Raw genomic sequence first — 112,746 nt, 5'->3', positions numbered from 1 at the left:
CTTTGCGGACCTGCTCGACCGTCCCCGGATCGGCGCCGAGGACAATTTCTTCGACGTCGGGGGCAACTCGCTGCTCGCGACCAGGGTGACGGCGCGGATGGGTGAGGTCTTCGACGCCACAGTCAGCGTCCGCGAGTTCTTCGAGGATCCGACGGTGGCGGGGCTGGCCAGCCGGGTGGACGCGCACGACCCGAACCGGCCCCGGCTCGGGGCCCGCCCGCGGCCCGCGCAGATCCCGCTGGCACCCGCGCAGGAGCGGATCTGGTTCGCGAACCACGAGACCCGCAACGGGGACTGGAACATCCCGGTCGCGTTGCGGATCCGCGGCCCGCTCGATGTCGCGATCCTCGCGGCCGCCGCGCGCGACGTGGTGGCCAGGCACGAGGCGCTGCGCACTGTGTATCCGAGCACCCCGACCGGACCGGTCCAGGTGCTGGTGCCCACCGAGGACGCCGTCCCGGAGCTGAGGCGGGTGCCGGTGTCGGCGGAGCAGCTCGAGGAGCAGGTGCAGCGGTACCTGTGGGCCGACTACGACGTCACCAGTGAGCTGCCGTTGCGGATGCGGTTGTTCGCGCTGGGCGAGGACGACCACGTGCTGGCGATCGTGGTGCACCACATTGCTGCTGACGGCGCCAGCATGGGCGTGCTCACCCGCGACGTGATGATCGCCTACGCCGCGCGGACGGCTGGCGTCCTGCCGCAGTGGACGCCGCTCGAGGTGCAGTACGGCGACTACACGATGTGGAAGCACGAGGTGCTCGGCGATGTCGCGGTCGGCGGCAGCGAGGCGCACCGGCAGCTGCAGTACTGGCTGGGTGCGTTGGAGGGCAGGGCGGGGCGTCTCGAGCTCGCGGGGGCCGGGCGTGCGAAGCGGACGTCGGCGGGGGCAACCGCGCCCGTGTCGATCGACGCGGCCACCCACGCGGCGTTGCTGACGCTGGCGCACGAATGCCGGGCGAGCCTGTTCATGGTGATGCAGGCCGCGTTTGCTGTCCTGGTCAGCGACCTCGCGTCCGTCTCGGACGTCACGCTGGCCACCTCGATCGCGGGTCGCGACGAGGCCGCGCTGGCGGAGGTCGTCGGCAACTTCTCCGATGACGTGCTGATGCCGGTGACCGTCGAGGAGGGCGAGCCGTTCACCGACCTGGTCGCCCGGGTCCGCGACGTCGCGCTGGGCGCCTTCGCCCACCCGGACGTCTCGAACACTCGGCTGCAGGCCGCACTCGGGACACGGGAGCGGCTGTTCCAGGTCGAGTTGATCCTGCAGCCCGGCGGCGCGAGCATCGACGTCGACCTGGGCGGACTGCGGATCGAGGGGCACCCGTTCGTCACGGAGGTCGCCAAGCACGACATCGAGTTCAGTCTCAACGATCACTACGATGACGACGGCGCGCCCGCCGGCATCACCGGTGGGGCGCTGTACTCGACGGATCTGTTCGACACGGCGGCCGGAGAGCTGCTGGTGAAGAAGTACACAGAGATCCTGTGGACGGTGAGCAGGGGGACGGAATGAGGGAGCTGCCGAAGCTGGTGTCGGTCGTCATCCCGGCGTACAACGCGCGTGCGGTGATCGACACCCAACTCGAGGCGCTCGCCGCGCAGGACTACGCCGGCGAGATGGAGGTGGTGGTCGGTGACAACCGTTCCACCGACGGGCTGCGAGAACACCTGGCCGACCATCCCTTACGGGATCGGTTGCGGCTGCGGCGTGTGGAAGCTGCGGACGCGCAGTGCGCGTCGCACGCCCGAAACGTCGCGGCGGCGGCATCGGGTGGTGAGTTCCTGGCCTTCTGCGACGCGGATGATCGAGCGCACGTCGGCTGGCTGTCGGCGCTGGTGGAGGCCGCTCGCGAGGCCGACATGGTGAGCGGTGCGCTGGAGACCGGGTCGATCAACGCCCCCGAGGTCGCCGAGCGGGTATCCGTCGAGGCGCCGGAGCGCGGCTTCGAGTTCCCTGGATTTCTCCCGTTCGCCAGCGGAAGCAACTGCGGTGTCTGGCGGGACGCCTTCGAGGCCGTCGGGGGATGGGACGAGTCGTTCCGCCGCGCTGGGGAGGACATGGACTTCTCCTGGCGTATCCAGCTCGCGGGATACACGCTCGGCCACGCCCCGACGGCGATCACCGCGTACCGGCTCAAGACCACCTATCGGGAGCTGTGGGACCAGAGCCTGTCCTACGGGGAGGTCGATCCGCGGCTGTACAAGCGGTACCGAGCCGCCGGGTTCCGACGGAATCTGCTCGCGCTACCGGTGGTTGCTGTGCTGTTGTTTATCCGAAACCCGTTGCTGCCCACCGCGGTCACGCGACTTCCACGCGGGCAGTGGTTGGCCTACCTGGCCCGTGCTTTCGGCCGGGTCCGAGGAAGCATCCAGCACCGCGTCTGGTTCGTCTAGATGTACTGACCGGAGAGGTTGATCGAGTGCCTCACTCACCTTGACCATTCACGGGTCTTGCTGTCGCTGGGGGGATGCCGATCTCGTCAATGTCATGGCCGCTGCAGGCAATCTTGGTTGCCCTGGCGTGCTCGATATGGGACACGAGGAACCACCGCATATCGCTGCGTAGCCTGCACCACCCGATCAGGTACCAATGGCCGTTCGTGGAGGCGAACATCACCGGCTCGACGTCGCGGGTTGTCTTGTTGCCGTCACGCGAGGTGTAGCGGATTCGCACCACCCGTTGCTCGGCCATCGCTTCCTCCAGCGCTGACTTGATCGTGCGCGGAGTGGGGGGCGCGTTGACCCAGACGCGACTGGCCAGCTCATCGGCCTTCGTCCGGGTCCGTGGATCGAGTACGTCCATGATCTTCCGAACGCCCGCTAAGGCGAGATCGGCGTAGGGGGCATCGGGTGCAGCAGAGACTGCCGCGAGTAGCGCCACTGCCTGCACAGGGGTCAAGCTGACCGGTGGCAGGGTGCCTCGGGCGACTAGCCCGTAGCCACCGCCGGGGCCCGGGCGCGACCAGATCAGCGCGCCACTGTTCTCGAGTGCGGTGAGGTCTCTCTTGACCGTCCGCACGGACACGCCGAACTCTTTTGCCAGTCGCTCAGCAGTGCATCCACGCGGTCCGCTGCGGCGCAGCATCTCGGACAGGGCGTGGAGTCGCTCCGTCCTCTTCATTTCCCACCCCGGCAAAAAATCATGCCAAAATGGTGACATACCCTTGTCCTAGAGGCTTGAGAGCATCGTGGTGTGACGACAAACGCGAGCAACCCGACCATCATCCTGATCGCTGGCCATTGGCTGGGCGCTTGGGCATGGGACGAGGTGCTGGAACACCTGACCGCTGACGGCTGGCGAACCATCCCGATGACGCTTCCCGGCCTCGATGAGCGGGACCCCAAGCGGGCGTCCAGGACGCTCGATGACCAGGCGACGGCGATCGAGCAGACTATGACCCAGGCTGAGGCTTCCGAGGCCCAGCCGGTAGTCATCGTGGCGCACAGCGGAGCCAACGCGCCGGTAAGCCTTGTGCTCGATCAGCATCCTGAACTTGTCCGCCGAGTGGTGTGGGTCGATAGTGGGCCCGTCGCGTCCGGCAGTGTCTTCGCCCCGGATGCGCCCGAGGATCTGGACGAGTTTCCCCTGCCGCCCTTCGACGCGCTCGGGGAGCAGGCCAGCCTTGAGGGCCTGAGCACTGAGGCTCTCGAGCGCTTTCGAGCAAGGGCCGTTCCAGAACCCGGTCCCGTGCTACGCCAGCAAGTGAAGCTCACCAACGACGCGCGACTGGCGGTCCCGACCACTCTGGTGTGCTGCTCGATCCCGAGCGCGCAGATAATGGAGTTGGCCAACGCGGGTCATCCCATGTTCGCCGAGGTGTCAAACCTCGACCATGTTGACCTCATCGACCTCCCGACCGGGCATTGGCCCATGTGGAGCCGCCCCGGCGACCTCGCCCACATCCTCGCCACAGCAGCGACTTCCCCAGCTAACTGAACTGCACACAGACCTGAAGAGGGCCAGCCGAAGCGGCTGGCCCTCTTCCATTCCCGAAAGATCTCATGACACACCCCAATGCCGCGCTCACCCCAAGACACCGCCTCAAGGTTGCCCGTCTCGTCGTAGAGGAGGGGTGGCCGATCAGCGAGGTCGCCGCCCGTTTCCAGGTGTCCTGGCCGACCGTGAAGCGCTGGGTCGATCGCTACCTCGCCGGTGAGCCGATGCACGATCGCTCCTCGCGGCCGAGAACATCGCCGAACAAGACGGGCAAGGCCGTGACGAAGCGATGTGTGAGCCTGCGGATGCGGATGCGCGAAGGCCCGGTTCAACTCGCGAGCAGGCTTGGTGTCGCCCCGTCGACGGTGCATCGCATCCTGTGCTCCGCGCGTCTTAATCGGCTGTCCTATATGGACCGGGCGACGGGTGAGCCAATTCGCCGGTACGAGCACGACGGCCCGGGATCGCTCGTCCACGTGGACGTGAAGAAGCTCGGGAACATCCCCGACGGCGGCGGCTGGCGCTACGTCGGCCGCCCCAAGACGACCGCAACCGCGCAGCCGCCCCTGGCAAGCCGAAGAACAAATGGCGCAACCCGAAGCTCGGGTACGCCTTCGTGCACACAGTTCTCGATGATCCACCCCAGGTGGCATACACCGAGGTCCACGATGATGAGACAGCCGTCGCCGTTCTGCGCCGTGCAGTTGAATGGTTCGTCGACCGCGGCGTCACGAGCGCTTTCACCGCACTATGGCCGACGGATGGGCCTATGCCCGCTGCTACACCTCAGAACAAGAGCGGCGGGGAGCGCTTGGGGCGTGGTTGCACCAGTACAACCAGCATCGCCCGCACACGGCGTGCGGCAACCAGCCGCCGTTCGCACGATTGATCAACGTCCCCGGGCAGTACATCTAGACGAACCAGATCCGGTGCTTCACGCTGCCGGAGATCCGGCCGGCCGCGAAGGCGGTGTAGTAGATCCAGCCGCCCGTCGAGAGCCGGGAGATGAACCGGGGGACCACCGGACACCTGACCACCAGGGCCAGCGCGAAAACGAGCAGCGGCAACGGCTTGGTGGGCCGCAGGCCGTACCACCGGTAGTGCCGGTAGAGCTCGGGACCTGCCTCGCCGTATGCAAACGACTGACGCCACAGGGCGCGATAGTTGTCACGAAGCCGGTAGGCCACCATCGCCTTCGGCTCGTGGCCGAGAGTGAAGCCCGCGAGCTGAATCCGCCAGGTGAAGTCGACGTCCTCGCCGACGTTCAGGGACTCGTCGAAGCCGCCGACCGTTTCGAACACGCTGCGCCACATCCCGAGGTTGCCCGACAGCCCGAAGTCGAGGAAATCCGGTGTCTCCTCGGGCTTGTCCGGCGGCTGCACGGGTCGCCAGGAGGCGACCTTCGGGGTGTTGAGGGTGGTCGTCTCGACGGGCCCACTCACCGAGTCGTACTTCTGCCCGGCCGCAACCAAGGCGCCGAGCCATTCCGGGTGCACCATGTCGTCGGCGTCGCAGAACACCAGGTACTCGCCGCGGGCCGCCGCCGCGCCTGCGTTGCGGGCGTGGGGGGCGCCTTGAGTGGCGGAGGAGTCGACGCGGCGGAGGCCGAGGATCTCGCGGAGCGGGTGGCCGTCGATGTGCCCGGCCAGGCCGTCCGTTGACCCGTTGTCACTCACGATGACCTCGAACTCGCCCTCGTAGTCCTGCTCGGCGAGTGCCGTCAGCTGTACATCGATGACACCCATCGCGTTGTATGCGGGGATGATCACCGAGACGAGTTCTGGGGGATTGGTTGTTCCCATCCGTTGTTCTCGCTTTCGCTTAGACGTAGAAGACACGATGTTTGACGCTGCCGCGGACGCGTCCCCAGAGCCAGGCGGCATGCATCACCCAGTGGCCGGTCGGGGTGCGTCGAATCGCGCGGGGAACGAGCGGGTTCAGGAACACCAGTCCGGCAAGGAGATTGATGAAGACGAGTGGCTTGCGGCGCGGGAGGCCATCGGCTTGGTACCGAGCGAACAGTTGAGCGTCGACCTCGCCGTACCCACGGATCTGACGCCACATCGACCGGTAGCTGTCGCGGAGTCGGTAGGCGACGAGTGCATTCGGGGCGAAGCCAAGGGTGTGGCCGGATTGCTGTATCCGCCAGCAGATGTCGATGTCCTCCCCGCCGAGGAACGACTCGTCGAAGCCGCCCACGGCGGCAAAGGTGTCCGCCCAGATCGCGAAATTGCTACCGTGCGCGAACGGGAGAAAACCGGGAACGTCGCACAACCCGTCCTCGGAGATCTGGCGCCACGACGCTACCTCTGCGGAGTTGATCGTTGCCGTCTCGAGAATTCCGCCCACCGCGTCGAATTCGATCGCGGCCTCGACCAGTCCGGTGAGCCAGCCGGTGTGGGCAACATCGTCCCCGTCGCAGAAGGCCAGCAAGTCCCCTGAGGCCGCTGCGGCACCGGAGTTGCGCGCGTGCGAGGCCCCCTGCTTGTCGGAACTGTCGTGGTACTCGAGATTGAGCCGGCCGGTAGAGTCGATGCCGCCGAAGCGGTCTCCTAGACCGTCGGTCGATCCGTTGTCACTCACGATGACCTCGAATGGCCCCGTGTAGTCCTGCTGGGCAAGTGCCGCGAGCTGCGCGTCGATGAGGTCGCCCGCGTTGTAGGTGGGGATCACTACCGAGACGAGCTCTGGCGCATCACGGTGGGTGGATGTGGAGGTCATGTCCGAAATTCCTTGCTTCCCCTGTATGGATCGGATCCCCGTCGGTGGGCGATCGGCATGGTTCGTCTGAGCGCGGTCCGAGAAGGGGCTGCGATCACAGATAACGCACCCGCAGTCTGACGCTCTCGCGCAGTCGACCGGTCATGAAGGCGGTCTGTGCAATCCACATGCCCCGCGGCGGGACAGCGCCGATTCGCGGGACGAGCGGATTGAGCACGAGCACACCGACCCAGCCGAGCGCCGAGTCGCGGATGGACGGGCGTGGCAGCCCGCGGTCGCGGAACCGGAGATAGAGGTGCACGGAGCCGCGACCGTAGTTCACCATCTGCCGCCAGGTGCCGCGGCGGGAATCGCGAAACCGGTAGGACACCACGGCTTCCGGGGTGTGGCCGAGGGTGAAGCCTGCCAGTTGCAGCGACCAGGACAGTGCGGCGTCCTCGCCGCCGCCGACGAGGCTCTCGTCGAAGCCGCCCACCGCGTCCAGCGCGGAGCGCCAGACGCCGAGGTTGCACCCGATCGCATAGGAGAGGTAGCCGGCATGCTCGAAACGCTCCTCGGCGTTGGGCATCGAGCGCCACGAGGCGACGGCGGCGGTATTGAGCGCCCGTGTCTCGACTGCTCCGCCGACCGCATCGAAGTCCTGGGCCGCGCGCGACATCGCGCCGAGCCAGCCGGGGTGGACGGCGTCGTCGGCGTCACAGAAGACGATGAACTGACCGCGCGCGGCCGCGGCACCGACGTTGCAGGCGTGTGATCGGCCCTGGGCGCCGAAGGAGTCGACGCATCGGAGTGCGAGTCGCTCGGCCAACGGGTGTGTGGCCAGGTGCTCACGAAGCCCGTCCGTGGACCGGTTGTCACTGACGATGACCTCGAACTCGCCTGCGTGGTCCTGTGCCGCCAGGGCAACCAGTTGATGGTCGAGCAGCGGAAGGCCGTTGTATACGGGGATCACCACGGAGATCAGCCCCGGGGCGGCTGCCTTCGGCGCACAACCCGACATTTCCGACATGTAAGCGTCGGCCGACACATCCGACATTTGTTCGATGCCCCCGGAATCTGAAGGATCGGACACCCGCGCCGCAGCGCCGCGTGTGGTCCGATCGGTTGGGCGGCCGTATAGGCAGCCCCCGGCCGGAGTCTAGGTGAACGGTGCGCGGCGTGGCCCGCCACCCGCCACCGCAAATTGTGACGCCCATCACTCAATGGACTGGGCGGTCGTCCGGTTCGTGTCGTCGAACTAGGGTGACGGTCGATTCGCGAGCGAAAGTGGGAGCTACAGGTGCGTGTACGGACGCTGGCGGCAACCTTGTTGACCGCAGTTCTGCTTGGTGTTGCTCCTGCCGCCGCGACTCCCGCGCCGCGGGTGCCCGCGACCGCGAGCGTTGAGGGCATCGACAAACACTCCGACAGGCAGTGGGACGTCAACGTCTACTCGCCCTCGATGGGGCGGGCGATCCCGTTGCAGGTGATCAGGCCCGCGGACACCAGCGAGCCCCGGCCAACCCTGTACCTGCTCAACGGCGCCGGGGGAGGCGAGGACGGGGCCGACTGGGAGAACCAGACCGACATCCTCGAGCTTTTCGCCGACAAGAACGTCAACGTCGTGATCCCCGCCGCGGGCATCTTCAGCTACTACACCGATTGGCAGCAGGTCGACCCCAAGCTCGGGGTCGCCCACATGTGGCAGACGTTCCTCACCAAGGAACTGCCGCCGGTTATCGACGAGGCGCTGGGTACGAACAAGGTGAACTCGATCGGTGGTCTGTCGATGTCGGCGGGTTCGGTCCTCGACCTGGCGATCCAGGCGCCCGGCCTCTATCGCGGTGTCGCCTCGTACAGCGGCTGCGCGCGGACGAGCGATCCGGTCGGCCAGGCGTACATCCGCACAGTTGTCGAGGTGATGGGTGGTGCCAAGACCACGAACATGTGGGGCCCATACGACGGGCCTGCCTGGCGCGAGCACGACCCGTACCTCAACGCCGAGAAGCTCCGGGGCCTGGCCATCTACATCTCGACCGGTAACGGGCTGCCTGGTGCACACGAGGATCCGAACGCGCCGCGAAACCCCAAGTCGCCGCCGCTGGCCGATCAGGTCGCGATCGGCGGTGCGATCGAGGCCGCCACCAACGTCTGCACCCGTCAGCTTGCCGACCGGTTGCGCGAGCTGAACATCCCAGCCACGGTCGATCTCCGGCCGAACGGGACCCACTCGTGGGGATACTGGCAGGACGACCTACGCAAGTCGCTGCCACTGCTGTCCGCTTCGCTCGGGATCTGAGGCGCGGGCTCGTCACCCGCCGGCGACTGCATGCGGGTCGTTCGAAAGAGACCGCGGGGACTTATAACGCCAGCGTGATCCATAAAACAGCACAGTTGTCGGTTCGTAACCGAAGGTTCTCACAACGGCAACCCAATCTCCCCGCCCGCTGGGTTAGGTTTCCCCCTATCGCTCGGTAGCGCGAATGCGTTACACGTAGACGTCGACCAATTTCGGGAGGCGTCCGATATGAATCGGGAAGAGGTGGGCGATGAGCGGGCTGCCCAGTGGAGTCGACGGGATCATCCGCGCGATTTTCGCCTATGAGTTCGAGGACCGTGACGTGGTCGACGAGGTGGTGATCGGTGCCATCAGGTCGGGCGAGTTCGGGGAGTACCTCGACACGGTCGGGTCCTCGGGAATGTTCACCCCCTCGGTGGTCGACACCATCGGGACCGCCTGGTCAAAAAACCCAGAGTTGCTCGTCGACGCATTGCTCGACGGGGTGAGGGTCGGATAGCGGCATCGCATGCCACATGAGTCACATTCGTCACGCCGGTCACTCTGTTATCAGATCGTTGGCGAGCCGAAGGTTCTGGGCACGGAATCGGCGATAGCGTGAGTTATCGCCACAGCACCACACAGTGTTACAGCGAAGATGCCGTCAGTATTGACGAAGGGACCGACACGATGAGAGACCTGGGATCCCACACAAAAGACCTCGTCAGCGCCGTGCTGTCGTACGAGTTCGACGGCGGCGAGATCGACGCCTGGGCGATCGATCTGGTGCGCGGGGGAGAGTTCGCGCAGTGGCGCGACGCCCTGACCGATTCGGGTTTGTTCACCGACAATGCGGTTGAGGTGATCGGGTCGGCCTGGCGGCGGGATCCGGAGCTCCTCGTCGACGCCCTGCTCGACGGGGCGGACGAGGTCTCGCGCCGCAGGCTCAAGACGATGCGCCGTCCCTCGCTCCTGCCGGTCCACATCCCGGCCGACCGGATCGTCGGATTCGGCTGACCAACGGCTGACCGGTGGCCGGGCCTTCGGGTCCGGCCACCACTCATATCCGCCCGTCGACGACCATCGCGTCGTCGTCGGTCAGGGTCCGGTACGGGATGCCCGCCAGCCGGTAGCGCTCCGCGACCTCCTCGAGAAGGGCTGTCTCCTCGCTCCCGTAACCAGGCGAGCGAAAGTGCGGCACGATCGCCTGATCGATCAGGCCGAGTCCCTCCCAGATCACCGGCGTCCCGCAGGCCGGCCCGACCTCCGCCGGATCGTCGAGCAGCTCGAGCCCCCGCAGCGACGGCGACATCACGCAGGCCCCCGCGCTGTACCCGGCGTAGACCAGCGCGTCGGCACGCAGCAGCTCCGGCAGCACCACGTCGGCGCCGCTCCGCGCGAACTGGGCGCGCAGGACGAAGGTGTTGCCGCCGCGCACCCACACCATCGACTGCTTCGTCAGCTCCGCGCGCAGGGATTCCGGGTCGCCGATGAACTCGCGCAGGTCCAACTCTCGTGCGTCGAAGCCCATCCGTCGCAGCGGCGTCACGTCGCTGACCACCGCCGAGTCGCGTCCCACCTCCCACGCGTCCGCGGCGTTCGCGATCACCGCGACGGGGCCGGGTTCGCCGAGCAGTCTCAGCAGTCGATCGGGGTCGGCCCCGAACCTGTACGAGGACAGGAACAATCGCATCAGATGGTGAAGGCGAGGTTGGCCGCGATCTGGCGGCCGAGGGCCTCGTCGCCGAGCACCTCGATCTCCCCGGCGTGATCCGCGGCGGATGCCCGCCCGCCGCAGAGCCGGGTGAACAGCCGCGAATCGAGCCGCAGCGTCGTGGTCGCGGGCGCGTCAAGGGCGGGGACGACGGCGGCCCGGCCGTGGACGGCGACGTGGATGTCGCGGGCGAGCGGGCCGGTCAGCGCGAATGTCACTGTGGAGCCGTCCGGTGCGCCGCCCTTCTTGCCGACCGCGAAGCCGAGGCCCCCGACCAGTTCCGCGAACGAGTACTCGGCCCGCGGGCCGCCCTCCTCGCCGGGCAGGCCGACGGCGTCCCGGATGTCGTGCTCGTGGAACCAGCAGTCGAACAGCCGGGTGCGCATGAACCGGCCGTAGCTGTCGGGGCCGACCGGCGTCATGGACGGGGCGTCGAAGTCGTCCTGCGTCATCGCCGACAGCGCCTCGCGGCGGGTGCGGACGATGTCGCGGAACCGGGACAGCACCTCGGCATGGCTGTGCGAGCGCAGGCCTGCGACCCAGCGCTCGTTGAAGGCGCCGATCGCGTTGACCACGTGGGGGGACTCGGGCACCTCGTCCGCGGCGAGCGGCGGCTCGACGTCGCTGAGCATCGACTCGATGCCGACCAGGTGGGCGACGACATCGTGCACCGTCCAGCCCGGCAGCGGGGTCGGGCTGGACCACTGCTCGTCGGTGAGCCCGGCCAGCAAGCCGTCGAGGATGTCCCACTCCTCGAACAGGGCGGCGGTCAACGGCTCACGGTCGATCAGCGTCGGCTGCTTCGCATCGCTCACCGGCGCCACTCTAGGTGCTGGGCAGGCGGGTCGCGGGGATATGCGGCTCGGCGTCGCCCGCGCACCGTGGGCAGCCGTCCTCGGTCCCGTCGGGCCGGAACGCCCCGCACTCGGGGCACACCCGGTCGAGCCAGCAGGCCGGGTCGCCGCCGATGTCGTCGGAGCTCACGAGTCCGACTCCCGCAGGAACTCGGCGAGCACCTCGGCGTGGCTGTGCTCGAGGTCCCTGGTCGCGGTGAGCAGGACCAGCGGGCGACCGTGCGCGAGCTTCTGGACGCGGGCGATGGCCTCCTGGCCGAAATCGGACTCGAGCTCCGCGCGGTAGCGCGCCCGGAACTCCCGGAAGTGCGCCTCCTCGTGGCTGTACCACCGCCGCAGTTCGGTCGACGGCGCGAGGTCCTTCGCCCAATCGTCGTAATGGAATGCGTCCTTGCGGATGCCCCGCGGCCAGAGCCGGTCGACGAAGATCCGGGCACCCGGCTCGGGTTCGGGGTGGTCGTAGACGCGCTCGATCGTGACGGTCGGCTTGGTCTGCCTGCTCATCGGCACCTCCGATGCGGTCGGAAAACCCAGACTACGCGTGTGACCGGCGCCACATATCAATGTCCGAGTTGGGCGATTGGTCCTGTTCGGATTCGATTCAGTTTCCACCCGCTGGGATGAGAATCCCCTATCGTGGCGCCACTCTGGCTAGTGTTGTGAACTTCGTGCCAGCTGGGTCATCATCCGCAAGTCGCACGGGTGCCGCCGTCCGCCGCGGTTCCAAAACCACCTACCGCAGGAAGTAATCAGACAGTTGGATACATCGCAGAGCTCTAAGCAGCCGCGCCCAACGGTCGGCGTCGTTCGGGAAACGAACGACGGCGAACGCCGGGTCGCGTTGGTACCCAAGGTCGTCGCAACGCTTCGCGGCAAGGGTCTCGACGTCATCGTCGAGTCCGGTGCGGGGCTCGGCGCCCTGATGCCCGACGAGTTGTACGAGGAAGCGGGTGCGACCATCGGCGACGCGTGGTCCGCGGACGTCGTCCTCAAGGTCGCGGCCCCGAACGCCAAGGAGACCGCCCGGCTGCGCGCCGGCCAGAAGCTGATCGGCTTCCTCGCCCCGCGCACCAACGAGACCGGCATCGCCGCGCTCGCGGACGCCGGGGTCGAGGCGTATGCCGTCGAGGCGATCCCGCGCATCTCCCGCGCCCAGGTGATGGACGCGCTGTCCTCGCAGGCCAACGTCGCCGGCTACAAGTCCGTCGTGCTGGCCGCGTCGGAGTCCACCCGGTACTTCCCGATGCTCACCACCGCGGCGGGCACCGTCAAGCCGGCCACCGTGCTGGTGCTCGGCGTCGGCGTTGCCGGCCTGCAGGCGCTGGCCACGGCCAAGCGTCTCGGCGGCCGCGTCACCGGCTACGACGTGCGACCCGAGGTGGCGGACCAGGTCCGTTCCGTCGGCGCGCAGTGGCTGGACCTGGGCATCGACGCGGCAGGCGAGGGTGGCTACGCCCGCGAGCTGACCGAGGACGAGCGGGCCCAGCAGCAGCAGGCGCTCGAGGACGCGATCAAGGGCTTCGACGTGGTCATCACGACCGCGCTTGTACCCGGCCGTCCGGCCCCGCGCCTGGTCACCGCCGCCGCCGTCGAGGGCATGAAGCCCGGCAGCGTCATCGTCGACCTGGCCGGCGAGACCGGCGGCAACTGCGAGATCACCGAACCCGGTCAGACCGTCGTCAAGCACGGCGTGACCATCTGCTCCCCGCTGAACCTGCCGGCCACCATGCCGGAGCACTCGAGCGAGCTGTACTCGAAGAACCTGTACGCCCTCATCGAGCTGATGCTCGACGAGAGCGGCGCGCTCGCGCCGGACTTCGACGACGAGGTGCTCGCCGCCGCGTGCGTCACCCGCAAGGAGGCAAAACCCTGATGTACAACGAACTTCTTGCCAACATCGCGATCCTGGTCCTGGCCGGGTTCGTGGGCTTCGCGGTCATCTCCAAGGTGCCCAACACGCTGCACACGCCGCTGATGTCGGGCACCAACGCCATCCACGGCATCGTCGTGCTCGGCGCGCTTGTCGTGCTCGGGCACCTGCCCGGCGATGCGCCGTGGAGCATCAAGATCATCCTGTTCGTCGCGCTGGTGTTCGGCACCCTGAACGTCGTCGGCGGCTTCGTCGTCACCGACCGCATGCTCGCGATGTTCAAGCCCAAGAAGGACGCCGCAGTGTCCGACAAGAATGCGGCGGCCGAGAAGAAGGGGGCTGACGCCTGATGGGCTACCTCGTCACGATCCTCTACATCGTCGCGTTCTCGATGTTCATCTACGGTCTGTCCGGCCTCACCGGCCCGAAGACCGCGGTACGCGGCAACTACATCGCCGCGGTGGGCATGCTGATCGCGGTGGTCGCCGTCCTGATCGACATCCGCGACACGGACAACTGGGCCCTCATCGCGGGTGGCCTGCTGGTCGGCGTCGTCCTCGGCGTGCCGCCTGCGCTGCGCACCAAGATGACGGCGATGCCGCAGCTGGTCGCGCTGTTCAACGGCGTCGGCGGTGGCACCGTCGCGCTCATCGCGTGGGCCGAGTTCCTCAACTCCGACGGCTTCACCGCTGTCGAGGCGGTGCCCTCGGCACCGTTCATCGTCGGATCGCTGTTCGCCGCGATCATCGGTTCGGTCTCGTTCTGGGGCTCGCTGGTGGCGTTCGCGAAGCTGCAGGAACTGCTGAACAAGAACGTGGAGAAGGTGTTCGTCTCGAACGCGAAGGCGTTCCAGGTCGCGAACATGGTCCTCGCGCTGGTCTCGATCGGGCTGGCCGTGTTCATCGGCATCAATGCCGACGGTGACCCGCAGTCCGCGCTGCTGATCGTCGGGCTGCTCGTCGCGGCCGGTGTCATGGGCCTGTTCGTGGTGCTGCCGATCGGCGGCGCCGACATGCCCGTGGTGATCTCGCTGCTCAACGCGTTGACCGGTCTGTCGGCGGCGGCGGCGGGTCTGGCCTTGAACAACCAGGCGATGATCGTCGCAGGCATGATCGTCGGCGCGTCGGGCACCATCTTGACGAACCTGATGGCGAAGGCGATGAACCGGTCGATCCCGGCGATCATCTTCGGCTCGTTCGGTGGCGACGCCGCCGTGGCGGGCGGCGCCAGTGCGACCGGCGGCACCGTCAAGGCGACCTCCGCCTCGGATGCGGCGATCCAGATGGCGTACGCCAACCAGGTCATCGTCGTCCCCGGTTACGGTCTGGCGGTGGCGCAGGCGCAGCACGCGGTCAAGGAGATGGCGGCGCTGCTGGAGGCCAGGGGCGTCGAGGTCAAGTACGCGATCCACCCGGTCGCGGGCCGCATGCCCGGTCACATGAATGTGCTGCTCGCCGAGGCCGACGTCGAGTACGACGCCATGAAGGAGATGGACGACATCAACGGTGAGTTCTCGCGCACCGACGTCGCCATTGTCATCGGCGCCAACGACGTGACCAACCCCGCCGCGCGCAACGATCCCAGCAGCCCGATCCACGGGATGCCGATCCTCAACGTCGACGAGGCCCGGTCCGTCATCGTGCTCAAGCGGTCGATGTCCTCGGGCTACGCCGGCATCGACAACCCGCTGTTCTTCGCGGACACCACCTCGATGCTGTTCGGCGACGCCAAGAAGATGGTCGCCGCGGTCACCGAGGAGCTCAAGGCCCTCTAGCCCGACGCGTTCGCTGACGAAGGCGCCCTTCCCCGAGTCGATCGGGGGAGGGCGCCTTCGGTGTTCGCGGTGTCTAGAAGATGATGCTGCCGGTCGGGATGAGGGCGGTGGTGATCATCGCGATCACCATGGCGAGGGGGTCGACGTCGTTGCTGCCCATGCGTTGTGGCTCCTTGACTCGGTGAGATGGCGGTGCGCGGCCCGAACCTACAAGGAGCGCGGCGTGCGGGGTGATCGAATCGCCCGAATCGCCGGGTGCTCAGACCGACTCGTTGAGCTCGCTCAGCACCCGGGGACGGCCGACGAGTCCCGCGTACCGCGACGCCAGCAGCACGAACACCAGCGGCACCAGCATGGTCGCGGTCAGTGGCATCAGCTTGGTCAGCCAGCCGAGCAGCGCGGGACCCGCGAGCAGCCCGACGTAGCCCATGCCAACCACGCGCGACATGTTCACCCCCGCCGATCCGACGCTCAGGTTGCCCGCCGCGGTGAAGATCTGCGGGATGCAGCCGGACAGCCCGAGCCCGAACAGTGCCCAGCCGGCCAGCGTCAGCCACACCCAGCCGGACACGATCACCATCCCGATGCCCGCGGCCGCGATCAGCGTGCCGTAGCGCACCACCGCGACCGGTCCGAGCGCGGCGCTGACCCGGTCGGCACCGAACCGGCCGACCGTCATCATCAGCGCGAACGCGCCGAAGGCCAGCGCGGCGGTCGCGTCGGATGTCCCGAGGTGCTCCTTGACCTGCAGCGTGCTCCAGTCGTTCGCGGCCCCCTCGGAAAGGAACAGCGCGAAGGCGAGCGCTCCCAGGGCCAGCACCTTGCGTGAGGCCCCGGCGCCTCGCCTGCCGGTGACCCGGTCGGGGGCCGTGTGTTCGGCGGGGGCGACGTGCGGCAGCAGGAAGGGGGCGCACCCGGCGACCGTCACGAACCCGATCGCGGCCGCGACGGCCAGCGAGGTCAGCGGCGGCCACCCGGCAGCAAGGGCGGCGGCGCCGAGCAGCGACCCGACGACCCCACCGATCGAGAAGAACGCGTGGAAGGCCGACATGATCGGCCGCCGGTAGAGCCGCTCGACGTGCACGGCCTGCGAGTTCATCGACACGTCCAGCGCGCCGTTGCCGAACCCGAACACGGTCAGCGCCACGCCGAGCCAGACCGCGTCGGTCGCCGGCCCCGGCCCGATCACCCCGAACGAGATGAACACCCCGGCGAGGATCACCATCAGTCGGCTGCCGTAGCGGTCCGCGAGCGGGCCCGCCACCTGCATGCCGATCAGGGCGCCGCCCGCCAGCAGCAGGAGCAGCCAGCCGAGGGTGGCGTGGCTGATGCCGGTGCGCTCCGAGATGGCAGGGATGTGCACCACCCAGGCGGCCAGCAGGAATCCGTTGACGGCGAAGATGCCGAAGATCGCGGCGCGGGCCCGTCGGAGCCGGACGGGATCCGCGAGGGTCGGGCTTTTCGGGCGCACCCACTCTTTCTACCCCGGCCAGCCGCCCGCCCGGCCGGCCCTGTCAGAGCAGGGTGAGTGGATCGGTCAGTGTCGCGGCGATGTCGGCGAGGAAGCGCGAGCCCTGCTCACCGTCGACCAGGCGGTGATCGAAGGACAGCCCCAGGGTGGTGACCGAGCGGACGGCGAGTTCGCCGTCGACCACCCACGGCCGCGGCGCGATCGCGCCGAGGCACAGGATGGCCGCCTCGCCCGGGCTCAGGATCGGGGTTCCGGTGTCCACGCCGAACACCCCGACGTTGGTGATCGTGATGGTGCCGCCGGACAGGTCGGCGGGGGTGCAGCGGCCGGCGCGGGCGGTCTCGACGAGCTGGTGGATCGCCCGGGTGAGCTCGAGCAGGCTCATCAGGTGCGCGTCCTTGACCGACGGCACCAGCAGTCCGCGCGAGGTGGCGGTCGCTATCCCGAGATTGACGTAGTGCTTGGTGACGATCTCCTGGTGCTCCTCGTCCCAGCTCGAGTTGAGAGAGGGGTGCTCGCGCAGCGCCACCAGCAGGACCTTGGCCACCAGGGTCAGCGGGGTCGGCTCGAGGCCGGCGAAGGCGGGACTCGCGCGCAGGCGATCGACCAGGTCCATCGTCGCGCTCACGTCGACCGTGACGAACTCGGTGACGTGCGGGGCGGTGAACGCGCTCCGGGTCACCGCGTCCGCGGTCCGCCGCCGCACACCACGGATCTGGGTGCGGGTCTCGCGATGTGCGGGCGCTTCCTCGGGCGGAGCCGTTTCTCGTGGAACATCGTGTGCGCGAACGTCCTCGGGTGTGATCGCCCCGCCGAACCCGGTGCCCTGCACGTCGCTCAGGTCGATGCCGAGCTCGTGGGCCAGCCTGCGCGCGGAGGGCTTCGCGTCGGGCCGCGCGCGTTCGAGGTCCGGGGACCCGGGGGCGGGCATGGCCCTTCGCCTTCGCCTTCGCCTCCGGCTCGCGGGCGCGGCGGTCGGTCCGTACCCCACCAGCGCGGCCGGATGGTCCGGTGCTTCGGCGGCGGGCGTCGCCGCCGCGACGGGGGAGTCGCCGGCACCGGGCTCGCCGATCCGGATCAGGGGCGCGCCGACCTCGACGATGGTGCCGGGTTCGGCGAGCAGGGCCAACACCGTCCCGGCGAAGGGGGAGGGCAACTCCACCAACGCCTTTGCCGTCTCCACCTCCGCGATCACCTGATCGAGTTCGACGGTGTCACCCACCGCGACCGACCAGCGGACCAGTTCCGCGTCCGTCAGGCCCTCGCCGAGGTCGGGCAGCCGGAACTCGTTCGCTGGGTGCACGGCGGATGTCCCTTCAGGCGGCGAGCGTCTGGTCGACCGCGTCGAGGATGCGGTCCGGGTCGGGGAGGTAGTACCGCTCCAATCTGGCGGGCGGGTAGGGCGTCGCGAAACCGCCGACCCGGGCGACCGGCGCCTCGAGCTGGTAGAAGCACCGCTCCGTGATCCGGGCGGCGATCTCCGACCCGAGCCCGAGGAACACCGGGGCCTCGTGCGCGACGACCAGCCGCCCGGTCTTGCGGACGGAGGCCTCGACGGTGTCGAAGTCGATCGGGGAGAGCGAGCGCAGATCGATCACCTCGATCGAATGCCGCTCCTGCCGGGCGATCTCGGCCGCCGACAGCGCGGTGGCCACCATCGCCCCGTACGCGACAAGGGTGACGTCCGTGCCGGGGGCCGCGACCCGGGCCCGGTGCAGCTCGAGCGCGGCGGGTGCGTCGAGGTCCACCTCGCCCTTGTCCCAGTACCGGCGCTTGGGTTCGAAGAACACCACCGGATCGTCCGTGGCGATGGCCTGCATGATCATGTGGAAGGCGTCGTCCGGGGTGGACGGGGTGACAACGCGGAGGCCGGGTGTGTGCGCGAAGTGCGCCTCCGGGGACTCCGAATGATGTTCCACCGCACCGATTCCGCCGCCGAACGGCACGCGGATCGTCAGTGGCGCCCGCACCCGGCCGCCCGTGCGGAAGTGGATCCTCGCGACCTGGGACACGATCTGATCGAAGGCCGGGTAGACGAACCCGTCGAACTGGATCTCGCACACCGGCCGGTAGCCGCGCAGCGCCATCCCGAACGCGGTCCCGATGATGCCGGATTCGGCGAGCGGGGTGTCGATCACGCGGGCGGCGCCGAAGTCCTTCTGCAGCGTGTCGGTGACCCGGAAGACGCCGCCGAGCTTGCCGATGTCCTCGCCCATCAGCAGCACCTTCGGGTCGCGTTCGAGGGCCCTGCGCAGCCCGGCGTTCAGCGCGGCGCCCAGCGCCATCGTGGTCACGGCTGCGCCTCCTCGAGGGTGTCCAGGTACGCCGAGAACTGTTCGCGTTCCTCGTCGATCAGCGGATGCGGGTCGGAGTACACGTGATCGAAGACCGTCAGCGGGGCCGGGTCGGGCAGGGCGAGGGCGCCCGCCCGCAGGGCCTCGGCCGCCGCGGCGGCCTTGGTATCGACCCCGCGGGTGAACTCCTCGTCCATCGCGCCCTCGCGCAGCAGCAGCCGGCGGAGCCGGTCGATGGGGTCGCGGGCGCGCCAGTGCTCGATCTCCGCGCCGGTCCGGTAGCGGGTCGGGTCGTCGGAGGTGGTGTGTGGGCCCATCCGGTAGGTGATGGCCTCGATGAAGGTCGGTCCGCCTCCCTCACGCGCGCGCCGCACGGCGGTGCGCGTCACCGCGAGGACGGCGAGGACGTCGTTGCCGTCCACCGCGATCCCCGGGATCCCGAACCCGCGGGGCCGGGCCACGAGCGGGAACGGGCTCTGCAGTTGAACGGGTTCGCTGATCGCCCAGTGATTGTTCTGGCAGAAGAAGACCACACCCGCGCCCCAGCTCGCGGCGAACCCCAGCGCCTCCGACAGGTCGCCCTGGCTGGTGGCGCCGTCGCCGAAGTACGCCATGACCGCGATCTCGGCGCCGTCCATATGGGCGGCCATCGCGTAGCCGGTGGCGTGCAGACCCTGTGAGCCGACGACGATGGCCGGGTTCGTCAGGTTGTACTCGGCGGGATCCCAGTTCGACAGCGCCACGCCGCGCCACAGCGGGGGCCACTGCGCGGGTGGCACGCCGCGGCAGTACGCGAGGCCGTGCTCGCGGTAGCTGGTGAAGACGTAGTCGTCCGGTGCGAGGGCCCGCGCGGACCCGATCTGGGACGCCTCCTGACCGAGGCTGGGTGCCCAGATCCCCAGCTGTCCCTGGCGCTGCAGGGCGGTGGCCTCCGCGTCCACGCGGCGCAGCACCACCATGTCCTCGTACAGGCCGCCCAGCTCCGCGGGGCCGATGTCGGTGACCTCGCCCGCGTAGCCGGCTCCGTGTACCCGGGCCCCGTCGGGCTGGATGAGTTGGACCGGATAGTCGATTTTCTCGGACACCGGACCCTCCTCGCTGCTGTGCCGGGGCGGTCCTCGTGAAACCTCGGCGGCGCTCGATGTGTCCTTACTTCTCAGCATCCACCTTTGGCGGCGGGGCGCAAGTGAGCCGGTCGTCGAGCCGTCAACACCGTTCTGACCTGCATGGACGATCAGTTCGTCACGAGAAGGGTGGCGATCACGATCACCGAGAGATTTGCCAGTGCGAATGCCGTCCAGGCGTTATTGCCGGAATCGGGGTTGCCGAAGTCGCCGTACCTGATGTGAAAGGCGACCGCGGACCCGAACAGGACGAGCAGGCCGACGGCGGCGGCGATCCCGACCGGCCACCAGTACAGGCCCACCATCAGCCCGGCCGCGCCCGCGAGCTCCGCCGCGCCGATGAATCGGACCCGCGCGGCGCTCAGCCCGCGCCTGCGCAGCGCCGTCCAGGCCGGCCCCCGCAGCATCACCTTGGGCACCCCCGCGCCGAGCGCGGCGACGGCGAGAAGGACGGTGCAGACGATGGTGAGGATCTCCATGGGTGTCCTTCGCTGTCAGCGGCGGTGCAGGCGCAGCCGGAACCCCTCCGGCTTGAGGGTGAGCAACTCGGTGACGTCGAGCTCGTAGTCGGGCTCGGGCTCGAGGTCGTAGCGGTGCAGCAGCAGTGCCAGGGCCATCACGATCTCGTGGATCGCGAATTGCCTGCCGATGCAGGAGCGGATACCGGTGCCGAACGGCTTGTAGACGTGGCCGGGGCGGGTGCGGACGTTCGCGGGCAGGAACCGGTCCGGGTCGAACGAGTCCGGGTCGTCGCCCCAGACGGGGTCCCGGTGCAGCTGCGGCAACAGCACGAACGCGGCGTCACCCGCCTTCATCGGATAGCGGCCGCCCAGCACGGTGTCCTCGCGGGCCTCGCGCATGTAGCCGGGCGCGGTCGGCCACAGTCGCAGTGTCTCGTCGAGGACTCGCCGCACGTAGCGCAGCTTCGGGATCTGCTCGAACACCGGATCGGGGTCGGTGCCCTGTGGCCACATCGAGTAGATCTCGGCGCGGGCGCGCTCGGCGATCTCCGGGTTGTTCGCCAAGTAGTACAACGCGAACGACAGGGCGCCCGAGGAGGTCTCGTGACCGGCGATGAGGAAGGTGATCACCTGGTCGCGGACGTTCTCGTCGTCGAGACGCTCGCCGGACTCGGGATCCTCGGCGGAGAGCATCAGACCGAGCAGGTCGTCGCGGTGCTCCTCGGGGTTCGCGCGGCGCGAGCGGATCACCTCGTCGACCACCTCGGCCATGTAGGCCAGGTCGGCCTGGTTCCTGCGGATCGCCGTGCGCTTGATCGCCCGGTCCAGGATCGGGATCGGGATGGTGAACGAGGCCTTCTGCGCGAACCTCAGTGAGCGGATCATCGCCCCGACGAACGGGTCCTGCTCGGCTCGGTCGAAGGAGCCGAACTCGTATCCGAAGCCGGTACGGCCGATCGTCTCGAGCGTCACCTTGGTCATGTCCGGGGTGACCTCGACCGGTGTGGAGTCGCAGCGCTCGTCCCAGTGCACGATCAGCTCACGCACGGTGTCGAGCATGGTCTGGTGGTAGCTGCGCATCGCGGACTGGGTGAAGGCGGGCATCAGGATGTTGTGGGCCTTCGACCAGTTCGGTTCGGAGTTGTAGGCGGTGAACAGCCCGTCGTTCCCGATCGGCCGCAGGTTCCGCAGCGCGACGCCGACGTGCTTCTGGAACCGGCTCTCGTCGTTGAGCTCGGTGGCCAGGTCCACGCCGGAGACGAAGGTGAACACGTAGTTGAAGATCTTGCGCTGGTAGATCGGGCCGAGGCGCCGCGCGCAGGCCATCGCGTTCTGCGTCGGCTTGGTGACATCGACGTCGAGCAGGTCCCCGAGCAGGGGGATCCGCCGCGGCGGGTGGGGCATCGACGGACGATCGACCGTGAGGACTGCCATGGGCTCCATCTTGGCGTGCCGGCGCGCCCGCGGGCGGCGGAACGCGCCCAACCGCGGGGGTTCGTCGACTTCGGGTTCGTCAGCGTCGCCGCAGACCCAGCCGCAGGCCGACGGGCTTGAGCGTGAACTCCTCCGCGACCTCCAGCTGGTAGCCGGGAACGGGAGCGAGCTCGTAGCGATGCAGGATCAGCGCGAGCGCCAGTGTGGACTCGTGCAGGGCGAGCTGGCGTCCGATGCACGAGCGCATGCCTGTGCCGAAGGGCTTGTAGATGCCGGTCGGGCGGGTGCGGGCGCGCTCGGGGAGGAATCGGTCCGGATCGAAGGCCAGCGGGTTCGGGCCCCACACCGGGTCCCGCTGCACGCGCAGGGTGAGCGCCAGCAGGGCCTGGCCCTTCCGGACCGCGTGGCCGCCGAGGGTGGTGTCCTGTTTCGGTTCCCGGAAGTAGCCGGGGGCGATCGGCCACAGGCGCAGCGTCTCGTCGACGACCCGGCGCACGTACTTGAGCTTGTGGATGTCGGCGAACACCGGGTCCGGCTCCGTGCCCGCCGGCCACAGCGAGGAGACCTCGGCCCGGGCCCGATCCGCGATCTCGGGGTGGGTCGCGAGCAGATGCAGCGCGAACGAGAGTGTGCCGGAGGTGGTCTCGTGGCCGGCGCTGAGGAAGCTGATCACCTGATTGCGAATGTTCTCGTCCTCGAGACGCTGCCCGCTCTCGGGGTCCGCGGTGCCGAGCATCAGCGCCAGCAGGTCGTCGGGCTGACCGTCCGGGTGGCGGCGGCGCTCGCGGATGATGTCGTCGACCACGTGCCGGACGTAGTCGACATCGCGGGCGTTCTGCCTGATGTCCTTGCCGTGGACCGCGTTCTCCAGCCAGTGCACCGGGATGCGGAACCCGGCGCGCCCGATATAGGCGAACATGCGCGCCACCGCGACGGCGAAGGGGTCGGGCTCGCTGCGAGTGAACGAATCGAAGTGATAGCCGAATCCGATGCGGCCGATCGTCTCGAGCGTCAGCTTGCTGGTGTCGGTGTGCACGTCGACGGTGGTGTCCCAGTCGGCCAGGGTGTCCCAGTGGGCAAGGAGTTCGCCGACGGTCTCGAGCATGATGTCGTGGTAGCCGCGCATCGCGGAGAGGGTGAAGGCGGGCATCAGGATGTTGTGCGCTCGCGCCCAGTTGGGTTCGTCGCTGTACGCGGTGGGCAGCGCGTCGCCTAGGAACTCGCGGGAGGCCGCGAAGGCGAAGCCGACGTGCTTGCCGAACCTTTTCTCGTCACCGAGCTCCGCGTACGCCGCGGGCCCCGAGACGACCGTGAGGTGTCGATTGAAGATCTTGGTCTCGTAGATGGGGCCGAGGAACCCGGCGAGCTCGGCCAGCCGCTGCGCGGGACGGGCGGCGTCGCCGGAGAGCACGTCGCCCAGCACCGGTAGCCGATGCGGTGGGTGCGGCAGCGTGTCGGTGGTCATCGCCGGAAGCGGACGAGCCATGACTGATTCTCGCGCACTTCGGGGGTATTTGTCGCCCATCGGCGCTCGCCCCGGATCACGTTTCGTGGTCTGGCGAAATCGAATCGGCCCCGATTTGTTGCGGCTCGGCGGCGATATCCGCGTCCGCAGGTGGTAACGGCATCCGCGAACTAGCATCGCTGCTTGGGTAATTCCGCCGCGGTCGCGGCCGTCACGGGCACGCTGATCCAGGGAGAGGGAAGCAGATGGATTTCGCACCCACCGAACGCTGTCAGGAGTACCGCGACAAGCTCCTGGCCTTCATGGACGAGCGGATCTACCCGGCCGAGGCGGTGTACGAGCAGCAGATGCGCGAGTCGGGAGACCCGCACTTCCAGCCGCCGATCATCGAGGAACTCAAGGTCGAGGCGCGGTCGCGGGGGTTGTGGAACCTCTTTCACCCGCATCCCGGGTACGGGCCGGGGCTGACCAACTCGGAGTACGCGCCGCTGGCCGAGATCATGGGACGGAGCCACCTCGCGTCCGAGGCGTGCAACTGCTCCGCCCCGGACACCGGGAACATGGAGGTTCTCACACTCTTCGGCACCGACGAGCACAAAGAGCGCTGGCTGCGGCCGCTGCTGGAGGGCACCATCCGCTCCGCGTTCGCCATGACCGAGCCCGACGTCGCCAGTTCGGACGCGACCAACATCCAGATGACCATGGCCCGCGACGGCGACGAGTGGGTGCTCAACGGGCGCAAGTGGTGGACCTCGAATGCGTTGCACGCCAACTGCCGGGTGCTGATCGTGATGGGCAAGACCGATCCCACCGGGCCCGTCTACAGCCAGCAGTCGATGATGGTGGTGCCGATCGACGCCCCCGGGATCACGGTGGTGCGCGGGCTGCCGGTGTTCGGCTACCAGGACCGCGAGGGCCACGCCGAGGTGCTGTTCGAGAACGTCCGGGTCCCCGATGCCGACGTGTTGGCCGGTGCCGGTGCGGGATTCATGATCAGCCAGGCCCGGCTCGGACCGGGGCGCATCCACCACTGCATGCGCGCGGTCGGGATGGCGGAGCGGGCGCTGGAACTGATGTGCCTGCGGGCGTCGACCCGGGTCACCTTCGGTCGTCCGCTGAGCGCGCGCGCCAACATCCAGGACTGGATCGCCGAGGCGCGCATCGAGATCGAGATGGCCCGGCTGCTGACCCTCAAGGCCGCCTGGTTGATGGACACGGTCGGCAACAAGGAGGCGCGCACCGAGATCGCCGCCATCAAGGTGGCCGCCCCGCAGATGGCGCTCAAGATCGTCGACCGAGCCATCCAGGTGCACGGCGGCGGCGGGGTGTCCGACGACTTCCCGCTGGCGATGATGTACGCGCACCTGCGCGCCCTGCGGCTCGCCGACGGCCCCGACGAGGTACACAAAATGACCATCGCGCGCCAGGAGCTGCGGCCGTACCGGCTCGCAGCTGAAGAAGCCGTCGCCGCCGCGAAATGACAGACACCGCACCACAGTCCGTGACAGGAAAGGGAACCCGATGAGCAACGCCGTAGGACTCGACGAAGAGGCGGTGTCGAACTGGATCGCCGACATGGGGGTCGGTGCCGTCGCGCCGCTCGAGTTCAAGCGGATCGGCAACGGCCAGTCGAACCTGACCTATCTGGTGTCCGACTCGGGGGGTGGCCAGTGGGTGTTGCGCAGGCCGCCGCTGGGGCACCTGTTGGCGTCCGCGCACGACGTGGCCCGGGAGTACCGGATCCTGTCGGCCCTGCAGGGGAGCGGGGTGCCGGTGCCGAAGGTGCTGGGCCTGACCGAGGACCCGGCGATCACCGACGCGCCGCTGATGCTGATGAACTACGTCGACGGTGTGGTGATCGACAGCATCGGGGTGGCCAAGCAGCTGACGCCGGAACGTCGACGGGCAACCGGGCTGTCGATGCCGAAGGCGTTGGCCAGCATTCACGCCGTCGACCTCGAACTGTCCGGCCTCGACGATCTCGCGAGCCACTCGCCCTACGCGGAGCGCCAGCTCCGGCGCTGGTCGGGGCAGTGGGAGAAGTCGAAGACCCGCGACATCCCGGCGATCGACGAGCTGGCGGCGCTGCTCACCCGGTCCATCCCCGCGCAGACCGAGCTGACCCTGGTGCACGGCGACTTCCACCTGAGCAACGTGATCACCGCCCGCGACGACGGCAGGGTGGTCGCCGTCGTGGACTGGGAACTGTGCACGCTCGGTGACCCGCTCGCGGATGTCGGTGCGCTGCTGGCGTATTGGGCGCAGGCGGAGGACGAGGTTCCCGGTCCTTTCGCGGCGTCGACGCTGGAGGGCTTCCCGACCAGGGAAGAGCTGACGAAGGCCTACATGCAGGAGACCGGCAGGGATCCGGCCGCGCTCGGGTTCTGGCACGCACTGGCCCTGTGGAAGATCTCGATCATCGCCGAGGGGGTGCTCCGGCGGACGATGGAGGATCCACGGAACACGGCCGCAGTGGGAGCACCGTCGACGAAGTTGATCGACGACATCGTGGCCCAGGCGATGGAGCTCGCGCGCAAGGCGGGCCTCCGGTAGCTAATCGTATGCAAATCGTGACCAAAAGAATCTTGTAAAAGAAACCGTCGATCCGCTAGACGGATCCGGGATCGGCGTGCACACTTCTTTGTGAGCCGGAACACGGTGGCAAAAATCACACTGAAGGGAACAACATGGACAACATTCTGAGCCAGCTGATCTCGGTGCTCGGCGGCCTCACGGGCGGTCTCACGTCGGGCTCGTCGAAGCCCTCGACCACGACGTGAATACTCGGACCTGATCGAATGCCCCGCTTCCCGAGAGCGGGGCGTTCGGCGTTTCGGGGGCGTCGAGATCGGGGCGACTACGCTTCACCGCCATGGCCACCACTGACTCCGCGGAACGCTCGGGCAAGTTGTCGCGTGCGCGGATCCTCGAGATCGCCTTGGCGCACTTCGCGGTTCACGGCTATCGGGGCAGTTCCCTGGCGAAGATCGCGGCCAAGGCCGGGATCTCCCAGCCCGGACTGCTGCACCACTTCCCCACCAAGGCGGCGCTGCTGATGGCGGTGCTCGCCGACCGGGACGTGCAGGATCTGCACGCGACGGGCACGGATCCCGAGACCCTGTCCGAGATGGACTTCGCCGAGCTGATTGCCTTCCTCATCCGGATCGTGCGCCACAACGTCCAGAATCGTGACCTCGTTCAGCTCGCGCACCTGACGGCCGCCGAGGCGACGGGATCGGAACACCCCGCCCGCGAGTGGGTCGTCGGCCGGCAGAAGTTCCTGCAATCGCTGGTCGAATCGTCACTCCGCCGCGGCATCGAGGCGGGCTCGGTGCGCCGCGACGTCGACCCACGGATGACCACCTTTTTGCTGGTCGCCGCCGTGGAGGGGCTGGAAAACCAGTGGCTGGTCGACGACGAGGTCGACATGGTCGGCTCCTTCGTCCACTTTGCCGAACAGCTGCAACGAGCGGTGGCACCGACCGCCTGATCATCCGACCTGAGCAGGGAGTTCCCGGCTCAGGACGGCGGGGTCAACTGGCTCACTGCGTCGCGGATCTCCTCGGGAATCGCCACCGGTTTCCGGGTCTGCGCGTCGATGTAGACGTGCACGAAGCGTCCCGTGGCGGCGAGATCGAGCGCGCCGCGCTCGCCGACCCGGAAGATCGCGAGCGCGTAGACGATGCTGCGCGCGCCGAGCCGGGCCACCGACAGTCCGACCTGCAGCTGGTCCGGGAAGCTCAGCTCGCTGTGGTACCTGCACGAGGTCTCGGCGACGACGCCGATCGCGGGCAGGTCGCGGATGTCGACGCCGACCGCCGACATCAGCCAGCCGTTCACCGCGGTGTCGAAGTACGAGTAGTAGGTGACGTTGTTGACGTGGCCGTAGTGGTCGTTGTCCGCCCAGCGGGTGGGTACCGGCCACAGCACGGGGTAGTCGGCGGCGGTGGGCTCGGATTGGGCGGAGGTCATGGTGGCGACCTTAGATCAGGCGTGTCGGGACAGTTGCCTCGGTGGTGGCGTCGTATGGATCAGCGAATCGACGAGCTTGGTCATCGCCGAACCGGCGGCGTCGGTGGCGGTGGGCCCCAGCGCGACCAGCGAGACGATGAGGGCCGCGGCCTCACCGGGGGTGAGGGTGATCGGATCGACGTGCCGCCTGGCGTCGATCGCGTACCCGCCGCCTGGCCCGTTGCGGACCTCGATCGGGATGCCTGCCTCGCGCATCCGGGCGATGTCGCGCTCGACGGTTCGCGGGGTGACGTGCACGGTGTCGGCCAGCGCGCGTGCCGTCGTGAACTCCGGCGACCGGGCGCGTAGGCACTCGATCACCGCGTGCTGGCGTTCGATCCGCCGTAGCGTCAGGTGCGGGTCGGTGGACTTCGAGAAGGCCATGGCGACGAGGTTATAGAAGCCGACAGCTGCTTGTCGGGCTCTCTGTCTACTGTTGCGTTCACCCTCACATCCAAGGAGTGCGCATGAACACCGAACCGAAGTCGACACCGATCGTTTTCCTCAGCGGCGCAGGGCTTCCGGCCTGGATCTGGGACGAGGTGCGGGCCTCGTTGCCCGTCGACTCGGTCGTCGCGTCATACCCGAAGCGCGCGGACGCGACGCTGCGGGACTACGCGGAGGCGGTGCTGGCGCAGGCACCCGACGGTGAGTTCACCGTGGTGGCGCATTCGATCAGCGGGGTGGTGGCGAGCGAGGTCGCGGCCCTCGCCCCCGAGCGCGTCGGCGGGCTGCTCGCCGTCGCGGCCTCGGTGCCGTCGGCGGGCCGCTCGTTCCTGGGCGCGCTGCCCGCGCCGCAGCGGTACATCGTCGGGCTGATCATGCGGCTCGCGGGCACCCGGCCGCCGGAGAAGGCGATCCGCTCGGGCCTGTGCGCCGGTCTCGGCGAGGATGACATCGCGCGCATCGTCACGGACTTCGCGCCGGAATCGCAGCGCCTCTACCGGGATCGCGTCTCGGCGCGGACCCTGCCCACGCGCACCGGCTACCTCGTGGCGACGGCGGACAAGGAGTTCCCGGCGGCGCTGCAGGGCCGGTACGCCGACGAGCTCGGTACGCGGTGGCGGCGCGAGATGGCCACGGGGCACCTGCCGATGCTGCAGGACCCGGCGTCGCTCAGCCAGCTCCTCAAGGAGTTCGCGGCCGGGGCCTGACGCCGCGCACCACCAGCCGGAAGACCAGCCCGGCGACGAGCGCCCAGAAGGCCGACCCGATGCCGAGGATGCCGACGCCCGACGCGGCGATCAGGAAGGTGAGCACGGCCGCCTCCCGGTCGGATTCGTCGGCCACCGCCGCCGCCAGTGAGCCGCCAAGGGTGGCCAGCAGTGCCAGGCCCGCGACGGCCTCGACCACGCCCTGCGGCGCGGCGACGACCAGCGTCGCGAGCCCCGCCGAGCACAGCGCGAGCACCAGATAGGAGCAGCCCGCGGTGAAGGCGGCCACCCAGCGCCGCTTCGGGTCCGGGTGCGCGGAGGGCGCGGCGGCCAGGGCGGCGCTGATGGCGGCGAGGTTGATCGCGTGGCCGCCCGCGGGTGCGCCGATCACGGTGCCGATGCCGGTAACGGTCATCGCCGACTTCCACGGCACCCGGTACCCGAAGGACGACATCACCGCGGTGCCCGGGATGTTCTGCGAGGCCATCGTCACGATGTACAGCGGGACCGCGATGCCCACCAGCGCCTGCCACGTCCAGTGCGGGGCGGTGAGCTCGAGCGTCGGGGCGAGTGCGGAGGTGTCCAGGGAGCCGTCGCCGAAGGCGATGCTGATGGCGATCACCACGGCGGCCGCGGCGAAGGCCGCGGGCACGGCCCAGCGCCGGGAGAACCGCAGCAGGACCAGCCAGACGAGGACGACAGGGGCGACCGCGGCGGGGGAGTCGCGGAAGGCGGTGACCGGGGCGAGGCAGAGCGGGAGCAGCACCCCCGCGAGCATGGCCTGGGCGAGCGGGGTGGGGATCGCCGCGATCAGCCGACCGAGCCGGGGCCACAGGCCGGTGAGGGTGACCGCGAGGCCGACGACGATGAAGGCGCCCACCGCCGCGGGCCAGCCCCCGACGACCAGGCCCGTTCCGGCCAGCAGTGCGGCGCCGGGGGTGGACCAGGCCAAGGTGATCGGCATCCGGTAGTGCCGGGACAGCCAGAGCATGCCGATCGCCTGGGTGACGCACAGCGCCATCAGGCCGGACGCGGCCTCGGTCGGACTCGCGCCGACCGCGCGCAGGCCGGTGAGGACCACGGCGAAGGAACTGGTGAAGCCGACGAGGGCGGTGACCACGCCCGCGCTGATCGGGTGCGAGAGGCCCGGTTCGCGCGCGACCGCGGGCTCCGTCTGTTCGGCTCCCGTCGGATCGGGCTCGAGGGTTCGTGACACGACCGCCATCTTGCCGCAGCCGCGGTCGCGGTCGGTCGCGGCGCCCCCGCCGAGTGTGCAGCTGCTGTCGCGCTACCTGGGCGTTTGCCCCGGCAACCGCACACTCGGCGAGGCGGGCGGCTGGGTGCGGGCCTTCTTGCGTCAGCCGATCTGCTCGAACAGGGACACGATGATCCCTTCGGGCCCACGGACGTAGGCCATCCGCACGCTGTTCTCGTACTCGCCGATGCCGCCGATGAGCCCGTACCCGTCCGCAGCCACCGCGTCGACCGCCGCCTGGAGGTCGCCGACCTCGAAGGACACGTTGCGCAGCCCGACCTCGTTGGCCATCGCCGTCGGCGATCCGGGCACGTGGTCGGGCGTGACGAAGGTCGAGAGCTCCAGCCGGGACCCTCCGCCGGGCGGCCGCAGCATCGCGATCTGACAGTGCGCGCCGGGGATGCCGCAGACGGTCTCCACGAACTCGCCCTCCACGGATCCGGTGCCCTCCACCTCGAGGCCCAGTCCGACGAAGAACGCCGTTGCCGTGTCGAGGTCCGCGACGGTGATGCCGATGTGGTCGAAACGCTTTACGTGTGCCATGGGATCCATCCTCCGATTGTTGTGTGCCGATTCGATGCTGGGACGGAGCCGGGGCCGGGATCTCGACATGTTCTTGCCGCAAAGCTGTGGTCATCCAGGATTTCGAGTAGTCGTGCGGGACGACAGGTTGCGTCGAGCGCCAGTATCGTGTGTGTCGCTGGCCGTGCCGCCCGAGTGATCGAGCCGACCCACGGGCGGTGGCGGCCGCCGGTAGGGTGGAAATGACATGGAGATCGTGATCCGGTCCACGCCAGACGAAGTCGCCTCGACCGTCGCCGACATCGTCGAGCGCTCCGTGCGCCGAGGCCCGACGACGCTTGGCCTCGCGACCGGGTCGTCTCCGGTCGGCAGCTACCGCGAGCTGATCCGGCGGCACCACGACGACGGGTTGGACTTCTCGTCCGCCCGGGTGTTCCTGCTCGACGAGTACGTCGGGCTCCTGAAAAGCCATGAACAGTCCTATTTTTCCGTGATCAGATCCGAATTCGTCGATCGGGTGAATCTCGACCCCGACCGGGTGCACGGCCTCGACGGGCAGGCACCGGACCTGGCCGCGGAGGCCGCCCGCTACGACGCCGCCATCGCGGCTGCCGGTGGTATCGACGTGCAGCTGCTCGGGATCGGCACCGACGGACACATCGGCTTCAACGAGCCCGGGTCGTCGTTGACGTCACGGACGCGCATCAAGACGCTGACCGAGCAGACCCGACTCGACAACGCCCGCTTCTTCGGCAGCGTCGACGACGTCCCGCTCCACGTGCTGACCCAGGGCCTCGGCACCATCGGCGAAGCCAGACACCTGGTGATGGTCGCGGTCGGGGCGGGCAAGGCGGACGCCATCGCCGCGGCGGTGGAGGGCCCGCTCACTGCGATCTGCCCGGCGTCGGTGCTGCAACTGCACCGGCACGCGACCGTGGTCGTCGACGAGGCGGCAGCGGAGTGGTTCGCGTTGGCCGATTACTACCGGTACGCGCTGCGGCACAAGCCGGACTGGCAGCAGTTCTGAGACGACGGTCCTCCGGTCAAACGAGGGTGGGACCTGCCGGTACGGAGTAGGTTCTGCAGGCAACTGCACGTCTGACGACGGGACCCGGCGATGACAGCACAGGTCGTGACCAGGACACATCGGCGGCGGGGGTTGTTGGCGGCGGCGGCCGTCACCCTGCTCATAGCGGCGGGATGCGCAGACGATTCGACCTCGGAGCAGGCGGCCACCAGCACGCCAGCTGGTGCCGAACCGAGCGCGGAGATGGATTCCGCCGTCGCCCAGCGCCTGGACGACGCGATCAACTCGACCATGACCAAGACGTCCGTGCCAGGCGCGATAGTCGGCATCTGGGGGCCGGAGGGCGACTACGTCAGGGCCTTCGGCGTCGCCGACAAGTCCACCGACGTGCCGATGGAGACCGGCTTCTACACCCGGATCGGCAGCCTGACGAAGACGTTCACGGCCACCGCCATCCTGCAGCTGGTGGACGAGGGCAAGGTGGGACTCGACGACCCCATCTCGAAGTACATCGACGGCGTCCCCGCAGGCGATCAGATCACCATCCGGGAGCTGGCCCGCATGCAGAGCGGGCTGGCGAACTACTCGGCGAGCCCGGAGTTCCAGCAGGCGCTCTTCGCGGATCCCAAGGCGCCCTTCACCCCGCAGCAACTGCTGGACTATGCGTTCGCCCAACCCGCGACGTTCCCGCCCGGCCAGGGATTCCAGTACTGCAACACCAACTACGTGCTGCTGGGACTCGTGGTGGAGAAGGAAAGCGGGCTGGCGCTGCAGGACTACATCAACGAGCGGATCCTCCAGCCGTTGCGCATGGAGAAGACGAACTTCCCCACCACCAACGCGTTCCCGAGCCCGCACGCGCAGGGCTACACCGTGCAGACCGCCGACGGCAAGGAAGCCACGGCCACCGACTGGGACCCGTCCTGGGGCTGGGCGGCAGGCGCGATGATCTCGACCCTCGAGGATCTGCACATCTGGGGTCCGGTGCTCGCGACCGGCACCCTGCTCAAGCCGGAAACCCAGGCTCAGCGGCTCGAGACGGTGAATGCGCCGGGTTATCCCCCCGACGTCGGCTACGGCCTGGGGGTGTTCAACGCCGCGGGCTGGATCGGCCACAACGGCAGCCTGCCCGGATACCAGACCGTGACGGTCTACCTGCCGGAGCAGAAGACGACCCTCGTCATCATGACCAACACCGACATCGCCTACGAGGGCGGCGAGCCGAGCACCGAGTTGGCGACGGCGATCACCGAGATCATCTCCCCGGAACACGTCTATCGGCTGAGCGCGGCCGAGCCGAGTGCGGTGACGACGACTTCGGTGACGACGACTTCGGAGGCGACGACCCAGTCGACCGAGCCCACCCGTTGATCCGGGGGCGCTCGAACGCCCCATTTCGGTGACGGACCCATCCGCGCGACCCATCGGCTCCGAAGACCTTGCGAACTACCATGCAAGGGAGCGGAGGCGGGCATGCCGGAAACGAGTTCGACGTCAACGGAGGGGAGCCCCGTCGCCAGGAACGCGGCGCTGCGGCTGATCGCGCGGGCGGTGTCGGGTGTGATCGCCGCAGGCGTGGTGCTGGGCGTCGGCGAACTGCTGTCGGCGCTGACCGGCCCGGAATCGTCGCCCTTGTTCGCGGTCGGATCGACCACGGTCGACCGCAGCCCGGCCTGGGCCCGGGAGTTCGCCATCACGACCTTCGGTACCAACGACAAGCCCGCGCTGTTCATCGGGATGTCGGTCCTCGTCGCGGTGATCGCCGCGATCGCGGGCATCGTCGAACGGCCGTCGCGGCCGTACGGCAGCGCGATCCTCGCCGGGCTCGGACTGGTCGGGATGTATGCCGCCTACAACCGGCCCGGCGCGAGCGGGGCCGATGCCGTGCCGACGGTGGTCGGGGTGATCCTGGGCATCGTGGTGTTGCGGCTGCTCACGGCCCAACTCGACGAACCCTCGCGCGGCAGCGAAGGGGGGATGGGACGGCGCCGGTTCCTGGTGATCGCGTCGGTGGCCGTCGCGGTGGCCGCCGCCGCGGGGGTCGCCGGGCGGCAGATGAACCAGCGGCTGAGCGGGGTGCTCGAGAGCAGGCGCCGGGTGAAAGTGCCCGTGGTGGTGGACCGGGCGGCGCCCATCCCGCCCGGGGTCGACCTGGAGATCCCCGGCGCGACCTCGTTCATCACCCCGAACCCGGTCTTCTACCGGATCGACACCGCGCTGCAGGTGCCCCGCCTGACGACCGAGGACTGGCGCCTGCGCATCCACGGCATGGTGGACCGCGAGGTCACGCTGGGCTGGGACGAGTTGCTGCGGCGGACGCCCATCGAGCGCCGGATCACGTTGACCTGCGTCTCGAACGAGGTGGGCGGCGAGCTCGCGGGCAATGCCACCTGGGTCGGCTTCCCGATCGCGGAACTCCTCGACGAGGTCGGGGTGCAGCGCGACGCGGACATGCTGTTGTCGAAAAGCGTCGACGGCTTCACCGTCGGTACGCCCGTCGAGGTGCTGCGCGACGGCCGCGACGCGCTGCTGGCCATCGCGATGAACGGCGAGCCGCTGCCGCTCGAGCACGGGTTCCCGGTCCGCCAGGTGGTGCCGGGACTGTACGGCTTCGTCTCGGCCACCAAGTGGGTCGTCGACTGGGAGCTCACCAGATTCGATCGGGCACAGGCATATTGGACCAAACGCGGGTGGGGGGACAGGGCGCCGATCAAGACGGCCTCCCGGATCGACGTGCCCGCCGCGTTCGCGCCGGTGTCCGAGGGACAGGTGACGATCGCGGGCACCGCCTGGGCGCAGCACCGGGGCATCGAGAGGGTGGAGGTGCGGGTGGACGAGGGGCCGTGGCAGCCCGCGACCCTCGCGCCGCAGTACTCCATCGACACCTGGCGCCAGTGGTCCTGGCAGTGGGACGCGCCCGCGGGGGTGCACAACGTGCAGGTGCGTGCCACGGATCTTGACGGCAACGTCCAGACCGAGGAGCGCGCCGAGCCGATCCCCGACGGCGCCACCGGCTGGCACAGCCGCACCATCACCGTGCGCTGACGCCGAGTGTGCAGCTGCTGGCGCGCTTCCTGGGGGTTTGCGACGGCAACTGCACACTCGGCGGCGGTACGGTGTGGCCATGGTGGCTATCGAGGTGCTTCGCGGGGACATCACGAAGGTCGAGGCGGACACGATCGTGAACGCGGCGAACTCCGGACTGCTCGGCGGCGGGGGAGTGGACGGGGCCATCCACCGGGCCGGCGGCCCGAGCATCCTCGAGGAATGTCGACGGCTGCGCGCGAGCACGCTGCCGGACGGGCTGTCCGCGGGCGACGCCGTCGCCACCACCGCGGGAGATCTGCCCGCGCGCTGGGTGATTCACACGGTGGGACCGGTACACTCGGCAGACGAGGACCGGTCGGCAGTGCTGCGTTCGGCTTACACCCGCAGCCTCGAGGTGGCCGACGAGCTGGGCGCGCGGACGGTGGCCTTCCCGCTGATCTCGGCCGGCAGCTACGGCTGGCCGCACGCCGACGCCGTGCGCCAGGCAGTCGCCGCGGTGCGCAGCTCCGGCACCTCGGTGCGGACCGTCACCTTCGTCGCCTTCGGCGAGCCGATGGCCGAACTGCTGCGGCGCGAACTCGGGGTACTCGTCACCGCCGAGCAACTCGCAGCCCGGCTGGGCGCGCCCCGGCCGCCGGTACTGCTCGACGTCCGCTGGGCGCTCCGCGACCCGAACGGCTGGGAACACTTCCACGACGGGCACATTCCCGGCGCCTCGTTCGTGGACCTGGAAACCGAGCTGGCCGCGCCGCCCGCGCCGGAACACGGCAGGCACCCGCTACCCGAGATCGCCGACCTGCAGTCCGCGGCGAGGCGGTGGGGGATCGACACCGGCGACGCCGTCGTCGTCTACGACGCCACCGGGAACACCGCCGCCGCGCGCGCCTGGTGGCTGCTGCGCTGGGCCGGGGTGCCCGACGTCCGGATGCTCGACGGCGGGCTGTCCGGGTGGACGTCGGCGGGACTCGACCTGGAATCCGGTGCGGGCCAACCGGTGCGGGCCGGGGACGTGGAGCTCACCGCCGGTCACCTGCCGACGGTGACGGCGAGCGAGGCCGCCGAGCTCGCGGTGGACGGGGTGCTGCTCGACGCCCGCGCCGCCGAGCGATACCGCGGCGAGGTCGAGCCGGTGGATCCGCGTGCGGGTCACATCCCGGGGGCGCGCAGCGCCCCGACTGCCGAGAACCTCGACGGCGCCGGACGATTCGCGGACGCCGAGGCCCTGCGTCGACGCTTCGCCGGGCTGGGTGCCGACGGTTCGGCACCGGTTGCGGTGTACTGCGGGTCGGGGGTGACGGCCGCGCACGAGGTCGCCGCGCTGGCCATCGCCGGGATCGACGCGGCCCTGTACCCGGGCTCATGGTCGCAGTGGTCCAGCGATCCGGATCGTCCCGTGGCGACCGGCCCGACCCCCTAGTGCCTCACCCGGTCAGGACCGCGAGTACTCCGAGGCCCGGCGGATCTGGTCCGGGCTCGGGCGCACCCCGGTGTAGAGCTCGAACTGGGCCGCGGCCTGCAGCGCGATCACTTCGGCGCCGGTGATGACGGTCTTGCCCAGCGCCGACGCGGCCCGCACGAGCGGGGTGTCGGGCGGCAACGCCACCACGTCGAACACCGCCTCGGCCCTGCGCACGGCGTCCTCGCCGAAGGGCAGGTCGTCGGCCCCTGGCCCGCCCGACATCCCGACCGGGGTGGCGTTCACCAGCAGCCCCGGCCGCAGCTCGCCCAGCTCTGGGCGCCAGTCGAAGCCGTACTGGTCGGCCAGCGCCCGCCCGGTGACCTCGTTGCGGGCGATGACCGTCACCTGGCCGAACCCGTTGTCGCGCAGCGCCGCCACCACGGCCTTGGCCATCCCGCCGCTGCCCGCGACCGCGGCGGAGAGCGACGACGGGACGCGGTGCTCGGCGAGCAGCGTCGCGACCGCCTCGTAGTCGGTGTTGTAGGCATGCAGCACACCGTCCTCGTTGACGATGGTGTTCACCGACGCGATGGCGGCGGCCGAATCGTGCATCACGTCGACGTGCTCGATGCACGCCTCCTTGTACGGCATCGAGACGCCGCAGCCGCGGATACCGAGCGCCCGGATGCCCGCGACGGCGGCAGGCAGGTCGGTGGTGGTGAACGCCTTGTAGACGAAGTCCAGGCCCAGTTCCTCATAGAGGTAGTTGTGGAACCGGGTGCCGATGTTCGACGGCCGCGCGGCGAGGGACATGCACAGGCGGGTGTCCTTGGTCAGGGCGTCTCGGATGGTTCGGCTCACCCGCTCGACGCTATCGCCGTCGGCCGTCGGCGGTCCACCTCAGCGGAAGGTCGCGGCCGCCGATCGCAGGTTCGCCGACTCAATACACGTTGATCTGGGTGACGCTGGGGAGGTGCGGACGATCGGTTGTCAGGGTGACCTCGATGCGGCCGGACCCCGTCTCGAGGTGTGTCCACGGCTCCGCCGGGAAGTCGATCACCCCGCCACTGACCTCGGCGGACCACGATCCCGCAGCGCCGGTTCCCAGGTTGAGCCAGTGCAGCGTTGCCGATACCGAGCACAGCGCCCCTGGCGTGGTCGATATCCCGACGAATGTCGCGTTCAGTCGAACGTAGACCAGCCCGGGGAGACTGTCCGTGGCGACCGTGACGCCTCCGATTCGGCCGCCACATGCAAGTCCGTCAGCGACGGTCGCGGTGTCCGGGATGTTCACCCACCTGTCCTGCTCCGGACCAGCCGCCGCAGGCGTGCAGGCACCGAACAACCCGGCGAGCACGAGGCCGCTGATCGCGATCGACCTGCCGAGCGTGGGAAGCGACATGGTGCTCCGATTGTCGTCGGACAGTGGTTCGACGGTACCTCGGCGGGTTGGCCTGGCATTTCCGTTTGTCGGGGACCGGGACACCGGTCACCGACGCCGGACGCTCAGCCGGTGAACGGCGGCACGAACATGCACGGCACCTCGCGCCGGTGCATGGGGTCGAGCGCGTTGAACACCATGTACGCCGCGCGCTTGGAGCCGGCGATGGCGGCGTGCTCGGAGTAGTCCTGCGCGCAGGTGTCCTGCACGACGATGTTGTTCACCGTGTAGCCGGGAGGGCCCTGCACCTGGCCCTGCGGCAGCGCGATCGCCTCGTCGTACCGGGTGGAGATGTTGGTGTAGTTCACGCCCTTGACGTAGGGGGTGCCACCGGCGTTGATCTTCTTGATCAGTTCGGAATCGGCGGTCATCTCGCCGCAGCCCTGACATACGGGGACCGAGGTCTCGGGCACCCCCAACCGCTTGGCGTAGGCGGGCAACGCGTCGACGCCGAGGGTGGTCAGGCCCAGCCACGGCGGCGCGACCGAGACGTAGTTGGTGATCGTGCCCTCGCCGCCGAGGTGCTTGAGGTAGTACGTCGGGATCAGCGTGCCCTGCGAGTGGCCGACGACGTCCACCGTCTTGGCGCCGGTGGCGGAGCGCACCCGGTCGACGAAGGTCTTGAACTCACCGGCGCTGTTCTCGAGCGGGCCCATCCCGCCGATCGCCGAGATCGGCCAGGGTGCGCCGGGGATCGCCCCGTAGGTCAGGGCGAACACGCAGAAGCCAGCGTTCTTGAGCATCGGGACGTAGGCGCCCCAGTTGGTCTGCTGCCCGCCGCCCGTCCCGTGCACCAGCACCACCGGTCGCGGATGCTCCGCGGTCGGCTTGCATCCGAAGTCGTTCGCGCCGGGCAGTGAGCCGCCGGGGTTGGCCAGTTCGTTCGGGATTCCCGCGAAGAAGTTGTAGTTCTCCGGCAGCGGCTCGGCCTGGGCGGCCCCCGCCCCGAACGGCAGGACCAGCGCGGCCAGCGACAGGACGAAGGCCGCGGTGCGTGACGCTCGGAACATGTGCCCCCCATTGTTGTGTGGATCACTGTGATTGCGGATCACAGGAACCTAGCAATTGCTCGGTTGGTTGCAAAGGGGGGAAACCGGACGTTCTGGTACCGGCCACTCATGGCATCGGGAAGCGGGTGGCGGTGATCGACTCGAGGTTGCTGCCGTCGTGGCCGATCAGCCAGGAGCCGCCCTGGCGCTCACAGTTCGCGAGGTCGTCGAAGACCCGCATCAGGAAGTAGACCGAGAGGTCGGGCGAGGGTGTCAGCGCCAGCTGGTGTGACTCGCCCGGCCGGGTCATGTCCAGCCACACGCCGGACTGCCCGTCCAGCCGCAGGCCGACGATGTGTGCGGCGTCGACGAACTGGTATCTGCGCTGCTGCCACGGCGTGCTGTGCGAGTAGCCCTGCTCGAGCACCTGAACCAGGATGGTCATCTGTCGCTCCCGACGCGATTCGCCCAATGGCCCATTATCCCGCTGGTCAGACGGATTAATCCAGCGTCGTCGCGGTTTGTCGTGGCCGCCTGATTGGATGGGCTGATGGTGCACGCGGTGTGGTCCCCGGGATCGGGGCTGATGCTGTGGCGCGACGGCGGTGCTCCCGAGCCGGTCGACGACGAGATCGAGCACCTGCCCGCCTCGTTGCGGCGGGCCATGGACCGCAAGTTCCGGCACCGGGTCACGGTGTCGCTGCCCAACGGCGACGGCACGCTCGGTGAGGTGACGGTACCCGCCCTCGCGCTGGCGCCGCCCGCGGCCGCCGCGCTGCTGCTCGACCTCCCCACCGGCCCGACTCCGGGTCTGCCCGGCGACCTCCGCTTCCTCGCGCACGTCGCCAGGGGAGTGCGGAGCTGGGTTCGGGCCGGCCGGGTCGTGCCCGAGCTCGAACGCGCGGACGGCCAGTGGTGGGCCCGGTGGCGGCTCGTCGGCGGCGATCGGCAGCGGGCCTGGATCTCGGAATTGGCGGCGGCGACGCCCGCCGTGCTCCGCGGATCGGGTGGCGCGCGAAAGGTGCTGGAGGATCTCGTCTTCGAGATCACCGACCCGATCGTGCGCGAGCTGCTCCGCGACCGCGACGGCGGCGAGCACCCGTTGCTCGCGGCGCTGGCCGCGGGCACCCCGTTCGCCGAGGGCACCCAGCGGATCGCCACCGATCTGCAGCAGTGGCGGCAGAGCCTCACCGTGGAGGAGCCGGACCTGGTCCTGCGGCTGCTCGAACCGGAGGACGACGACGAGCCCGCTCTCGAGGACGGTGCCCTGGTGCTCTGGCGGCTGCAGGTCTGCCTACGGCCCGAGGGCGAGGCGCCCAGCCCGGTGCCGGTGCACCTGGGCGACCCCAAGGCACTGACGGTCGGGGTGCGCAAGCTCGCCGAGGCGATGGCCGCCTACCCGATGCTGCGCGCGGTGCCGTCGGACCCGGACAGCCTGGACCTGCTGCTGCCGCTGGAGGTGGTGACCGACCTGGTCGCGCACGGCGCCCAGGTGCTCGCCGACGCGGGCGTCACGTTGATGCTGCCGCGCGCGTGGAGCGTGGTGGCCCCGTCGCTGCGGCTGCGGGTGACCAGCCCGCCGGTGGCGGCCGACAGCGAGGACAGCGCGGTCGGGATGAACCAGCTCGTCGCCTACAACTGGGAGCTCGCGCTCGGCGACCTGGTGCTCACGCCCGCGGAGATGGCGCAGCTGACCCGGGCCAAGACCGACCTGGTCCGGCTGCGGGGACAGTGGGTGCAGGCCGACAAGACCGTTCTCGCGCGGGCCGCCAAGTACGTCATCCGGCAGTCAGGCGACGGCGGGCGCACCCTCGCCGACCTCCTGGGGCAGCTCACTGCGCCGGAATCGCCGCCGGTTCCGGTGGAGGAGATCACGGCCACCGGTTGGGTTGCGGGACTGCTCGATTCGGGAGCGCGGCCGACCAGTGTGCCGCAGCCGCCCGGGCTCGAGGCGCGGCTGCGGCCCTATCAGCGGCGCGGGCTGGACTGGCTGGTGTTCATGAGCGACCTCGGGCTCGGCGCGGTGCTCGCCGACGACATGGGCCTGGGCAAGACGGTACAACTGCTCGCGCTGCTCGCCCACGAACGGGCCGACGGGGCGCAGCGCCCGGGGCCGACCCTGCTGGTCTGCCCGATGTCCGTGGTCGGGAACTGGCAGCGCGAGGCCGCCCGGTTCACGCCGGGGCTGCGGGTGCTCGTGCACCACGGCACCGACCGTCTGCGCGGCGAGCAGCTGACCGCGGTGGTGGCCGAACACGACCTGGTGATCACCACGTACGCGCTGCTGGCAAGGGACACGGCCGCTCTCGGCGAGCAGAGCTGGCGCCGGATGGTGCTCGACGAGGCCCAGCACGTCAAGAACTCGGGCACGGCCCAGGCGCGGGCGGCGCGGGCGATCCCGGCGGCGCACCGGCTCGCGCTGACCGGCACCCCGGTCGAGAACCGGCTCGACGAGCTGCGCTCGATCCTGGACTTCGTGAACCCGAGGATGCTCGGCAGCGCCCAGCAGTTCCGGGCCCGGTTCGCCGTGCCGATCGAACGCGAGCACGACGAGGGCGCGTTGGCGCGGCTGCGGACGGTGACCTCGCCGTTCGTGCTGCGCCGGGTCAAGACCGATCCCGAGGTGATCTCCGATCTGCCGGAGAAGTTCGAGATGACCGTGCGCGCGAACCTCACCGCCGAGCAGGCCTCCCTCTATCGGGCCGTGCTCGACGACATGATGGAGCGGATCAGGGACACCGAGGGCGCGGCCCGCAAGGGCGCGGTGCTCGCGGCGCTGACCCGGCTCAAGCAGGTGTGCAATCACCCGGCGCACTTCCTCGGCGACGGCTCGCCGATGTTGCGTCGCGGCAGCCACCGGTCCGGCAAGCTCGGCCTCGTCGAGGACATCCTGGAGTCGGTGCTCGCCGACGGCGAGCGCGCGCTGCTGTTCACCCAGTTCCGCGAGTTCGGCTCGCTCGTGGCCCCGTACCTGGCGGAGCGGTTCGGCGCCGAGGTGCCTTTCCTGCACGGCGGGGTGTCGCGGGCCAAGCGTGACGCGATGGTGGAGGGATTCCAGGGCGGCGACGCCGCGCCCATAATGCTGCTCTCGCTCAAGGCCGGCGGTACGGGACTCAACCTCACTGCGGCCAATCACGTTGTGCACCTGGACCGCTGGTGGAACCCCGCGGTCGAGAACCAGGCCACCGACCGGGCCTTCCGTATCGGTCAGCGTCGCGACGTGCAGGTCCGCAAGCTGGTGTGCGTCGGCACCCTCGAGGAGCGGATCGACGCGATGCTGGCGAGCAAGTCGGAACTGGCGAACCTCGCCGTCGGCACCGGCGAGAACTGGATCACCGAGATGTCCACCGATGAGCTCCGCGAACTGATGATGCTCGGCGAGGAGGCGGTGGGCGAATGAACCGGCGGCGAACCGATTTCAGCCAGTTCGGCACCCAGCGCGCGGCGCGCGGCGGCCCCTTTGCGCAGTCCTGGTGGGGCCGCGCGCTGGTGTCCTCGATGGAGAAGATCGCCGACTCCGGCCGGATCGCACGTGGGCGCGGCTCCGCCCGCGCGGGACAGGTGATCAGCTATCGGATCGCGCCTGGAGCGGTGGTCGGTGAGGTCCAGGGCAGTCAGATCGACCCGTTCACCGCGACGTTCACCCTCCGCCCGCTGGATCCCGACACCGTCGACGTGCTGATCGACCGGGTGCGCTCGACGCCGGGCATGCTCGCCACCCTCGCCGCGGGGACGGTGCCGATCGAGCTCGGGGAGCTGTTGCTGCCCACCGAGTCCGGCGACCTGGACTTCGGCTGCACCTGCCCGGACCAGGGCTGGCCGTGCAAGCATGCGGCGGCCATCGTCTACCTCACCGCGCAGCGCCTCGACACCGAGCCGCTGGTCATCCTCACCCTCCGCGGGCTCGACCTCGACACCCTGATCCGCTCGTTCGACTCGGACGGGGCGGACGCGGAGTCCGCGCCGGACCTCGACGACTACTTCGGGGATCGGATCGAGCTGCCGCCGCTGCCGCGGTTGGAATTCCGGCCCGCGCCGGACGATCTCACCCCGGAGCCGCTGCGCAAGGCGCTGCGGGCGGGCGGGGTGGAGGAGCCGGTGGTGGCCGACGCGCTGCGCGAGCTGACGGCCACCTACCGGATCCTGGGCGGGCAGTGACGCCCGACTACCGCTGCGAGGAGATGTTTCCGCCGTCGACGACCAGCTCGCTGGCCGTGATGTAGCTGGCCTCGTCGGACAGCATGAAGCGGACCACTCGGCCGACCTCTTCCGGGCGGCCGAGGCGGCCCATCAGGATGCGGCGCTCGAACGTGCCCTCCGGCAGCATGTCGACGGTCGGCTGAAGCATCGGGGTGAGGATCTGTCCGGGGGAGACGCAGTTGATGCGGATGCCGTCGGGCCCGAGCCGATCGGCGAGCGAGCGGACGACCGCGAGCATGCCGCCCTTGGCAGCGCTGTACACCGGGTTGATGGCGTTGCCGAGGTGCGCGTTGATCGAGGCGATGCCGACGATTGCCGAGCCCGGGTTCGCCTTGAAGTCCGGCAGCAGTTCCTTCGTCAGCAGCACCAGCGGACGCAGGTGGGTGTTGATGCCGAGGTCCCACACGTCCACGGTGACGCCCTCGAGCGAACCGGTGTCGACGACGCCCGCGGCGTGCACCAGTCCGCCGATGTTCGGCAGCGCGGCGCGGGTGGTGGCCAGCGCGTCGGCATACAGGTCGGGGTTGCTCAGGTCGACCGCGACACCGATCGCATCGACGCCGAACTCGGCGGCGATGGCCTCGGCCTCTGACTTGGCCTTCGCCTCGTTGAGGTCCCAGAGGGCGACCGGACGGCCGGCCTCGGCGAGGGAGCGGGCGGACGCGAGGCCGATGCCCGATGCGCCGCCGGTCACGATGACGGCGGTCGTAAGGGTCGCGGGGGTGTTGGTGGCTTCAGACATGTACCCAGCGTCGACCCGCCCGGGGGCGCCCACAACCCCCTCGTCCCGCTCAGCGGCTACGCCGCCCGTGAGTCCTTCTGGTCCCGTGGCGGACCAGAAGGACTCACAGGCGGCGCAGCCGACTACAGGCCGCGGGCCGGGGTGGTGCCCGTCCGCGCCATCGCGGCGAACAGCTCGGTGTGCATGGCCGCGGCCTGCTCAGGGGCGTAGTAGCCGACGCTGAGCGGGTTGGCGCGGTTGTGCATCTCGAGGGGGTCCTCGACCAGGTCGTACAGCTCGTACTGCGGCGAGGCGACGCCCGCGGGGTCGAAGTACGCGGAGTACTTCCAGCGGGTGTCCCTGACACAGCGGATGTGGTTGGGCTGGGTGACGATGAACTGGCCGTCGGGGGTCGCGCAGTTCTGGTCGTCGTAGGTGAACAGGATGCTGTCCTGCACCGCCGCGGTGGGGTTGTCCGGGTGCGCGGCGGCGTCCGCGACCACCGGCATCAGATCGGTGCCGAGGAACCGCCACGCGGCCGGGTCCGCGCCCGCGAGGGTGGCCAGGGTGGGCACCACGTCGATGAGCGATGCCATGGCGTCGGTCTGCACGGGCCTCGGGAACATCGCGGGATTGCTGATGACGAGCGGCACCCGGAGCGTTTCCTCGTAGGCGTTGAAGATCTTCTGGCGCAGGCCCCCGTGCGAGAGCCCCATCTCGCCGTGGTCGGACATCCGGACGATCACGGTCCGGTCGATCAGCCCCGGCTCGGCCTCGAGCGCGTCGAGGACGGCGCCGATGTGGTCGTCGACCACCTTGTGCATGTAGGCATAGAAGTTCACGTAGTTCTGCGCCGCCTGGGGTCCGATCAGCGGCCCGAGCCCGGCCGCGAGCAGCAGTTGCGACTGGATCTGGGCGGTCGGCTTGTGACCCCGGGCGAGCATCTCGTCGACGCTGGGCGGCAGCGTGATGCCCTGGTTGAACGCCTGCGTCGCCTCGGTCCCGTAGTTGTTGCAGGTGCCGTTCAGTGCGTCCCACGTCTGCGGGTAGGCGAGGACGTCGTGCGGGTTGATGAACGAGACGATCAGCGCGAACGCCCCGTCCCCGTCGGCGGCCTGTCCCCCGATGAACTCGACCGCCTCGTTCGCGATGCGTTGGTCGATGTCGGCGCAGCCGCCGCCGAAGTGATCGGGGTTGGTGTCCTGCCCGCCCTCGGGCGGGACCCAGCCCTGGAACCCGTAGGCCGCGATGTCGGCGCTGCTCGGGTCGCCGCCCGCGGCGCCCTTGCTCATGTGCCACTTGCCGCGGTAGTGGACGGTGTAGCCGGCCGACTCCAGCACCCTGGCCATGTTCTGCTCGCCGACCTGCAACTGAGGTTCGTTGGGCGAGACCGTCCCGCCCTCGGTCAGGGTCGCGGTGACACCGTGCTGGGCCGGGTAGAGGCCGGTGAAGAAGGTGCTGCGACTGGGGGAGCACATCGCGGTGTTGCAGAAGGACCGGGTGAAGGAGAGGCCGTGGCTCGCGAGGCGCTTGCGGTTGGGCAGGTTCGCGTCCGCCCAGCCCGCGGGCCAGTGCATCGGGTGCCGTTCCTGATCGGTGATGATCACGACGATGTTGGGTCGATGGATGGGTACGTCGGACCCTTGGGCCGCGCTCGCCCTCGGACCGGTCGAGCCGATCCCGGCTACGCCTGCCGCGACAAGGGCGCCCGCGGCGCCGAGGAAGGTGCGGCGGGTCGTCGCCGTGGAGAATCCGGCGGACCCGTCCGAGCACTGAGGTGATTCGTTCGCGCGCCGGGTCGATTCGGTCTGGGGCTCCATCGGGCGATCTCCATCCTGAGACGAGAGAGTGCAGCTGACAGGTTTCATGCCCGTTCGCGCGCGCCCGGTGGCGGTCCGGCCGGCACCTTGTGACCGGATTGTTCTCCGTCGGCGGTGTTCGCACCCCTGGTTTCGGATGATCTTGTTCGACGGGACCGGGATTCTCGCCTGGTCGGCGCCACCTCTAGACATACATGGACATCCAACTATAGGATGGCAACATATCCGGAACTCCGCACCGCGCCCGTGGGTTGCCATGGGGTCGGCGCGGGCATTCGCCCTAGCGAGAACAGGTCCAAGAAAATGGTTCAGGAACTCACCCACTTCGTCGGTGGCAAGCGCGTCCCCGGCACCTCCGACAAGTTCGGCGACGTCTACGACCCCAATACCGGCGAGGTGCAGTCGCGCGTGCCGCTCGCCGACAAGGCCGAGACCGAGGCGATCATCGCCAATGCGGTTGACGCTCAGCGTGAGTGGGCCGCCTTCAACCCGCAGAAGCGTGCCCGCGTCCTGATGAAGTTCCTCCAGCTCGTGCAGCTGGAGATGGACTCGCTCGCGCGACTGCTGTCCTCGGAGCACGGCAAGACCATTCCCGACGCCAAGGGCGACATCCAGCGCGGCCTCGAGGTCATCGAGTTCTCGCTCGGCGCGCCGCACCTGCTCAAGGGTGAGTACACCGAGTCCGCGGGCACCGGCATCGACGTGTACTCGATGCGGCAGCCGCTCGGCGTCGTCGCAGGCATCACCCCGTTCAACTTCCCGGCGATGATCCCGCTGTGGAAGGCGGGACCGGCGCTCGCCGCGGGCAACGCGTTCATCCTCAAGCCCTCCGAGCGCGACCCCTCGGTGCCGCTGCGCATCGCCGAGCTGTTCGTCGAGGCAGGCCTGCCCGCAGGCGTGTTCAACGTGGTCAACGGCGACAAGGAGGTCGTCGACGTGCTGCTCACCGACGACCGGGTCAAGGCGGTCGGCTTCGTCGGCTCGACCCCGATCGCGCAGTACATCTACGAGACCGCGGCCGCCAACGGCAAGCGCGCGCAGTGCTTCGGCGGGGCCAAGAACCACGCCATCGTGATGCCCGACGCCGACCTCGACGAGGTCGCCGACGCCCTGATCGGTGCCGGCTACGGCTCCGCGGGCGAGCGTTGCATGGCCATCTCGGTCGCCGTTCCCGTCGGCGAGGAGACGGCAGACGCGCTCGTCGCGAAGCTGAAGGAGCGCGTCGCCAAGCTGAAGATCGGCCGCAGCGACGACGAATCCGCCGACTTCGGTCCCCTCGTCAGCAAGGACGCCCTCGACCGCGTCAACAACTACGTGCAGATCGGCATCGACGAGGGCGCAACGCCGGTCGTCGACGGCCGCGGCTTCACCCTCGAGGGCCACGAGGGCGGATTCTTCGCAGGCGCCACTCTCTTCGACAATGTCACCTCGGACATGCGCATCTACAAGGAAGAGATCTTCGGACCCGTCCTCCAGGTGGTTCGCGCAGCCGATTACGAGGAGGCTCTGCGCCTGCCCACCGAGCACGAGTACGGCAACGGTGTCTCCATCTTCACCCGTGACGGCGATACCGCGCGTGACTTCACCGCTCGCGTCAACGTCGGCATGGTCGGCGTCAACGTCCCGATCCCCGTGCCGATCGCGTACCACACCTTCGGCGGCTGGAAGCGGTCCGGCTTCGGCGACCTCAACCAGCACGGCCCGGACTCCTTCCGCTTCTACACCAAGACCAAGACGGTCACGCAGCGGTGGCCTTCGGGAACCAAGGAGCACGCGACCAACCACTTCGTCATCCCGACGATGGATTAGGAACACCATGTTCACCCTGACCGATGACGAGCGGGCGATCAGCGACACCGCTCGGGACTTCGCCTCGGAGTACTTGGCCCCCAACGCGATCGAGTGGGATCAGACCAAGCACTTCCCAGTGGACGTGCTGCGCAAGGCCGGCTCGCTCGGCATGGGCGGGATCTACATCAGCGAGGACGTCGGCGGGTCGGGGCTCACCCGGCTCGACGCCGTCCGGATCTTCGAGCAGCTCGCCAAAGGCTGCCCGTCCATCGCCGCCTATGTGTCCATCCACAACATGGTCACCTGGATGATCGACTCCTTCGGGACCGACGAGCAGCGGCACCAGTGGGTGCCTGCACTGGCCTCGATGGAGCACCTCGGCAGCTACTGCCTGACCGAGCCGGGTGCCGGCTCCGACGCAGCGGCCCTGAGCACCAAGGCCGTGCGGGACGGCGACGACTACCTGCTCACCGGGGTCAAGCAGTTCATCTCCGGCGCGGGCACCTCCGACGTGTACGTGGTGATGGCCAGGACCGGATCCGCGGGCGCCAAGGGCATCTCGGCGTTCATCGTCCCGAAGGGCGCCGAGGGCCTGACCTTCGGAGCCAACGAGAAGAAGATGGGCTGGAACGCGCAGCCGACCCGTCAGGTGATCCTCGACGAGGTGCGGGTGCCCGCCGCCAACCTGCTCGGTCAGGAGGGCGACGGCTTCCGCATCGCGATGTCCGGACTCAACGGCGGCAGGCTGAACATCGCGGCGTGCTCGGTCGGCGGCGCCCAGGCCGCGCTGCAGAAGGCGGTCAACCACCTGGCCGAGCGCAAGGCGTTCGGCTCGCCGCTGCTCGACTCGCAGGCGCTGCAGTTCCAGCTCGCGGACATGCGCACCGAACTCGAGGCCGCTCGCACCCTGCTGTGGCGGGCCGCGGCCGCGCTCGACGAGGACGCGAACGACAAGGTCGAACTCTGCGCGATGGCAAAGCGATTCGCCACCGACACCGGATTCGACGTAGCCAACAAGGCACTACAGATGCACGGCGGGTACGGCTACCTGTCCGAGTACGGATTGGAGAAGATCGTGCGTGATCTGCGGGTCCACCAGATCCTCGAGGGCGCCAACGAGATCATGCGGGTGGTCATCGCCCGCGCTGTCGTCGGAACGGCGGGGGCGGCGTGAGCGCGGGCGCGGCGGAGGTGACCGAGGCGGAGGTGATCGTCGACAAGCGCGACGGCCTCGGCCTGCTCACCCTGAACCGGCCAAAGGCGATCAACGCTCTCAACCACTCGATGGTGCACCAGCTCGCGGCGGCGCTGGAGGATTGGGCCACCGACGACGAGGTGCGCGCGGTGGTGCTCACCGGTGCGGGGGAGCGCGGGCTCTGCGCGGGCGGCGACATCGTCTCGATCTACCACGACGCCCAGGACGGCGGCGACGGCTCGCGCGAGTTCTGGCGCGACGAGTACGTGCTCAACGCCGCGATCGCGGGCTACCCCAAGCCGTACGTCGCGATCATGGACGGCATCGTGATGGGCGGCGGCGTCGGGGTGTCTGCGCACGGCAGCGTCCGGATCGTCACCGAGCGCTCGATGATCGGGATGCCCGAGGCCGGAATCGGATTCGTGCTCGACGTCGGCGGCACCTACCTGCTCTCGCGCGCCCCTGGTGAGCTCGGTACCCATATCGCGCTGACCACCGCACGGCTGACCGCGGGCGATGCCATCGCCTGCGGGCTGGCCGACCACTTCATCCCGTCCGGCCGCGTGCCCGCCTTCCTGGCTGCGCTCGCTGCCGGACCCCTCGAGCGCGCGCTCGAGGAGTTCACCGAGCCCGCACCCGAATCCGCGCTGCTGGCGCAGAAGGGGTGGATCGGCGACGCCTACTCGGCGGACACCGTCGAGGAGATCGTCTCGCGGTTGCGGGACAGCGGGATACCGACGGCCGCGGACGCCGCCGAGCAGGTCCTCGCCAAGTCGCCGACCGCGGCGAAGGTGACGCTGCGCTCGCTGCGCCGCTCCCGCGACCTCGGCAGCCTCGAGGAGGTGCTGAACCAGGAGTACCGGGTGTCCTCGGCCTGCCTGGATTCCCACGACCTCGTCGAGGGCATCCGCGCGCAGGTGGTGGAGAAGGACCGCAATCCCGCCTGGTCGCCCGCCACTCTGGAGGAGGTCACGGACGAGCAGGTGGATCGCTTCTTCGCGGATCTGGGGGCGTTCGAGCTCGGCCTCGTCCCCGGCGGAAACACCCACAGCTCCATCACTCTCGGCAACACCCAGGAACTCAGCAGCGTTGGGGAAGGAAAGTCATGAGCGCCGCAGGCAATCTCCGGATCGGCTTCATCGGTCTCGGTCACATGGGCGGCCCGATGGCCGCGAACCTGGCCAAGGCCGGATACCAGGTCAACGGCTTCGACCTGGTGCCCGCGGCACTGGAACAGGCCACCCGCGACGGCATCACGGTCGTCGCCTCGGCCGCCGACGCCGCCACCGGGTCGGACATCGTGATCACCATGCTGCCCAGCGGCAAGCACGTGCTCGGGCTGTACGAGGGCGGACTGCTCGAGGCCGCGGCCCCCGGCACGCTGTTCATCGACTGCTCGACCATCGACGTCGCGGACGCCCGCCAGGCACACGACCTCGCGGTCAAGGCCGGGCACCGCGGCATGGACGCCCCGGTCTCCGGTGGTGTGGCGGGCGCGACCGCGGGAACCCTGGCCTTCATGGTCGGCGCGGACGAGGCGGACTTCGAGTCGGCGCGGCCGCTGCTCGAGGTGATGGGCGCCAAGGTCGTGCACTGCGGCGCATCCGGGGTCGGCCAGGCCGCGAAGATCTGCAACAACATGATCCTCGGCGTGTCCATGATCGCGATCAGCGAGGCGTTCGTGCTCGGCGAGAAGCTGGGCCTGAGCAACCAGGCACTGTTCGACGTGGCGTCCAACGCCTCGGGTCAGTGCTGGGCCCTGACCAGCTACTGCCCGGTGCCGGGCCCGGTGCCGACCAGCCCGGCGAACAACGATTACCAGCCCGGTTTCGCGGCCGCCCTGATGGACAAGGACCTCGGCCTTGCCGCGAACGCCCTGCGCGGCAACGGCGTTCCCGGCGAGCTCGGCCTTCGGGCCGCGGAGATCTACTCGCGGTTCCACGAGGAGACCGGCGGCACGCTGGACTTCTCCGCCATCGTCAACGACATCCGCCGACGTGCGAACGAGGAGAACGCGTGAGTGACTTCGAGACCATCCTGCTCGAGCGCAAGGGCAGGGTCGGCGTCATCACGCTGAACCGGCCGAAGGCGCTCAATGCGCTCAATGCGCAGCTGATGGGCGAGGTCGTGGCCGCGGTCGTCGACCTCGAGCGCGATCCGGAGATCGGCGCGATCCTCATCACCGGGTCCGAGCGGGCCTTCGCCGCGGGCGCCGACATCAAGGAGATGGCGCCGAAGTCGTACATGGACATGTACCTCGACGACTGGTTCGCGGCGTGGGATCGCCTCGCCTCGGCCCGCAAGCCCACCATCGCCGCGGTCGCAGGCTATGCGCTTGGCGGCGGCTGCGAGCTGGCCATGCTCTGCGACATCATCCTCGCCGCGGACAACGCCAAGTTCGGCCAGCCGGAGATCAAGCTCGGGGTGATCCCGGGAATCGGTGGCTCGCAACGGTTGACCCGCGCCGTCGGCAAGGCGAAGGCGATGGACCTGTGCCTGACCGGACGCAACATGGACGCGGAGGAGGCCGAGCGCGCGGGCCTGGTCTCGCGGATCGTGCCCGCGGCCGACCTGCTGACCGAGGCCATGGCGACGGCGACGACGATCGCCGAGATGTCGCTGCCCATCGCGATGATGGCCAAGGAGAGCGTGAACCGGTCCTTCGAGTCCACCCTCGCCGAAGGGGTCCGCTTCGAGCGCAGGGTGTTCCACTCGACGTTCGCGACCGCGGACCAGAAGGAAGGCATGGCGGCTTTCGTGGACAAGCGGGCGCCGAAGTTCACCAACAGCTAGCCGGTGAAGCCGGGCTTCACCAGCCGCTGAGCTTCACCAGCCGCTGAGCGCCGGACCTCGGCGTGAGGACGGCATGCCGGTGGCGGCGGCGAGGAGCACCGCTCCTCGCCCCGCCACCGAGGCCGGTTCCGGCGGCATGACGACCGGGATCCGGAGCAGCGCTTCCAGGCGTGGGCCGAGGGACGGGGTGTGTGCGCCGCCCCCGAGCAGCACGATCGTCGACGGGGTGGTGCCCGATTCACGGATCATGCTGCGCAGCACCGTGCTCGAGTGGGCGACGGCGTCCGCGGCCAGTCCCGCCAGATCGTTGTTCGTCAGGACCTGGCAGGCGCCGGTCTCCGGATCCTTGGCCGTGACGATCCGCTCGAACCCGAGCTGCTCCTTGAGATCGCGGCACGCCGCCTGCTCGAGCCGGATCCCGCGTCCCGCCAGGTGCTGCTGCACCAGCCGGTCGAACTGATCCCCGCCGACCACCGCGCTGCGGCGCGAGGCCAGCACCTCACCGGACACCGTGTCCGCCACGCAGGCGGCCAGTCCCGAGCTCCCCACGTCGTAGAGCAGGACCGAGCCGCGGCGCGGCAGCCGGCCCGTGAACCTGAGATACCGCAACTGGGCGGAGGTTTCGGGCACCACCCGCACGTGCTGCCGGGTGGTCGCGGCGGTGGCGCTCTCCACCACGTCGGGGTCGATGCCGGTGCGCAGGGTCACCGCGGTCGCGCCGATGAACGCGGCCTGCTCTACGGCGGTGGCGCGCAGGGTGCGGATCGCGGAGATGACCGGCTCACCGATGGTCGTGCCGGGGCGCCGCCGAACGTCGCAGCGCGCCACCGGTTCGTGATGCGGTCGATCCGAGAGCGCCAGCACCGCGCGCGCTCCACTAGCGCCCGCCGACACGCCAAGAACCAGCACCAACGTCGCACTCCTTGCTCGCTGATCAGCTCACCACTTGGTGGGTGCGTCCCCGGTGTCGAAGTCGCCCGCGCTACGGCGGAGCTCCGCGAGAATCCGCACGAGGGTGTCGAGCTTATCGGCGGACAATCCGGGTTGAGCGAAGACCTGGGTGTTGAGCTGTTCGGTGGCCGTGAGAGCCAAATCGCGGCCGGCCTGGGTGATTTCGATCAGCGTAGCGCGACGGTCGCTCGGATGCGGAACTCTGCGAACGAGTTTCGCGGACTCGAGCCGATCGACGGCGTTGGTGACGCTGGTCGGGTGCACCTGGAGGCGGGCGCTGGCCTTCGCCATCGGCAGGGCGCCGGTCCGGGTGAAGGTGAGCAGCGTCAGCAGTTCGTACCGCGAGAAGGTGAGCCCGGTCGGCTTGAGCACCTCTTCGACCCGGGCCATCATGATCTGCTGCGCGCGCATCAGCGAGGTGACCGCGGCCATCCCGTCCGCGACATCGCCCCAGCCGTGCTCCTCCCATTGGCGGTGGGCCTCCTCGATCGGATCGAGTGGCAAAGGTGACGAAGGCGGCATTCCGCCATCATCCCATGCCGACCGCCACCTGCAGGTATCTCATGGCGCCGTCGGCGCCAGGTGGCCAGTCAGGCGGTCGGCCCGCAACCGCAACAGGTCGTCGGCGCGTTCGGGATGGGTGTAGATCCAGAACCGTCCCGCGGCCAGTCCCTCGAACATCGTGTCCGCGGCCTGCTCTGGGGTCACCCCGTTCTCGCGGAGGAAGGCCTCCATCCGGTCCCGGGTGGCTGCGCCGGCCGAACCGTCCGACCCGGCGGACTCGTAGATCGCGGTGTGTACCGGGCCGGGCAGGAGCGCCGCGACCGTGATCGGCGCCCGCTCGGCGGCGAGTTCGATTGCCAGGCACTCCGTCATGGCCAGGGTCGCGTGCTTGCTGGCGCAGTAGGCGGCCTGGGTGGGGACGGTGGTGACGGCCCCGATCGAGGCGGTGTTGACGATGTGTGCGGGCCCGCCCGCCGCGAGCATCCGCGGGACGAAGGCGCGGATTCCGTGGAAGACGCCGGTGACGTTGACGCCGAGGACACGATCGAATCGCTCAGGGTCGAGCTCCCACAGCCGTCCGGTGCTGTCGATGCCCGCGTTGTTGACCAGCAGGCGCACCGAGCCGAACCGGTCGACGGTCGTGGCGGCCAGGCGTTCGAGGTCATCGGGGTCGGTCACGTCGCAGCGCACGGCGAGTGCCTCGCCTCCGGCAGCGGCGATCTCGCGCGCGACCTCGTCGAGCCGGTCGCCGTCGAAGTCGGCGAGTACCACACGCATTCCGAGCCCGGCGGCCCGGCGGGCGATCGCCGCGCCGATGCCGGAGGCCGCCCCCGTGACGACCGCGGTGGTGCCCGCCAGGTCCCGCAAGTCGAATGCAGTCATGACCGCACCGTAGGAGCCCGGGTGCGGCCGGGCACCACCGCTTCCCTGTCAGCGGGAGTCGACCGCGGGGGCGGCCGACCCGTCGCGGTAGCGTCGGCGGCGAAGGAGAGAGTCTTGACGCAGCCGCACACACCCTGGCGCCAGCACCTGCTGATCCACATGGTGTTCTTCCTGATGGGTGCCGAACTCTTCCTGGCATCCCCACTGCTGCCGACCATGTCGGCGGACTTCGGCACCACCGTCACCGCGACCGCATGGGTGGTCACCACGTTCGGGGTGTCGTACGCGATCGCCAGCCCGCTGCTCGGGGCGCTCACCGAGCACCTGCCGCGCAGGCGGGTGATCCTCGCCGGGCTCGGGGTGTTCGCGACGGGGGAGACGCTGTGCGCGCTGGCCCCGAATCTCGGCTGGCTGCTCGCGGCCAGGGCGATCGCAGGCGTGGGCGGGGCGCTGATCGGGCCCGCGATGTGGGCGTACCTGGCGGAGACCGCGGTGCCGTTGGAGCGGGGCAGGGCGATCGCGCGCGGCGCCGCGGCGTATGCGGGCGGCCAGATCGTCGGGGTGCCGCTGGCGACGTTCGTGGCGGCCGGGTCGAGCTGGCGGCTCGCCTTCGCCGCCGTCGCGGCCGGCCTGATGGTGGCGGGCACGCTGATCGCGCTGCGGCTGCGGGAAGCGGCGCGCGCCATCAGGATCCACGACCGGGGCGCGTGGGCGGCGCTGCGGTCGTCCTTCGCGCTGTGGCGGGGCGGGGTGTTCCGGTTGATCATGGCGGGCAACTTCTTCGTCCAGGCCGCGCGGCTCGGAACCTACGCCTATGCGGGCGCGCTGTTCGCGACGAAGTTCGGATTCGCGACCGGCGTGCTCGGCCTCGTCGGCGCCCTGGTGGGTCTCGGCTCGCTGATCGGTTCCCTCGTGGCCGGGCCGCTGGTGGATCGCTGGCGCTCGCGCGGGCGGCGGGAGCCGCTGCTCTGCGTCGGCTGGGGGCTGGTCCTCGCGGCGGCGCTCGGCGTGGCGACCACAGCCGACAGCTGGCAGCTGTGCCTGGCGGGCTTCGTGACCGCCTTCTTCGCCGGCACCGCCTTCTTCAGCACCGCGCAGGTGTACCTGACCACCGTGATGGCGGAGCGCCGCGCGCCCGCGGTGTCCTGGAACAACTCGGTGCTCTACATCGGCACGGGCGCGGGCACCACCGCGCTGGGCTTGACGACGCTCGGCGGCACCGCGTTCGCGGTCTGCTCGGTGGCGTTCGCGTTGCTGGCCGCGGGGTTCAGCGCGCTGTCGGCGCTGCGACGGCCGAGCGTGGCGGACTAAGAATCACGCTGAGCCGAACCCTGGTCGGATCGCCCCCGTGTCGGCAGAGTGTCCTATCGATGCGGGTGTGGCTGAGTGGTTAGGCACCGGCCTGCAAAGCCGTCAACACGGGTTCGATTCCCGTCACTCGCTCAAACGTCGGGGCCGGCCAGCAGGGGCCGGCCCCGACTGGTCTCCGCACCGGCCTGGATCTCCGTTGCCTGTGACCAGATCGCCTGCCAGCGGCCGTCTCTGAGCTCGTAGCTGTCGGTGTGCCAGTAACTCGTCCGCGGAACCCGGTACCCGCCGAAGATGACCTCGAGTGTCGCTCGATAGCGGAGGATCGCCGCGTCTCCGAGTAGTCGAACCTCGATCTCGCCGGGTTCCCATAGCAGGTAGTCGATCTGGCCAGCGGCGATCGCGGCCAGGTATTCGTCTCGGGTCAGCGCGGCGCCGACGGGCGTGATGAGTTGGAAGTCGGTGCCGTGCATCGTCTGCGCGGACTCGATGTCGGCAGCGACGAGCGCGCGCAGGCGTGCGATCTCGGTACTGCGGATGACGTCGAATGTCGAACTCGTATCTGCTCCCATGTTTGGACACTCTGACACTATTTGTTTACTTAGACAACTGGACGATAGAAGTCCAATCTGTCAGGCTTTCGTTCGTGGCTGACGACGAAAAGACCGAGCGGATCCTCGACGCTTCCCTCGCGGTCTTCTGTCAGTACGGTTTCGGCAAGACGACCATGCAGGACATCGCGCATGCGGCCGGGATCTCCCGCGCGGCGCTCTATCTCCACTTCAAGAGCAAGGAAGACCTCTTCCTGGCCGGATCCGAGCGCGCCCACCTCCAGGTCAGGGGCGAGGTCGACGCTGCCCTGGCGGCCGATGGCGACGTCATCGACCGGATCGACGCGGCGCTGACCGCTTACCTCGGCGGGCTCATGGAGGAGATCAGCACCAGCGTGCACGGCGCGGAGCTCTTCGGCGTGGGTCTCGCCCTCACCGGCGAGATCAGCCGAAACACCCAGACCTGGCTCATCCAGCGGCTGAGCGAGGTCCTCGACGCCGCCGCCGCAGCGGGGGAGATCGACCTCTCCGCCGTCGACGCGACTCCCGACGAACTGGCCGCCCTGATCCTTGGGGCCGTGAACGGCATCAAGGACACGCAGGGTGGCGGTGCGGCGCTGCGGGCCGGCACCTCGCTGGTGATGCGTGTGCTGCGGGCGGCGCTCATCCGCTGATTCGCACAGCTCGACGGAAGAGACCGGACGGAAGAGACCATTTGGAACGTTTCGGATGGACGGCCGTCTAACATCGATCGGCGTGACCGTTAGCGCCGTAGACGAACGACCGCAGCCCAGCCGACCGGACCCGGCAGGGGTGGCCCGCGGGGAGGTCGGTCGGGTTCGCCTCGTCGCGGTGGTGTCGTCCGTCCTCGCGATCCTGGCCGCGCTGTCGGTGCCGTTCCTCCCGGTGCAGCAGGAAAGCGCGAGTCTGTCCTGGCCGCAAGCTGACTCGATCACCAGCGTCGACGCTCCGCTGGTGTCGTACGCACCCCTCGAATTCGACGCGACCATCCCCGCCGCCGCGGCGGCGCAGCTGTCCGACACCGGCGGCGTCGTGGTCTCGACCGCCCCGGTCGGGGCGGCGGACGCGGCCCGCTACGGCGTTGTCGCCCGGGTCAGCCCGGGGGCCGACGGCGGGCCCGCGCGGTTCGAGATCGTCCAGCGCGACCACACCCTGCTGTCGATCCCGGTCGACGAGCTCGACGGGCGTTCGGTCACCGTCACATCGAACTCGGAGCGGACCACCACAGCGCTCGAGGGCAGCGACCCGACCACCCTCGCGGGCGACTTCCGGCCGCAGATGGTCGGTGTGTTCAGTGAACTCCGGGGTGCCGTTCCCACGGGTCTGGCGGTGCACGCGGACCTCGATACCCGGTTCACCTCGACGCCCTCGGCGATCAAGCTCGTCGCGATGATCGTCGCGGCTCTCGCGACCGCCGTCGCCCTCGTCGGCCTGCACCGCATCGACGGCCTCGACGGTCGCCGGGCCCGCCGGTTCCTGCCCGCGCGCTGGTGGAGGTTCCGCCCGATCGACGCGGTGGTGATCGGAACGCTGCTGCTGTGGCATTTCATCGGCGCCACCACCTCCGACGACGGCTACCAGTTCACGATGGCCAGGACGTCGCTCGATTCGGGCTACATGGCCAACTACTTCCGCTGGTTCGGTGTCCCAGAGACGCCGTTCGGCACCCCGTACTACGACCTGCTCGCGCTGCTGACGAAGGTGTCCACGGCCAGCCCGTGGGTCCGGCTCCCTGCCCTGATCGCGGGGATCGTGTGCTGGCTGGTGATCAGCCGCGAGGTGGCCCCGCGCCTCGGTGCCGCGGTCCGCAACAACCGGGTGGCGTTGTGGACCGGCGGACTGGTGTTCCTCGCGTTCTGGCTGCCCTACAACAACGGCCTGCGGCCCGAGCCGATCGTCGCCACCGGTGTGCTGCTGACCTGGTGCTCGGTCGAACGCGCCATCGCGACAAGGCGCCTGCTCCCCGCCGCCGTCGCCGTGCTGGTCGGCGCGCTCACGGTGACCGTCGGGCCCTCCGGGATCATCTGCTTCGGCGCGCTGATCGCAGGCGCCCGGCCGGTGCTGGCGATCGTCGCCGCGCGCGCCAAGACCGTCGGCTACCTCGCCGTACTGGGCCCGATCGTCGCGGCGGGCCTGGTCATCCTGATCGCCATGTTCGCGGACCAGACCCTCGCCGGTGCCCTCGAGATGCAGCGCGTGCACGCGATCCCGCCGACCAACGCGTGGTTCGAGGAGTACAAGCGGTACGACTGGCTGTTCATGATCAACGCCGACGGGTCCCTGGCCCGACGGTTCGGGGTGTTCGTGATGGTGCTCTCGATCGTGGCGAGCCTCGTGGTGATGCTGCGCCGCGGCGGGCGGATCCCGGGAACCGCGGCGGGCCCGTCCCGCCGGATCATCAGCATCACGATCGCCGCGATGGTGTTGATGATGTTCACGCCAACGAAGTGGACGCACCATTTCGGGATCTACGCCGGCCTGGCCGGTTCGCTCGCCGTGCTGACCGCCGTCGCCGTCGGCCCGCTGGTGTTGAGGTCGCGGCGCAACCGGGCACTGTTCGCGGCCGCGGTGCTGTTCGTCCTCGCGCTCGCCTTCACCAGCAGCAACAGCTGGTGGTACATCTCGGCCTGGGGCGTCCCTTTCTGGGACAAGCCGGTGATGATCGCCGGGTTCGGCGCGGGCACCATCCTGCTTGCCGCCACGGTGGTGATGCTGCTCGTGGCGGCCTGGTGCTTCGTCCGGGAACCACACGAGGACCGGTCGGCGTCTCCCCGCAGGCCGTGGTCGATTCCCCCGCTGACGGTCGCGGCCGGGGCCATGGTCGTGTTCTTCGTGCTCTCGATGACCAAGGGCGCGATCGCCCAGTACCCGTCCTTCTCTGTCGCAAAATCCAACATCGGTGCCCTCGCCGGACACGCCTGTGGCCTGGCCGAGGACGTACTGGTCGAGACCGACACCAACGCCTCCATGCTGCAACCGCTCACCACCACACCGGCGAACGCGTTCGCAGCGCAGAGCGCCGGATTCACCCCGAACGGGGTGGCCGGCGACCTGACCTCCGACGAGAAGGCCGCCTCCGAGGGCATGGCCACCTCCCTCGACAACGAGGACTCCAAGTCCAGCAACGCCGCCGGCACCGCAGGCGGACAGGGCGCCTCCGGCATCAACGGCAGTTCCGTCGCGCTGCCCTTCGGTCTGGACCCGGCCCGGACGCCGGTCCTCGGCAGCTACGGGGCGAAGGGCCCGGCGTCGCTGACCTCGGACTGGTACGCCCTGCCCACCGAGGGTGACCTCGTCTCGATGTCCGTCGCGGGCCGGGTGTACTCGGTGAACTCGGACGGGATCGAGACCCCGGGTGCCCGCGTCGACCTCGACTACGGCGTGCGCGGGGCGGACGGGACCGTCCAGCAGCTGGGCAGTGCGCTGCCCATCGACATCGGCCCGGCCCCCTCGTGGCGCAACCTCAGGGTGCCGCTCGACCAACTCCCGGCCGAGGCGAATGCCGTCCGGATCGTCGTCGGCGACAGCGACACCGACCCCGATCAGTGGGTCGCCGTCACGCCGCCGCGGGTCCCGCAGACCCAGACCCTCGACGCCCTGCTCGGGTCGACCACACCCACCATGATCGACTGGGAAGTGGCACTGCAGTTCCCGTGCCAGCAGCCGTTCAACCATCGCCTCGGCGTCGCCGAGATCCCTGAATACCGCATCCTCGGGGACCGCCCCGGCGCGGTGATGACGAGCCTGTGGCAGGACCACTTCGGCGGCGGCCCCCTGGGGTGGATCGATCTGACCGCCACCGGCCGCACCCTGCCGACCTACCTGAAGGACGACTGGAGCCAGGACTGGGGCAGCCTGGAGAAGTACACCCGACGCGACGCGAATTCCGTACCGGCACAACTCGATACCGCGACGGTGCCGCGCTCGGGCATGTGGACTCCGGGGCCGATCAACATCGCCTGGTGACACGGCCGGGGTTCGATTCCCGCCTTCGCTCGACCGTCGGGGCCGGCCATCACTGGTCGGCCCCGACGCGTATGTGCACCAGCAGTGCGGCGAGTGGGTACCTCGCTCACTGCGGCAGTGACAGCATCGACAGATGCGTTAGTGGCTGCTAACGTATTTCTTGTGACTGACCCGTTGACTGCCGCTGCCGAGCCGAACCGGCGACGCATCCTGCAGTTGCTGGCGGGGCACCCGAGGACCGTCAGCGAGGTCGCTGCCGAGTTCCCGGTGACCCGGTCGGCGATCTCCCAGCACCTCCTGGTGTTGGCCGACGCCGGGCTGGTCGAGGCCGAGAAGGTCGGCCGACAACGGATCTACCGAGTCCTGCCGAGTGGGCTGCTCAAGCTGCAGGCCGAGATCGACAAGTTCTGGACCGACGAACTCGACCAACTGGTCGCCGACGCACACACCCTGAGGAGCAAGTCATGAGCTACACGAAGACAGCGGTCCTGCCGGTCAGCCCTGACGAGGCGTTCGCACTGATCACCGAGCCGGAGCGGTTGCGCCGCTGGCTGACCGTCTCGGCGGTGGTCGATCTGCGCGCGGGCGGCTCCTACCGGTGGACGGTCACCCCGGGTCACATCGCGGCGGGCACCTTCCGTGAGGTCGATCCCGGCCGCCGGATCGTGTTCGGGTGGGGCTGGGACGGCAATGCCGACCTGCCATACGACGCGTCCACGGTGACCGTGACGGTGGAGCCCGCGGACGCCGGTTCGCTGGTGACGTTGGTACACGAGGGGCTCACCGAGGAGCAGGCGAAGTCTCATGCCGAGGGCTGGGATCACCACTTCGAGCGTCTCGAGCGCCTGGCAACCACCGGCGATGTGGGCCCCGACGAATGGGCCTACGCGCCGGAGAACCTCACCCCCGTGGTGGCGGCGGAGGCGGCCTTGGCGGTGCTGCAGCCGATCCTGCGCAATCTGACTGCCGAGGATCGCTCCAAGCCGACGCCGTGTGCGGACTTCACCTGTCACGAGCTCGCCGAGCACCTCTTCACGTCGCTGGTCCAGTTGGGCGCCACGGAAGGCGCCCCCGTGTCGGGATCGCTGGAGAACCGCGTCTCGACCCTCGCCGGCCGGGCCATCGACGCCTGGCACACGGTCGACCTCGACGGCACCGTGCCCGGCCCCGGCGGCTCGCAGATGCCGGCATCGTTCGCCGCCGGCATCCTTCCGCTCGAACTCACCCTCCACGCCTGGGACTTCGCTCAGGCGAGCGGCCAGTCCCTGCACATCTCCGACGAACTCGTCGACTATGTCCGCGGTCTCGCCGAGACGATCGTCCCCGCAGTCCGGGGAACGGCATTCGCCGACGAGGTCACCCCGGCCGGGGACGCCACCCCGATCGATCGGCTCGCGGCGTTCTCCGGGCGTACGCCGATCGCCGCGTGAGAGCGACGAGCCCGGCAGGTGGTCACCTGCCGGGCTCGGGTGTCTGTGGGGTCAGCCGGCGGTCGGCGGCTGATCCACGGTCTGCGCGAGGTAGAGCTGCTCGCCGAGCTTGTCGATCAGCTCGAGCTGGGTCTCGAGATAGTCGACGTGGTCCTCCTCCTCGGCGAGGATCTTCTCGAAGATGCCCGCACTCGTGTGGTCGCCCTTCTCGCGGCACATCGTGATGCCTGGGCGGAGGCGCTGCACGACCTCGACCTCGATCGCCAGGTCGGATTCGAACTGCTCCCGGATGGTCTGTCCGATGCGCAGCGGCAGCAGCCGCTGGTAGTTCGGCAGGGCCTCGAGCATGAGGATCCGGTCGGTGAGCAGCTCCGCGTGCTGCATCTCCTCGAAGGACTCCTCTCGCGTCTTTTCCGCGAGCTTGGTCAGGCCCCAATTGGCCTGCATCTTCGAGTGCAGGAAGTACTGATTGATCGCTGTGAGTTCACTGGTCAACTGCTCGTTCAGAAGAGCAATGACCTCGTCGTCGCCGCGCATGACACCTCCGGTGGGGGTGGGCTGGACACTAGAGTCAGCCTAACCCTCACCGGGTGAATTCACTCGGTGTATTTGTGCACGAATCGCAACTAGGCGCTGATCGGTTCTGCCTCGCATTCGACGACGGTGGCGTAGTGCTGTTCGATCATCGACTTGATCCGGTCGCGGCACATGCCGCAGCCCCGCCCGCGCCCCGCGCCGCAACCCAGCGCGACGTGCTTGGCGGTGCGAGCCCCCGCAGAGATGCATTGCTGCACGTGTTCTTCGGTGGCTGCTTCGCAAACGCAGACGTACATGTCGAGATCCTCCAGCCCTGCTTCCTCAGGGAAGGCTACACTAAGGATCGTCCAATGAAAAGGGTAGGCTACCCCAACTTTTTGATCTTGATCGTGGGCCGATCGCGGCCCGCGGGCGCACCCACGGGTGTACGTTGCTGAGGCAATCCTCATCGGGGATTCCCCGATGGTCGCAGCGGCCGAAGGGCACCGTCATGACAGCAGGATGGAAGACGATCGCGGGCGCGATGTTTCTGGCATCGACGCTGGTGGGGTTGACCGCCTGCTCGAACGACTCGGACACCTCGAATGAGCCCGAGCAGATCACCGTCTACAACGCCCAGCACGAATCGCTCACCCAGGAATGGGTCGACGAGTTCACCGCCCAGTCCGGGATCAAGGTGAACCTGCGCAACGGCGACGACACCGAGCTCGGCAATCAGATCGTCGCCGAGGGTGGGGCGTCCCCTGCCGATGTGTTCCTCACCGAGAACTCGCCCGCGATGGCGCTCGTCGAGACCGCGGGGTTGTTCGCCGACCTCGATCCCGACACGCTCGCGCAGGTGCCCCAGCAGTATCGGCCGTCCACCGGGAAGTGGACGGGGATCGCGGCGCGCTCGACGGTCTTCGTCTACAACAAGGACAAGCTGCCGCAGGACCAGCTGCCGAAGTCGCTGCTCGACCTGCAGGACCCGAGCTGGAAGGGGCGCTGGGCCGCCTCGCCGTCGGGGGCCGACTTCCAGGCCATCGTCAGCGCGCTGCTCGAGCTCAAGGGGGAGGACGCGACGCGGGCATGGCTGGCGGGTATGAAGGAGAACGCCGTCCCCTACAAGGGCAACAGCGCCGTGATGAAGGCCGTCAACGCGGGGGAAGTGCCCGGCGGGGTCATCTACCACTACTACTGGTTCGGCGACCAGGCCAAGACGGGCGAGAACAGCGCCAACACCGCACTGCACTACTTCAAGAACGAGGATCCGGGCGCGTTCGTCAGCGTGGCCGGCGGCGGCGTGCTCGAGTCGAGCAACAAAGCCGTTGCCGCGCAGCAGTTCCTGAGGTTCGTGACCGGCAAGGCCGGCCAGGAGATCCTGCAGAAGGGCGATTCGTTCGAGTACGCGGTGGGCAGCAACGTCCCGTCGAATCCGGCGCTGGTGCCGCTCGCGGACCTGCAGGCTCCGACCGTCGATCCGTCGAAACTCAACAGCCAGAAGGTCACCCAGTTGATGACCGAGGCCGGCCTCCTCTAGCGCGATGATCGCGCCCACGCTCGTGCGCCCCCGATCCGGGGGGTCGGAGCGACGGCGGGTGCCGCCGGTCGTCGCGGCGGTGGTCACGGTGCTGGTGGCGGTCACCCTCATCCCGCTCGGCTATGTCATCGCCACCACCATCGCCACCGGCTGGGAAACGGCCTCCGCGTTGATCTTCCGGCCCCGGGTCGGGGAGCTGCTGCGCAATACCGTCGCGCTCGTGGTCATCACCGTTCCCGTCTGTATGACCCTCGGGGTCGGCGCCGCGTGGATCGTCGAGCGCACCACGGTGTTCGGGCACCGATACTGGGCCCCGATCCTGGCCGCGCCGCTCGCGGTGCCCGCGTTCGTGAACAGCTACGCGTGGGTGAGCGTGATCCCGTCCCTGCACGGGCTGTGGTCCGGGGTGCTGGTCGCCACGCTGTCCTACTTCCCGCTGGTCGCGCTGCCTGTCGCCGCGACCCTGCGTCGGCTCGACCCTGGCATCGAGGAGTCGGCGGGCGCGCTCGGGGCCGGTCCGTACCGCGTCTTCTTCCGGATCGTCGTGCCGCAGTTGCGGCTGCCGATCCTCGGCGGGGGACTGCTGATCGGGCTGCACCTGCTGGCCGAGTACGGGGCGTTCGCGATGCTCCGCTTCGACACCTTCACCACGGCGATATTCGAGCAGTTCCAGTCCACCTTCAACGGTGCGGCAGGCAGCATGCTCGCGAGCGTGCTGGTGCTGTGCTGCCTCGTCCTGCTCGTCGCCGAGGCCGCGGCAAGGGGCTCGGCCCGGTATGCGCGGGTGGGTTCGGGTGCGCCCCGTCGGCCGGACCGGATCCGGTTGCGGTGGAGCGCGGTTCCCGCCGCGCTCGGGCTGGTGGCGCTGACCGTCGCGGCCCTCGGCGTCCCGCTGTGGACCATCGCGCGCTGGCTGCGGATCGGTGGCACGGATGTCTGGCGGACGGGGACGCTGTGGCCCGCGTTCGCCCAGACCCTCGCCCTCGGGCTGCTCGGCGCGGCGGTGACCACCGCGCTGGCGTTCCCCGTGGCCTGGATCGCGGTGCGGCGACCGGGGGTGTTCAGCAGGATGGTGGAGGGCTGCAACTACGTGACGAGTTCGCTGCCGGGGATCGTCACCGCGCTCGCACTGATCACCGTCACCATTCGCTACGCGAACCCGCTCTATCAGACCGTCATCGTGCTGATCACCGCATACGTGCTGATGTTCCTGCCGCGGGCGCTGGTGTCGCTGCGCTCGGGCCTGGCGCAGGTCCCGGTCGGGCTCGAGGAGGCGTCGGCCGCGCTCGGACGCTCGCAGGCGAGCACCTTCGTGCGGGTGACGCTGCGCCTGACCGCGCCCGCGGCCGCGGCGGGCGCCGCGCTGGTGTTCATGGCGATCGTGACGGAACTGACCGCCACGCTGTTGCTCGCGCCGATCGGGACGCGGACCCTCTCGACCCGATTCTGGTCGCTGACCAGCGAACTCGACTACGCCGCCGCCGCGCCCTTCGCGCTGGCGATGATCCTGCTGGCGTTGCCCATGACCTACCTGCTGATGCGGCAGTCCCAGAAGGCGGCCGGGCTGTGAGCGAGGTGGAGATCGAATCCCTGTCGAAGTCGTACGGCCCGATCGAGGTCCTGGACGCGGTGACCCTCCGGGTCGAGCGCGGCACCACCACCGCGGTCGTCGGCTCGTCGGGTTGTGGGAAGACCACCCTGCTGCGGGTCGTCGCGGGGTTCGACAGCCCCGACGCCGGGACGGTGTCCATCGCCGGGGCCCTGGTCGCGCGGCCCGGTCGGGTGGTGCCCCCGCACCGGCGGCGGGTCGGCTACGTGGCGCAGGACGGGGCGCTGTTCCCACATCTCAGCGTCGCGGGGAACATCGGGTTCGGCCTGCGCGGCACGCGATCGGGGGACCGGGCGCGGTCCGGCAGGCGGGTCGCGCAGCTGCTGGAGATGGTCTCGCTCGACGAGTCCTATGCGCGGCGGCGGCCGCACGAGTTGTCCGGCGGCCAGCAGCAGCGGGTGGCGCTGGCCCGCGCGCTCGCCCGCGAGCCCGAGGTGATGCTGCTCGACGAGCCGTTCAGCGCCCTGGACGCCGGCCTGCGCGCCTCGACCCGGAAGTCGGTGGCGCAGACGCTCGACGCGGCGGGGGTGACGACGATCCTGGTGACCCACGATCAGGAGGAGGCCCTCTCCTTCGCCGGGCAGGTCGCGGTGATGCGGGCGGGCCGGTTCACCCAGGTCGGTGCGCCGGAGCAGGTGTACCACCGTCCGGTGGACATCTTCACCGCCGAGTTCCTCGGCGAGTGCGTCCTGCTGCCCGCCGTCGTGGCCGGCGGCATCGCGGATTGCGCCCTCGGCCGTATCCCGGTGCGGGCGAACGCGTTCGAGGGGCCGGCCCGGATGATGCTACGTCCGGAACAGATCGTGGCCTCGGACCCGGGGGAGGACCCCGACGGGCGCAAGACCGGCACGGTGACGGCGACCGAGTTCCTCGGCACGCAGGCGCTGCTCGACATCACCCTCGATTCCTCACCGACACACATCAGGGTCCGTCAGGCCGGCACCCGCACCCCGGCGGTCGGCTCGCTGGTGGCCATCGAGGTGCTGGGTGAGGCCGAGGTGTTCCCGGTCGCGAACCGCAACGGTTAGGGCGTGGCGGTATCCGGCTGCGCCGCGGCCAGCGCGCGGGCGATCTGCTCGACGTCGAGGCCGGCGGCGGGCAGCAGGTGGTAGAAGGCGCGCTCGCACAGCTCGATCACCTCGACACGGGTCATGGTCGGCTCATCCAGCCAGGACAGGACCACCTCCTCCATGAAGGCCTGCCAGCCCTGCACTGCCGCGTCGACGGCGGGGGTGGTGGGCAGGCCGAGTTCGGCAAGCGCGCGCACGATCCAGTCGGTGAAGGTGCGCCGCATCCCGCGGTAGATCCGGCGCATGCCCTCGTCGCCGCTGCCCGCCAACCGCATCACGGCCAGGTAGCTCGTCGGGTGCGCGACCACCGCGTCGACGAAGGTCTCCACGCCCGCGCGGAGCTGGGCGGACGTCGGCAGCGTCGGGTCGGGCGTCATCCGCTGCTGCAGGGCCTCCGCGCTGGCCTGGAGCACCGCGTTCCGGAAGCCCTGCTTGTTCTTGAAGTAGTGGAACAGCAGCGGTGGAGACACGCCTGCCTCCGCCGCCACCCGGTCCATCGACAGGTCGTCGAAGGACTCGGACTCGAGCATCCGCACCGCGACCTCGAGGATCTGGGCGCGCCGATCGGCGGGGGAGCGAGGGGCAGCGGCCATGCCGAGCACTCTATTGAGTAATGCTCAACCGGTCCATTGACTTCTACTCAACGGGATATGTAACCTCGGGTAACACTTACCCGATGTGAGGAGCGCGACAATGCCCGAGTTCGACATCGTGGTCAACGGCGGCCTGTGGTTCGACGGCACCGGGGCCGGTGGTCAGCGGCGCAATCTCGGGATCCGGGACGGCGTCGTCGTGACGGTCTCCACCTCTGCGCTCCCCGTCGGGCCGGACACCGAGGTCATCGACGCGGCAGGCAAGTGGGTGCTCCCTGGCTTCGTCGACGTGCACACCCACTACGACGCGGAGGCGCTCGTCAGCCCCGGGCTGCCCGAGTCGGTCCGGCACGGCGTCACCACCGTCGTCCTGGGCAATTGCTCGCTCTCGACCGTCTACTCCACCCCGCGCGAGTGCGCGGACCTGTTCAGCCGGGTCGAGGCAGTGCCGCGCGAGTCGGTGCTGCGGATCCTGGAGGAGAACAAGACCTGGCGCGGGCCCGCGGAATACGTCGACGCGCTCAACGCGTTGCCGCTCGGGCCGAACGTCGCCGGCTTCATCGGCCACTCCGACATCCGCACCCACGTCCTCGGCCTCGGCCGCGGCACCGACAAGAAGACCAAGCCCACCGCGGCCGAGCTCGACCGGATGGGCTCGATGCTCACCGAGGCAATCGACGCAGGGTTCCTCGGACTGTCCTCGATGACCAACGCTCTCGACAAGATAGACGGCGATGAATACCGTTCGCGCTCACTGCCGTCGACGTACGCGCGTTGGCGCGAGTTCCGCTTCCTCAACCGGATCCTGCGCGATCGCGGCAAGATCCTGCAGAGCGCGCCGACGATCAACCTGCACCCCAACGTGGCCGCGTTCTTCGTCGAGAGCTCGGCGATCGGGCGGAAGAAGGCGCTCAAGACCTCGCTGCTCTCCGGCGCCGATTCCAAGGCCTACCCGGCGATCGTGTACTTCATGCTGACGGCGGCGCCGCTGCTGAACCGCTTCGCCAAGACGAACTTCCGCTGGCAGCACCTGCCGGTGCCGTTCACCGTGTACGCGGACGGCATCGACCTGGTGGTGTTCGAGGAATTCGGCGCGGGCGCCGCCGCCCTGCACCTCAAGAACGAGGTGGAACGCAATGCGCTGCTCCAGGACGAGGAGTACCGCCGCTGGTTCCGCAAGGACTACGACAACAAGTTCTCACCGCGTATCTGGCACCGCAATTTCTACGACGCGGTCGTCGTCGGGTGCCCCGACGAGACCCTGATCGGCAAGACCTTCGGCCGGGTGGGCGACGAGAGGGGGGTCCACCCGGTCGATGCGTACCTGGACCTGGTGGTGGAGTACGGCAAGAGCTTGAGGTGGCGGACGACGGTCGCGAACCACCGGCCGAAGTTCGCCGACAAGCTGGCCGCCAGCCCGGGCGTGCAGATGGGCTTCGGCGACGCGGGCGCGCACCTGCGCAACATGGCGTTCTACAACTACCCGATCCGACTCCTCAAGCGCGTCAACGACGCCCAGTCCGGGCGCAAGCCGTTCCTCACGATCGAGCGTGCGATCCACCGGCTCACCGGCGAGCTCGCCGACTGGTACGGCATCGACGCGGGCCACCTGCGCGAGGGCGACCGCGCCGATCTCGTGGTGATCGATCCGGCGGGCCTGGACGCCTCGGTCGACGGGCTGTTCGAGGAGGCGGTGCCCGAGTACGGGGGCCTGCGCCGGATGGTGAACCGCAGCGACGCCGCGGCGGTGGCCACCGTCATCAACGGCAGGCTCGTCTACCGGGACGGCGAGTTCACCCCCGGCTTCGGCGTCGAGAAGACCGGGCAGTTCCTGCCCGCGGGCGCCAAGGCGCCGTCGGTGGGTGGACGGGTGCGCACCGGGGCTACCGCGTGAGCAGCGGCCGGATCGCCTCCTTCCGCCGGGACGGGCTGGTCTTCGACGTCCGCGACACCGGACCCCTCGATGGTGTCCCGGTGGTGCTGCTGCACGGCTTCCCGCAGGATTCCCGCTCCTGGGATCGGTTGGCGCCGCTGCTGCACCGGCGCGGCTTCCGGACCCTGGCGCCCGACCTGCGCGGGGCCTCGCCCGGTGCCCGGCCGCGATCTCGCTGGGCCTACCGCAGTTCCCAGCTGACCGCGGACGTGGTCGCCCTGATCGAGCAGGCGGGTGCGGGGCCCGTGCACCTGGTCGGCCACGACTGGGGAGCCGCGGCCGCATGGAGTACCGCGGCGGCCCGCCCCGACCTGGTCCGCACCCTGACGACGCTGTCCGTGCCGCACCCGGCCGCCTTCGTCCAGGCGGTGCTCACCAGCAGTCAGGTGCTCAAGTCCTGGTACATGCTCGCCTTCCAGGTCCCCGTGCTCCCGGAGCTGGTGCTGTCCCGCGGCGCCATGCGCCGGCAGCTGATCGCCACCGGGATGTCGCCCGACGACGCGACCCGCGACGCCGTGCCGATGCGCGAGAAGGCCAGGGCCCGTGGCGGACTGAACTGGTATCGCGGCATGGCCTTCACGACGCCGGGTCGGGCGTCGGCCAGCGTGCGGGTGCCCACCCTGCACGTGTGGAGCGACGGCGACACTGCGATCGGGCCGGTGGGTGCCGCCCTGACGCCGCGGTATGTCGATGCCCCGTACATATTCGAGGTACTCGAGGGGGTCAGCCACTGGATCCCCGACGAGGCGCCGGAGCGGGTGGATGCGCTGCTCGGTGAACACCTGGCGGCATACTCGCAGTAGGCCCCCGACCTCCTGGTCGGGCGGTGACCGAGTGTCGCTACCGTCACACGGCGCTCGGACGGGGCGACTGTGCGCGGCCGGCGCCCGTCCAGGCCCTCAGTAGTGACTCGCTCAGTTGGCGTTCGAGCGTTGCCAGGTGAGGGACGACGCCCTGCGGTTCGAGTGACTCGCGGAGCAATGTGAGGAACCGTGCGGGTGTGACGCCGAACGTCTCGAACAGCTCGGCCGGGCTCGCGCCGCCGAACGGCGCCCATGTGATCGCGAAATCGATCACCCTTCGGGCGTGCGGACTGACGGCGCCGGCTTGCTCGAGGAAGTCGCCCAGTCGACGCCACGCTCGAATTCGCTCGGCGTCGTTACCGTCGCCGGCCGACGGTGGTGCGGGGTGGAGGAATACGTGCTGGTCCTGGTGCATCTGAGCCTCGGCAAATGGGGGACGGTAAGTGATGTGGATCACACTGTTCACGCCCTCGTCCTCGCCGGCGACCGTGGAACTACGGGTATTCCTACCTGTTTCCGGCCGGGCCGGGGATTGCCGGGCGGTAGCGGGTCGATGTACCCGTCGGGTCGGGTCAGTGAATGTCAGGCGATCGCCCTGCGAATTCCGAGTTCTGCGCTCGCGGTGGCACGGGGGCGTGGCTACTGTCCCCGCCATGCACGTCTTGTTCGTCTGCAACGGCAACGTGTGCCGCTCGGCCATCGCCGAGCGCCTCGCAATCGCCATTGCCGCGGAGCTGGAACCCGCCGCGCCCGGTGCGATGCTCAGCGCGGAGAGCGCGGGGACCAGGGCGCTGGTCGGGTTCCCGATGGAGCCGGTCGCGGCCGACGTGCTCCGCGGGCTGGGCGGCGATCCGTCGGGCTTCGTCGCCCGTCGGTTGCGGCCCGAGCTGATCGAACGGGCCGATCTCGTGTTGGCGATGTCGGAGTCCGTGCGCGACGAGGTGGTGCGACAGCTGCCGGAGGCCGCGGATCGGAGCTTCACGCTGCCGGAGGCGCACCGCATCGTGTGGCTGACCGGGGCGCGGACCGTGTACGAGATCGCCGCGGGCCGCGACGACGTCCGGCCCGGCGGCGAGTCGATCAGCGATCCGGTGGGTTTGCGCCGGGAGGCGTTCGAGCGGGTGGGGGAGGAGATCGCGGAGGCGCTGCTGCAGGTGATCCCCGCCCTGCACGCCGGCGGGGTGCCGGAGGTCGCGTGACGGGCGGGGTCGCCTGGAGCCGGGTCACCCGGTGACGCGCTCCCGGGTGCTCGAGCCGTCGATCGGCAGGCCGGCGGACTCCCAGTCCGCGATGCCCTCACGGTACTTGCGCACGTTCGTGTAGCCGAGTTCGCGGAGCCGGTTGGCCACGATCTCGCTGTTGCGGCACGAGGTGTTCGCGCAGTAGGTCACGATCGCCGCATTTCGGTCCGGAAGGACCTGCGCTGCTGTGGATTCCACGTCGGCCTCGATGAGGTTCAGCGCGCCGCGAATGTGTGCCTTGTCGTAGTGGTCGACGGGGAGCGTGTCGAGGAGCACCACGGAGTCGTCGCGGAGCGCGGCGGCCAGTTCGTCGCGCGAGATCAGCTCGGTCATCGTGTCACCTTCCATCGGGTCGCCCGCACTCATGTGCGTGCGTACGCACATTTAATATCAATGTGCGTACGCACGCAACTGATGGGGTGGATCCGGTTAGACTGCCCCGGTGGCAGCGACACGGAATTCCAGGAGGCGTCACCTGGAGACGAGCGCGTGGGGCGCGCTCCTGCAGGTCCATGCGCGGCTGGTTCCCGAGCTCGACGGCGACCTGAAACGCACGACCGGGTTGCCGCTGGCCTGGTACGACGTGCTGCTCGAACTGGCGGGAGCGAGCGGCACCGCGCTACGCATGAGCGACCTCGGGGAGCGGGTGGTGCTCAGTCGTACCCGCGTCAGCCGCCTGGTCGCCGAGATGGAGACCCACGGGCTCGTACAGCGGGACGCGAATCCGGACGATCGAAGGTCGGCGTTCGTGACGATCACCGACGCAGGCAGGCGCCGATACCGTGAGGCCGCGCCGATCTACCTGCGCGGCATCGCGGAGCGCTTCGCGGACAGGCTGGACGACGAGGAACTCCGCGCGATCACGGCTGTGTTGCAGAAGGTCCTCGAGCCGGCAGCCGCCACCGACGACCGAGCCGGGTCCCGGCCGACCTGACCGCCGGTACCCGCCGAATCGGTGGTCGCGGCGCCACCCGTGGACGCCGCGACCACATCCGGTCAGGCTCCGAAGCGTTCCTCGACCTCGGCGGCGGTGAGCCCGAACTCCTCGAGGGTGTACTTGTGGGCGGGCCGCCGGTCACCGGACCGGCTCTCCTCGTGCATCGCCTCCATCGCCTGCTGGGCCTGCGTCGTCAGCGGGAGGTCGAAGCGGGTGTAGATCCCCTCGACGGTGCCGAGCGGGTCGGCGACGAAATCCTGGTAGTCGACGTCGATGAACTGGGCCGGATCGTGCTGGGCCCGTGCGGCGTTGAACTGCTCGAGTCCGCGCGCCCACAGCTCGAGCTGGCTACGGCCGATCACCTCGCCCGTGAACTTGTTGGACCAGCCGGCGGTCGCCTGCTCGGCCAGGCTGCACACGGACGGGATGATCGTGCTCGGCGCGCGGTGGGTCTGCACGATCAGCGCATCGGGGTACACCGCGAGCAGCTCGTCGAGCGCGAACAGGTGGCTCGGGTTCTTCAGCACCCACCGGCGGTCCCGATCCGGCAGGCCGATCAGCTGCAGGTTCTTCTTGTGCCGCGCATAGGCATTGGTCCAGTCCTGCCCCTCGAGCCACTTCGAGTAGGTCGGCAGGTTGGCCAGGCACTCGTAGGACACCGACTTGAAGGTCTGGCGCAGCAGCTGCCAGCACTCCTCGACCTCGGCGGCCGACATGTAGTGCACGCCCATGAACTCGGGGTGCTCGATGTGGTGCTTGCTGAACTGGGCCTCGATGCCCTGGAAGACCGGGTTCGACTCCCAGGTCTCGCGCGGCGGACGCGGCTGCGGCATCTCGGTCAGCCACATCTCCAGGCCCTGGTGCGCGGGATCGACGGTCAGCAGCCGGTGCAGCGCGGTGGTGCCGGTCCTGGGCAACCCGGTCACGAAGATCGGCCGCTCGATCGGCACGTCGGCGTGCTCGGGGTGCTGCTTCCACGCGGCCTCGCTGAGCAGTCGCGCGACCAGGGCCCCGCGCAGGAAGACGCGAGAGATCTTGCTGCCGAACGGCGTCAGGTCCTCGTCGCTCGCGTAGGAGTCGAGCAGGACTCCGAGCGCCTCGGTGTAGTCGTCGGTGCCGAAGTCGGTCAGGCCGGTCATCCGGGTGGCCGAGGCGTGCAAATCCTCGACGGTCCCGACGGTGGTGCGTTCAGTCATGGTGCTTCGGTGGCCCTTCGCCTAGTGGTGGAACTCGCCGCAGTTGACGTCGAGGCACTGGCCGGTGATGGCGCTGGCCATCGAGGAGGCCAGGAAGATCACGGCGTCCGCGATCTCCTCCGTCTCCGGCAGCCGCTTGAGGTCGGTGGCCGCCGCGGTGTGCTCGTAGATCTGCTCGACGGTGATCCCGAACTTCTTCGCCTGGTGCTCGAAGTACTGCTTGAGGGTGTCGCCCCAGATGTAGCCGGGCGCGACCGAGTTGATCCGAATCCCCTTGGGGCCCAGCTCGGTGGCGAGCGATTGCGACATCGCCAGCAGGGCGGACTTGGCCATCTTGTAGCTGCCGTAGCGTTCCTGCGAGTGGCGCAGCACCATCGAGTTGATGTTCACCACCGCGCCCTTGCTCTCCTCGAGGGCGGGGGTGAACAGCTGGGTCAGCCGCAACGCGCCGAGCACGGTCAGTTCGATGCTGTCGCGGATGTGCTGGTAGTCGGTGCGCGCGAGCGGCTTCATCGACGGAACCGAGAATGCGTTGTTCACCAGGACGTCCACCTTGCCGTAGGCGTCGACGCTAGCGGCGACCAGGCCCTCGGCGGAGGCCTGGTCGGTGATGTCGGTTTGCACCGTGACCGCGCGCCTGCCGAGGTCGGTGACCTCCTTGGCCACCTCGTCGAGCCGGGACTGGGTGCGGGCGGCCAGCACCAGGTCGGCCCCGGCGGCGGCGCACCGCAGCGCGAGGGTGCGGCCGAGCGCGGGTCCGACACCCGAGATCACAACGACTTTGTCCTGCAAGAGATTTGTCATGGTCGTACTACCCCAGCATCCGGTTGGCGACGGCGGCCTGGCGCGCGGCGATGCGGGCGGTCCAGTCCTCCGGCGTGATCTTGTTCTGTTCGTGGAAGGGCAGTTTCGCGGCGACCTCGTCGATGCCGACCACCTCGACGGTGGGGCCGTCGGCCGGGGTGAACTCCCGTGAGGTGCGCTGCCAGCGGAACTGCAGGATGCCTCGTGGGTGGCCGACGGTCTCGATCCAGTTGGTGACGCCGGGATTGCGCTCTGAGACCACCATGCGGATCATGCCGTCCGGGTCTGCCTGCGCCTGGGTGTTGTTCAGCGAGGTCTGGTGTCCTGTGTAGTCCAGCGAGATGTACCACATGCTCCCGAGCTGGAAGCCCTGGTAGGGCGCATCGGACTTCGGGACGGTGATGATCATCGCCTGGCCGTCGGCGAGTTCGTAGTGCCCGACCGAGGAGAACTGGGTGGCCAGGCCGCCCGGCGTCAGCCGCGGCTCGGTCATCGTGTTGACCGGCAGCTTGAGGTAGAACCACTCCGGGAACTGCAGCCACGTCTTGACGCGGCTGACCAGGGCCTTGCCGGCGCGGGCGAAGCGCTTCGCCGTCTCCTCGGGCGTCAGCGGGTCGAACGGGACGCCCCTGCGGTCCACGCGCTCGACGCGGATGGTGCCCCGGCGCTGGGACCAGTCGCTGTAGACCTCACGCACCACCAGCTGTGACGCGCCCGGCGCGAGCGTGAAGTGGTTGCGGCGCCCGGCGTTCTTCTCGGCCCATGCCCCGCCCGCGGGCCCGAACCGGACCTCGAAGTTGCCGTCGGCGTCGATGTCGATGTCCCGGTCGTCGAACGCCGATGCGCTGCCGGGCACGTTGGAGTCGGTGTAGTTGCCACTGAGCACCTGGAAGCTGAGGTCGCAGGTGGTGCCCCGGGTTCCGGTCACGACGTACTCGGCGTCGTCGTTGACGCGGGTGCCGAAGTACAGGGTGTCGGGGTTGTCGAGGCCCATCTTCGTGTACGGACCGGTGCCCTGGATGAAGCCCGGATGCGTCTTCTCGGTGGCCCACGCGGCGTGCACGGTGGCCAGGATCCCGCCCGCGAGGTACTGGTAGCCCTCGAGCAGGTCCTGTTCGGACCGGATGTGTGGGGCGGCCTCGACCAGCTTCTCGGCCTCGGCGATGGCCTCGGCCAGGGGTTCTGTCAGCACTCCCGCTCCTCGCGTTCAAGTGGTACAAATATGTACCTAGGTGGTAGACCGGTGATGGTCCGACAATAGAACGTGTTCTAAGGAGTGGTCAATGGCTGAGGAGCAGGACACCGTCGCCGGGCGTCGCTCGCCCCCGACCGAGCGGGTGGTGCAGGTCCTCGACTACCTGGTCGCCCGCCAGGAACAGCGCTTCGGCCTGTCCGAGCTGGCCCGCGCGCTCTCGATCAGCAAGCCGACCTGCCTGGGGATCCTCTCCGCCCTGGTCTCCGGTGGATATCTCACCCGCGATCCGGCGTCGAAGACCTATGGGCTCGGCCCCGCGCTGATCGCCGCCGGGCGGGCGGCGCAGCGGGGCTTCGCGGTCGGCCCGATCGCGCGCACGCACCTCGACCGCCTCGCCGCCGAGTTCGGGGCCGTCTGCACGGCGTCCGCCGTGGTGGGTGACCGGATCATGATCCTCGAGGTGGCCACGCCTGCTGGGATGAAGGGCGGACGGACCGCCGTCAAGGTCGGGCAGGCGTACCCGTTCGCGCCCCCGGTGGGGCTCATGTACGTGCTGTGGAGCGCCGACGACGACCTGAAGGCGTGGCTGAGTCGCGAACCGACGCTGCCGGTGGTGCTCGATCGCGACCTGTTGCGCGAGGTCGTCGAGGACTGCCGCGATGCGGGCTACCTCGTCGAACGGCTGACCCCGATGGGGCGCAGGCTCTTCTCGCTGATGCAGGGCGTCGCCGGGCAGGACCTGCCGTCCGAGATCCGCGAGCTGCTCGGCGAGATGGTCTCGAGCCTGGGTGAGCGGGTGTATCTGGGGCGCGAGCTCGCCGCCGACGCGGAGTATCCCGTGAGCCTGATCGCCGCGCCCGCCTACGACGCCGACGGGCACCAGTCGCTGGTCCTGACCCTGGACGTGGGCTCGTCGATCAGCGGCGCCGAGATCGAACATCGCGGAAAGGCCCTAGCGGCGGCGGCCGACGCGGTGACGGCGGAGGTGGGTGGGCGGTGGCCGGACCGGCGCGCGGATCCGGGGCCGGCGTCCATCGGCGGGGGGATTGACCCGACCTAGAACACGTTCTATTGTCGGCTCAGACTTCAATTTCGAACCGCCCCGGTACAAAAATGTACCGATGGCTCGGACCCCGATCCAGTCGAGGAGCCGCACATGACAACCCGACACGCACCACCCGCCTACGAGCTGTCCCACCTGGGCGCGCTCGAGGCGGAGGCGGTGCACATCTTCCGTGAGGTGGCCGCCACCTTCGAGCGCCCCGTCCTGTTGTTCTCCGGGGGCAAGGACTCGGTGGTGATGCTGCACGTCGCCGCCAAGGCCTTCTGGCCCGCGCCGCTGCCCTTCGCGGTGATGCACGTCGACACCGGCCACAACTTCGACGAGGTGATCGAATTCCGGGACCACGTGGTCGAGGAGTTCGGCCTCCGCCTCGTGGTCTCGCGGGTGCAGGACGACATCGACGCGGGCCGCGTCACCGAGGAGCAGGGGCCCCGCGCCAGCCGCAACCGGCTGCAGACGCACGCGTTGCTGCGCGGCATCCGCGACAACGAGTTCGACGCGGTCTTCGGCGGTGCCCGCCGCGACGAGGAGAAGGCGCGCGCCAAGGAGCGGGTTTTCAGCTTCCGCGACGAGTTCGGGCAGTGGGATCCGCGCGCGCAGCGGCCCGAGCTGTGGAACCTCTACAACGGCAAGCATCGCAAGGGCGAGCACATCCGGGTGTTCCCGCTGTCGAACTGGACCGAGCTCGACATCTGGCAGTACATCCTCGAGGAGCAGATCGAGCTGCCCGCCATCTATTACGCACACCGCCGCCAGGTGGTGCCGCGCGACGGAATGCTGCTGGCGCACACCAGGTTCCTGACACTGCTCCCGGGGGACGAGCCGTACGAGGAGCTCGTCCGGTTCCGGACCGTCGGCGACGCCACCTGCACCGGCTGCGTGGAGTCCTCGGCGGCAACGCCGGCCGCCGTCGTCACCGAGGTGGCGGCCAGTCGCATCACCGAGCGCGGGGCCACCCGCGCCGACGACCGGATCTCCGAGGCCGGGATGGAAGACCGCAAGAAGGAGGGGTACTTCTGATGTCGCAGTCCCACCACGCCCTGCAGCTGCTCCGCGTCGCCACCGCGGGCAGCGTCGACGACGGGAAGTCGACGCTGATCGGTCGGCTGCTCTACGACTCCAAGTCGATCTTCGAGGATCAGCTCGAGGCGGTCGAGCGCAGCAGCCGCGAGCGCGGCGACGAGTACGCCAACCTCGCGTTGCTCACCGACGGGCTGCGCGCCGAGCGGGAACAGGGCATCACGATCGATGTCGCGCACCGGTATTTCGCCACCCCGCACCGCAAGTTCATCATCGCCGACACCCCCGGTCACGAGCAGTACACCCGCAACATGGTCACCGGGGCCTCCACCGCGGACCTCGCGCTGATCCTGGTCGACGCGCGCAAGGGCGTGCTGGAGCAGACCCGCAGGCACGCCTTCCTGTCCACCCTGCTCGGGATCCCGCACCTGGTGCTGTGCGTGAACAAGATGGACCTGGTCGACTGGTCGCAGGAGCGCTTCGAGGAGATCAAGGAGGAGTTCCGGCAGTTCGCGATCAAGCTCGACGTGCACGACCTGACGTTCATCCCCGTCTCCGCGCTCAAGGGCGACAACATCGTCACCCGCACCGAGAACATGCCCTGGTACGAGGGCTCGTCGTTGCTGCACCACCTCGAGGACGTGCACATCGCCTCGGACCGCAATCTCATCGACGCGCGGTTCCCGGTGCAGTACGTGATCCGGCCGCAGCGCCAGACCGATGCCGAGCTGCACGATTTCCGCGGCTATGCGGGCACCGTCGCCAGCGGCGTGTTCAAGCCCGGCGACGAGGTCGTCGTGCTGCCCTCGGGCTTCACCTCCACGGTCGAGGCCATCTTCGGCCCCGGCGGCACGGTGATCGAGGAGGCGTTCGCGCCGTCCGCGGTGACGATCTCGCTCGCCGACAACCTGGATGTCAGCCGCGGCGACGTGCTCTGCAGGCCGAACAACCGCCCGCAGGTCGGCCAGGAGATCGACGCGATGGTCTGTTGGCTCACCGAACAGTCCTCGCTCTCCGAGAACACCCGGTACACCCTGCTGCACACCACCAAGTCCACCAAGGCGCAGGTGGTCCGGCTCGACTACCGGCTGGACGTCAACACCCTGCACCGGGACGAAGTCGCGCAGTCGTTGTCGCTCAACGAGATCGGACGGATCCAGCTCAAGACGCAGCAGCCGCTGCTGTTCGATCCGTACCGTCGCAGCCGGGTGACCGGCAGCTTCATCCTGGTCGACGAGTCGTCGGGCAACACCGTCGCGGCCGGGATGATCCTCGGGCCGACGCTCAAGGAGTCGAAGGTCGTCTGGCATGCCGCGTCGGTCTCCCGTGCCGAGCGCGCCACCAAGGGCGCCACGGTGTGGCTGACCGGGCTGTCCGCGTCCGGGAAGTCCACGGTCGCCGTCGAACTCGAGCGACGGCTGGTGGCCTCCGGGGTGCCCGCCTACCGGCTGGACGGGGACAACCTGCGGCACGGGCTCAACTCCGACCTCGGCTTCGGTGCCGCGGACCGGGCCGAGAACGTCCGGCGGGTCGGCGAGGTCGCCCAGCTGCTCGCCGATGCGGGAATGGTCGCGGTCGCCTCGTTGATCAGTCCGTACCGGGAGGACCGAGACCGGGTGCGGGCCCAGCACCTCGCGGCAGGCCTGCCGTTCATCGAGGTGTTCATCGACACCCCGATCGAGCAGTGCGAGGCCCGCGACCCGAAGGGCATGTACGCCAAGGCGAGGGCGGGCGAGATCACCGGCTTCACCGGCGTCGACGACCCGTACGAGGCGCCGACCGACGCCGAACTGGTGCTGCGCCCCGAGGACGGCGATCCCGTCGCCCAGGCCGCCACGATCATGGAGTATCTGAACCGATGACGACCGATGCCGCGCTCGCGGGCGAACTGGCCACCCGTGCAGGCCAACTGCTACTCGAGCTGAGGAACCGCGAGCTGGGCGAGACCCCGCTCGAGAAGACGCAGGCGCGCGAGCTCGGGCGCAGGGGCGACAAGGAGGCGAACACGCTGCTGCTGGGATTGCTCGGGGAGCGGCGGCCGCACGACGCCGTGCTGTCCGAGGAGTCCGCGGATGACCGTGCCCGCCTGGACAATCCGCGGGTGTGGATCATCGATCCGCTGGACGGCTCGCGGGAGTACGGGCTGCCGGGACGGCCGGACTGGGCGGTGCACGTCGCGCTGTGGGAACGCGGCGCGGGGATCACGGCCGCCGCCGTCGCCCAGCCGGCGCTTGGCGAGGTCTACGTGAGCGGGTCGGCACAATCTGTGGACCCGGCGGGGCGGGCCCGCCCCCGTCTTGAGTCGACGACGCGGCCGCGGCCGCGAATAGTGGTCAGCGACAGCCGCCCTCCCGAGTTCATCGGGGCGCTCGCCGAGCGGATCGGCGCCGACGTCGCGCCGATGGGCTCGGCCGGTGCCAAGGCGATGGCGGTGCTGCGCGGCGAGGCCGATGCCTACGTGCACGCCGGTGGCCAGTGGGAGTGGGATTCGGCGGCCCCCGTCGGGGTGGCGCTGGCGGCCGGTCTGCACTGCTCGCGGATCGACGGGACACCGCTGGTCTACAACGAGGCGCACCCCTACCTGCCGGACCTCGTCATCTGCAGGCCCGAGCTGGCCCGGCCGCTGCTCGACGGGATCGCCGCGCTGACCGGTGCACCCGCCGACAGCCCCCGGGTGGCGATGGCGCGCGAGTACCTCAGCAGCCTGGTCACCCACGACGCGAGCAAGGTGCGGCTGGCGGCGGACTGCTTCCGGGTCGAGAACGGCCAGCGGACGGGCGATTCCGGGCCGGAGATCATCGCCGAGCTGGAGCACGGCGACCAGTACAAGCCGATCACCGGCATCCGCGACCTGGAGTTCCGGGAATGGGGGCCGAACGTGGTGGCCCGGTTCCTGCTCGACATGGGCGCGGGCGAGCACGTCATCACCGTCGCGATCACCGAGCACTTCTCGGTGCCGGGCGGGGAGATCGAGTCGATCCTGGCGATCATCGAGCCGCACCCAGCGGCCGGGTGACGGCGGCGTGAAGGTCTTCACCGGAGCGGATCCGCGGATGGGGCTCGGCGACGTCGGCGCCTACGCCCGGCGGGTCGAGGCCGCGGGCTACGACGGCATGCACGTCTCGGAGACGGTGCACGATCCGTTCCTGCTCGCGCTGATCGCGTTGCAGAGCACCTCCCGGATCGTGGTGCGGACGTCGGTCGCGCTGGCCTTCGTCCGCAGCCCGCTGCTCACCGCGTACACGGCATGGGACCTGGCGAGGATGTCCGGGGGCCGGTTCCACCTCGGCCTCGGCAGTCAGATCAGGCAGAACATCGAGCAGCGGTACGCGATGCCATGGGCCGAGCCTGCGGCGCGGATGGCGGAGTACGTCCACGTGGTCCGGGCGGCGTTCGAGACGTTCCGGACCGGGACGCTGACGCCGTTCGAGGGCGAGCACTACGGCTTCACCCGGATGCAGCCGTACTTCAATCCGCACGACGCGACCGACGCCGAGACGCCCTGCCCGCCGATCTACCTGGGCGGGGTCGGCCGCCGGATGTGCACCGTGGCGGGGGAGGTGGCGGACGGGCTGATCACGCACCCCACCGGCTCGAGCCCGTCGTTTCTGGAGCAGGACGTCCGGCCGGCGCTGGCGGCGGGCGCGGCGGCCGCGGGCCGTAACCCGGCCGACTGCGAGCTGGTCGCGGGGTTCCAGGTGATCACCGGCGAGACGCAGGCCGACCTCGACTCCGAGCGCGAGCGGCACCGGCGCCAGTTCGCCTTCCTGTACTCGACCCCGGAGTACCGCCGCGAGCTCGAACGCTGCGGCCTCGGCGATCTGCGCGAACCGCTGGCCCGGATGGTCCGGGCGAACGACTGGGGCCGGCTCGGGGAACTGGTCACCGACGAGGTGCTCGACGCGATGCTGCCGTCGGCGCGCTACGGGGAGCTGCCCGAGCTGATCCACGAGCGGATCGGCGGGCTCGCCGCCGCGGTCACCCTGCCGCTGCCCGCGGATCCGGCGCGCGACCGCGCTATGGCCGATGTGGTTCGGCGACTGCGCGATCTGGACTGAGCGGACCGCACGTGCGGCGCTGAGGAATGCGCATGCGCGGCGAGTGTTCCATCCATCGGGCGGATGCTGGTCCGGGTGTTCCGATGCAGCCTAGCCTCGGGGGCAATCGAACTCAGGACGGAGAGTGCCATGGAATCGGCCCAGCAGGTGTTCAACGGCAAGGTCGCGGTCATCACCGGTGCCTCGAGCGGGATCGGCGCGGGCCTCGCGCGGCACGCCGCGGGTCTCGGCATGCGGGTGGTGCTGGCCGATGTCGACGCGGAGCGGACCGAGTCGCTCCGGGCGGAGCTCACCGCGCAGGGCGCCGAGGCGGAGGCCGTGGTGACCGACGTTGCCGACCCGGCCGCGGTCGAGGCGCTGGCCGAGCGGGCCTGGCGGCGATTCGGTGGGGTGGACATGCTGGTCAACAACGCCGGGATCATGGCGTTCGGGTACTCCTGGGAGATCCCGGCGGAGCGCTGGGACGCCATGCTCCGCGTCAACATCGGCGGGTACGTCAACGGCCTGCGCGCCTTCGTGCCGCGGATGCTCGATGCCGGGACCCCGGCGTGGGTGGTCAACGTGTCCTCGGTCGGGGGCCTGCTGCCCAGCCCGCTCATGACCCCGTACAGCGTCACCAAGTTCGGCGTGCTGGCGCTCACCGAGAGCCTGCACTACGAGATGCAGATGAAGAAGGCACAGATCCGGGTGTCCGTGGTGACGCCGGGGCACGTCAAGAGCGACATCTTCCGGGCCGCGCGCCCCGGTGCGGACACCCCGCCCGAGGTGCAGGGCTTCCAGCAGTGGCTCCAGAACGACGCGGACGAGCACGGACTCACCCCGGACGAGCATGCGGAGCGGGTGTTCGCCCAGGTCGCCGAGGGGCAGTACTGGGTGGTGCCCCAGCCCGAGGCCCTCGATCCGGCGCTGCAGCCCCGCACCGACATGATCCTGGGCCGGGTCACTCCGGTGGTGCAGTTCGGCGGCTGACCCCCCGCGGCTCCGGTCGCACCCGGCCCGGTCCGCGCCTAGGGTGCTGCTGTGGACCGGGCCGGGGTTCTGCCGCGACGGATGCGAAGCCAGCACCTGTGGGGCGCTCCGCTGCGGACGGCCCCCGAGGCGCTGGGGGCCATGGTCGCCGTGCAGGCACAGGAGTACGCCTACGCGAAATAGTCTCTGGCGCAACGAACCCGGACCGTCGTCGATGCTGACGTCCGGGACGACTACGCGCGTGGCAGGATCCTGCGCACCCACCTGCTGCGACCGACCTGGCATTTCGTCACCCCGGACGACGCGAACTGGCTGCTGGAGCTGACGGCACCGCGGGTGCAGGTGGTCAACGGCCACTACCTGCGCTCGCTCGACCTCGACGAGGGCACGCTCGCGAGGACCGGCGAGCTGATCGCGGAGGCGGTCGAGGGCGGAAACCACCTCACCCGCAGGCAGATCGGCGCGATGCTGCAGGCCGCGGGCGTCGGGGCAGACGGGATGCGGCTGGGCTACATCCTGATGGCCGCCGAGCTGGACCGGGTGGTGATCAGCGGCGTGCCCAGCGGCAGGCAGCACACCTACGCGGCGTTCGGTGAGCGGGTGCCTGCGAGCGAGCCGCTGGACCGCGACGCGGCGCTGGCGCGGCTGGCCCGCCGGTACTTCGCCACCAGGGGACCGGCCACGGTCCGCGATCTCGCACGATGGTCGGGCCTGACGCTCGCCGACTGTCGGACGGGGCTCGACGCCGTCGCGGACGAGTTCCGGGTGGCCGAGGTGGAGGGGCGGTCGCTCTGGTACCCGCCAAGGCAGGACGCGGCACCACGGCCGCCCGTCGTGGACCTCGTCCAGGGCTACGACGAGTGCATCATGTCGTACAGCGACACCAAGGACTACCTCGCGGATCCCGACCTGGCCGGGCGCGGCGCGCCTGCCTACGTGCATGCGGTCCTCGTCGACGGCCTCGTGGTCGGGCACTGGAAGCACACGCTCTCCGCCCGGTCCGCCACCATCGACCTGGCGCTACACCGGACGCTGTCGGCGCCGGAGACGGCGGCACTGGACGCGGAGATCCAGCGGTACGGGGAGTTCCTGGAATTGCAGCGTGAGAAGGTTTCGGCACACGAACACCACCAACCGAAGGGGAACCCATGAATCCGGAGTCCATCGTCACCGAGTTCTGCGCGCTCTGGGCGCAGGCCGATCCCGATGCGATCGTCGAGTATTTCGCGGAAGACGCCGTTTACCACAACATCCCGATGGAACCGGTGGTCGGGAAGTCCGCGATCAAGGACTTCATCACGGGCTTCATCGGTTCGTTCGGCGGCATCGCGTTCAACGTGCACCACCAGGTGGCCAACGGCTCGATAGTGATGAACGAGCGCACCGATGTGTTCGCCATCAACGGCAAGCAGATCGACCTGCCGGTGGTAGGGGTCTTCGAGATCGCGCCGGACGGCAAGATCGTGGCCTGGCGGGACTATTTCGACATGACGCCGCTGACGGCGCTCGGCAACTAGCCGACGGGGCCGCATTGCGCTCACATTCTGTGCGCGCAATGGCGGTTTCCGCGCTTTCGCGCCACACAGTGTGAAGAGAGTCCGCTGATCGCGGCTGAGAAATTGCACCGATCCATCGATGGTTCTTGGTGATGGTGGTGCCCCCGGCAGGATTCGAACCTGCGGCCTTTCGCTCCGGAGGCGAACGCTCTATCCCCTGAGCTACGGGGGCCCGCCGAAACTTCCGGCGTGCCATTGGGCGGGGTTAGCGTAACCCACGATTGGCCGGATCCATATTTGGACCCCCCGGTTGGGTAAAGTGCCTGGTACGCACCCGGTGTCCGCCACGAATACCGAAGGGCTCGTCGATGGCCGATCAGTATTACCCCGATGCCGAACTCGACCTGGACCTGCGCTGGTGGGCCGCCGCCAACTACCTGACGGTCGCCCAGATCTACCTGCGGGACAACGCATTGCTGCGAGAGCCGCTACGCGCCGAGCACATCAAGCCGCGGCTGCTCGGACACTGGGGGACCAGTCCAGGCCTGTCCGCGATCTACGCCGTGCTCAACCGGCACATCCGCCGCACCGACGCGAACTGGCTGTACGTCACCGGTCCGGGCCACGGCGGCCCGGCGCTGGTGGCGGCGACCTACCTCGAGGGCACCTACTCGCAGATCTATCCGCAGGTCAGCGCGGATGCGGCCGGGATCGAGCGGCTGTGTCGGCAGTTCTCGGCGCCGGGCGGGGTGCCGAGCCACGTGAGCGTGCAGACCCCGGGCAGCATCCACGAGGGCGGCGAACTCGGCTACGCGCTCGCGCACGCAGCCGGAGCCGCGTTCGACCGGCCCGACCTGCTGGTCGCGTGCGTGATCGGGGACGGGGAGGCCGAGACGGGCCCGATGTCCGCCTCCTGGAAGCTGCCCGCCTTCCTCAATGCGCGCCGGGACGGGGCGGTGTTGCCGATCTTGCACCTGAACGGCGCGAAGATCGCCGGACCGACGGTCCTCGGGCGCAGCGCCGACACCGATGTCGCCGCCTACCTCTCCGGTCAGGGGTGGGCGCCCGTTTTCGTCGACGGCGACGACCCTAGGCTCGTGTTCCGCGCGCTGGCGGCCGCTGTCGATGCCGCGCACGAGTCGATCACCGCGATCCAACGGGCGGCCCGCGCCGGTACCGCCTCCGCCGACACGCCCCGGTGGCCGGCGATCGTGCTGCGCACCCCGAAGGGCTGGACCGGTCCGCACACCGTCGACGGCGTGCTGGTCGAGGGCACGCACCGGGCCCATCAGGTGCCGCTGTCGGCGGTGCGCACCAACCCCGCCCATCTCGCGCAGCTCGAGCGATGGATGCGGTCCTACCGACCGGACCGGCTCTTCGACGAGAACGGCACGCTGGCAGCCGAACTCGCGGCTCTCGCGCCCGCGGGGGACAAGCGGATGGGCTCCACCCCGTACGCGAACGGCGGGCGGCTGCGCCGGGCGCTGCCGGTCCCGCCACTAGAGCGCTACGCCCTCGACGTGCCCGCACCGGGGACGACATTCCACGAGACCACCCGGGTGCTCGGCGAGATGCTCCGCGACATCTACGCCGAGGGCACCCGGTCCGACGGCGGTGGCGACTTCCGGCTCTTCTGCCCGGACGAGACCGCCAGCAACCGGCTCGGCGCGGTGTTCGAGACGACGGACCGCTGCTGGCAACTGTCCGTCACCGACCACGACGACGGGCTCGGCCCGGACGGCCGGGTGATGGAGGTCCTCAGCGAGCACCTGTGCCAGGGCTGGTTGGAGGGATACCTGCTGGCGGGCGGGCACGGGATATTTGCGAGCTACGAGGCGTTCGCGATGGTCAGCGTCTCGATGCTGATCCAGCACGCCAAGTGGCTCCAACACGCGCGGACGCTGCCCTGGCGGGAACCCGTCTCCTCGTTGAACGTGCTCCTCACCAGCACCTGCTGGCGCAACGATCACAACGGTTTCAGCCACCAGGGCCCGGGCATGATCGACGCGGCCATCCCGTTGTCGCCCGAGGTGGTCCGGATCTGGTTGCCGCCGGACTCGAACACGCTGCTCTCGATCGCCGACCACTGCCTGCGCAGCACCGACCACGTCAACCTGATCGTCGTCGACAAGCAGCCGCACCTGCAGTACCTGAGCCTCGAGGAGGCCGATCGGCACTGCGCCGCAGGCGCTTCGGTGTGGCGGTGGGCGGGGACCGAGGAAGACGGGGCAGGCAGGCCGGACGAGCCGGACGTCGTGCTGGCGGCGGCCGGGGACGTGCCGACCCAGGAGATCCTGGCAGCGGCCGAGCTGCTGCGGGTCTGGGTGCCCTACCTGCGGGTGCGGGTGGTCAACGTCGTCGACCTGATGGCGCTGATGCCCCAGGACGTGCATCCGCACGGGTTCACGGACGAGAGCTTCGCCGAACTGTTCACCGAGGACACCGACGTGGTGTTCGCCTTCCACGGGTACTCGCGTGCGGTCCACCAATTGCTGCACGGCCGACCGAACGCGGACCGCTTCCACGTCCGTGGGTTCAACGAGCAGGGCACGACCACCACGCCGTTCGACATGGTGGTGCTCAACCGGATGAGCCGATACGACCTGGTGCTCGAGGCGCTGCGCCGCGCCCGCCGGGTGCCCCAGCGGGGCGACGAGCTCGCGCGGTACTGCCGGGCTCAGCTCGAGCGGCACCGGGACTATGTCATCGCGCACCTCGAGGACATGCCCGAGGTGCGCGACTGGACGTGGGGGTCGACCGCCCCCGCTGCGCCCACGGCGAACTGACCGTGGGCGCGGCGGACGGTCAGTTCATCGGCAGGGGAGCGGCGCCCTTTTCCTGGAGCATCGCGGTGATCCGGTCCGCCTCGCTCTGCTGGGTGTCGACCATGGTCTGAGCCAGCATCTGGACGGTCGGAACCTCCGCATGCTGTGCGCCGTACTCCATCATCGGCAGGCCGCCCTGGTGATGACGCAGCATCAGCTGCAGGTAGAGGACGTCGGCGGCCGGACCGCGGGCCTGCCGCAGCGCGGCCATGTCCTCGGAGCTGGCCATGCCGGGCATCGCGCCCGTCGACGCGGGCGCTCCGGCCTCGGAGGTCATCGTGCCCATGTCGTGGCCGGATTCCGCGTGACCGTGCCCGTCCCCACCGTGCCCGGATTCGTCCGAGTTCATCCAGGTCATGTAGTCGCCGGTCGGGAGCAGCGGCTGATTCCACAGCGACAGCCAGCCGGTCATCTGCCCGATCTGGTTCTGCTGGGTGGTCAGGATGTCGTACGCGAGGTCGCGGACCATCGGATCGGTGGCGTTTGCGATCGCGATCGCCGACATCTCCACGGCCTGGTTGTGGTGCACGGTCATGTCCTGCGCGAACCCGACGTCCACCGAGCTCGCACCCGGGTTGTCGGCGCCGCCGTCACGCAGCGGCAGGCTCGCCAGGAACCCGATGGCGAACCCGATCGCGACGGCGGCGATCAGGCCGAGCACGGCGAGGGCGGTGCGCTGACTGCGCTTGCCGCCGTCCCGTGCCTGCTCGGGTGCTTGCTGCTCGACTGCGTTCTGGTCGGCTCCGGTCTGATCAGTCATGTCAGCCAGCCGGCGCCGGTGCCGGGGCCTCGGGGACGGCGGGCGGGACCTGGAGGTCCGACAGCTGCATGCCACCGGGCAGTCCGCCTGGCGCTCCGCCGGTGCCCAGCTCGCCCTGATCCTGTGCCAGGCCCTCACCGTTCATCGGCACCGCGTCGGGGCCCGGTGCCGAGCCGTCGAACGCAGGCGGGTTGTCCGGGTCGAACGCGCCAGGGATGGTCGAGCAGCTGGCGCCGACCTCGGGGTAGACCCCGAAGTTGTTCAAGCGCAGCGCGGCGATGAACTGGCCGATCCGCGGGTCGCTGGCGTCGTCCAGCTTGAGCTGGTGTCCCCAGCTCTGCAGGGAGATCGGGGAGTCGAGGCCCGGGTACGGCGACATCAGCATGTAGGACTTGCCGTCGACCCGGTCCGCGAGCGCGTCACGCTGGTCGTCGGAGACCTTGTCCGGGTTGTAGGCGATCCACACCGCGCCGTGTTCGAGCGAGTGCACGGCGTTCTCCGTGCGGATCGCGTTCGGGTACACGATGCCGGTGCAGGTGGCCCACGTCGCGTCGTGCGGGCCGCCGTACGGCGGGGTCTGGTCGTAGGCCACCCGCTGCGTCGCGCTCACGTGCAGCGCCGGGGGGTACTCGTTCCGGACGACACCGTCGATCTCGATCGAGGGGTCCTTGTTCTCGGAGCTCGGCGCGAACTTGTCGGCCTCGGCCTTGTCCTGGTACTTCGGGAACAGATTCACCGCGAGCACGCCGATCAGGGCCAGCACGGCAATCACCGCACCGATGGTCAGCCAGGGGATGTTGCGTTGCTTGGGGAGCCCGGCCTTGGGCTTGGCGCCGCCGGCACTCTTGTTGGCGGCTTTGATGGCCTTGGCTGACTTGGCGCCCGAGTTCTTGGCGCCGCGATTTTCCGAACCGCTTGGCATCGGTGAGTGCTCTTTCGGTGGTGGGACAGTCACAGGGCGGCGGTGGGGTCCCGCCGGGGCCCCACTCTACGTTCAGTGCCTGAGCGCAGGCCGCGAACGGCCAGACCATAGGATAGATACCTGTGACTCCTGCCGACCTTGCCGAACTGCTCCGAGGGACCGCCGCGAAGGTCCTCGCCGAGCGTGGGCTCGACGCGAGCGTCCTCCCGGCGACGCTCGCCGTCGAACGCCCCCGCAACCCCGAGCACGGGGACTACGCCAGCAACGTGGCCATGCAGGTCGGCAAGAAGGCGGGCGCCAATCCGCGCGATCTGGCGACCTGGCTGGCCGAGGCGCTGACCGCCACCGACGGCATCGAGACCGTCGAGGTGGCAGGTCCGGGATTCCTCAACATCCGGCTGGCCGCGGCCGCACAGGGCGTCATCGTCGCGAACGCCATCGCCGCCGGCGAGGCCTTCGGTTCGTCCCAGGCGCTGGCAGGTAAGCGGATCAACCTCGAGTTCGTCTCCGCGAACCCGACCGGCCCGATCCACCTCGGCGGCACCAGGTGGGCCGCGGTCGGCGACGCGCTCGGACGCATCCTCTCCGCCCAGGGCGCTGCGGTCACCCGTGAGTACTACTTCAACGACCACGGCGCCCAGATCGACCGGTTCGCGCGGTCGCTGATCGCCGCGGCCAACGGCGACCCGGCGCCCGAGGACGGCTACGCGGGGGCGTACATCTCCGACATCGCTGCGGAGGTCGTCCGGCAGCGGCCGGACGCGCTCGCGCTGCCCGCCGACGAGCGTCAGGAGACGTTCCGGTCCATCGGTGTTGCGCTGATGTTCGACCACATCAAGAAGACCCTGCACGAGTTCGGCACCGACTTCGACGTGTACTTCCACGAGAACTCGCTCTTCGAGTCGGGTGCCGTCGAGACGGCGGTGGCGACCCTCAAGGCGTCCGGGAACCTCTACGAGGAGGACGGCGCCTGGTGGCTCAAGAGCACCGACTTCGGTGACGACAAGGACCGGGTGGTCATCAAGAGCGATGGCAACGCCGCGTACATCGCAGGCGACATCGCCTACTTCCAGGACAAGCGTTCGCGCGGCTTCGATCTGTGCATCTACATGCTCGGGGCCGACCACCACGGCTACATCGGCAGGCTCAAGGCCGCCGCCGCCGCGTTCGGCGACGACCCGGACACCGTCGAGGTGCTGATCGGTCAGATGGTGAACCTGGTCCGCGACGGCGTCGCGGTGAAGATGAGCAAGAGGGCGGGCACCGTCATCACCCTCGACGACCTGGTCGAGGCGATCGGCGTCGATGCCGCCCGGTACGCGATGATCCGGTCCTCCGTGGATTCGAGCCTGGACATCGATCTCGAGCTGTGGACCAGCACCACCAGCGAGAACCCCGTCTACTACGTGCAGTATGCGCACGCCCGGCTCGCCTCGCTGGGCCGCAACGCGGCCGAGCTGGGCATCTCCACCGAGAACCCGAAGCTGGAACTGCTCACCCACGACCGGGAGGGCGACCTCATCCGGACCATCGGCGAGTACCCGCGGGTGGTGGCCGCGGCGGCCGAGCTGCGGGAGCCGCACCGGATCGCCCGGTACATGGAGGAGCTGGCCGGCACCTACCACCGCTTCTACACCGACTGCCGGGTGCTCCCGCAGGGCGACGAGCCCGCGGGCGATCTGCACACGGCCCGCCTGGCCCTGTGCGCGGCGACCCGCCAGGTCCTCGCCAACGGCCTCGCCGTGCTCGGCGTCAGCGCACCGGAGCGAATGTGAGCGCGCATCCGGCGGGACCCAAGCACGCCGAGATCCCGCACGCGCCCGGACTGCCGCCGCGGCCGGAGTCCGCGGCCGAGCTGACCGCACTGCCCGCCGCGGTCTGGCCCCGCAACGCCGCCCGCGGCGAGGACGGCGTGGTCCGGCTGGCCGGGGTGGCTGTCACCGAGCTGGCGGAGCAGTACGGCACGCCGCTGTTCGTCATCGACGAGGACGACTTCCGGTCCCGGTGCCGTGACATGGCCCGTGCCTTCGGCCCCGCCGGCAAGGTGCACTACGCCTCGAAGGCGTTCCTCTGCGGTGAGGTCGCCCGCTGGGTCGCCGAGGAGGGACTGTCGCTGGACATCTGCTCCGGCGGCGAGCTGGCAATCGCGCTGCACGCGAACTTCCCGGCCGAGCGAATTGCCATGCACGGCAACAACAAGTCCGTCGCCGAGCTCGAGGCCGGGGTGGCCGCGGGTGTCGGGCACATCGTGCTCGACTCGACCCAGGAGATCGATCGGCTGGACCGCGTCGCCGGTGCGCACGGCGTGGTGCAGGACGTGCTGATCCGCGTCACGGTCGGCGTAGAGGCGCACACCCACGAGTTCATCGCAACCGCTCACGAGGACCAGAAGTTCGGGTTCTCGCTCTCGGACGGATCGGCACTGGACGCCGTCCGCCGCGTGTTCGCCACCGAGAACCTGCGGCTGGTAGGGCTGCACAGCCACATCGGCTCGCAGATCTTCGAGGTCGACGGGTTCGAGCTCGCCGCGCACCGCGTGATCGGGCTGCTCCGCACCATCGTCGCCGAGTTCGGGGTGGACAAGTCCTCGCAGATCTCGATCGTCGATCTCGGCGGCGGGATGGGGATCTCGTACCTCGCGACCGACGACCCGCCGCCGGTGGACGACCTGGCGGCCAAGCTCGCGCACATCGTCGCCACCGAGTCGGCGCTCGCCGGACTGCCGGTGCCGACCCTCGCGGTCGAGCCGGGCCGGGCGATCGCGGGACCGGGCACCGTGACCCTGTACGAGGTCGGCACGGTCAAGGATGTTCGCTTGGGTGCCAACGCAACCCGGCGATACATCAGCGTGGACGGCGGGATGAGCGATAACATCCGCACGTCGCTGTATCAGGCCGAGTACGACTCGCGTCTGGTCTCGCGCGACAGCGTGGCCGACCCGGTCGTCGCCCGCGTGGTGGGGAAGCACTGCGAGAGTGGCGACATCGTCATCCGGGACGCCTGGATGCCGGAGGACGTCAACGCGGGAGATCTGCTCGCGGTCGCCGCCACTGGCGCATACTGCTATTCGATGTCCAGCCGCTACAACCTGCTCACCCGGCCTGCCGTGGTCGCGGTGCGTGACGGTCAGTCCCGACTGATCTTGCGCAGGGAAACAGTGGAAGATCTGCTCAGCTTGGAGGTACAGCAACATGACTGAACCGAGTGGCAATGCCGCGATCGGTGTGGCGGTCCTCGGCCTCGGCAACGTGGGCAGTGAGGTCGTGCGAATTCTGCGCGAGCACGCCCGCGAGCTCGAGGCGCGGGTCGGCGCACCGGTGGTGCTGCGCGGCATCGCGGTGCGCCGGATCGAGGGTGACCGCGGGGTTCCGGCCGAGTTGCTGACGACCGACGCGGACTCTCTGGTCACGCGCGCGGACGTGGACATCGTCGTCGAGGTGATCGGCGGTATCGAGGTGCCGCGCAAGCTCATCCTCGCCGCCCTCAACTCGGGCAAGTCGGTGGTCACCGCGAACAAGGCGCTGCTGGCCGACTACACCGGCGAGCTCGCCGAGGCGGCCGAGAACAAGAGCGTCGATCTGTACTTCGAGGCCGCGGTCGCGGGCGCGATCCCGGTGATCCGCCCGCTGACCCAGTCGCTCGCGGGCGACCGGGTCAACAAGGTCGCCGGAATCGTCAACGGCACCACCAACTTCATCCTCTCCGCGATGGACGAGACCGGCGCCGATTACGCCGACACGCTCGCCGAGGCGGGCCGGCTCGGCTATGCCGAGGCCGATCCGACCGCGGACGTGGAGGGCTACGACGCCGCGGCGAAGGCCGCGATCCTCGCGTCGATCGCGTTCCACACCCGGGTCACCGCCGCCGACGTGTACCGCGAGGGCATCTCGAAGATCTCCTCGGCGGACCTCGAGGCGGCCAAGTCGCTGAACTGCACGGTCAAGCTGCTCTCGATCTGTGAGCGGATCAACGGCGCGGACGGCTCCGAGCGGATCTCGGCCCGGGTCTACCCGGCGCTCGTCCCGCTCGATCACCCGCTCGCCTCGGTGAACGGCGCGTTCAACGCGGTCGTGGTCGAGGCCGAGGCCGCGGGACGGCTCATGTTCTACGGACAGGGCGCCGGTGGCTCGCCGACCGCCTCGGCCGTGATGGGCGACCTCGTGATGGCGGCCCGGAACCGGGTGCACGGCGGCCGCGGTCCCCGTGAGTCGAAGTACGCGGACCTCAAGATCGCGCCGATCGGCGAGATCCCCACCCGTTACTACGTCAACATGCAGGTCGCGGACCGTGCGGGCGTGCTGTCGGCGGTCGCGGCGGAGTTCGCCAAGCACGACGTCAGCATCTCGACGGTCCGTCAGGAGGGCATGGGCAACGGCGCCGGGCTGATCGTGGTCACCCATCTGGCGACCGACGCGGCCCTGTCCGAAACCGTTGCGGCCCTCGGCAAGCTCGAGTTCGTGACCGCGGTCACCAGTGTTCTCCGATTGGAAGGTTCCAGTGAATAGCCCCCGCCTGCACACTCCCGTTCACACCCCCTGGCCGGGGCTGATCGAGGCGTACCGCGATCGACTCGCCATCGGGCCGAACTGGAAGACGATCACGCTGCGCGAGGGCGGCACCCCGCTGCTGCCCGCCGCCCACCTGTCCGAGATCACCGGTTGCGAGGTCCACCTCAAGGTCGAGGGTCTCAACCCCACCGGGTCGTTCAAGGACCGCGGCATGACCATGGCCGTCACCGACGCGCTCGCGCGGGGCCAGAAGGCCGTGCTGTGCGCCTCGACGGGCAACACCTCGGCGTCGGCCGCGGCCTACGCGGCCGTCGCGGGCATGACCTGTGCGGTGCTGGTGCCGCAGGGCAAGATCGCGATGGGCAAGCTCGCCCAGGCCGTCATGCACGGCGCGAAGATCATCCAGGTCGAGGGCAACTTCGACGACTGTCTCGAGCTGGCCCGCAAGACCACCGCGGAGTTCCCGACCATCGGTCTGGTGAACTCGGTCAACCCGGTGCGCATCGAGGGGCAGAAGACCGCGGCGTTCGAGATCTGCGACGCGCTGGGCAAGGCGCCCGACATCCACGCCCTCCCGGTCGGCAACGCGGGCAACATCACCGCGTACTGGCGTGGGTACTCGGAGTACTACGCGGACGGGATCACCTCGGTTCGCCCGCGCATGCTCGGCGTGCAGGCGGCGGGCGCGGCTCCGCTGGTGCACGGCGCCCCGGTCAAGGACCCGGAGACCATCGCCACCGCCATCCGGATCGGCTCGCCCGCGTCCTGGGACGGTGCCGTCGCGGCCAAGGAGGAGTCGAACGGCGTCTTCCGCGCCGCCACCGACGAGGAGATCCTCGAGGCCTACCGGCTCATCGCCCGCACCGAGGGCGTGTTCGTCGAGCCCGCGTCGGCGGCGTCGGTGGCCGGCCTGCTCGCCGCGCACAAGGAGGGCTGGCTGGACGCCGGGCAGACCGTGGTGTGCACCGTGACCGGTAACGGACTCAAGGATCCCGACACCGCGCTCGCGGGAATGCCTGCTGTGCAGCCGATCCCGGTCGATCCGGTGGCGGTTGCCGCGGCGCTCGAGCTCGTCTAGTGGTCGCACCGCGCATCGGAGGGAGCACGATGACTCAGACGCTGCCCGCCGGGCTCACCGTGACCGCACGGGTGCCCGCGTCGACGGCGAACCTCGGTCCGGGCTTCGACACGCTGGGGCTCGCCCTGGCGCTGTACGACGAGATCACGGTGACGACCACCGATGCGGGGCTGACGATCCGGGTGGAGGGCGAGGGCGCCGAGGACGTGCCCTGGGGCCCCTCGCACCTGGTCGTCCGTGCGATCGAGCGGGGTCTCGAGTCGATCGGCGTCTGGGCCGGCGGTCTGGACGTGGTGTGCCGCAATGCGATTCCGCATTCGCGCGGACTCGGGTCGTCGGCGTCTGCCGCGGTCGGCGGGCTCGCGGTGGCGAACGGGCTGGCGAGTAAGCTCGACCCGGCGCTGGCGCTCACCCAGGAGCAGCTGGTCCAGCTGTCCTCCGAGTTCGAGGGCCATCCCGACAATGCGTCCGCGAGCGTGCTCGGCGGCGCGGTGGTGTCCTGGTCCGAGGACACCGGCGTCGCGGACTCGCCGCGCACCTACGCCGCGGTGCGCCTGGACGTGCACCCCGACATCCGGGTGGTGGCGCTGGTGCCGTCGGAGCGTTCTTCGACGGCGCAGACGCGTGGCCTGCTCCCGGAACTGGTTCCGCACGCCGATGCCGCCTTCAACGTCAGTAGGGGAGCGCTGGCCGTGGTGGCCCTGACCAGTCGTCCGGACCTCCTGATGGCCGCGACCGAGGATCGGCTGCACCAGAACCAGCGGGCGTCCGCGTTGCCGCTGACCACGCGCTGGATCGAAACCCTGCGGCAGGCAGGCATCGCGGCGACGGTGTCGGGCGCGGGCCCCACCGTGCTGGCGCTGTCGACCAGGGCGTTCCCCGACGAACTCCGCGCCAAGGCGGAAGCGGACGGGCTCCGGGTGCTCGAACTCGGCGTCGCGGACGGTGTGCAGGTCGGTTGATCGGCTGACCGGACGCCGATACCGGCGGGTCGGTCCTTGCCCGCGGGCCGGTTGGAGGCTATCCTGAGGGTCGTTCGCCCATCGTGCGCATCAGACGCCGGTGTTCTACCAGGGCATTCACTCCGAGAATTGGCTCCCGTACCCCGGGACTGCCGAGGCAGGGGTAGACGCACCTGGCTCGATTCCCTCGCGTGATTTCCGCGGTGATCGACTTGGAACGTGCCTGTTCGAGAGGCCACGGGGGTGGACGAGCCGATAGTTCCATCCAGCGAACACGTCCGGCATAACCGAGTTCAGCGAGTGAGCTGAGCTTCGGGACGAACCCTCGACACGCGCCGCGCGAGCGAGGGAAGGAAAGGATCTCCGTGACCGATACGGACCTGATCGCCACACCTGCTCTCGATACCCCGGTTGACTCCGCGGCGAGCCAGGCCGGCGGCACTGCACGAACTTCAGAAGCCACCGGCGACGCGGTGGCAGCCTCCACCAAGCGCGCCGAGGCCCGGCGCGGTGCCGGCCTGTCCGGCATGGTGCTGGCCGAGCTGCGCGGACTCGCGACCGAGCTCGGCATCAAGGGAACGTCCGGCCTGCGCAAGGGTGACCTGATCGCGGCCATCAAGGAGCGTCAGGGCGGTGGCGCCGCCACCAAGTCGGCGCCCAAGACGGCTCCCGTCGAGGCCGCGGCGAGCGAGGTCACGGCCGCGCCGCAGCGGGTCGCCGAGAATGCCCCCGCCGCCGAGTCGGCCGCCACCACCACCGAGCGTCCGGCAGCGCAGCCCGCCGAGTCCGCCGAGGGCGAGCAGGGTGGCCGCCGAAACCGGCAGCGCCGCGGGTCGTCTCGCCAGGCCGGCTCGCCCGAGCAGGGCGAGTCGACGGCATCGACGGCCCCCGCGACCGAACAGGGCGGCGATCGCCAGCCCCGTCAGGACCAGGGCGGCGAGCGCAACCGTCGCGACCGCAACCAGGGCGAGCGTGGCCAGGGTGAGCGCAACCAGGGTGAGCGTGGCCAGGGCGACCGCAACCAGGGCGAGCGTGGCCAGGGTGAACGTAACCAGGGTGAACGTAACCAGGGTGAGCGTGGCCAGGGTGAGCGCAACCAGGGTGAACGTAGCCAGGGCGACCGCAACCAGGGCGGCAACGGCCCCCGTGGCGAGGGTCGCAATGACAACCGCGGCGGCGAGGACGAGGACGGCCGGGGTCGGCGGGGACGCCGGTTCCGTGAGCGTCGTCGTGGACGCGACCGCGGTGAGGGCGGCGGCGCAGGTGTGGACCGCGACATGGAGATCCGCGAGGACGACGTCCTGCAGCCGGTCGCAGGCATCCTCGACGTGCTCGACAACTACGCCTTCGTGCGGACCTCCGGCTACCTCGCGGGCCCGAACGACGTGTACGTCTCGATGAACCTGATTCGCAAGAACGGGCTCCGTCGCGGCGACGCCATCACCGGTGCCGTCCGCGTCGCCCGTGAGGGCGAGGGCGGCGGCGGAAGCAGCCAGCGTCAGAAGTTCAACCCGCTGGTCCGCCTGGACACCGTCAACGGCGGCGACGTCGAGGCGGCCAAGCGGCGGCCCGAGTTCGGCAAGCTGACGCCGCTCTACCCGAACCAGCGTCTGCGTCTCGAGACCACGCCGAACATCCTCACCACCCGTGTCATCGACCTGGTGATGCCGATCGGTAAGGGCCAGCGCGCCCTCATCGTCAGCCCGCCGAAGGCCGGTAAGACCAGCGTGCTGCAGGCGATCGCGAACGCCATCGCCACGAACAACCCCGAGTGCTACCTGATGGTCGTCCTGGTCGACGAGCGTCCGGAAGAGGTCACCGACATGCAGCGTTCGGTGAAGGGTGAGGTCATCGCCTCCACCTTCGACCGGCCGCCGTCAGACCACACCTCGGTGGCCGAGCTCGCCATCGAGCGGGCCAAGCGCCTCGTCGAGGAGGGCAAGGACGTCGTCGTGCTGCTCGACTCGATCACCCGACTCGGCCGCGCGTACAACAACTCGTCGCCCGCCTCGGGACGAATCCTGTCCGGTGGTGTCGACTCGACCGCGCTGTACCCGCCGAAGCGGTTCCTCGGCGCGGCCCGCAACATCGAGAACGGCGGCTCGCTCACGATCATCGCCACCGCGATGGTCGAGACCGGCTCCACCGGTGACACCGTGATCTTCGAGGAGTTCAAGGGCACCGGCAACGCCGAGCTCAAGCTCGATCGCAAGATCGCCGAGCGTCGGGTCTTCCCGGCGGTCGACGTCAACCCGTCCGGCACCCGTAAGGACGAGCTGCTGCTCAACCCGGACGAGGCCGCGGTGCTGCACAAGCTGCGCCGGGTGCTCTCCGGCCTTGACTCGCACCAGGCGATCGATCTGCTGATCGACCGGCTCAAGAAGAGCAAGAACAACCTCGAGTTCCTGATGCAGGTCTCCAAGACCGCGCCGGGAGCGATGGGCGACGACGACTAGTAGTCGCGTGCGACGAGGCAGGCCCAGGAAACCGCACGGTTTCCGGGGCCTGCCTCGTTGTCGGCGCCGGTCGGGAACAGATCGCGGCACCTGGTCGTTAGGACTTGATGCACGCGTTCTGGCAGAATGAACGATCGCGCCCGTGGCACTCGCCGCGTGCGAGTACAACAATGTCCGGTTCCGGTTCACGGCTTCGATTGGCGAAGGCGACCCGGCGACCACCGAAAGGGACACCATGAAGGCAGGAATCCACCCCAACTACGTGGCGACCACCGTCGTCTGCGGTTGCGGTAACACGTTCGAGACCCACAGCACCAAGGAGTCCGGACGCATCAACGTCGAGGTCTGCTCGCAGTGCCACCCGTTCTACACCGGCAAGCAGAAGATCCTCGACACCGGTGGACGCGTCGCGCGCTTCGAGGCTCGCTACGGCAAGCGCGCCGGCAAGAAGGCCGACGCCGACAGCTAGCTGTCCCGCCGACGCCCGTCCTGTGTTCCATTGCAGGCCGGGCGTCGGTTTTTTTGTACCCGTGGTGCGCGCGCCGGACCCGGCGCCAACATCCACCCATTGCACTGCCCGGCATCCCCTCGGGGGTGTCGACAACCGAGGAGCGAACCATGGCGGGGACCACCCAGCCGTCGGCGATCGATGACATCCTGGCCGAGCACGCAGGTCTCGAGCTGCAGCTGTCCGACCCGTCCCTGCACAACGACCCCTCGGCCGCCCGCCGGGTCGGCAAGCGGTTCGCCGAGCTCGCTCCCATCATGGCCACGCACACCAAGCTGCAGGCCGCGCGCGAGGACCTGGAGGCCGCTCGCGAGCTGGCCGCCGACGACTCGAGCTTCGCCGCCGAGGTGCCCGAGCTGGAGGCCAAGGTGGCCGAGCTCGACGTCGCACTCACCGACCTGCTCGCGCCGAGGGACCCGCACGACGGCGACGACGTGGTGCTCGAGGTGAAGTCCGGCGAGGGCGGCGAGGAGTCCGCGCTGTTCGCCGCGGACCTGGCCCGGATGTACCTGCGCTACGCCGAGCGGCACGGCTGGCGGGTCGAGGTCCTCGACGCGAACATCTCCGATCTCGGCGGCTACAAGGACGCGACCCTGTCGATCAAGTCGAAGGGCGACACCCGCGACGGTGTCTGGGCCCGGCTGAAGTTCGAGGGTGGCGTGCACCGCGTCCAACGGGTGCCCGTGACCGAGTCCCAGGGCCGGGTGCACACCTCCGCGGCGGGCGTACTGATCTACCCGGAGCCCGAAGAGGTCGAGGAGGTGCAGATCGACGAGACCGATCTGCGCATCGACGTCTACCGCTCGTCCGGCAAGGGTGGCCAGGGCGTCAACACCACCGACTCCGCGGTCCGGATCACCCACCTGCCCACCGGCATCGTCGTGACGTGCCAGAACGAGCGCTCGCAGCTGCAGAACAAGGCGCGCGCGATGCAGGTGCTCGCGGCCAGGCTGCAGGCGGCTGCCGAGGAGGCGGCCGCGGACGAGGCCTCGGCCGGACGCCAGAGCCAGGTGCGCACCGTTGACCGCTCCGAGCGCATCCGTACCTACAACTACCCGGAGAACCGGATCACCGATCACCGGATCGGGTTCAAGGCGCACAACCTCGACGCCGTGCTCGACGGCGATCTGGATGCGCTGCTGGACGCGCTCGGCAAGTCGGACCGGGAGGCCCGGCTCGCCGTCGAGTAGCCACGTGGCCACGGTCGGGTAATGCGGGGTTCCGGCGGCGGCCCATGGCAGGCTGGACGGGTGAGTCGTCAACCCCTCCGCCTCGCGATCCTCGAGGCCACCACGCTGCTCGAGGAGGCGGGCGTACACAGTCCCCGCACGGATGCAGAACTGCTCGCCGCGCACGTCGTGGGGGTGGAACGGACCAGGCTCGGCCTGGTGCCGCTCGTCGACCCCGAGGTGATCGAGCGGTACCGCGCGCTGGTAGCCCGGCGCGCCGAGCGGGTTCCGTTGCAGTACCTCACCGGTGTGTCGTCGATGGGCGACATCGACCTGCAGGTCGGTCCGGGGGTTTTCGTGCCAAGGCCGGAGACCGAGCTGTTGTTCGCGTGGGCCCTTGCCTTCCTGGAGGGGCATCCCGCGCATCCGCCGGTGATCCTCGATCTGTGCACGGGTACAGGGGCGCTGGCGCTGGCGCTGGCGAACGCCCGCCCGGACGCGATCGTGCACGCGGTGGAACTGGATCCCGCGGCGCTGGCCTGGACCCGCCGCAATGCCGAGGCCAGGGCGAACGAGGGCGACACCCCGATCACGCTGCACCAGGGCGATGTCACCGACCGGTCGTTGCTCACCGAGCTCGAGGGCAAGGTCGACATCGTGGTGTCGAATCCGCCGTACATCCCCGAGGGTGCCGAGCTCGATACCGAGGTCGCGGATTTCGACCCGCACCTGGCGCTGTTCGGCGGGCCGGACGGGCTGTCGGTGATCACCCCGATGGTCTCCAACATCGCGCGCTGGCTGAAGATCGGCGGTGCCATGGCCATCGAGCACGACGACACCAACGGCGGCCAGGTGGCGGCCCTGCTGCGCGAGCGTCGGGTGTTCGGCGAGGTCGCCGAGCATCCGGACCTGGCGGGCAAGCCCCGCTTCGTGGTCGCCCGCCGGGTCGCAACGGACGCCGAGGCGGCCCGCGGGCACTGAGCAGGTGCGTGGAGCTCTGCGGAACGACCAGTGTCTGCGTGCGTGGAGCCTGCGGAAGGGCCAGGCGTGTCTGCGACGGATCGACGCGGATGGAAGGATGGGGGAGTGAGCATCGTCTACGACTGCCGGAACACCGATTCGCGCGAGGCGGGCATCGCTGCCGCGACGAACTCGCTCAAGGCCGGGCGCCTGGTCGTCGTGCCGACCGACACCCTCTACGGACTCGCGGCCAACGCCTTCGACGGCGAGGCCGTCACCGCGTTGCTGCGCGCCAAGGGCCGCGGACGGGACATGCCCGTGCCGGTGCTCGTCGGCTCGTGGAACACCATCGACGGACTCGTCTTCACGGTGCGGCCGCAGGCGCGTGAGCTGATCCGCGCCTTCTGGCCCGGTGGGCTGAGTCTCGTTGTGCAGCAAGCTCCCTCGTTGGCGTGGGACCTGGGCGACACCAGGGGGACGGTGATGCTGCGGATGCCGCTGCACCCGGTGGCCCTCGAATTGCTGCGGGAGGTGGGACCCCTCGCGGTGTCGAGCGCGAACATCTCCGGGCATGCACCCGCCTCCACCGTCGAGCAGGCCCGCGATCAGCTCGGCGGCGCCGCATCGGTGTACCTGGACGGTGGTCCCGCCCAGCACGCTGTCGCCTCGACGATCGTGGACCTGACGGCCGACGAGCCGCGGATCCTGCGTGAGGGGGCTGTCGCGGCCGCGGACATCGCGGAGGTGCTCGGCGTGACCATCGAGAGCCTGCTGCCGGGACGGGTACCGGAGTGAGCGAGGCGGGTTCCCCGCGGCAGGCCCACGCCGATCAGGCGTTCTGGGGCCCGGACTTCTCCGAGCTCGAACGGACCGACCCGGAGATCGCCGAGATCACCCTCGCCGAGCTGGACCGGCTGCGCGGCGGGTTGCAGCTGATCGCCAGCGAGAACCTGACCAGCCCCGCGGTGCTGGCGGCGCTGGGGTCGACGCTGAGCAACAAGTACGCAGAGGGGTACCCGGGTCACCGGTACTACGGTGGCTGCGCCGAGGTCGACCGTGCCGAGAGCCTGGCGATCGAGCGGGCCAAGACGCTGTTCGGGGCCGAACACGCCAACGTGCAGCCGCATTCGGGGGCCAACGCCAACCTCGCGGTGTACGCCGCGTTCGCGAAGCCCGGCGACCCGGTGCTGGCGATGAGCCTGCCGCACGGCGGTCATCTCACCCATGGGTCCAAGGTGAGCTTCTCGGGCAAGTGGTTCACCCCGATCCCGTATCACGTTGACAAGTCGACCGAGCTCATCGACTACGACGAGGTCCGTGACCTCGCTCTGACCCATCGGCCGCGGATCATCGTCGCGGGCGCGACCGCGTATCCGCGACTGATCGACTTCGCGAAGTTCCGTCAGATCGCCGACGAGGTGGGCGCCATCCTGTGGGTCGACGCCGCGCATTTCATCGGGCTGGTGGCAGGCGGGGCGATCCCGTCGCCGGTGCCGTACGCCGATGTCGTCTCCGCGACCACGCACAAGGTGCTGCGCGGGCCGCGCGGCGGCCTGCTGCTGTGCCGGGCCGAGCACGCCAAGGCCGTCGACAAGGCGGTCTTCCCCTTCAGCCAGGGCGGCCCGCTCATGCACTCGATCGCGGCCAAGGCCGTCGCGCTGAAGGAAGCGGCCACCGACGACTACCGAGCCTACGCAGCGAGCGTGGTCGACAACGCAGCTGCGATGACCAAGGCACTCGAGTCGGGCGGCATGCGCGCGGTGTCCGGCGGCACCGACACCCACCTGGCGCTGCTCGACCTGCGCGAGCTCGGGGTGACCGGGGCCGAGGCCGAGCGGCGATGCGATGCGGCCCGAATCACGTTGAACAAGAACGCGATCCCGTTCGATCCGGCGCCGCCGATGGTGGCGTCCGGGATCCGGGTCGGATCCGCGGCGGTCACCACGCAGGGTTTCGACACCGACGACTGCGCGGCGGTCGGTGCGCTGATCGCCAGGGCGGTGCGGGCCGAGGACGGCACCACCGCGGGCGACGCGGAGCTGGCCGATGTGGCGCGCGAGGTCTCGGAGTTGGTGGCGCGCAAGCCGGCCTATCCCCGGCCGGCGACGCAGACGAGTGCAGCGGCAGGGGATGGCGCGCGGTGACGGTAGCCTCTTCGACGTGATCGCCGCCCATTCAGAATTGCTCGCTCAGTCGGGCCGGGGGGCCGGGGTCCCGATCAGGGAACTGCTGCTGGTGCTCTTCACCGCGGCGGTCATCACGTTCCTGGCGACCGGGGCCGTCCGGTTGTTCGCCCTCAAGTTCGGCGCCGTCGCCGTCCCACGCGACCGCGACGTGCACGTCACGCCCACGCCTCGGCTCGGCGGCGTCGGCATGTACGTCGGATTCGTCGCCGCCCTGCTGTTTGCCCAGCAACTACCCGCGCTGGCCAGGGGATTCGACTACAACACCAAGGACATCCCGGCGGCGCTCGTCTCCGGCGGCGTCATCGTGCTGGTCGGGATCATCGACGACCGGTGGGGACTGGACGCGCTCACGAAGTTCGTCGGCCAGGTCACCGCGGCGGGCGTGCTGGTGGTGATGGGGGTCAGCTGGTTCGTGCTGTACCTGCCCTTCAATGGCACCACCCTGGTCCTGGACCAGTTGCAGTCGGGCCTGGTGACGGTGCTGATCGCGGTCGTGATGATCAATGCCATGAACTTCGTCGACGGGCTCGACGGGCTCGCGGCAGGCCTCGGCCTGATCGCCGCGCTGGCGATCTGTGTGTTCTCGGTCGGCCTGCTGCACGAGCAGGGCGGTGACGTGAGTGCGTATCCACCCGCGATGCTGGCCGCCGCCCTGGCGGGCGCGTGCCTGGGCTTCCTGCCGCACAACTTCCAGCCGGCCCGCATCTTCATGGGGGACTCGGGGTCGATGTTGATCGGCCTGATGCTGGCGGCGATCTCGACGAGCGCCTCCGGCCGGATCCCGCTCAGCGCCTATGGCACAAGGGACATCCTCGGTCTGCTCTCGCCGCTCCTGCTGGTGGGCGCGGTGATGTTCATCCCGATCCTCGACCTGCTGCTCGCGGTGGTCCGCCGGACCAGGGCCGGGCGCAGCCCCTTCAGCCCCGACAAGATGCACCTGCACCACCGCCTGCTGCAGATCGGACATTCGCACCGGCGTGTGGTCCTGTTGATCTACTTGTGGGTCGGAGTGCTCGCATTCGGCGCAGTCGGCTCGGCCCTGCTCGACCGGCGGATCGTCGTCCTGCTGGTGGCGGGTGGCCTGGTGTTTGCGCTGGTGGTCACCGCCGTGCCGTCGCTGCGCCTGAAGCAGGTCCCCGGTCGCGATCGGGCCGACAGTTCGTAGCCCGCTAGGCTGGCGGACCGTGACCTTCTCTCCGGAACCCGTGCCCGACCAGTCCGCTCCGCTGCGTGCAGCGGTTCGCTATGGCGTAATCGGCCTGATCGCGCTCGCGGTGATCGGCTCGATCATCGCCTTCGTCGCGGCAGGCCTGCCCGGACTGTGGGGTGCATTGATCGGCGTCGCCGTCGGCGGCGGCTTCATCCTGTGCACCGCGCTGGCGGTGCTGTTCACGGAGAAGCTCCCGCCCGCCACCTCGGGTGCGGTGCTGCTCGGCAGCTGGCTGCTCAAGATGATCCTCGCGATCCTGGTCCTTGGCGTGCTCAAGGGCATGGACTTCTACAGCAAGCAGGCGCTGGTCATCGTCATGGTGCTGGCCCTGATCATCGTGCTCGGCGCCGAGACCTACGGGCTGCTCAAGGTGAAGGTGCCCTATGTCACTCCCACACAGTCGGACGCCGCTCCCACACAGCAGGACGGCCCCTCCGGTGAGCCTGAATCCGACGAAAAGTAGTACGACGACCTGTCGTAATCGGTCAAGCAGGACCCCCATCTACACAACGTCGTAGTTGTATTGGTAGGGTCAGGGCCAAGCGAGAGCCGAAACTACGCGAAACACACATTTCGCCGGGTCAGGCATCCTCGCAGGTGACCACGATCGCCACTTCCGCGTGTTCGGAAATGGCTGGTCGGGGACCACCGAGTCGACGACAGTCCGCCGACACCGACAGACGCGGGGCCGAGAGTATCGGCCACAGCAGCTGACGAATACGCGAGCCGACCTTGTCGACTTGTTAGATCGTCAATGTCCGATCGAACCGCAGGCGATGCCGCCTGCGGCCACGACTACGGGAGAGACCGCTGAGCGTCACCACCCTGGCCGCGGAGTTCCATCCGCCGTCACTTGCAGACTTCTTCCCTCCCGCCGTGCTGTTCGAGGGCACGCCCTTCGAGCTCGACCGGCTGATGCTGATCCGCATCCTGATGACGGTGGTGCTCCTCGCGTTCTTCGCGATCGCGATGCGCAGCCCGAAGCTGGTGCCACGCGGCGCGCAGAACGTCGCCGAGATGGGCCTCGGGTTCGTCAAGAACCAGATCACCGATGAGGTGCTCGGCAAGGAGCAGGGCAAGCGCTTCCTGCCGGTCATCGCCACGATCTTCTTCGCGGTGCTGTTCCTGAACGCGTCCGGGATCATCCCGTTCCTGAACATCTCCTCGAACGCCCGAATCGGGATGCCGATCGTGCTGGCCGCCCTCGCGTACATCACGTTCAACTACGTCGGCATCAAGAAGTACGGCTTCTTCAAGTACGTGAAGAGCAGCATCGTCGTCCCCGGCGTGCCGGTCGCGCTGCACGTGCTGCTGATCCCGATCGAGTTCGTGTCGACGTTCATCCTCCGGCCGTTCACGCTGACCGTCCGTCTCATGGCCAACATGCTGGCCGGCCACATCATGCTGGTGCTGTTCTTCAGCGCCACCCAGTTCTTCTTCTTCGAGGCCGCGGCCGGAATGAAGATCTTCGGTGTGTTCTCCCTGGCAGCAGGTTTCGGGTTCACCCTCTTCGAGATGCTGGTGATCTTCCTGCAGGCGTACGTCTTCGCCCTGCTGACCGCCGTGTACATCGACCTCGCGCTGCACGCCGACTCGCACTGACCGCACTACACACAAACTGACCCATCCGCCGAATCCCGGTGGTGGGCAACGGAAAGGGAACGGAAACCAAATGAGCCTCGCGTACCTGGCACAGGAAGCCGTTGAGCAGACGACCACCGGCAAGGGCTACGGCGCCATCGGCTACGGCCTCGCGGCCATCGGCCCCGGCATCGGCGTGGGCATCGTGGTCGGTAAGGCCATCGAGGGCATCGCGCGTCAGCCCGAGCTCGCCGGCCAGATCCGTACGAACATGTTCCTCGGTATCGCATTCACCGAGGCCCTCGCGCTGATCGGCCTTGTCGCCGGCTTCATTTTCTGATCTCGCCATGTCAACCATTGCATTGATCGCGGCCGAGGAGGGCGAGGTTATCAATCCTCTCGTCCCCGAGACCTACGACATCGTGTGGTCGGCGGTCTGCATCGCGGTTATCGGCTTCTTCTTCTGGAAGTACATCCTTCCGAAGTTCCAGCAGGTGCTGGCGGACCGTACCGAGCAGATCGAGGGCGGCATCCAGCGCGCCGAGGATGCTCAGGCCGAGGCCAAGGAGACGCTGGAGCAGTACCGCGCCCAGCTCGCCGAGGCGCGGACCGAGGCCGCGGCCATCCGTGAGGATGCCCGCACCCAGGGCCAGCAGATCATCGCCGAGATGAAGGTCCAGGCACAGCTGGAGAGCGACCGCATCGTGGCCGCAGGCAGCAGCCAGCTCGCAGCTCAGCGTCAGCAGATCGTCACCGAACTGCGCAGCGATCTGGGCAAGACCGCGGTCGATCTGGCCGAGAAGGTCATCGGCGAGTCTCTGGCCGACGAGGTCAAGCGGTCGGGTTCGATCGATCGTTTCCTCAGCGAACTGGACGCCGTCAGCGCTGACTCCGCAGCCGGAAAGTGAGCACCATGTACGCAGCAAGCCGTGAGGCGCTGACTCATACGAGGAGCGCCCTGGAATCAGCGTTGGCCGGAGTTTCGGCCGGCGCGGCGACTGCAGCTGCGGCACAGACCGGTGCCGAGCTGTTCACGGTGGTCGAGGTTCTCGACGGTCAGCGCACGCTTCGTTCCGCGCTGTCCGACCCCTCGGCCCCCGCGGCGGTTCGGCAGGCCTTGGCCGAGCAGGTGTTCTCGGCCAAGGTTTCGGCCGAGGCCCTCGCCACGCTGAAGGCGGCCGTGTCCCAGGACTGGTCGAGCTCGGCTGACCTGCGGAACTCGCTGGTGCTGCTCGGTCGGGAGTCGCTGCTCAAGGCGGCCGACGATCAGGGTCAGCTCGACACCGTCGAGGACGAGCTCTTCCGCCTCGGCCGCATCGTGGCGGGCGACTCGAGCCTCGAGCAGGCGCTGTCCGATCGCGCGACGCCCACCGCGGCGAAGCGCGAACTGCTGACCAAGCTGCTCTACGGCAAGGTCACCGCGATCACCGAGGCCCTGGCCACCCAGGCCGCAGGCCGGTTGCGGACCGCACCCGCGGATGCCTTCAACGAGCTGTCGGAACTGGCGGCGGCGCGACGCGACAAGGCGGTCGCACACGTGCGCAGCGCCTCGGCGTTGTCCGCCGAGCAGGAGGAGCGGCTCGCCGCGACCCTGACCCGCACCTACGGCAAGCCGGTCACCGTGCACGTGGAGGTCGACCCCGAGCTCCTGAGCGGCCTTGTCGTTCGCGTGGGCGACGAGGTCATCGACGGCAGTGCGGCGGGACGTCTCGCGTCTCTGCGCAAGACCTTCAAGTAGTCCCGGCGGCCGCGGCCGACCTCAAACTCCAGATATTCGAAGACCAGATACCGAGAGCAGGAAAAACATGGCGGAGCTGACGATCTCCTCCGATGAGATCCGTAGTGCGATTTCGAACTACACCGCGAGCTACTCCCCGGAGGCCTCCCGCGAGGAGGTCGGAACGGTGTCCGACACCAGTGACGGCATTGCGCACGTCACCGGCCTGCCTTCGGCGATGGCCAACGAGCTGCTGGAGTTCCCCGGCGGCGTGCTCGGTGTGGCACTGAACCTGGATGCCACCGAGATCGGTGCCGTCATCCTGGGTGATTACGAGCACCTCGCAGAGGGCCAGCAGGTCAAGCGGACCGGCGACGTGCTGTCCGTGCCGGTGGGCGACGCCTACCTGGGCCGCGTGGTGAACCCGCTCGGCCAGCCGATCGACGGCCTCGGCGAGATCGAGTGCACCGAGACCCGCGCCCTCGAGCTGCAGGCCGCCTCGGTCCTCGAGCGTCAGCCCGTCGAGGAGCCGCTGCAGACCGGCATCAAGGCCATCGACGCGATGACCCCGATCGGCCGTGGACAGCGCCAGCTGATCATTGGCGACCGCAAGACCGGCAAGACCGCGGTCTGTGTTGACGCCATCCTGAACCAGAAGGCGAACTGGGAGTCCGGCGACGACACGAAGCAGGTTCGCTGCATCTACGTCGCGATCGGCCAGAAGGGCTCCACCATCGCGGGCGTCAAGGCTGCCCTCGAGGAGCAGGGCGCGATGGAGTACACCACCATCGTCGCGGCCCCGGCCTCCGATTCGGCCGGCTTCAAGTGGCTCGCCCCGTACACCGGTTCGGCCATCGGCCAGCACTGGATGTACCAGGGCAAGCACGTCCTCATCGTGTTCGACGACCTGACCAAGCAGGCCGAGGCGTACCGCGCCATCTCGCTGCTGCTGCGTCGTCCGCCGGGCCGCGAGGCGTACCCCGGTGACGTCTTCTACCTGCACTCCCGCCTGCTGGAGCGCTCGGCCAAGCTCTCCGACGAGCTCGGCGGCGGTTCGCTGACCGCACTGCCGATCATCGAGACCAAGGCCAACGACGTCTCGGCCTACATCCCGACCAACGTCATCTCCATCACCGACGGTCAGGTGTTCCTGGAGTCGGACCTGTTCAACAAGGGCATCCGCCCCGCGATCAACGTGGGTATCTCGGTTTCCCGAGTCGGTGGCGCCGCGCAGACCAAGGGCATGAAGAAGGTCTCCGGTTCGCTCCGTCTCGAGCTGGCACAGTTCCGTGAGCTGGAGGCCTTCTCGGCGTTCGCCTCCGACCTGGACGACGCCTCCAAGGCCCAGCTCGAGCGTGGACAGCGTCTCGTCGAGCTGCTCAAGCAGGACCAGTACTCCCCGATCGCCGTCGAGGACCAGATCATCTCGATCTACCTGGCCGGCGAAGGCGTGTTCGACTCGGTGCCGGTCGGCGACGTCCGCCGCTTCGAGTCCGAGCTGCTCGAGGACCTGCACCGCAACGCGGGCTCGGTCTACGAGGCCATCAAGGGTGGCAAGGCCCTCGACGAGAACTCGATCGCCGACCTCAAGGCCGCGACCGACAAGTTCAAGGAAGGCTTCATCGCCTCCGACGGCAGCCGCGTGGTCAACGAGGCCGAGGCCTCGGCACTCGGCGCGAACGAGGTCAGCCAGGAGCAGGTTTCCGTCACTCGCAAGCACGTCAGCAAGTGAGCGTGACTGCCGTGTCGGAATCTCGTGGGAAGGGAGTGTGACTGAGTAGATGGCAAGCCTGCGCGAACTGCGCTCACGTATCAAGTCAGTCAACTCGACCAAGAAGATCACCAAGGCGCAGGAGCTGATCGCGACCTCCCGCATCACCAAGGCTCAGGCCAGGGTTGCGGCGTCGAAGCCCTACGCCGAGGAGATCACCAAGGTGCTCTCCGCGCTGGCGAGCGCCTCCGGGTCGCTCGACCACCCGCTGCTGAACGAGCGGCCGGAGCCCAAGCGGGCTGCCGTGCTGGTCGTCACCAGCGACCGCGGTATGTGCGGCGGCTACAACTCCAACGTCCTCAAGGAGGCGGAGGAGCTGATCCAGCTGCTGCGCTCCGAGGGCAAGGAGCCGGTGCTGTACGCGATGGGCGCAAAGGGCCTGACGTACTACACCTTCCGTGACCGCGATCTGAAGGGCGCCTGGACCGGGTTCTCTCAGCAGCCGGGTTACGCGGATGCCGCCAAGGCGAGCCGTCACCTGGTCGAGCTGTTCATGGCCGGGTCGGGCGCCGAGGTTGCCGCGTACAACGGCGAGGGCACGGTCGAGGGCGTTGACGAACTGCACATCGTCTACACCCGCTTCGTGTCGATGCTGACCCAGACGCCGGAGGTCCGGCGCATGGCTCCGCTCGAGGTCGAGTACAAGGACGAGAACTTCGAGCTCGGGGAGGACATGCTCTCCGATTCGAACGGTGCCAATCCGACGGCGCAGTACGACTTCGAGCCGGAGGCCGGGACGCTGCTCTCGGCGCTGCTGCCGAAGTACATCAGCACCCGGATCTACTCCTCGCTGCTCGATGCGGCGGCCTCGGAGTCGGCTTCACGTCGTACCGCCATGAAGGCGGCAACGGACAACGCAAACGAGCTGGTGAACACCCTGAGCCGCCAGGCCAACCAGGTGCGCCAGGCCCAGATCACCCAGGAAATCAGCGAGATCGTCGGTGGCGCTAATGCGCTCGCCTCGAGCGCAGGAAGTGACTAGACACATGACCGCAGCAGTAACCCAAACCAACGCGAACGGCTCGGGCACCACGTCCGGCCGGGTCGTGCGGGTCATCGGTCCCGTTGTGGACGTTGAGTTCCCGCGTGGCGCCGTTCCCGCCCTGTTCAACGCGCTGAACGCAGAGGTCACTCTGCCGACGGTCGCGAAGACGCTGACCCTCGAGGTGGCGCAGCACCTGGGCGACAACCTGGTGCGCACCATTTCGATGCAGCCGACCGACGGCCTGGTCCGCGGCGCGGCTGTCGTCGACTCCGGCAAGCCGATCTCGGTTCCCGTCGGTGACGTCGTCAAGGGCCACGTGTTCAACGCCCTCGGTGACTGCCTCGACACCCCGGGCCTCGGTCGCGACGGCGAGCAGTGGGGCATCCACCGCAAGCCCCCCGCCTTCGATCAGCTCGAGGGCAAGACCGAGATCCTCGAGACCGGCATCAAGGTCATCGACCTGCTCACCCCGTACGTCAAGGGCGGCAAGATCGGTCTGTTCGGTGGTGCCGGTGTCGGCAAGACCGTTCTGATCCAGGAGATGATCACCCGTATCGCCCGCGAGTTCTCCGGCACCTCGGTGTTCGCAGGCGTCGGTGAGCGCACCCGTGAGGGCACGGACCTCCACCTCGAGATGGCCGAGATGGGCGTTCTCCAGGACACCGCCCTTGTGTTCGGTCAGATGGACGAGCCGCCGGGAACGCGTATGCGCGTCGCCCTGTCGGCGCTGACCATGGCGGAGTACTTCCGCGATGTGCAGAACCAGGACGTGTTGCTCTTCATCGACAACATCTTCCGTTTCACGCAGGCCGGCTCCGAGGTCTCGACCCTGCTGGGTCGTATGCCCTCCGCCGTGGGTTACCAGCCGACGCTGGCGGACGAGATGGGTGAGCTCCAGGAGCGCATCACCTCGACCCGTGGCCGTTCGATCACCTCGCTGCAGGCGATCTACGTCCCCGCCGACGACTACACCGACCCGGCACCCGCGACCACCTTCGCGCACCTCGATGCGACCACCGAGCTCTCGCGTCCGATTTCGCAGATGGGTATCTACCCCGCTGTGGACCCGCTGACGTCGACCTCGCGCATCCTCGAGCCCGGCATCGTCGGTGCGGAGCACTTCCGCGTCGCGAACGAGGTCAAGCGGATCCTGCAGAAGTACAAGGAACTGCAGGACATCATCGCCATCCTCGGTATGGACGAGCTGCAGGAAGAGGACAAGATCCTCGTCGGCCGCGCGCGCCGTATCCAGAAGTTCCTCGGCCAGAACTTCATCGTGGCCGAGAAGTTCACGGGTGAGGCCGGTTCCGTGGTGCCGCTGCGCGACACCATCGAGGCGTTCGACCGCGTCTGCAAGGGCGAGTTCGATCACCTGCCCGAGCAGGCGTTCAACAGCTGCGGTGGACTCGACGACGTCGAGGCCGCTGCCAAGAAGATCGCCGGGAAGTAGTCGACAATGGCTGAGATGACTGTTGAGCTGGTTGCCGTCGAGCAGCGGCTGTGGTCGGGTTCGGCGACGCTCGTCAGCGCTCAGACCACCGAGGGCGAGATCGGCATCATGTACGGACATGAGCCGGTCCTCGGCCAGCTGATCGAGGCAGGCGTGGTCGCCATCACCACCGCCGACGGCGAGCGCGTCGTCGCCGCGGTGCACGGTGGCTTCCTCTCGGTGACGGGCACCACCGTCACGATCCTGGCGGAGTCCGCGGACTTCGCGGGCGACGTCGATGTCGAGGCCGCCAAGGCGGTCCTGGCGGAGACGACCGAGGATCTCGAGGCGATCGCGATCGCCAAGGGTCAGCTCCGCGCCGTCGAGCGCGCCTGACCGGTACCCCGATAGCCGCGACGAGCAAGGCCGACGAGCAGTGACAACCGGAGTGACAGTTCTTTTCGTTCTGGTTGTCCTGCTCGCGGCGCTCGTCGCGGCTTTCGTGTATCGGTTGGGGGTGCTGCGCCGCGGCGGCACGGCGGCGATCGTCCGGACCACTCCCGCGGGTGTCGGCCAGGGCTGGCGGCACGGTGTCATCCGGTACGGCGAGGAGGACCTCGTCTTCTACAAGCTCTCCAGCCTCCGGCCCGGGCCCGACTCGCGGATCAGCAGGCAGGGCATCGAGGTGGGTGATCGGCGCGGGCCGCGCGACACCGAGTTCGACATCATGACCGACGAGATCGTGATCCTGTCGGTTCAGGACGGCGATCACGGTTACGAGGTGGCCCTCGATTCCGGCGCCCTCACCGCGTTCCTGTCCTGGGTGGAATCGCGTCCATCGGGGCGCTCCATGCGGGGCCGTCCGGCCTGACCGAATACCTCCAGACCCCGGCTCATCGCCGGGGTCTTTTGTCGTTTCAATGCCCGTCCGCGGATTCGGTGCCGCCCGCGCCCGGCTTCCACAGCACGTCGCCGTCGGGGTTCGCCGCCCGGCTCAGGATGAACAGCAGGTCGGAGAGCCGGTTCAGGTACTTGGCCGGCAGCACACTGGTGTCCTCGGGGGAGGCGTCCACCGCCGCCCACGCGGATCGTTCGGCGCGGCGCACCACGGTCCTGGCCACGTGCAGCAGCGCCGCAAGGGCGGTGCCACCGGGCAGGATGAAGGAGTTCAGCGGCGCCAGCGGCTCGTTGTACTCATCGCACCAGCCCTCGAGCCGCTCGATGTAGCCGGCGGTGACCCGCAGCGGCGGGTACTTCGGATCCGCGACAACAGGGGTGGACAGGTCCGCGCCCGCGTCGAAGAGGTCGTTCTGGATCTGACGCAGCACCTCGACGAACTCGGGTCCCGGCTGCCCGAGCGAGAACGCCACCCCCAGGCTGGCGTTGGCCTCGTCGCAGTCCGCGTACGCGATCAGCCGAGGGTCGTTCTTCGACACCCGTGAGAAGTCGCTCAGACCGGTGGTCCCGTCGTCGCCGGTACGGGTGTAGATGCGGGTCAGGTGTACGGACATGACGTCACGGTACCGCTCGTGCAGATCCAATCGGGACCGCTCGCGGTCGGGACCCGGTCGCGGCTGACTAGGCTGTCGCACTGTGAGTGAACGCTTTCTTGTCACCGGCGGTAACAGGCTTACGGGTGAGGTCTCGGTGGGCGGCGCTAAGAACAGCGTCCTGAAGTTGATGGCGGCTGCCCTCCTGGCGGAGGGCACGACCACCATCACCAACTGCCCGGACATCCTCGACGTCCCGCTGATGGCGGAGGTATTGCGCGGGCTCGGCTGCGAGGTGGTGCTCGACGGTGACGAGGCGCGCATCACGACGCCTGCCGAGCCGAAGTACCACGCCGACTTCCCGGCAGTGACCCAGTTCCGAGCGTCGGTGTGTGTGCTCGGGCCCCTGGTCGCGAGGTGCAGGCGCGCCGTGGTCGCGCTCCCAGGAGGTGACGCGATCGGGTCGCGTCCACTGGACATGCACCAGTCCGGACTGGAACTGCTCGGCGCACGCAGCGAGATCCAGCACGGGTGCGTGGTGGCGGAGGCGGACGACCTGCACGGCGCCACCATCCGCCTGGCGTTCCCGTCGGTCGGTGCCACCGAGAACATCCTGATGGCCGCGGTGTTGGCCAAGGGCGAGACCGTCATCGACAACGCCGCCCGCGAACCCGAGATCGTGGACCTGTGCAACATGCTCAGGCGGATGGGCGCCCTGATCGAGGGTGCCGGTTCCACGACGCTGACCATTCGGGGCGTCAAGACCATGCAGCCGACCACCCATCGGGTGATCGGGGATCGGATCGTCGCGGCGACGTGGGGGATCGCGGCCGCGATGACCCGGGGCGAGGTGCGGGTGCGCGGAGTCAACCCGAAGCACCTCTCACTGGTGCTCGACAAGCTCCGCTCCGCGGGTTCGCAGGTCACGATGGAGGCGGACGGATTCCGGATCGTGCAGGAGGGCCGCCCCACCGCGGTGAACTACGCGACCCTGCCGTACCCGGGATTCCCGACCGACCTGCAGCCGATGGCGATCGGCCTGGCCGCCGTCGCGGATGGCACGTCGATGATCACCGAGAACGTCTTCGAAGCGCGCTTCCGGTTCGTCGAGGAGATGATCCGGCTCGGCGCCGATGCCCGCACCGACGGACATCACGCGGTGGTCCGCGGGATCCCGCAGCTCTCGAGCGCGCCGGTGTGGTCCTCGGACATCCGAGCCGGTGCCGGCCTGGTGCTGGCAGGCCTCGTGGCGGACGGCGTCACCGAGGTCCACGACGTCTTCCACATCGACCGTGGATACCCGCGATTCGTCGAGAACCTGACGGCTCTCGGCGGCGTGATCGAGCGGGTGCCTGCCCAGGCAGCGGCGGGCTGATCGAGCCGTCGTGTCCGGGGGAGCGGTGGGAGTGTCCGGCGTCACAATGATCGATTTCCCCCGAAATGCCGGTTCCGCCGCCCTGTCGAGCTCTCTGACCTGGCAACTTCTGAGTCGAACAGGCCGCGACATGGCGATTTGCCACAGCGTTCGCCGCCGCGTAACTTTTGTCGAGTCAGAGCGACACGGACACCGACCCGGCCGAGAGGCCAGGGACACGAGGTTGGACGAAGGCGCCAGACAATCCCAAAGCTTGCTTGATCACTCAGCCCGGTTTTGACCGGGAGGCTTCGATGAGCTAGGCTGGAACAGTTGCCCCGGAACGGCCGAGAATAACTCTTTCTGATGTTAGAGCTTGGCGGTGATGGTGTGTGCGTGTTCTTTGAGAACTCAACAGTGTGCCGATGAATGTCAGTGCCAATATTTTGGTACTCCACACTCACTCTTTCCAATTGG

109 protein-coding genes, 2 tRNA genes and 2 pseudogenes (1 of these 113 only partly in view) are annotated in these 112,746 nt (G+C 69.2%); 72 read left to right on the top strand and 41 right to left on the bottom strand.

Annotation, left to right across the window (positions count from 1 at the left end):
- Both C8K38_RS23355 and C8K38_RS23350 read left to right on the top strand, forming a co-directional pair.
- Positions 1-1,513: the 3' end of a non-ribosomal peptide synthase/polyketide synthase gene (locus tag C8K38_RS23355; RefSeq protein ID WP_097213760.1), read on the top strand. Its footprint begins 17,219 nt before the window's first position; the window shows 1,513 of its 18,732 coding nt (coding positions 17,220-18,732); its start codon lies beyond the left edge, outside the window; its stop codon occupies positions 1,511-1,513.
- The gene (locus C8K38_RS23350; RefSeq protein WP_097213781.1) at positions 1,510-2,394 is read left to right on the top strand and encodes a glycosyltransferase; all 885 of its coding nucleotides are present in this window, start codon (positions 1,510-1,512) and stop codon (positions 2,392-2,394) included. The genes C8K38_RS23355 and C8K38_RS23350 overlap by 4 nt, the downstream gene beginning before the upstream one ends.
- A gap of 31 nt (positions 2,395-2,425) precedes the next feature.
- Here the strand turns inward: C8K38_RS23350 and C8K38_RS23345 are convergent, their stop codons facing one another.
- A complete protein-coding gene (locus C8K38_RS23345) occupies positions 2,426-3,160 on the bottom strand; it encodes a helix-turn-helix transcriptional regulator (RefSeq protein WP_245221000.1) in 735 nt (244 codons plus the stop codon).
- A gap of 33 nt (positions 3,161-3,193) precedes the next feature.
- On the opposite strand from C8K38_RS23345, the gene C8K38_RS23340 reads away from it, so the two are divergent.
- Positions 3,194-3,937: an alpha/beta fold hydrolase gene (locus tag C8K38_RS23340; protein ID WP_097213758.1), complete on the top strand. Its 744-nt coding sequence runs from the start codon at positions 3,194-3,196 to the stop codon at positions 3,935-3,937.
- 65 nt (positions 3,938-4,002) lie between these two features.
- Positions 4,003-4,852 (top strand): annotated as a pseudogene (locus tag C8K38_RS23335) (helix-turn-helix domain-containing protein).
- Here the strand turns inward: C8K38_RS23335 and C8K38_RS23330 are convergent.
- The 3 genes from C8K38_RS23330 to C8K38_RS23320 form a co-directional block, all read right to left on the bottom strand.
- On the bottom strand, positions 4,849-5,739 hold the full coding sequence (locus C8K38_RS23330; RefSeq protein ID WP_179800688.1) for a glycosyltransferase: 891 nt from the start codon (positions 5,737-5,739) through the stop codon (positions 4,849-4,851). The pseudogene C8K38_RS23335 and the gene C8K38_RS23330 overlap by 4 nt on opposite strands.
- Positions 5,740-5,758: 19 nt before the next feature.
- Positions 5,759-6,658, bottom strand: coding sequence for a glycosyltransferase (locus C8K38_RS23325; RefSeq protein WP_097213756.1), 900 nt, complete (start codon positions 6,656-6,658; stop codon positions 5,759-5,761).
- A 94-nt stretch (positions 6,659-6,752) separates the two neighbouring features.
- Positions 6,753-7,667: a glycosyltransferase gene (locus C8K38_RS23320; RefSeq protein WP_179800687.1), complete on the bottom strand. Its 915-nt coding sequence runs from the start codon at positions 7,665-7,667 to the stop codon at positions 6,753-6,755.
- Between the two features lie 270 nt (positions 7,668-7,937).
- Here C8K38_RS23320 and C8K38_RS23315 point away from each other — a divergent pair, with 270 nt between their 5' ends.
- From C8K38_RS23315 to C8K38_RS23305, 3 genes are all read left to right on the top strand, one after another.
- Positions 7,938-8,936 (top strand): alpha/beta hydrolase, encoded by a 999-nt coding sequence (locus C8K38_RS23315; protein ID WP_373560291.1) that lies wholly within the window; start codon positions 7,938-7,940, stop codon positions 8,934-8,936.
- Positions 8,937-9,186: 250 nt separating this feature from the next.
- Positions 9,187-9,435, top strand: a complete 249-nt coding sequence (locus tag C8K38_RS23310) for a hypothetical protein (RefSeq protein WP_077042304.1) — start codon at positions 9,187-9,189, stop codon at positions 9,433-9,435.
- Positions 9,436-9,605: 170 nt separating this feature from the next.
- Positions 9,606-9,932, top strand: coding sequence for a hypothetical protein (locus tag C8K38_RS23305; RefSeq protein ID WP_097213754.1), 327 nt, complete (start codon positions 9,606-9,608; stop codon positions 9,930-9,932).
- Between the two features lie 43 nt (positions 9,933-9,975).
- Here the strand turns inward: C8K38_RS23305 and C8K38_RS23300 are convergent, their stop codons facing one another.
- The 4 genes from C8K38_RS23300 to C8K38_RS23290 are packed head-to-tail and all read right to left on the bottom strand — an operon-like array spanning position 9,976 to position 11,987.
- Entirely contained in the window at positions 9,976-10,608 is a 633-nt protein-coding gene (locus tag C8K38_RS23300) for a Type 1 glutamine amidotransferase-like domain-containing protein (RefSeq protein WP_097213753.1), read from the bottom strand.
- Positions 10,608-11,444, bottom strand: a complete 837-nt coding sequence (locus C8K38_RS23295) for a maleylpyruvate isomerase family mycothiol-dependent enzyme (protein WP_097213779.1) — start codon at positions 11,442-11,444, stop codon at positions 10,608-10,610. The genes C8K38_RS23300 and C8K38_RS23295 overlap by 1 nt, the downstream gene beginning before the upstream one ends.
- A 10-nt stretch (positions 11,445-11,454) precedes the next feature.
- Positions 11,455-11,613, bottom strand: coding sequence for a hypothetical protein (locus C8K38_RS27305; protein ID WP_179800686.1), 159 nt, complete (start codon positions 11,611-11,613; stop codon positions 11,455-11,457).
- Complete coding sequence (locus C8K38_RS23290) at positions 11,610-11,987, bottom strand: DUF488 domain-containing protein (protein WP_097213752.1); 378 nt, start codon at positions 11,985-11,987, stop codon at positions 11,610-11,612. Before C8K38_RS23290 ends, C8K38_RS27305 begins: the two co-directional genes overlap by 4 nt.
- Before the next feature lie 253 nt (positions 11,988-12,240).
- Here C8K38_RS23290 and C8K38_RS23285 point away from each other — a divergent pair, with 253 nt between their 5' ends.
- Genes C8K38_RS23285 through C8K38_RS23275 form a run of 3 tightly spaced genes read left to right on the top strand, consistent with a single transcriptional unit; the run spans position 12,241 to position 15,127 of the window.
- Complete coding sequence (locus C8K38_RS23285) at positions 12,241-13,356, top strand: Re/Si-specific NAD(P)(+) transhydrogenase subunit alpha (RefSeq protein WP_097213751.1); 1,116 nt, start codon at positions 12,241-12,243, stop codon at positions 13,354-13,356.
- Positions 13,356-13,703, top strand: a complete 348-nt coding sequence (locus tag C8K38_RS23280; RefSeq protein WP_097213750.1) for an NAD(P) transhydrogenase subunit alpha — start codon at positions 13,356-13,358, stop codon at positions 13,701-13,703. Before C8K38_RS23285 ends, C8K38_RS23280 begins: the two co-directional genes overlap by 1 nt.
- A complete protein-coding gene (locus C8K38_RS23275; protein ID WP_097213749.1) occupies positions 13,703-15,127 on the top strand; it encodes an NAD(P)(+) transhydrogenase (Re/Si-specific) subunit beta in 1,425 nt (474 codons plus the stop codon). Before C8K38_RS23280 ends, C8K38_RS23275 begins: the two co-directional genes overlap by 1 nt.
- Positions 15,128-15,386: 259 nt before the next feature.
- Here the strand turns inward: C8K38_RS23275 and C8K38_RS23270 are convergent, their stop codons facing one another.
- From C8K38_RS23270 to C8K38_RS23240, 7 genes are all read right to left on the bottom strand, one after another.
- Positions 15,387-16,598, bottom strand: coding sequence for an MFS transporter (locus tag C8K38_RS23270; protein WP_097213748.1), 1,212 nt, complete (start codon positions 16,596-16,598; stop codon positions 15,387-15,389).
- Positions 16,599-16,641: 43 nt separating this feature from the next.
- Positions 16,642-17,901 carry a dihydrolipoamide acetyltransferase family protein gene (locus C8K38_RS23265; protein WP_097213747.1) on the bottom strand — a complete coding sequence of 420 codons (1,260 nt, stop codon included), beginning with the start codon at positions 17,899-17,901 and terminating at the stop codon, positions 16,642-16,644.
- A 13-nt stretch (positions 17,902-17,914) separates the two neighbouring features.
- A complete protein-coding gene (locus C8K38_RS23260; protein ID WP_097213778.1) occupies positions 17,915-18,883 on the bottom strand; it encodes an alpha-ketoacid dehydrogenase subunit beta in 969 nt (322 codons plus the stop codon).
- A gap of 5 nt (positions 18,884-18,888) precedes the next feature.
- Complete coding sequence (gene pdhA / locus C8K38_RS23255; RefSeq protein WP_097213746.1) at positions 18,889-19,977, bottom strand: pyruvate dehydrogenase (acetyl-transferring) E1 component subunit alpha; 1,089 nt, start codon at positions 19,975-19,977, stop codon at positions 18,889-18,891.
- A 149-nt stretch (positions 19,978-20,126) separates the two neighbouring features.
- Entirely contained in the window at positions 20,127-20,495 is a 369-nt protein-coding gene (locus tag C8K38_RS23250) for a DoxX family protein (RefSeq protein WP_097213745.1), read from the bottom strand.
- Positions 20,496-20,510: 15 nt separating this feature from the next.
- Positions 20,511-21,920, bottom strand: coding sequence for a cytochrome P450 (locus C8K38_RS23245; RefSeq protein ID WP_097213777.1), 1,410 nt, complete (start codon positions 21,918-21,920; stop codon positions 20,511-20,513).
- Positions 21,921-21,990: 70 nt separating this feature from the next.
- A complete protein-coding gene (locus tag C8K38_RS23240) occupies positions 21,991-23,376 on the bottom strand; it encodes a cytochrome P450 (RefSeq protein ID WP_097213776.1) in 1,386 nt (461 codons plus the stop codon).
- A gap of 245 nt (positions 23,377-23,621) precedes the next feature.
- Between C8K38_RS23240 and C8K38_RS23235 the strand changes: the two genes are divergently transcribed.
- The 3 genes from C8K38_RS23235 to C8K38_RS23225 all read left to right on the top strand — a co-directional run bounded on the left by C8K38_RS23235 (position 23,622) and on the right by C8K38_RS23225 (position 26,866).
- Complete coding sequence (locus tag C8K38_RS23235; protein WP_097213744.1) at positions 23,622-24,857, top strand: acyl-CoA dehydrogenase family protein; 1,236 nt, start codon at positions 23,622-23,624, stop codon at positions 24,855-24,857.
- 40 nt (positions 24,858-24,897) lie between these two features.
- Positions 24,898-25,929: a phosphotransferase family protein gene (locus C8K38_RS23230; protein ID WP_097213743.1), complete on the top strand. Its 1,032-nt coding sequence runs from the start codon at positions 24,898-24,900 to the stop codon at positions 25,927-25,929.
- A gap of 319 nt (positions 25,930-26,248) precedes the next feature.
- On the top strand, positions 26,249-26,866 hold the full coding sequence (locus C8K38_RS23225) for a TetR/AcrR family transcriptional regulator (RefSeq protein ID WP_097213742.1): 618 nt from the start codon (positions 26,249-26,251) through the stop codon (positions 26,864-26,866).
- Between the two features lie 29 nt (positions 26,867-26,895).
- On the opposite strand, the gene C8K38_RS23220 is transcribed toward C8K38_RS23225, so the two are convergent.
- Both C8K38_RS23220 and C8K38_RS23215 read right to left on the bottom strand, forming a co-directional pair.
- Complete coding sequence (locus C8K38_RS23220; protein ID WP_097213741.1) at positions 26,896-27,348, bottom strand: acyl-CoA thioesterase; 453 nt, start codon at positions 27,346-27,348, stop codon at positions 26,896-26,898.
- Positions 27,349-27,363: 15 nt separating this feature from the next.
- On the bottom strand, positions 27,364-27,771 hold the full coding sequence (locus C8K38_RS23215; RefSeq protein WP_097213740.1) for a helix-turn-helix transcriptional regulator: 408 nt from the start codon (positions 27,769-27,771) through the stop codon (positions 27,364-27,366).
- A gap of 83 nt (positions 27,772-27,854) precedes the next feature.
- Here C8K38_RS23215 and C8K38_RS23210 point away from each other — a divergent pair, with 83 nt between their 5' ends.
- Entirely contained in the window at positions 27,855-28,541 is a 687-nt protein-coding gene (locus C8K38_RS23210) for an alpha/beta fold hydrolase (protein WP_097213739.1), read from the top strand.
- On the opposite strand, the gene C8K38_RS23205 is transcribed toward C8K38_RS23210, so the two are convergent.
- Positions 28,516-29,766, bottom strand: coding sequence for a benzoate/H(+) symporter BenE family transporter (locus C8K38_RS23205; RefSeq protein ID WP_097213738.1), 1,251 nt, complete (start codon positions 29,764-29,766; stop codon positions 28,516-28,518). The two genes, C8K38_RS23210 and C8K38_RS23205, sit on opposite strands and share 26 nt — an antisense overlap.
- A 132-nt stretch (positions 29,767-29,898) precedes the next feature.
- Positions 29,899-30,339, bottom strand: a complete 441-nt coding sequence (locus tag C8K38_RS23200) for a VOC family protein (protein WP_097213737.1) — start codon at positions 30,337-30,339, stop codon at positions 29,899-29,901.
- A 226-nt stretch (positions 30,340-30,565) separates the two neighbouring features.
- On the opposite strand from C8K38_RS23200, the gene nagB reads away from it, so the two are divergent.
- The 5 genes and pseudogenes from nagB to C8K38_RS27875 all read left to right on the top strand — a co-directional run bounded on the left by nagB (position 30,566) and on the right by C8K38_RS27875 (position 35,810).
- On the top strand, positions 30,566-31,345 hold the full coding sequence (gene nagB / locus C8K38_RS23195) for a glucosamine-6-phosphate deaminase (protein ID WP_097213736.1): 780 nt from the start codon (positions 30,566-30,568) through the stop codon (positions 31,343-31,345).
- Positions 31,346-31,435: 90 nt separating this feature from the next.
- Complete coding sequence (locus C8K38_RS23190) at positions 31,436-32,716, top strand: serine hydrolase domain-containing protein (protein ID WP_097213735.1); 1,281 nt, start codon at positions 31,436-31,438, stop codon at positions 32,714-32,716.
- Between the two features lie 102 nt (positions 32,717-32,818).
- Entirely contained in the window at positions 32,819-34,390 is a 1,572-nt protein-coding gene (locus tag C8K38_RS23185; protein ID WP_097213734.1) for a molybdopterin-dependent oxidoreductase, read from the top strand.
- Between the two features lie 79 nt (positions 34,391-34,469).
- A pseudogene (locus tag C8K38_RS27880) lies at positions 34,470-34,961 on the top strand (O-acetyl-ADP-ribose deacetylase); the annotation flags it as partial.
- Positions 34,947-35,810: a sulfurtransferase gene (locus C8K38_RS27875; RefSeq protein WP_245221573.1), complete on the top strand. Its 864-nt coding sequence runs from the start codon at positions 34,947-34,949 to the stop codon at positions 35,808-35,810. The pseudogene C8K38_RS27880 and the gene C8K38_RS27875, both read left to right, overlap by 15 nt.
- A gap of 12 nt (positions 35,811-35,822) precedes the next feature.
- On the opposite strand, the gene C8K38_RS23175 is transcribed toward C8K38_RS27875, so the two are convergent.
- The 4 genes from C8K38_RS23175 to C8K38_RS23160 all read right to left on the bottom strand — a co-directional run bounded on the left by C8K38_RS23175 (position 35,823) and on the right by C8K38_RS23160 (position 38,667).
- On the bottom strand, positions 35,823-36,653 hold the full coding sequence (locus C8K38_RS23175) for a shikimate 5-dehydrogenase (protein ID WP_097213733.1): 831 nt from the start codon (positions 36,651-36,653) through the stop codon (positions 35,823-35,825).
- Between the two features lie 79 nt (positions 36,654-36,732).
- Positions 36,733-37,194 (bottom strand): hypothetical protein, encoded by a 462-nt coding sequence (locus tag C8K38_RS23170; protein ID WP_097213732.1) that lies wholly within the window; start codon positions 37,192-37,194, stop codon positions 36,733-36,735.
- 104 nt (positions 37,195-37,298) lie between these two features.
- Complete coding sequence (locus C8K38_RS23165; protein WP_097213731.1) at positions 37,299-38,243, bottom strand: esterase/lipase family protein; 945 nt, start codon at positions 38,241-38,243, stop codon at positions 37,299-37,301.
- A 106-nt stretch (positions 38,244-38,349) separates the two neighbouring features.
- Positions 38,350-38,667 (bottom strand): hypothetical protein, encoded by a 318-nt coding sequence (locus C8K38_RS23160; protein WP_097213730.1) that lies wholly within the window; start codon positions 38,665-38,667, stop codon positions 38,350-38,352.
- A gap of 105 nt (positions 38,668-38,772) precedes the next feature.
- Between C8K38_RS23160 and C8K38_RS23155 the strand changes: the two genes are divergently transcribed.
- Together C8K38_RS23155 and C8K38_RS23150 are read left to right on the top strand one after the other, a co-directional pair.
- Complete coding sequence (locus tag C8K38_RS23155) at positions 38,773-41,622, top strand: DEAD/DEAH box helicase (RefSeq protein ID WP_097213729.1); 2,850 nt, start codon at positions 38,773-38,775, stop codon at positions 41,620-41,622.
- Positions 41,619-42,380, top strand: a complete 762-nt coding sequence (locus tag C8K38_RS23150) for an SWIM zinc finger family protein (protein ID WP_097213728.1) — start codon at positions 41,619-41,621, stop codon at positions 42,378-42,380. Before C8K38_RS23155 ends, C8K38_RS23150 begins: the two co-directional genes overlap by 4 nt.
- A gap of 7 nt (positions 42,381-42,387) precedes the next feature.
- On the opposite strand, the gene C8K38_RS23145 is transcribed toward C8K38_RS23150, so the two are convergent.
- Together C8K38_RS23145 and C8K38_RS23140 are read right to left on the bottom strand one after the other, a co-directional pair.
- Complete coding sequence (locus tag C8K38_RS23145; protein ID WP_097213727.1) at positions 42,388-43,164, bottom strand: SDR family NAD(P)-dependent oxidoreductase; 777 nt, start codon at positions 43,162-43,164, stop codon at positions 42,388-42,390.
- Positions 43,165-43,286: 122 nt separating this feature from the next.
- Positions 43,287-44,963, bottom strand: a complete 1,677-nt coding sequence (locus C8K38_RS23140) for a sulfatase-like hydrolase/transferase (protein WP_097213726.1) — start codon at positions 44,961-44,963, stop codon at positions 43,287-43,289.
- Positions 44,964-45,266: 303 nt separating this feature from the next.
- Here C8K38_RS23140 and C8K38_RS23135 point away from each other — a divergent pair, with 303 nt between their 5' ends.
- Genes C8K38_RS23135 through C8K38_RS23115 form a run of 5 tightly spaced genes read left to right on the top strand, consistent with a single transcriptional unit; the run spans position 45,267 to position 50,742 of the window.
- The gene (locus tag C8K38_RS23135) at positions 45,267-46,772 is read left to right on the top strand and encodes a CoA-acylating methylmalonate-semialdehyde dehydrogenase (protein ID WP_097213725.1); all 1,506 of its coding nucleotides are present in this window, start codon (positions 45,267-45,269) and stop codon (positions 46,770-46,772) included.
- Between the two features lie 7 nt (positions 46,773-46,779).
- Complete coding sequence (locus C8K38_RS23130; RefSeq protein ID WP_097213724.1) at positions 46,780-47,928, top strand: isobutyryl-CoA dehydrogenase; 1,149 nt, start codon at positions 46,780-46,782, stop codon at positions 47,926-47,928.
- On the top strand, positions 47,925-49,058 hold the full coding sequence (locus C8K38_RS23125) for an enoyl-CoA hydratase/isomerase family protein (protein WP_257017756.1): 1,134 nt from the start codon (positions 47,925-47,927) through the stop codon (positions 49,056-49,058). The genes C8K38_RS23130 and C8K38_RS23125 overlap by 4 nt, the downstream gene beginning before the upstream one ends.
- Positions 49,055-49,969, top strand: coding sequence for a 3-hydroxyisobutyrate dehydrogenase (gene mmsB / locus C8K38_RS23120; protein ID WP_097213723.1), 915 nt, complete (start codon positions 49,055-49,057; stop codon positions 49,967-49,969). The genes C8K38_RS23125 and mmsB overlap by 4 nt, the downstream gene beginning before the upstream one ends.
- Positions 49,966-50,742 (top strand): enoyl-CoA hydratase, encoded by a 777-nt coding sequence (locus tag C8K38_RS23115; RefSeq protein WP_097213722.1) that lies wholly within the window; start codon positions 49,966-49,968, stop codon positions 50,740-50,742. The genes mmsB and C8K38_RS23115 overlap by 4 nt, the downstream gene beginning before the upstream one ends.
- A 33-nt stretch (positions 50,743-50,775) precedes the next feature.
- On the opposite strand, the gene C8K38_RS23110 is transcribed toward C8K38_RS23115, so the two are convergent.
- From C8K38_RS23110 to C8K38_RS23100, 3 genes are read right to left on the bottom strand one after another with little or no spacing between them, the layout of a single operon-like run.
- Positions 50,776-51,654 (bottom strand): hypothetical protein, encoded by an 879-nt coding sequence (locus tag C8K38_RS23110; protein ID WP_143548509.1) that lies wholly within the window; start codon positions 51,652-51,654, stop codon positions 50,776-50,778.
- Positions 51,655-51,681: 27 nt separating this feature from the next.
- On the bottom strand, positions 51,682-52,215 hold the full coding sequence (locus C8K38_RS23105) for a MarR family winged helix-turn-helix transcriptional regulator (protein ID WP_077042273.1): 534 nt from the start codon (positions 52,213-52,215) through the stop codon (positions 51,682-51,684).
- A 39-nt stretch (positions 52,216-52,254) separates the two neighbouring features.
- Positions 52,255-53,079 (bottom strand): SDR family NAD(P)-dependent oxidoreductase, encoded by an 825-nt coding sequence (locus C8K38_RS23100; protein ID WP_097213720.1) that lies wholly within the window; start codon positions 53,077-53,079, stop codon positions 52,255-52,257.
- A 114-nt stretch (positions 53,080-53,193) separates the two neighbouring features.
- On the opposite strand from C8K38_RS23100, the gene C8K38_RS23095 reads away from it, so the two are divergent.
- The gene (locus C8K38_RS23095) at positions 53,194-54,390 is read left to right on the top strand and encodes an MFS transporter (protein WP_257017755.1); all 1,197 of its coding nucleotides are present in this window, start codon (positions 53,194-53,196) and stop codon (positions 54,388-54,390) included.
- A gap of 61 nt (positions 54,391-54,451) precedes the next feature.
- Positions 54,452-54,522, top strand: a tRNA-Cys gene (locus C8K38_RS23090).
- On the opposite strand, the gene C8K38_RS23085 is transcribed toward C8K38_RS23090, so the two are convergent.
- Positions 54,522-54,959, bottom strand: a complete 438-nt coding sequence (locus C8K38_RS23085; RefSeq protein ID WP_097213719.1) for a nuclear transport factor 2 family protein — start codon at positions 54,957-54,959, stop codon at positions 54,522-54,524. The two genes, C8K38_RS23090 and C8K38_RS23085, sit on opposite strands and share 1 nt — an antisense overlap.
- Positions 54,960-55,033: 74 nt before the next feature.
- Between C8K38_RS23085 and C8K38_RS23080 the strand changes: the two genes are divergently transcribed.
- The 4 genes from C8K38_RS23080 to C8K38_RS23065 all read left to right on the top strand — a co-directional run bounded on the left by C8K38_RS23080 (position 55,034) and on the right by C8K38_RS23065 (position 60,355).
- The gene (locus C8K38_RS23080) at positions 55,034-55,612 is read left to right on the top strand and encodes a TetR/AcrR family transcriptional regulator (protein WP_179800685.1); all 579 of its coding nucleotides are present in this window, start codon (positions 55,034-55,036) and stop codon (positions 55,610-55,612) included.
- Between the two features lie 82 nt (positions 55,613-55,694).
- Positions 55,695-58,925, top strand: a complete 3,231-nt coding sequence (locus C8K38_RS23075; protein ID WP_373560290.1) for an arabinosyltransferase domain-containing protein — start codon at positions 55,695-55,697, stop codon at positions 58,923-58,925.
- Positions 58,926-59,087: 162 nt separating this feature from the next.
- The gene (locus C8K38_RS27870; RefSeq protein WP_097213716.1) at positions 59,088-59,393 is read left to right on the top strand and encodes an ArsR/SmtB family transcription factor; all 306 of its coding nucleotides are present in this window, start codon (positions 59,088-59,090) and stop codon (positions 59,391-59,393) included.
- A complete protein-coding gene (locus C8K38_RS23065) occupies positions 59,390-60,355 on the top strand; it encodes a TIGR03086 family metal-binding protein (protein WP_097213715.1) in 966 nt (321 codons plus the stop codon). The genes C8K38_RS27870 and C8K38_RS23065 overlap by 4 nt, the downstream gene beginning before the upstream one ends.
- A 51-nt stretch (positions 60,356-60,406) precedes the next feature.
- On the opposite strand, the gene bfr is transcribed toward C8K38_RS23065, so the two are convergent.
- Entirely contained in the window at positions 60,407-60,892 is a 486-nt protein-coding gene (gene bfr, locus C8K38_RS23060; protein ID WP_097213714.1) for a bacterioferritin, read from the bottom strand.
- Between the two features lie 89 nt (positions 60,893-60,981).
- Entirely contained in the window at positions 60,982-61,188 is a 207-nt protein-coding gene (locus tag C8K38_RS23055) for a (2Fe-2S)-binding protein (protein ID WP_027502064.1), read from the bottom strand.
- A gap of 194 nt (positions 61,189-61,382) precedes the next feature.
- Here C8K38_RS23055 and C8K38_RS23050 point away from each other — a divergent pair, with 194 nt between their 5' ends.
- The 3 genes from C8K38_RS23050 to C8K38_RS23040 are packed head-to-tail and all read left to right on the top strand — an operon-like array spanning position 61,383 to position 65,048.
- Positions 61,383-62,411, top strand: a complete 1,029-nt coding sequence (locus C8K38_RS23050; RefSeq protein WP_097213713.1) for an iron ABC transporter substrate-binding protein — start codon at positions 61,383-61,385, stop codon at positions 62,409-62,411.
- A 4-nt stretch (positions 62,412-62,415) separates the two neighbouring features.
- On the top strand, positions 62,416-63,981 hold the full coding sequence (locus tag C8K38_RS23045) for an ABC transporter permease (protein ID WP_097213712.1): 1,566 nt from the start codon (positions 62,416-62,418) through the stop codon (positions 63,979-63,981).
- Positions 63,978-65,048 carry an ABC transporter ATP-binding protein gene (locus C8K38_RS23040; RefSeq protein ID WP_097213711.1) on the top strand — a complete coding sequence of 357 codons (1,071 nt, stop codon included), beginning with the start codon at positions 63,978-63,980 and terminating at the stop codon, positions 65,046-65,048. The genes C8K38_RS23045 and C8K38_RS23040 overlap by 4 nt, the downstream gene beginning before the upstream one ends.
- On the opposite strand, the gene C8K38_RS23035 is transcribed toward C8K38_RS23040, so the two are convergent.
- A complete protein-coding gene (locus C8K38_RS23035) occupies positions 65,045-65,683 on the bottom strand; it encodes a TetR/AcrR family transcriptional regulator (RefSeq protein WP_097213772.1) in 639 nt (212 codons plus the stop codon). The genes C8K38_RS23040 and C8K38_RS23035 overlap by 4 nt on opposite strands.
- A gap of 100 nt (positions 65,684-65,783) precedes the next feature.
- Between C8K38_RS23035 and C8K38_RS23030 the strand changes: the two genes are divergently transcribed.
- Entirely contained in the window at positions 65,784-67,577 is a 1,794-nt protein-coding gene (locus C8K38_RS23030) for an N-acyl-D-amino-acid deacylase family protein (RefSeq protein ID WP_097213710.1), read from the top strand.
- Entirely contained in the window at positions 67,574-68,419 is an 846-nt protein-coding gene (locus C8K38_RS23025; protein ID WP_097213709.1) for an alpha/beta fold hydrolase, read from the top strand. Before C8K38_RS23030 ends, C8K38_RS23025 begins: the two co-directional genes overlap by 4 nt.
- A gap of 43 nt (positions 68,420-68,462) precedes the next feature.
- On the opposite strand, the gene C8K38_RS23020 is transcribed toward C8K38_RS23025, so the two are convergent.
- On the bottom strand, positions 68,463-68,885 hold the full coding sequence (locus C8K38_RS23020) for a hypothetical protein (protein WP_143548508.1): 423 nt from the start codon (positions 68,883-68,885) through the stop codon (positions 68,463-68,465).
- 187 nt (positions 68,886-69,072) lie between these two features.
- Between C8K38_RS23020 and C8K38_RS23015 the strand changes: the two genes are divergently transcribed.
- Entirely contained in the window at positions 69,073-69,618 is a 546-nt protein-coding gene (locus tag C8K38_RS23015; RefSeq protein ID WP_097213707.1) for an arsenate reductase/protein-tyrosine-phosphatase family protein, read from the top strand.
- 24 nt (positions 69,619-69,642) lie between these two features.
- On the opposite strand, the gene C8K38_RS23010 is transcribed toward C8K38_RS23015, so the two are convergent.
- The gene (locus tag C8K38_RS23010) at positions 69,643-69,993 is read right to left on the bottom strand and encodes a rhodanese-like domain-containing protein (protein ID WP_097213771.1); all 351 of its coding nucleotides are present in this window, start codon (positions 69,991-69,993) and stop codon (positions 69,643-69,645) included.
- 109 nt (positions 69,994-70,102) lie between these two features.
- On the opposite strand from C8K38_RS23010, the gene C8K38_RS23005 reads away from it, so the two are divergent.
- Entirely contained in the window at positions 70,103-70,594 is a 492-nt protein-coding gene (locus tag C8K38_RS23005) for a MarR family winged helix-turn-helix transcriptional regulator (RefSeq protein WP_097213706.1), read from the top strand.
- A 62-nt stretch (positions 70,595-70,656) separates the two neighbouring features.
- Here the strand turns inward: C8K38_RS23005 and C8K38_RS23000 are convergent, their stop codons facing one another.
- Genes C8K38_RS23000 through C8K38_RS22990 form a run of 3 tightly spaced genes read right to left on the bottom strand, consistent with a single transcriptional unit; the run spans position 70,657 to position 73,789 of the window.
- Entirely contained in the window at positions 70,657-71,793 is a 1,137-nt protein-coding gene (locus tag C8K38_RS23000; protein ID WP_097213705.1) for a sulfotransferase family protein, read from the bottom strand.
- Positions 71,794-71,814: 21 nt separating this feature from the next.
- Positions 71,815-72,597, bottom strand: a complete 783-nt coding sequence (locus C8K38_RS22995; RefSeq protein ID WP_097213704.1) for an SDR family oxidoreductase — start codon at positions 72,595-72,597, stop codon at positions 71,815-71,817.
- A gap of 7 nt (positions 72,598-72,604) precedes the next feature.
- Positions 72,605-73,789 carry a hypothetical protein gene (locus C8K38_RS22990; RefSeq protein WP_097213703.1) on the bottom strand — a complete coding sequence of 395 codons (1,185 nt, stop codon included), beginning with the start codon at positions 73,787-73,789 and terminating at the stop codon, positions 72,605-72,607.
- Positions 73,790-73,880: 91 nt separating this feature from the next.
- On the opposite strand from C8K38_RS22990, the gene C8K38_RS22985 reads away from it, so the two are divergent.
- The 9 genes from C8K38_RS22985 to C8K38_RS22950 all read left to right on the top strand — a co-directional run bounded on the left by C8K38_RS22985 (position 73,881) and on the right by C8K38_RS22950 (position 82,419).
- Entirely contained in the window at positions 73,881-74,852 is a 972-nt protein-coding gene (locus tag C8K38_RS22985) for an IclR family transcriptional regulator (RefSeq protein ID WP_097213702.1), read from the top strand.
- A gap of 96 nt (positions 74,853-74,948) precedes the next feature.
- Complete coding sequence (gene cysD / locus C8K38_RS22980) at positions 74,949-75,875, top strand: sulfate adenylyltransferase subunit CysD (protein WP_097213701.1); 927 nt, start codon at positions 74,949-74,951, stop codon at positions 75,873-75,875.
- Positions 75,875-77,737, top strand: coding sequence for a sulfate adenylyltransferase subunit CysN (cysN, locus tag C8K38_RS22975; RefSeq protein WP_097213700.1), 1,863 nt, complete (start codon positions 75,875-75,877; stop codon positions 77,735-77,737). The genes cysD and cysN overlap by 1 nt, the downstream gene beginning before the upstream one ends.
- Positions 77,734-78,891, top strand: coding sequence for a 3'(2'),5'-bisphosphate nucleotidase CysQ (locus C8K38_RS22970; protein WP_097213699.1), 1,158 nt, complete (start codon positions 77,734-77,736; stop codon positions 78,889-78,891). The genes cysN and C8K38_RS22970 overlap by 4 nt, the downstream gene beginning before the upstream one ends.
- A gap of 7 nt (positions 78,892-78,898) precedes the next feature.
- Positions 78,899-79,933 carry a TIGR03617 family F420-dependent LLM class oxidoreductase gene (locus tag C8K38_RS22965; RefSeq protein WP_097213698.1) on the top strand — a complete coding sequence of 345 codons (1,035 nt, stop codon included), beginning with the start codon at positions 78,899-78,901 and terminating at the stop codon, positions 79,931-79,933.
- A 129-nt stretch (positions 79,934-80,062) separates the two neighbouring features.
- Positions 80,063-80,902: an SDR family NAD(P)-dependent oxidoreductase gene (locus tag C8K38_RS22960; protein WP_097213697.1), complete on the top strand. Its 840-nt coding sequence runs from the start codon at positions 80,063-80,065 to the stop codon at positions 80,900-80,902.
- Positions 80,903-80,953: 51 nt separating this feature from the next.
- Positions 80,954-81,085, top strand: coding sequence for a hypothetical protein (locus tag C8K38_RS27865; protein ID WP_257017752.1), 132 nt, complete (start codon positions 80,954-80,956; stop codon positions 81,083-81,085).
- 3 nt (positions 81,086-81,088) lie between these two features.
- Positions 81,089-82,054, top strand: coding sequence for a winged helix DNA-binding domain-containing protein (locus tag C8K38_RS22955; RefSeq protein WP_097213696.1), 966 nt, complete (start codon positions 81,089-81,091; stop codon positions 82,052-82,054).
- The gene (locus C8K38_RS22950) at positions 82,051-82,419 is read left to right on the top strand and encodes a nuclear transport factor 2 family protein (RefSeq protein ID WP_097213695.1); all 369 of its coding nucleotides are present in this window, start codon (positions 82,051-82,053) and stop codon (positions 82,417-82,419) included. The genes C8K38_RS22955 and C8K38_RS22950 overlap by 4 nt, the downstream gene beginning before the upstream one ends.
- Positions 82,420-82,554: 135 nt before the next feature.
- Here the strand turns inward: C8K38_RS22950 and C8K38_RS22945 are convergent.
- Positions 82,555-82,630 (bottom strand) — tRNA-Arg (locus C8K38_RS22945).
- Positions 82,631-82,766: 136 nt separating this feature from the next.
- Here C8K38_RS22945 and C8K38_RS22940 point away from each other — a divergent pair.
- The gene (locus C8K38_RS22940) at positions 82,767-85,184 is read left to right on the top strand and encodes a phosphoketolase family protein (protein ID WP_097213694.1); all 2,418 of its coding nucleotides are present in this window, start codon (positions 82,767-82,769) and stop codon (positions 85,182-85,184) included.
- A gap of 19 nt (positions 85,185-85,203) precedes the next feature.
- Here C8K38_RS22940 and C8K38_RS22935 read toward each other — a convergent pair whose 3' ends face one another.
- Entirely contained in the window at positions 85,204-85,983 is a 780-nt protein-coding gene (locus tag C8K38_RS22935; protein ID WP_097213693.1) for a DUF305 domain-containing protein, read from the bottom strand.
- 1 nt (position 85,984) lies between these two features.
- A complete protein-coding gene (locus C8K38_RS22930; RefSeq protein WP_097213692.1) occupies positions 85,985-86,905 on the bottom strand; it encodes a DUF3105 domain-containing protein in 921 nt (306 codons plus the stop codon).
- A 122-nt stretch (positions 86,906-87,027) separates the two neighbouring features.
- Here C8K38_RS22930 and argS point away from each other — a divergent pair, with 122 nt between their 5' ends.
- The 22 genes from argS to C8K38_RS22820 all read left to right on the top strand — a co-directional run bounded on the left by argS (position 87,028) and on the right by C8K38_RS22820 (position 110,296).
- A complete protein-coding gene (argS, locus tag C8K38_RS22925; protein WP_097213691.1) occupies positions 87,028-88,680 on the top strand; it encodes an arginine--tRNA ligase in 1,653 nt (550 codons plus the stop codon).
- The gene (gene lysA / locus C8K38_RS22920) at positions 88,677-90,104 is read left to right on the top strand and encodes a diaminopimelate decarboxylase (RefSeq protein ID WP_097213690.1); all 1,428 of its coding nucleotides are present in this window, start codon (positions 88,677-88,679) and stop codon (positions 90,102-90,104) included. Before argS ends, lysA begins: the two co-directional genes overlap by 4 nt.
- Positions 90,097-91,410 carry a homoserine dehydrogenase gene (locus C8K38_RS22915; protein ID WP_097213689.1) on the top strand — a complete coding sequence of 438 codons (1,314 nt, stop codon included), beginning with the start codon at positions 90,097-90,099 and terminating at the stop codon, positions 91,408-91,410. The genes lysA and C8K38_RS22915 overlap by 8 nt, the downstream gene beginning before the upstream one ends.
- Positions 91,403-92,491 (top strand): threonine synthase, encoded by a 1,089-nt coding sequence (thrC, locus tag C8K38_RS22910; protein WP_077042250.1) that lies wholly within the window; start codon positions 91,403-91,405, stop codon positions 92,489-92,491. The genes C8K38_RS22915 and thrC overlap by 8 nt, the downstream gene beginning before the upstream one ends.
- A gap of 29 nt (positions 92,492-92,520) precedes the next feature.
- Complete coding sequence (gene thrB, locus C8K38_RS22905; protein ID WP_097213770.1) at positions 92,521-93,453, top strand: homoserine kinase; 933 nt, start codon at positions 92,521-92,523, stop codon at positions 93,451-93,453.
- 365 nt (positions 93,454-93,818) lie between these two features.
- Positions 93,819-95,909: a transcription termination factor Rho gene (gene rho, locus C8K38_RS22900; protein WP_097213688.1), complete on the top strand. Its 2,091-nt coding sequence runs from the start codon at positions 93,819-93,821 to the stop codon at positions 95,907-95,909.
- 235 nt (positions 95,910-96,144) lie between these two features.
- Positions 96,145-96,378, top strand: coding sequence for a 50S ribosomal protein L31 (gene rpmE, locus C8K38_RS22895; protein WP_027503018.1), 234 nt, complete (start codon positions 96,145-96,147; stop codon positions 96,376-96,378).
- 149 nt (positions 96,379-96,527) lie between these two features.
- Positions 96,528-97,607: a peptide chain release factor 1 gene (gene prfA / locus C8K38_RS22890; protein ID WP_077042248.1), complete on the top strand. Its 1,080-nt coding sequence runs from the start codon at positions 96,528-96,530 to the stop codon at positions 97,605-97,607.
- Positions 97,608-97,667: 60 nt separating this feature from the next.
- Complete coding sequence (prmC, locus tag C8K38_RS22885) at positions 97,668-98,567, top strand: peptide chain release factor N(5)-glutamine methyltransferase (protein WP_097213687.1); 900 nt, start codon at positions 97,668-97,670, stop codon at positions 98,565-98,567.
- Positions 98,568-98,672: 105 nt separating this feature from the next.
- The gene (locus C8K38_RS22880; RefSeq protein ID WP_097213686.1) at positions 98,673-99,341 is read left to right on the top strand and encodes an L-threonylcarbamoyladenylate synthase; all 669 of its coding nucleotides are present in this window, start codon (positions 98,673-98,675) and stop codon (positions 99,339-99,341) included.
- Entirely contained in the window at positions 99,338-100,690 is a 1,353-nt protein-coding gene (gene glyA, locus C8K38_RS22875) for a serine hydroxymethyltransferase (protein ID WP_097213685.1), read from the top strand. The genes C8K38_RS22880 and glyA overlap by 4 nt, the downstream gene beginning before the upstream one ends.
- Positions 100,677-101,897 (top strand): glycosyltransferase family 4 protein, encoded by a 1,221-nt coding sequence (locus C8K38_RS22870; RefSeq protein WP_097213684.1) that lies wholly within the window; start codon positions 100,677-100,679, stop codon positions 101,895-101,897. The genes glyA and C8K38_RS22870 overlap by 14 nt, the downstream gene beginning before the upstream one ends.
- 19 nt (positions 101,898-101,916) lie before the next feature.
- Positions 101,917-102,405, top strand: a complete 489-nt coding sequence (locus C8K38_RS22865) for a hypothetical protein (protein WP_097213683.1) — start codon at positions 101,917-101,919, stop codon at positions 102,403-102,405.
- A gap of 413 nt (positions 102,406-102,818) precedes the next feature.
- A complete protein-coding gene (atpB, locus tag C8K38_RS22860) occupies positions 102,819-103,544 on the top strand; it encodes a F0F1 ATP synthase subunit A (RefSeq protein WP_097213682.1) in 726 nt (241 codons plus the stop codon).
- Between the two features lie 70 nt (positions 103,545-103,614).
- Positions 103,615-103,863, top strand: coding sequence for an ATP synthase F0 subunit C (locus C8K38_RS22855; protein ID WP_027503025.1), 249 nt, complete (start codon positions 103,615-103,617; stop codon positions 103,861-103,863).
- 7 nt (positions 103,864-103,870) lie between these two features.
- Positions 103,871-104,431 (top strand): F0F1 ATP synthase subunit B, encoded by a 561-nt coding sequence (locus C8K38_RS22850; RefSeq protein WP_097213681.1) that lies wholly within the window; start codon positions 103,871-103,873, stop codon positions 104,429-104,431.
- Positions 104,432-104,436: 5 nt separating this feature from the next.
- Positions 104,437-105,261: a F0F1 ATP synthase subunit delta gene (locus C8K38_RS22845; RefSeq protein WP_097213769.1), complete on the top strand. Its 825-nt coding sequence runs from the start codon at positions 104,437-104,439 to the stop codon at positions 105,259-105,261.
- A gap of 67 nt (positions 105,262-105,328) precedes the next feature.
- Positions 105,329-106,972 carry a F0F1 ATP synthase subunit alpha gene (gene atpA, locus C8K38_RS22840; RefSeq protein WP_097213680.1) on the top strand — a complete coding sequence of 548 codons (1,644 nt, stop codon included), beginning with the start codon at positions 105,329-105,331 and terminating at the stop codon, positions 106,970-106,972.
- Positions 106,973-107,021: 49 nt separating this feature from the next.
- A complete protein-coding gene (locus tag C8K38_RS22835) occupies positions 107,022-107,993 on the top strand; it encodes a F0F1 ATP synthase subunit gamma (RefSeq protein ID WP_077042242.1) in 972 nt (323 codons plus the stop codon).
- A 4-nt stretch (positions 107,994-107,997) separates the two neighbouring features.
- The gene (gene atpD, locus C8K38_RS22830; protein ID WP_072753560.1) at positions 107,998-109,446 is read left to right on the top strand and encodes a F0F1 ATP synthase subunit beta; all 1,449 of its coding nucleotides are present in this window, start codon (positions 107,998-108,000) and stop codon (positions 109,444-109,446) included.
- A gap of 6 nt (positions 109,447-109,452) precedes the next feature.
- Positions 109,453-109,821: a F0F1 ATP synthase subunit epsilon gene (locus tag C8K38_RS22825; RefSeq protein WP_027503031.1), complete on the top strand. Its 369-nt coding sequence runs from the start codon at positions 109,453-109,455 to the stop codon at positions 109,819-109,821.
- A 52-nt stretch (positions 109,822-109,873) separates the two neighbouring features.
- Positions 109,874-110,296, top strand: coding sequence for a DUF2550 domain-containing protein (locus tag C8K38_RS22820; RefSeq protein ID WP_257017750.1), 423 nt, complete (start codon positions 109,874-109,876; stop codon positions 110,294-110,296).
- Positions 110,297-110,342: 46 nt separating this feature from the next.
- On the opposite strand, the gene C8K38_RS22815 is transcribed toward C8K38_RS22820, so the two are convergent.
- Entirely contained in the window at positions 110,343-110,936 is a 594-nt protein-coding gene (locus C8K38_RS22815; protein WP_097213768.1) for a cob(I)yrinic acid a,c-diamide adenosyltransferase, read from the bottom strand.
- 82 nt (positions 110,937-111,018) lie between these two features.
- Between C8K38_RS22815 and murA the strand changes: the two genes are divergently transcribed.
- Positions 111,019-112,290 carry a UDP-N-acetylglucosamine 1-carboxyvinyltransferase gene (murA, locus tag C8K38_RS22810; protein ID WP_097213678.1) on the top strand — a complete coding sequence of 424 codons (1,272 nt, stop codon included), beginning with the start codon at positions 111,019-111,021 and terminating at the stop codon, positions 112,288-112,290.
- The last annotated feature ends 456 nt before the right edge of the window (positions 112,291-112,746 follow it).

It is taken from the genome of Rhodococcus sp. OK611, assembly GCF_003050885.1.
Lineage (GTDB): Bacteria > Actinomycetota > Actinomycetes > Mycobacteriales > Mycobacteriaceae > Rhodococcus_G > Rhodococcus_G oryzae.
This window is presented reverse-complemented; position numbering and strand designations above follow the sequence as displayed.

Bases quoted from the DNA above. Each gene is read 5' to 3' on its own strand.
- C8K38_RS23350 (WP_097213781.1), top strand. From the start codon at position 1,510: ATGAGGGAGCTGCCGAAGCTGGTGTCGGTCGTCATCCCGGCGTACAAC.
- C8K38_RS23345 (WP_245221000.1), bottom strand. From the start codon at position 3,160: ATGTCACCATTTTGGCATGATTTTTTGCCGGGGTGGGAAATGAAGAGG.
- C8K38_RS23330 (WP_179800688.1), bottom strand. From the start codon at position 5,739: ATGGGAACAACCAATCCCCCAGAACTCGTCTCGGTGATCATCCCCGCA.
- C8K38_RS23325 (WP_097213756.1), bottom strand. From the start codon at position 6,658: ATGACCTCCACATCCACCCACCGTGATGCGCCAGAGCTCGTCTCGGTA.
- C8K38_RS23320 (WP_179800687.1), bottom strand. From the start codon at position 7,667: ATGTCGGAAATGTCGGGTTGTGCGCCGAAGGCAGCCGCCCCGGGGCTG.
- C8K38_RS23310 (WP_077042304.1), top strand. From the start codon at position 9,187: ATGAGCGGGCTGCCCAGTGGAGTCGACGGGATCATCCGCGCGATTTTC.
- C8K38_RS23305 (WP_097213754.1), top strand. From the start codon at position 9,606: ATGAGAGACCTGGGATCCCACACAAAAGACCTCGTCAGCGCCGTGCTG.
- C8K38_RS23300 (WP_097213753.1), bottom strand. From the start codon at position 10,608: ATGCGATTGTTCCTGTCCTCGTACAGGTTCGGGGCCGACCCCGATCGA.
- C8K38_RS23290 (WP_097213752.1), bottom strand. From the start codon at position 11,987: ATGAGCAGGCAGACCAAGCCGACCGTCACGATCGAGCGCGTCTACGAC.
- C8K38_RS23280 (WP_097213750.1), top strand. From the start codon at position 13,356: ATGTACAACGAACTTCTTGCCAACATCGCGATCCTGGTCCTGGCCGGG.
- C8K38_RS23275 (WP_097213749.1), top strand. From the start codon at position 13,703: ATGGGCTACCTCGTCACGATCCTCTACATCGTCGCGTTCTCGATGTTC.
- C8K38_RS23260 (WP_097213778.1), bottom strand. From the start codon at position 18,883: ATGGCGCTGGGCGCCGCGCTGAACGCCGGGCTGCGCAGGGCCCTCGAA.
- C8K38_RS23250 (WP_097213745.1), bottom strand. From the start codon at position 20,495: ATGGAGATCCTCACCATCGTCTGCACCGTCCTTCTCGCCGTCGCCGCG.
- C8K38_RS23245 (WP_097213777.1), bottom strand. From the start codon at position 21,920: ATGGAGCCCATGGCAGTCCTCACGGTCGATCGTCCGTCGATGCCCCAC.
- C8K38_RS23240 (WP_097213776.1), bottom strand. From the start codon at position 23,376: ATGACCACCGACACGCTGCCGCACCCACCGCATCGGCTACCGGTGCTG.
- C8K38_RS23235 (WP_097213744.1), top strand. From the start codon at position 23,622: ATGGATTTCGCACCCACCGAACGCTGTCAGGAGTACCGCGACAAGCTC.
- C8K38_RS23230 (WP_097213743.1), top strand. From the start codon at position 24,898: ATGAGCAACGCCGTAGGACTCGACGAAGAGGCGGTGTCGAACTGGATC.
- C8K38_RS23225 (WP_097213742.1), top strand. From the start codon at position 26,249: ATGGCCACCACTGACTCCGCGGAACGCTCGGGCAAGTTGTCGCGTGCG.
- C8K38_RS23220 (WP_097213741.1), bottom strand. From the start codon at position 27,348: ATGACCTCCGCCCAATCCGAGCCCACCGCCGCCGACTACCCCGTGCTG.
- C8K38_RS23215 (WP_097213740.1), bottom strand. From the start codon at position 27,771: ATGGCCTTCTCGAAGTCCACCGACCCGCACCTGACGCTACGGCGGATC.
- C8K38_RS23210 (WP_097213739.1), top strand. From the start codon at position 27,855: ATGAACACCGAACCGAAGTCGACACCGATCGTTTTCCTCAGCGGCGCA.
- C8K38_RS23205 (WP_097213738.1), bottom strand. From the start codon at position 29,766: ATGGCGGTCGTGTCACGAACCCTCGAGCCCGATCCGACGGGAGCCGAA.
- C8K38_RS23200 (WP_097213737.1), bottom strand. From the start codon at position 30,339: ATGGCACACGTAAAGCGTTTCGACCACATCGGCATCACCGTCGCGGAC.
- nagB (WP_097213736.1), top strand. From the start codon at position 30,566: ATGGAGATCGTGATCCGGTCCACGCCAGACGAAGTCGCCTCGACCGTC.
- C8K38_RS23190 (WP_097213735.1), top strand. From the start codon at position 31,436: ATGACAGCACAGGTCGTGACCAGGACACATCGGCGGCGGGGGTTGTTG.
- C8K38_RS23185 (WP_097213734.1), top strand. From the start codon at position 32,819: ATGCCGGAAACGAGTTCGACGTCAACGGAGGGGAGCCCCGTCGCCAGG.
- C8K38_RS27875 (WP_245221573.1), top strand. From the start codon at position 34,947: ATGGCCGAACTGCTGCGGCGCGAACTCGGGGTACTCGTCACCGCCGAG.
- C8K38_RS23170 (WP_097213732.1), bottom strand. From the start codon at position 37,194: ATGTCGCTTCCCACGCTCGGCAGGTCGATCGCGATCAGCGGCCTCGTG.
- C8K38_RS23165 (WP_097213731.1), bottom strand. From the start codon at position 38,243: ATGTTCCGAGCGTCACGCACCGCGGCCTTCGTCCTGTCGCTGGCCGCG.
- C8K38_RS23160 (WP_097213730.1), bottom strand. From the start codon at position 38,667: ATGACCATCCTGGTTCAGGTGCTCGAGCAGGGCTACTCGCACAGCACG.
- C8K38_RS23155 (WP_097213729.1), top strand. From the start codon at position 38,773: ATGGTGCACGCGGTGTGGTCCCCGGGATCGGGGCTGATGCTGTGGCGC.
- C8K38_RS23150 (WP_097213728.1), top strand. From the start codon at position 41,619: ATGAACCGGCGGCGAACCGATTTCAGCCAGTTCGGCACCCAGCGCGCG.
- C8K38_RS23145 (WP_097213727.1), bottom strand. From the start codon at position 43,164: ATGTCTGAAGCCACCAACACCCCCGCGACCCTTACGACCGCCGTCATC.
- C8K38_RS23140 (WP_097213726.1), bottom strand. From the start codon at position 44,963: ATGGAGCCCCAGACCGAATCGACCCGGCGCGCGAACGAATCACCTCAG.
- C8K38_RS23135 (WP_097213725.1), top strand. From the start codon at position 45,267: ATGGTTCAGGAACTCACCCACTTCGTCGGTGGCAAGCGCGTCCCCGGC.
- C8K38_RS23130 (WP_097213724.1), top strand. From the start codon at position 46,780: ATGTTCACCCTGACCGATGACGAGCGGGCGATCAGCGACACCGCTCGG.
- mmsB (WP_097213723.1), top strand. From the start codon at position 49,055: ATGAGCGCCGCAGGCAATCTCCGGATCGGCTTCATCGGTCTCGGTCAC.
- C8K38_RS23105 (WP_077042273.1), bottom strand. From the start codon at position 52,215: ATGCCGCCTTCGTCACCTTTGCCACTCGATCCGATCGAGGAGGCCCAC.
- C8K38_RS23100 (WP_097213720.1), bottom strand. From the start codon at position 53,079: ATGACTGCATTCGACTTGCGGGACCTGGCGGGCACCACCGCGGTCGTC.
- C8K38_RS23085 (WP_097213719.1), bottom strand. From the start codon at position 54,959: ATGGGAGCAGATACGAGTTCGACATTCGACGTCATCCGCAGTACCGAG.
- C8K38_RS23065 (WP_097213715.1), top strand. From the start codon at position 59,390: ATGAGCTACACGAAGACAGCGGTCCTGCCGGTCAGCCCTGACGAGGCG.
- bfr (WP_097213714.1), bottom strand. From the start codon at position 60,892: ATGCGCGGCGACGACGAGGTCATTGCTCTTCTGAACGAGCAGTTGACC.
- C8K38_RS23055 (WP_027502064.1), bottom strand. From the start codon at position 61,188: ATGTACGTCTGCGTTTGCGAAGCAGCCACCGAAGAACACGTGCAGCAA.
- C8K38_RS23050 (WP_097213713.1), top strand. From the start codon at position 61,383: ATGACAGCAGGATGGAAGACGATCGCGGGCGCGATGTTTCTGGCATCG.
- C8K38_RS23045 (WP_097213712.1), top strand. From the start codon at position 62,416: ATGATCGCGCCCACGCTCGTGCGCCCCCGATCCGGGGGGTCGGAGCGA.
- C8K38_RS23035 (WP_097213772.1), bottom strand. From the start codon at position 65,683: ATGGCCGCTGCCCCTCGCTCCCCCGCCGATCGGCGCGCCCAGATCCTC.
- C8K38_RS23030 (WP_097213710.1), top strand. From the start codon at position 65,784: ATGCCCGAGTTCGACATCGTGGTCAACGGCGGCCTGTGGTTCGACGGC.
- C8K38_RS23015 (WP_097213707.1), top strand. From the start codon at position 69,073: ATGCACGTCTTGTTCGTCTGCAACGGCAACGTGTGCCGCTCGGCCATC.
- C8K38_RS23010 (WP_097213771.1), bottom strand. From the start codon at position 69,993: ATGACCGAGCTGATCTCGCGCGACGAACTGGCCGCCGCGCTCCGCGAC.
- C8K38_RS23000 (WP_097213705.1), bottom strand. From the start codon at position 71,793: ATGACTGAACGCACCACCGTCGGGACCGTCGAGGATTTGCACGCCTCG.
- C8K38_RS22995 (WP_097213704.1), bottom strand. From the start codon at position 72,597: ATGACAAATCTCTTGCAGGACAAAGTCGTTGTGATCTCGGGTGTCGGA.
- C8K38_RS22985 (WP_097213702.1), top strand. From the start codon at position 73,881: ATGGCTGAGGAGCAGGACACCGTCGCCGGGCGTCGCTCGCCCCCGACC.
- cysD (WP_097213701.1), top strand. From the start codon at position 74,949: ATGACAACCCGACACGCACCACCCGCCTACGAGCTGTCCCACCTGGGC.
- cysN (WP_097213700.1), top strand. From the start codon at position 75,875: ATGTCGCAGTCCCACCACGCCCTGCAGCTGCTCCGCGTCGCCACCGCG.
- C8K38_RS22970 (WP_097213699.1), top strand. From the start codon at position 77,734: ATGACGACCGATGCCGCGCTCGCGGGCGAACTGGCCACCCGTGCAGGC.
- C8K38_RS22960 (WP_097213697.1), top strand. From the start codon at position 80,063: ATGGAATCGGCCCAGCAGGTGTTCAACGGCAAGGTCGCGGTCATCACC.
- C8K38_RS22950 (WP_097213695.1), top strand. From the start codon at position 82,051: ATGAATCCGGAGTCCATCGTCACCGAGTTCTGCGCGCTCTGGGCGCAG.
- C8K38_RS22940 (WP_097213694.1), top strand. From the start codon at position 82,767: ATGGCCGATCAGTATTACCCCGATGCCGAACTCGACCTGGACCTGCGC.
- C8K38_RS22935 (WP_097213693.1), bottom strand. From the start codon at position 85,983: ATGACTGATCAGACCGGAGCCGACCAGAACGCAGTCGAGCAGCAAGCA.
- C8K38_RS22930 (WP_097213692.1), bottom strand. From the start codon at position 86,905: ATGCCAAGCGGTTCGGAAAATCGCGGCGCCAAGAACTCGGGCGCCAAG.
- C8K38_RS22915 (WP_097213689.1), top strand. From the start codon at position 90,097: ATGACTGAACCGAGTGGCAATGCCGCGATCGGTGTGGCGGTCCTCGGC.
- thrB (WP_097213770.1), top strand. From the start codon at position 92,521: ATGACTCAGACGCTGCCCGCCGGGCTCACCGTGACCGCACGGGTGCCC.
- rpmE (WP_027503018.1), top strand. From the start codon at position 96,145: ATGAAGGCAGGAATCCACCCCAACTACGTGGCGACCACCGTCGTCTGC.
- prfA (WP_077042248.1), top strand. From the start codon at position 96,528: ATGGCGGGGACCACCCAGCCGTCGGCGATCGATGACATCCTGGCCGAG.
- C8K38_RS22870 (WP_097213684.1), top strand. From the start codon at position 100,677: ATGGCGCGCGGTGACGGTAGCCTCTTCGACGTGATCGCCGCCCATTCA.
- C8K38_RS22855 (WP_027503025.1), top strand. From the start codon at position 103,615: ATGAGCCTCGCGTACCTGGCACAGGAAGCCGTTGAGCAGACGACCACC.
- C8K38_RS22850 (WP_097213681.1), top strand. From the start codon at position 103,871: ATGTCAACCATTGCATTGATCGCGGCCGAGGAGGGCGAGGTTATCAAT.
- C8K38_RS22845 (WP_097213769.1), top strand. From the start codon at position 104,437: ATGTACGCAGCAAGCCGTGAGGCGCTGACTCATACGAGGAGCGCCCTG.
- atpA (WP_097213680.1), top strand. From the start codon at position 105,329: ATGGCGGAGCTGACGATCTCCTCCGATGAGATCCGTAGTGCGATTTCG.
- C8K38_RS22835 (WP_077042242.1), top strand. From the start codon at position 107,022: ATGGCAAGCCTGCGCGAACTGCGCTCACGTATCAAGTCAGTCAACTCG.
- atpD (WP_072753560.1), top strand. From the start codon at position 107,998: ATGACCGCAGCAGTAACCCAAACCAACGCGAACGGCTCGGGCACCACG.
- C8K38_RS22825 (WP_027503031.1), top strand. From the start codon at position 109,453: ATGGCTGAGATGACTGTTGAGCTGGTTGCCGTCGAGCAGCGGCTGTGG.
- C8K38_RS22815 (WP_097213768.1), bottom strand. From the start codon at position 110,936: ATGTCCGTACACCTGACCCGCATCTACACCCGTACCGGCGACGACGGG.